This window comes from Pantoea anthophila (assembly GCF_006494375.1).
Taxonomy (GTDB): Bacteria; Pseudomonadota; Gammaproteobacteria; order Enterobacterales; family Enterobacteriaceae; genus Pantoea; species Pantoea anthophila.
Genome location: NZ_VHIZ01000050.1, coordinates 227,781 through 343,123 on the forward strand (window position 1 = coordinate 227,781; position 115,343 = coordinate 343,123).

Here is a 115,343-nt window from a genome sequence, read left to right on the forward strand (position 1 = left end):
TCCAGCAGCATGGCATGGGTTTCGCGAACGTTAACGTTGAGACGTACGCTGCGCACCTGACCAAAGCTGACGGTCTGCAGGCCCTGATTCAGCTGACGGATACGGTTCTGTTCACGCTGGATGGTTTTACGGATAATGTTCGCCGCACTGCGAGAACTGATGGCCAGCATCTGCTCACGCGCGGTCAGCTCTTCCGTCAGGCGATTCAGCTCAATCTCCATCTGCTCAATCGCTTCCACCGGATCGTCAGTCCGGATAATGTCCTGACGAATACGCTCACGCAGATGCTGATAAACGGCGATAAAGAACTGAATTTTACGTTCCGGACGTTTCGGATCTTCCGACAGCCGCAGCACGTCGCGCAGATGCTCATTGTCCGCCACCGCCAGACGCAGCGCACCCAGCGCCTTATCCGACATCGAACGCAGTTCATCGCCACTCATGTAGGCGAGTTCACGACGATGCAGACGGCGCTCCACGCCATTCTCTTTGACCAGACGCAGCACCGTGCACCAGCCCGCTTTCGCGCTGACCACCTGTTCACGCACCTGATGATACTGGCGTTCCAGCTGGCGCAGTCGCTTCTGCAGATTATCCATCTCCGCTTCGCAGAAGGTCAGCTGTTTCTCCAGCTGATTCCGGCGTGCGCGGTTGTGGCTCAGTGCGGTATAAAGCTCATCGCGACGCGCCCGCGCCCGCGCTTCTGCGCTGCTGTCCGCATGGACGCCAATCGTCTGCATCTCCTGCTGCAGCTCTTTCAGCATGTCGCGCTTGGCATCCCAGGCGCTTTTCAGCGAGGCCAGCAGCTGAGCATATTGGGTCAGCTGTGCCTGATGTTCACGCAGACGTTCACGGCAACGGCTGCGCTCGCCTTCAGCCTGCTCCAGGCGCTGACGCAGCTTGTCGCTGAGGTCATTGTTGCCACTGAGCATGCTGGCTGAATCGTCATAACTGAAGTGAGCACGACGCTGCACCACCTCGGTCAGGGCAAATGCCTGCTGACGGGCGTTGCGCTGCTGCTGCTGCGCCTGCTGATAGTCCGCCTGCAGCTGTTCGTGCTGTTCCGGGTCGCTCTGCAGAACCGCGATGATCGGTTCCAGTTTCGCCAGCTTAGCGCCATGCTGATGCAGGAAGCGCGCCGCATCCTGAGCGGCATCTACCTGCTCACGAATCTCTTCGCAGCGATCGGCCAGGGTGTCATCCAGCAGCAGATTAACGCGCGGCAGCAGGCGGTTTAACTGCGATACGCCCTCTTTCGCCAGCTCATACTGCTGACGCTGCTGCTGATTGTTACTTTCATGCTGATTCAGCGCCCGCTCCAGCTCCCCGCGGCGCGCGCCCAGCTGACGAATCTGCGCTTCCGGGTCGGCATCAAAGGCGACGGCCAGATGACTGCCGATAAAGCGACTGAAGGACTGATGCAGACGCTGCGTTTTCTGCACATCGAACGACAGGGTCGCGTAGCGTTCCGCCAGCTTGTCGCGCTCCAGATGCAGCAGCTCGAGCTGATTTTCACGCGCCGCGCGGCCAAACAGCGGTATTTTCGGGAAGCGGGAGTAGCGCCACTGACGCTCAGCCACTTTTACCACGACCGCATTCTGCAGCTCATCAACACTGAAGACGCTGTCGTCGAATGACTGCGGATCGCCCTCGATCAGATAGAGATCTTCCGGGCACTCTTCCAGTCCGTCCAGCAACTCGCGCACCCGTGAAAGATCAGGTACAACAATCGCATGACGTGACGGGCCATAGAGCGCCGAGAAGTACGGCGCATCGTCCAGGGTCACATCATCGTAAATCTCTGACAGCAGCACGCCGCCAAAACGTTCTGCCAGCTGGGTCAGACGCGCATCCTCAGCACCGCCCGGCTGACTCAGCCGTTCAATCTGCTGCTCGATGTCGCGTTTACGTGCTGCCACTTCGTCGCGCTCGACGGTAGTTTCACGCTCCTGTTCCAGCAGCTGCTGCATGTACTCGGTGACATCCTGGCTGCTGTTCAGCGCCTGGCCGGTCTGTTCGCTGAGCTGCGTCAGGATCTCCTGGGCGGCGAGCCAGTGCGGCGCGCGCGCCGTCAGGCCTGTAATACGTTCACGCAGCTGTTCGAGCTCCTGGCGCATCTTCATGCGCTGCTCACCCGCGTCCGCCACGCTGCTGTTCAGCTGTTCGATCTGCGCTTCCAGCTCCTGCTGCAGGCCAGCCAGCGCATCCGCGTCGTAGTGCTGCCCCTGACGCTTGCAGAACTCGGCCAGCAGACGCTCAGCCTCATGCTGCTCGCGCAGCCGCTGTTCCAGTTCATTGAGACGCAGACGCAGCGAGGAGAGCTGTTCGGCGTGATGGCGCTGATTGCTGGCATCCCGCAGCAGTTCGCGGCCGGTTTGCCAGGCATCCTGCCGACTCACCTCACCGGCGATGCTGGTCACCAGCGCCAGCGCCTGTTCAAACTGACTGTGCGCCGCTTCCGCCACGCTCAGCATCTGCTCCAGACGCAGCAGATGCTCTGTCGCCTCCTCCTCTTTAGCCTGGAAGCTCTCCTGCCATTCGGCTGCATTGTCGATGCTCAGGTCGGGCAACTGACAAAGGGTACGGGCGCGCTCCAGCGCCTGCAGTGCCTGCTGATACTGAATGGCGCGGGTTTGCTGCACGTCGAGCGCCTGCTGGAAATCAGCCAGCTGACTTTTCAGCTCATCCACTTCCAGCTCAGCCGCTTCAGCCCGCGCTTCGTTCTCTTCCTGAATCTCACGCGCTTCGGCCACCACTTCGGTCTGCTCTTCCAGCCGCAGCGTCAGGTCTTCGATATCGGCATCGTAGCGTTCAATCTTCTCCTGCTGACGCATCGCCGTCTGCACAAGGTTAAGGTGATCGCTGGCGGACTGATAATCGACTTCGAGATCGTTTTCGGCGCCGCTGTGCTCAGCCAGTTCGCGCGCCATTTCAACATGACGATACTGCTCGGTGGCGAGTTGCTTGCGGCTGCTGAACAGTTCATTGCGCAGCTGTAGCGCGCTGTCGAGATGAACCCGACGCTCGTTAGCATGGCGCATGTAGTCAGCCGAAACGTAACTGGTCGCCTCAGAGATCAGGTGTTTAAACAGATCGCGATCGGACTGAGTTACGCGGATTGCCTCCAGCGTCATGCGGTTCTCGCGCAGTGCGGCTTCCATATCTTGGAAGGCTTTGCGCACGCCGCTGTTTTCAGGCAGCAGGTAATCGCGCAGCGATCGGGTAATCGCACTGGAGATACCGCCGTAGAGCGAGGCTTCGATCAGGCGATAAAACTTGCTGCGATCGCTGGCGGAGCGCAGACGACGCGGCACCACGCCCAGATCAAACATCATGGCGTGATAGTCAGTGACCGAGTTATAGGCGCGGAACTGTACCCCTTCCTGCGCCTCAACCCGCTCTTTCACCTCATTCAGCGGCAACACGCGCGCCTGACGGCTGTTCAGCACTTCAGTCAGCATGTCGGTCGGATTGGTGTCGGCAGGCAGACCGTGGATACTGAACGGCTTGATGTCCACCTTTTTATCCCGACCGGCGACCTGCTGCAGGCGAACACCCACCACCACACGCTGGTGGCGTGAGTTCACCACATCCAGCATGGAGTAGCAGACGCCGGCGCGCAGTTTGCCGTGCAGGCCTTTATCGCGCGACCCGGAGGTCGCACCCGCTTCGGTGGTATTACGGAAGTGCAGTAGCGTCAGATCGGGGATCAGCGCGGTGACAAAAGCCGCCATCGTGGTGGACTTACCGGCCCCGTTACCGCCTGACAGCGTGGTAACCAATTCATCAAGATCAAAGGTGCGGGCAAAAAAGCCGTTCCAGTTGATCAGCGTAAGCGAACGAAACTTTCCGCGCTCAATCATGCCTGTTCTTCCTCTGCGTTCTCACTCGCGTCGCTCTCCTGCCCGTCACCTTCATCGGTGTCAACCGGTGCAGTGGCGTTTTCCAGTAGCATCGCTTCACCGTCACGAATCAGACGAAGCTGCGCTTCACGGGCATCATCTCCGCCGCGCACGTCGGCGCCAAAGCGGAACACCGATTCCGTGATGCGGAATTTGCTGCTGTCGTTGCCGAAAAACCACACCATGCCGAGACGGCGCAGACGGCTCAGTGAGGCGCGCACTTTCTCCTGCAGCTTGGTGCGGTCCAGATCCGACCCGGTTGAACGCTGATTCACCAGCTTCAGCAGCCGGTTCTCGTCCGCCAGCGAGAGCAGTTCATCGTAGAGCTCCTGCTGGGTGAAAATCCCTTCATTGGCCAGCCGTTCCGGGCTGAGATAGAGATAGCAGAGAATTTTCCCGACCATCATATCCAGCTCAGAGAGTACCGAGCGCGGGATCAGCGTGGTTGAACGCGGACGCAGATAGAAGAAGCCTTCCGGCGCACGGATTAACTCCACATGATAGCGGCTGTAAAACTCTTCGAGAAACGACTGGTAGTCCATCAGAAAAGCGTGGTTATCCAGCTCTTCAATACCGATGTGGCGTCCCGCGCGTAACTGGCTGTCCAGCGCGGGGAAAATCGGGTTGGCCAGTGCCTGTGCCAGCTTAACCGGCATCACTTGTTCAATATTTGTCGATGACATGTGCCTGCACCTTGGCTCCGTAATCATTGATGGCTTGCCATTCCACAGGCAAACCGGCTAAATCGGCTTCCGCTACGCCAAGACGCACCGCCTGGTCCACCACAATGCGCGCCAGATCGAAATGACGGGCGCGGGGATACTGGGCCAGGTAGTCGCGCATTACTGACGCGAGGTTGAGCGGTTTTTGTTGCAACTTGTAGACCTGCAGCGCTTCTTCAATCATGGCTGCCAGCTGTTCGCGGATTTCGTTGATCTCTTCGTACTCCATCTCCGGCGGCAGTTCGCCCATGACTTCGTCGTTACGCAGCGTCAGAGCCTCATCGCGCATGTCATAGAGACGGTCGGCGTTGGCATAGGTCAGCGCCCACGGCGCGTCGAAGTAATTCTGAACCGATACCCGCAGACGCTGCGCAAAGACGCGGTTTTTATCCATGTCGATGGCAGTACGAATAAATTTATGGACGTGGCGGTCGTAGCCGATCCAGAGGTCAATCGCCTGCTGGCCCCAGCTGGTGATGCGGTCAAGTTTGCTCTGCAGATCAAACACCAGCTTGTCGACAAACCCGAGATCCGGGCTGTTCAGCGTGGCATCCTGAATGCGTAACAGGTTTTCCTGCAGCTTATCACCCGCGGCTTCGAGCGTATCCTGCAGTTCGCGCAGGGTTCCCGAGGTCTCTGAAAGCAGCATTTCGCAGCTGGAGATAGCCGCGCGCCAGTCTTTGTTCAGCAGCTCGGCGATATCGTTTTTGACCGCCTGCTGCTGCTCATCCATCAGACGCTGGGTCATATCGATGCTGTCGAATATCTCTGCCACCGAATATTTCAGCGGCGCGAAAACATTACGGTGCCAGTGAAACTCATCGCCATTTTCCTGGGCGGCATCGGCGGCCCGCTTCAGCTCACTGGCCACAATGGAGAGCTGCATCGACAGGCGCAGGGTCGAAAACTCCCGCTGACGGATGTAGTAGTCGGTGATACCGATCGCCAGCGGCGTCAGGCGATAGATGGCGTTGCCTTCGGTGAGCTCGCTGGTAAAGCGGTTGAGCAGGCGCTGTCGCACCATGTCATTGATGGCGTTATTGGCGCGAACCAGCACAGTTTCATGGGTTTGTTCAAACGCTTTACTGACGTGACGAAAAGCATCGATCAGATCGCCTTCGCTCATTTCGCCGTCCATCCGCTCCCCGTTGAGGGTGGCGATAGCCAGCAAAAAGGCCAGCCGTTCCACTGGCAGCGCAAGGGAAAAGTCATTTTTGCGCGCCCAGGATACCAGTTCAGGTACCGTCTGGGAAAATTCACTCATAATTCGTCCTTCTGCCCGGGTTTACGCGCGGTCACGTGGATGTAACGCCCTAAGCTTAAAAAGGGTTCCTGACGGCAGTAACGCCGCTCCATCTCAATAATTTCGTCGTCGCTTTTGGGCTCGCCCTTTGGCGGTTTCATGTAGTCGCTGAAAACCCGGATACCGGCACGCCGCTCAATCACAAAGCCACAGGCCTCCAGCCAGCGATAAACCTGATCGGGATCGCGGGGATAGTCAGGCGATAGCGTGTGCTTTTTGCGTTTGGTCAGGTTGGTGCGCAGATAGCCAAAGTTGCCCAGCGTTAAGGTGCGCAGTGTCAGGCCGTGCAGATTGTAAAACATCAGTGACATGACCCCACCCGGACGCAGCACATCATACAACGCTTTCAGCACCGCCTCCGGTTCGGCGACCCACTCAAGCACAGCGTGGAACAATACCAGATCCACCGGCTTATCCAAATGTTCACCCACCTGCTGGGCGCTAATTTGTCTGAATTGCATGTTGTGGCTCACACCCTGCGCCGTGGCATTTTCTTCCGCCCGGCGCAGCATCTCACCGGAGAGATCGCACAGCAGCACCTGATGGCCCTGCGCCGCCAGACCGCTGGAGACCTGGCCAATTCCGCCACCCGCATCCAGCACGGAGAGCGGGTGTGGCGACAGGCCTGGCAGGATCATCGCCAGCTCATCATGGAGAATGGCCTGGCGTATCCGGCCTTTGGTGGTGCCGTAAATATTTTGCGAAAATTTATCCGCGAGATCGTCAAAGTTACGATCCTGCATGGCATGCGCTCCGGTATGCTGCGGTAAGACTTGTGCTATTTTGTCACAGGCACCAGAAGAATGAACCTTTCATCCCCATCTTCCCTTCCGGGTGCTCTATTTTCGGACAACAGGACGCGTTTTTGATGTTATTTACCCTGAAAAAAGTGATTGGCGGGCTGCTTTTACCCCTGCCGTTTCTGCTTTTGCTGATGGCATTGGGCATTTTACTGCTTTGGCTGACTGACTGGCAGAAAAGCGGTAAAACCGTGATCTCTGTCAGCTGGCTGTTACTGCTGCTTCTGAGTCTGCAACCGCTGGCCGATCGCCTGCTGTTGCCGCTGGATAGCCGTTATCCGACCTGGAACGGCACCCGTGAGGTGGATTACATCGTCGTGCTGGGCGGAGGCTACACGTTCAATCCGGCGTGGGCGCCGAGCTCAAACCTGCTGAACAACAGCCTGCCGCGCGTGGCAGAAGGAGTGCGTCAGTGGCAACGCAATCCGCAATCGACCCTGATTTTCACCGGCGCCGCAGGCGGCACCAATCCGAAGAGCAGCGCCCGGGTCGCGGCACAGGTAGCCGAAAGTTTGGGTGTTCCCCCGGCACATATTCAGCTTCTCGATCAGCCGCGTGATACGGCGGATGAGGCGCAGGCGGTGAAAGGCGTGGTGGGTGAACATCCATTCCTGCTGGTCACATCCGCGAATCATATGCCGCGGGCAATACGTTTTTTCCACGCGGTCGGATTGCAGCCGATTGCCGCACCCGCCAACCAGCTGGCAATTACCTCACCGCTGAATGGATGGGAGCGAGCGATACCCTCCCCGATCTGGCTGAGTCACAGCGAACGGGCGGTGTATGAAACGCTTGGGGCACTATTACAACGGCTGAAAGGCGAGAAACCGGACTCAGCCGAGCCAGGGAAGTAGCTGCGCGCAGGCATGGTCAAAACGGGGACGATTAAAGGTGCCGGTCTGGATCAGCTGGTCGACGCAGTCCCACACCTGATAAACCCAACGACGCCAGACAAAGCCTTCTGAAACCGGTGCCCGCTGCAGATAGCTGTGCAGCAGCGCGGTTTCAGCAGGAGAGTCATCCAGATGGATGAGATCAATCTCACGCGGTGCCCAGAGGAGCGGGCCGGGCTGGGTCATCGCGATTAGCTGATCGCTGCGGCTGTTTTTCAGCATGCTTTGCAGCCGGACGTTGCCATGCACCATTACGCAGGGATCGTCAAAGCCGCGGAACAGATGCGCCAGTCGCGCCCGGCAGCGAAACAGAATCTGGCGATCTTCGAGCGTCAAAGCCGGTGGTCGCAGATAATTCAGCGTCGCCCACAGCACCTCAACCCGCTGAGCATACCAGGCGGGCCAGCGATTCTGCTGAGTGCTATCCACCGTACCCACCAGCCCATGGCTGTCGAGCCGATGCCAGGCAAGCAGTCCTTCGACTACCTGCTCACAAAACTGCTGCCAGCGCTGAGCATCCCGCGCCGGGGCCTCCGCCGTCACGCCATTGAGTCGCGCCAGCAGAAGCATTTCATGAACCGGAGGACGCTGGCTCATCACCAGACCGTACACGGCTGGCACCGCAATCCGTCCGGCCTGACCGAGCAACGTCAGCTTTTTCGCTTCTATCGCTGCCCGGCCCTGATGACGAAAATATTTTGCCACGACCGGCATAGGGAGGCCTTCCCGATCGTATAACGCATAAAGTCGGGTGGGCGGCTGTTCGCTGATGATTTCGAGGCGGCTGATCGTTTCTCCCAGCGCCAGCGTGAGTTCCGATTTAAGCTCTTCCATGCGGCATCCTCCTCAGATGAGTATCACAATATCCTGAAGGAAGTGGTGGCGATAAGTTTAGTGGCGGATCAATAAGGTTGTGCGGAAACGGGGAGACAGGCTCCCCGATAATCAGGCCTGCATGGCCTCGCGGACACGTTGCAAATCGTCTGGCGTGTCTACTCCCACGCTGGGAATAGTTTGCGCAACAGCAACATGAATTTTCTCGCCGTACCATAACACCCGCAGCTGTTCGAGCAGCTCAATCTGCTCCAGCGGACAAGGTGCCCAGGCAACATAGCGGCGGATAAAACCGGCCCGATAGGCGTAAATACCAATGTGGCGCAGTAGCGTGTCACCAATCTGGTCGCGTGACGCAGCATAGCGTTCACGATCCCAGGGGATAGTCGCCCGTGAAAAATAGAGCGCGTAACCCTGCGCATCCATGACCACTTTCACCGCATTGGGATTAAACGCTTCCTCCGCATCCGTGATGGGTACGGCCAGCGTCGCCATGCCCGCTGCCGACCCCGCCAGATTATTCGCCACCTGACGCACAATCTCTGCCGGAATCATCGGTTCGTCGCCCTGCACGTTGACGATGATTTCATCATCAGCAAACTGATACTTTTCGATCACTTCCGCCAGCCGCTCTGTGCCGGACTGATGATCGGCGCGCGTCATGCAGACTTCGCCGCCTGCCGCTTCCACGGCCTGCGCCACATCGGGATGATCGGTGGCCACAATGACCCGGCTGGCACCCGACTCGCGGGCGCGCTCCATCACATGCACCACCATCGGTTTACCATGAATATCGAGCAGCGGCTTGCCGGGTAAGCGGGTTGACGCATAACGTGCAGGAATGATGGCGGTGAAACTCATGGATGAATCTCTTCAACAGAGAGCGTACGGGCTTCTGTTTCCAGCAGTACCGGAATCCCCTCTCTGACCGGGAAGGCCAGGCCATCGGGTTTGCAGATCAGCTCCTGCTGAGCATTGTTAAAGTAGAGTTTGCCATTACAGACCGGGCAGGCAACGATTTCGAGTAAACGATGATCCATATGTCCTCCATCAGGGAGCAAATGCTTAAGGGGTAAAGCATACCATAGCCCGCTTCATGCGGGATGGGGTAAAACGTTCTCTGCGGCAGCTGCCGCAAAAGAGATTATGCCAGTGTCCACAGCGCAGGCCAGCAATCGCTAAGGGCCTCTGGCATGTTGAGGATGACGACGCTCTCTGCACCCTGCCATGCGGCGAAACGTTCGATCGCGCGCCGGATATCCACGACAAAGCGTGCCGTCACACGGGTCTTCTCTTCAAGCCAGATATTTTTAATTTCCAGCTGTTTAGCCTTGCGCAGCATGCGGGCATCCAGCCGGCCTTTCAGCTGACCGCGATGAAGTATGGGCAGCACAAAATAGCCAAATTTCCGCTTTTCCGCCGGGGTATAGCACTCGATACGATAGTCAAAGCTGAACAGCTCCAGCGCACGTTTGCGATCCCAGACCACCGGATCAAACGGCGACAACAGCGCGCTGTGCGTCGCCTGCAGCGGGGTCTCCAGTAACGGCAGCAGGTCCCGGTGAAGCCACATCGCCCCCAGCCCTTCCGTGTTGACGGCCACCAGTTCTCCGGCTGCCTGCGCCTCGGCGATAAACGCGTTCAGTGGTGCCCGTTTCAGACGATAGTAATCGGCCAGCCAGGCAGTGCGAAAGAGGCCCAGACTGCGGGCACTGTTCAGCAACATCTGGTGGATGGCTTCCGCTTCGCTGATGCCATGGATGGCATCCTGCCAGTCAGGCATCACGCGGCTGCGCAGGTCATAGACACGCTGAAAATTGCGGCGTTCGGTAACCATCAGTTCACCGGCGCTGAAGAGATTTTCCAGATGGCGCTTATGCGGTTTCCATGCCCACCATCCCGATGTGGGATTATCAGCATGGCTGAAGTCGGCGGCCCGTACCGGCCCCTTCTCCCTGATATGCTTCAGGAGATCGGCTATCTCCTGCTGATGCTCAGCAACCCACTGCGCACTATATTTCCAGCCCAGCCGCTCCGGCGAGAGCATACGATGACGCAGAAGCCGGTAATCGGCGCGGGGAATAAAGCAGGCTTCGTGCGCCCAGTATTCAAACAGCTCACCCTCAGCCAGCGCCTGTTCCAGCCAGGGCTGTGGAAAGTCACCAAGACGGCTGAAAAGCACCAGATAAGGACTGCGCGCTACCACATGGATCGTATCAATCTGCAGCAGCGACATGCGGGAGATGCACGCGATCAGATCCTGATAGACCGCGCGCTTTGCAGGGGCGCGCAGCAGGCCCTGGGCGGCAAGATGAAGGTGACGGGCCTGCTGTAACGAAAGTGAATGCGTGGTGTTCATTCTTTTCCTTATCAGGCCTCACCTGAATGCACATTGGGGGGTCAGGACGTGCGGCGGCTGAGCTGTTCGATATCGTCCAGTAAGGGCGTCACGGCCTGGCCGGATAACCGGGCATCTACCGGCAGATACCACCACGACGGCTGGGCAAACGGTCGGCATTTCACCGCATCTTTTTCGGTCATCAGCAGTTGCTGGCCCGGCTGCAGTAGGCGGGTCAGCTCATCTTCGCTGTAGGCGTGATGATCGGCAAAGGCGACTTCTGCCAGCGGCGTCATACCCTGCTGCTTCAGCGTGTTGAAAAAGCGGGGCGGATGACCAATACCGGCCATCGCCACCACTTCCCGCAGTTGCTGCAACGGACAGGTTTCACCGGTCAGCAGATTAGTGGCCAGGCCAGGCTGGAGATGCATGGCAATCTCGCCAGCCAGTGCATCGCCGCCGTTAATGATTACCGCATCAACCTGCTGCAGACGACTGGCTCGTTCGCGCATCGGACCGGCGGGCAACCACCAGCCATTACCGAAGCGACGCTGGCCGTCCACCACCACAATTTCCCGGTCGCGCTGCAGAGCGTAATGCTGCAGGCCATCATCCGTGATAATGACATCCAGCGGGCCCTGCTGCAGTAACGCCTCAATTGCCTGTCGACGCCGGGGGGCGACCGCGACCGGTGCCCCGGTGCGCTGGGCAATCAGGACCGGTTCATCCCCGGCCTGATCGGTGCCGGTCTGGGTGGTCACCCGCAGAGGATAGTGATCCGCCTTGCCGCCATATCCCCTGGAGACGACCCCCACACGCAGCCCGCGCTGCTGCAGCGCCTCAACCAGCCAGATCACCACCGGCGTTTTCCCATTGCCGCCAGCGGTTAAGTTACCCACCACCACAACCGGCAAGGGCGCACGCCAGCTTTTTCGCCAGCCCCGGCGGTAACTGAAACGTATCAGAGCCGTAATCGCCCCATACAGCAGGCTTAATGGCCAGAGCAGAAGCCACAGCGGTGAGCGACCACTCCAGATACGTTCAATCATTGGCCGAATTGCATCTTGTGCAGCTGGGCATAGGCACCGCGTTCAGCCAGCAGCACCTGATGCGTTCCGCGTTCAACGATCTGACCATCTTCAATCACCACAATCTCATCCGCTTTCTCAATCGTGGAGAGTCGATGCGCAATCACCAGCGAGGTGCGGTTCTTCTGCAACTCATCCAGGGCTGACTGAATCGCACGTTCGGACTCGGTATCCAGAGCTGAGGTCGCTTCATCGAGGATCAGAATCGGACAATCGCGCAGCAGGGCACGGGCGATGGCAATACGCTGACGCTGGCCGCCAGACAGCAGCACGCCATTCTCACCAATGACCGTATCCAGGCCTTTATCCATTTTATTGATAAAGTCCATTGCGTGCGCCATGGTCGCTGCCCGTTCAATCTCCTCACGGCTGTATTGCTCACTGCGCGCATAAGCGATGTTATTGGCAATCGTGTCGTTGAAGAGATGCACATTCTGCGACACCAGCGCCACCTGATTACGCAGCGAACGCAGGGTGTACTCACGCAGGTCAAAACCGTCCAGCAGAATTTCACCCTGCTGGATGTCATAAAAGCGGGTCAGCAGGCTCGCCATCGTGGACTTACCGGAACCGGAACGGCCCACCAGCGCGACCGTTTTTCCGGCGGGCAGCGACAGATTGATATTGCGCAGTGCCGGGACTTCACGGCCCGGATAGGTAAAGGTCACGTCGCGGAACTCAATATCGCCTTTGGCGCGGGTAATTTCGCGGGTGCCATTGTCCACTTCCTGTTCACTGTCCAGAATGGAGAACAGGGTCTGACAGGCTGCCATGCCGCGCTGAAACTGGGCATTGACGTTGGTCAGAGACTTAAGCGGGCGCATCAGAGCAATCATCGAAGAGAAGACCACGGTGATGGTGCCAGCGGTCAGGGTATCCATGACGCTCGGGAAACTGGCGGCGTAAAGAACAAAAGCCAGGGCCAGAGAGGCGATCAGCTGAATCACCGGATCGGAAATAGAGGAGGCTGAGACCAGCTTCATCCCCTGCTGACGCATACGGTTACTGACGCGGTTAAAGCGCTCTGACTCAATTTCCTGACCGCCAAAAATCAGTACCTCTTTATGTCCTTTCAGCATCTGCTCGGCGCTGGTGGTCACCTGCCCCATGGTGTTCTGCATACTTTTGCTGATTGAACGGAAGCGCTTAGAAACGGTGCGGATGGCAAAGGAGACGATAGGTGCCAGCACGATCAGGATTAACGACAGCTGCCAACTGTAGTAGAACATCATGATAAACAGGCCAATAATCGACGCCCCTTCACGCACCACGGTGACCAGCGCACCGGAAGAGGAGGAGGCGACCTGTTCAGAGTCATAAGTGATACGCGACAGCAGGGTGCCGGTCGACTGCTGGTCAAAAAACGAAACCGGCATGCCCATCATATGGCTGAACAGGCGACGGCGAATATTCATCACGACATTGCCGGAGACCCAGGAGATGCAGTAGCTGGAGATATAGCTGGTTACGCCACGTACCAGCATCAGGCCGATCACCACCAACGGCATCCACAGCATTACTGACCGGTCGGCTTTACCAAAACCATCATCCAGTAACGGTTTCAACAGGGAGAGCATTAAGGCGTCGCCCGCAGCATTAATAATCAGGGCGACAGAGGCCACAATTAATCCCGCTTTATTTGGCGCGATCATCGGCCAGAGTCGGCGGAACGTCTGCCACGTAGAGAGATCTTTATCTTGATGCATTATTTATTCACGCTGTTGGAAATAGCCGGCCATTCTACCTGGAATCACGTTTGACGCCAAACCACTGATGATACCAACGGGGCATTAATTGATCCCGCAGGCTGAAAACCTGCACGCTGCCCTGCTCTATCCTGATGCTGATTTGCCCTGACTGCCCGGTATCCAGCCAGTGAAAACCGGCGGCGTGATAGGCTTCCACGACCCGTTTTGCAGGCATACGCCATGCATTGTAGCGCGCCAGAGAGGCGATGGCGGTGTGGCCTGCCGCTTTGCGCAGCAGCAGTGAGGTGGACGAAGTGCGGCTGCCGTGGTGCGGCACCTGCAGGATATCGACTTTCAATCCCTCCTTTTCCAGGGCCACCAGCTGACGCTCCGCCCTGGCTTCAATATCGCCGGTTAACATCAGCCGCACCTGACCATCATCAACAATCATCACGCAGGAGTCGTTGTTTCCACCGGGTAAAGGGGCCGTCAGCGGCCAGATGACCCGAAAAGTGAGCTGTCGCCAGCGCCACTGCGTGCCACGTACACAGGGTAAGTGCGTCCTGTCCGCCAGCGCACTTCTGATTTCCGCTGCGGGCCAGCGCTTTCTGATCGCATCCAGCCCGCCGGTATGATCAAGATGTCTATGGCTGAGGATCACCTGCTTCAGGCGCAGCTGCCTGCGCTCCAGCCATGGAATAATCACCCGACTGCCTGCATTATCGTTCTGCCAGCGTGGCCCGGTGTCATAGATCACCGCCTCGTCGCCCTGGCTGATCACGAGGCTCAATCCGTGTCCGATATCCAGCATATCGATACGCCAGCCCCGTTCCTGGTTGGGCTGGCGACTGAGTATCATCGCCAGGGCTATCGCGCTGCTGCTCACAGGAAAAGCGAAAAAGAGCTGCGCGCGCCAGAGGATCAGGCCGCCCCAGACCATGACCGTAAACCAGGTTGTGCCACTCAGTGGATACCAGCCCGATGGCAGCTGCTTCAGGCAGTAAAACAGCGCTCGCAGGGAAAGATCGGCCGCGCTCCAGAAGAAGCCGGAGAGCTGTGTGACCGGCAACAGCATGGCGAGCGTTATCAGGGGCATGGTAATGAATGAGACAACCGGAATCGCGACGAAATTTGCCATCAGGGCCGTCAGGCTGATGCCGTTAAAAATCGCCACCTGCAGCGGTACCATTAAAATCATCATGCCCGCCTGCAGATGCAGCAGCTGAAGCGGCAGCCAGCGTCGTTGATGCCGAAGCGCGGCAGGCAAGGGAAACCAGTGATACCAGACCAGCAGCATGCCGACAGCCAGTACCGAGAGCCAGAAGCTGTCAGAGAGTACGGTTAAGGGCTCTGCCACCAGCAGCAGTGCAATACAGAATGTCCAGACCTGCCAGCTGTTCAGCTGAATACCGGCAGTCCGGGTTATTCCCCATAACGTCAGGGCAAGCAATGAACGCTCTGCGGGCGGCTGCGCGCCTGAAAGCCAGGTATAGAGTGCGGCGAACAGCCAGCTCACGATGAGAGGAAAAAGATAGCCGACACAGCGGGCTGGCAAAAAGAACTGCACGCCGCGCGCAATCAGCCAGCCGGTGCTGGCCGCTAAGGCGATGTGCATACCGGAGATCGCCATCAGGTGCGCAGTGCCCGTCTCCCGCAGAAGCTGACGTGTCTGCTGGCTCATCTCATCACGAACGCCAAACGCCAGCGCTTCCAGCGTCGCCCGTGAAGCGAGGCCGCGGGTGCTCTCCCGATGCCCCAGAATAAACCGCCAGCGCGCGTCACAGCGCTCATCAATTGCGACCTGCTTCAGGATCCGCCCCTGTAGCGGCGTATTGTTAGCGAGTGCGAAACGCTGGGCATCAAAATCGCCTTCGTTGAGACGGGCATGAACCGGTCGCAGACGCAGTTGCATCGTCCAGCGCTGTCCGGGACAGTAGAGCGCTGAGTCAGCATCGAAATAGATCCAGGCGAAGCGCGGCGGAAATATCCTTCTGCCCTCTTCTTCCAGCAGGCGAACCTGGATTTGCCTGCGCGCCTGGCGCAGTTCAGCGATCTGAATCGTGTAGCTCCTGGTACGTGCAGAGAAATGTTCAATGTCCCGCACCATCAGACGGGCGTCGTAGCACGCCCAGCTCAGAAGCAGCAGCGTGATACCGATCAGACGAACAGGCTGATAAGGAGAATGCAGCAGCGCCAGACCGGTAAGAAGAAACATCAGTATCATCTGGCCTGAAGGCAGCCGGGCCATCAGCAGTAGCGGCAGTGTGGACACAATCGTCAGTCGCGCCAGAACAGTCCATGTCAGCATAATCATATCCATCGGGTCAGTTTCGTAAGTCTGAATCCCTCAGGAAAAAATAACAGGAGAGAATTGCGCTGGCCCGAGCGGGCTCGCAAAGAATTTGTGATGGATAGCGTCAGATGAGAACAGCGTGGATAGCCGATCGCAGACAGGATAGCGGGCAAAAAAAAACGACATCCGGAGATGTCGTTTATCGGGTTCGGTATCGGCTTAGCCGTAAATATTTGCGCGATCGCGCAGCTCTTTACCTGGCTTAAAGTGGGGAACGTATTTACCTTCCAGATCCACTTTGTCACCCGTTTTCGGGTTACGCCCGGTGCGCGGAGCGCGATAGTGCAAAGAAAAGCTGCCGAATCCCCGGATTTCGATGCGCTCACCCTGTGCCAGCGTCGTGGCCATGTGCTCGAGCATCTCTTTTACTGCATCCTCAACGACTTTCGCCGGTATATGAGTATGCTGTCCCGCCAGTCTTTCAATCAGTTCTGACTTGGTCATGTAACCTCCGGTTTATCCCTCAGGGAAAGTATGACAGCTTTTACCGAAACCGGGTGGTTACCCACCCGGTGCTTCAGGTCGATTACTCGCCTTTAGCCGCTTTGAACGCTTCAGCCATCGCGTTAGAGAAGTTGCCTTCTTCCTGTTTGGTGTTAACAGTGTTGATAGCTTCTTTCTCATCAGCCTGGTCTTTCGCACGAACAGACAGGCTTACGACACGGTTTTTACGATCAACGCCGGTGAACTTAGCTTCAACGTCGTCGCCAACGTTCAGAACCAGAGTGGCGTCTTCAATGCGGTCCAGTGAAGCTTCAGAAGCGCGCAGGTAACCCTCAACGCCGTCTGCTAATTCAACTGTAGCACCTTTAGCATCAACTGCAGTCACTTTACCGGTGACGATCGCACCTTTCTTGTTCAGAGTGATGTAGTTGTTGAACGGATCTTCTGCCAGCTGTTTAACGCCCAGAGAGATACGCTCGCGCTCTGCATCAACCTGCAGTACAACGGCAGCGATTTCGTCGCCTTTTTTGTACTCACGAACGGCTTCTTCGCCAGTCGCGTTCCAGGAGATGTCAGACAGGTGAACCAGACCGTCGATGCCGCCGTCCAGGCCGATGAAGATACCAAAGTCAGTGATTGACTTGATTTTACCTTCAACACGATCGCCTTTGTTGTGCGTCTCAGCGAACAGCTGCCATGGGTTAGATTTACACTGCTTCAGACCCAGGGAGATACGACGACGCTCTTCGTCGATGTCCAGAACCATAACTTCAACCACATCGCCTACGTTAACAACTTTAGACGGATGGATGTTTTTGTTGGTCCAGTCCATTTCAGAAACGTGTACCAGACCTTCAACGCCTTCTTCGATTTCCACGAAGCAGCCGTAGTCAGTCAGGTTGGTCACACGACCGGTCAGGCGGGTGCCTTCCGGATAGCGTTTAGCGATAGCAACCCATGGATCTTCGCCCAGCTGCTTCAGACCCAGAGAAACACGGGTACGCTCGCGGTCGAACTTCAGCACCTTAACGGTGATTTCGTCGCCAACGTTAACGATTTCGCTTGGATGCTTAACGCGCTTCCACGCCATATCAGTGATGTGCAGCAGGCCGTCAACGCCGCCCAGATCAACGAATGCACCGTAGTCAGTGAGGTTCTTAACGATACCTTTAACTTCCATGCCTTCCTGCAGGTTTTCCAGCAGCTGATCGCGCTCTGCGCTGTTTTCAGATTCGATAACGGCACGACGTGAAACCACGACGTTGTTGCGTTTCTGATCCAGCTTGATTACTTTGAACTCAAGCTCTTTGCCTTCCAGGTGCAGCGTATCGCGCACCGGACGCACATCAACCAGTGAACCTGGCAGGAACGCACGGATACCGTTCAGCTCAACTGTGAAGCCGCCTTTAACTTTGCCGTTGATAACACCGGTAACAGTTTCAGCGTCTTCGTAAGCTTTCTCCAGCGTGATCCATGCTTCATGGCGCTTAGCTTTCTCACGGGACAGCAGGGTTTCACCGAAGCCGTCTTCCACTGCATCCAGAGCAACATCAACTTCGTCGCCAACCTGGATTTCCAGTTCGCCGGCTGCGTTCTTGAACTGCTCTGCAGGGATTGCAGATTCAGATTTCAGACCCGCATCAACCAGAACGACATCTTTGTCGATAGAAACGACGATGCCACGAACGATAGAACCCGGGCGGGTTTCGATTGTTTTTAAGGATTCTTCAAATAGTTGAGCAAAAGATTCAGTCATATTGATAATCTTCAGGATTCTTCAATTTAACGTCCATCTGACTTCATGTCGGATGGGGTTGTTTCACATGCCCTGCACCGGATCCGTGGTACAGGGTTATTAATTCAGTTAAGCCGGGATGCCCAGCTTTTCGCGGGCATAGTGTAGCGCTTTTTCAATGACCTGGTCGATAGACATCTCAGTCGAGTCTAATACCAGTGCATCGCCAGCGGCGACCAGAGGCGCAATTGCGCGGTTACGATCGCGGTCGTCGCGCTCTTTTATCTCGGCTAAAAGGCGGTCAAAGTTAACATTAAAGCCCTTTTCCTGCAACTGTAGCATACGGCGCCGGGCGCGCTCTTCCGGGCCGGCATCCAGGAAAATTTTCACTGGCGCATCAGGAAAAACCACGGTGCCCATGTCCCGGCCATCCGCAATCAGACCCGGCATCTCGCGGAAACCACGCTGGCGGCGCAATAGTGCTTCGCGCACCCGGGGAAAGGCAGCGACACGGGAAGCGGTGTTGCTCACCTCCTGCGTACGGATCTCTCCGGTGACATCCTCCCCTTCCAGTATGACCTGCATTTCACCCTTTTGAGAGACAAAGCGCACATCAAGGTGTGCAGCAATCGGCACTAACGCCTCTTCCGATTCGATATCCACCTGATGATGCAATGCGGCTAACGCCAGCACGCGATAAATAGCACCGGAGTCCAGCAGATGCCACTGCAGCGATTCTGCCATGGCTTTGCACAGGGTTCCTTTCCCCGCGCCACTTGGCCCATCGATAGTTATGACCGGGGCAGTTACTGTCATTATTCCCTCCTGTTGCTGCGTGCTTCATGGCCTGTCGGCCACCCTTAATGGTTAGCATTATACGCTGCATAGCCGTGCTTGGTTACCCTTTCGCACTGAGCGGCTGGGAAAATTTAGTCAAATAAGAGGATATCCGGGCGATTAAAGCCAGATTAAATCAGGGAAAATCCGGTGCGGGAACGCACCGGAGAAGGTCTGTCAGGCGCGCAGGCTGATTTTCTCAAGCTGCACAAAATAGTCCGGGAAGGTTTTTGCCGTACAGCCTGGATCAAGAATGGTGACCGGCGTATCAGAGAGCGCCACCAGAGAAAAACACATCGCCATGCGGTGATCGTTATAGGTGCCAATATCCGCATGAATCAGTGTCGCTGGCGGCGTGATGCGGATGTAGTCATGGCCCTCTTCGACCTCTGCGCCCACTTTACGCAGTTCAGTGGCCATCGCGCTCAACCGGTCGGTCTCTTTTACCCGCCAGTTATAAATATTACGTAACTGCGTTGTCCCTTCTGCAAACAGTGCCGTGGTCGCAATGGTCATCGCCGCGTCCGGGATATGGTTCATATCCATGTCGATCGCCTGCAGTTTTCCGGCGGTGCAGGCAATATAGTCATCACCCCACTCAATGCTCGCGCCCATCTTTTCCAGCACGTCAGCAAAACGGATGTCACCCTGCACGCTCTTACGTCCGATCCCGGTGACCCGAACCGTTCCGCCTTTGATCGCGGCGGCGGCCAGGAAATAGGAGGCGGAAGAGGCGTCGCCTTCGACCAGGTAATCCCCTGGCGACTGATACTGCTGCGCACCTTTGATCAGGAAGCGTTGATAGTGCTGATTTTCAACGTCGACGCCAAAGCACTGCATCAGATTGAGCGTGATGTCGATGTAGGGTTTCGATACCAGATCGCCTTTAATGGTGATGCAGGTGTCCTGCTGAGCCAGCGGCGCAGTCATCAGTAGTGCGGTCAGGAACTGACTGGAGACGCTGCCATCCACACTGACGTCACCGCCGGTAAATCCCCCGCGTAAACGCAGCGGCGGATAGTGTTCGTTTTCCAGATACTCAATGGTCGCCCCACCCTGACGAAGCGCATCCACCAGATGGCCGATTGGGCGCTCTTTCATGCGTGGTTCGCCGGTCAGTTCGACATCGTGCTGACCCAGGCAAAGTGCTGCTGCCAGCGGGCGCATTGCGGTTCCGGCATTACCCAGAAACAGCGACAGCGGTTGTGCGGCATGCAGCGGGCCGCCATTCCCCGTCACTTCACACACGGTGCGATCGTCTGAAAGGGTATAGCTGACGCCCAGTGCGGTCAGCGCATTCAGCATGTGCTTTACATCATCGCTGTCGAGTAAATTGGTGAGTCGGGTGGTGCCTTTTGCCAGTGCAGCCAGCAGCAGTGCACGATTGGAAACGCTCTTGGAGCCAGGCAGATTTACCGTGCCGTCGACGCGCGCAATCGGTTGAAGAGTCAGGGAGTCCTGCATGTGAAACGAAATCCTCAAAAAATACAGAGACCTCGTCGCAGGACGAGGTCTGGCATCAGCATCAGCGCTGATATCTTATCGGTTAGCCGTGACGGCGTTCAAAATCGACCATGAAATCAGTCAGGGCCTTAACACCTTCCAGCGGCATCGCATTATAAATAGAGGCGCGCATACCACCTACTACACGATGTCCTTTAAGCGCATGTAATCCATTCTTAAATGACTCTTCCAGGAACAGCGCATCCAGTGAGGCATCGGCCAGCTGGAAAGGAATGTTCATCCGCGAGCGGTTTTCTGTCGCCACATCATTGCGATAGAAGTCGCTGCCATCAATCACACCGTAAAGCAGGTCAGATTTTGCCTGATTGATGCGATCAATTTCAGCTACACCGCCTTTCTCTTTCAGCCATTTAAACACCAGACCCGAAAGGTACCAGGCAAAAGTCGGTGGCGTGTTAAACATGGAGTCGTTATCGGCCAGAACTTTGTAATCGAGGATAGAGGGAACAGAGCTGTGTGCCTGACCCAGCAGATCTTCGCGTACGATGACCAGCGTCAAACCAGCCGGGCCCACATTCTTCTGCGCGCCGGCATAGATCACACCGTAACGGCTGACATCAATCGGACGTGAAAGAATGGTAGAGGAGAAGTCAGCGACAACGGTTTTGCTGCCAAAATCTGGCTGTTCATCAATAGCGATGCCGTCGATGGTCTCATTCGGACAGTAGTGCAGGTAAGCGGACGCTTCGCTGACGGCCCATTCGCGCATCGGCAGAATGGCACGTTTACCGTCACGGGTTGTTTTGACATCCAGCGTGCGCGGGGAGCAATACTTTTCCGCCTCTTTAATGGCACTGTGCGCCCAGTAACCGCCATCAACATAGTCGGCCGTTGTCGCGGACCCCAGCAGATTGCCCGGCACGGCAGCGAACTGCGCACGTGCGCCCCCATGACAGAATAAAACTTTGTAACCGGCCGGGATTTTTAGCAGATCACGGAAGTCCTGTTCGGCTTCCTCAGCCACCTGAATAAACTCTTTACTGCGGTGACTGATCTCCATTACAGAGGTACCCAGACCGCGCCAGTTCGTCAGTTCCTGTTCTGCACGACGGAGCACTTCTACCGGTAGCATCGCCGGGCCAGAGCTAAAATTATAAACCTGCGTCATTTCCCCTCACCACTGTCATATCGAACGGTTATGAATAATCATCCGGTTTTATCACTGCATTCTGATAGCTGCAATCATAAATCAGGAGGCGGTCACATTTTCTGACTCTGCCGCGCCGGATGTTATGTTACCAATGCAAACCTGCACGAAATTTTGTGAGGCGTCGTTCAGCACGATAAAAGTGCGTCTGGCCGGTAAAGCGAAGTAATGGAAAACTACAGCGGTAAATTTATCCCGCCCTGATAGCGGTCTTCAGGCAAAATCCGTATCATGGCGCGCTTTACGCACCCTATGACAACTGAGAGAGCGGCACTATGACGCAAACATTTATCCCGGGCAAAGATGCCGCACTGGAAGACTCCATTGCGCGTTTCCAGAATAAGCTGCAGGATCTTGGCTTTAATATTGAAGAAGCTTCCTGGCTGAATCCTGTTCCCCATGTCTGGTCTGTGCATATTCGCGACCGCGATTGCCCGCTCTGTTTTACCAACGGCAAAGGCGCCAGTAAAAAAGCGGCGCTGGCCTCCGCGCTGGGCGAATATTTTGAGCGTCTCTCAACGAACTATTTCTTTGCTGACTTCTGGCTTGGAAAAAAGATCGCGAACGGCGATTTTGTTCACTATCCCAATGAAAAATGGTTTGCTGCCCCTGAGGATGAATCCTTACCTGAGGGGATTCTGGACCCGCGTCTGCGCGCCTTTTACGATCCAGACCAGGCGCTGACGGCGTCCGGATTAATCGATCTGCAGTCCGGTAATGCTGAACGGGGCATCTGTGCCCTGCCGTTTACCCGCCAGTCCGACCAGCAAACCGTTTATATCCCGATGAATATCATTGGTAACCTCTATGTCTCTAACGGCATGTCGGCGGGTAACACGGCCAATGAAGCGCGTGTTCAGGGGCTCTCTGAGGTGTTTGAGCGCTACATCAAAAACCGCATTATTGCTGAAGCTATCAGCCTGCCGGCGATCCCGGATGAGGTGATGCAGCGCTACCCTGACGTGATCGAAGCGATTGCCCGTCTTGAAGCGGAAGGTTTCCCGATTTTCGCCTACGACGCCTCACTGGGCGGTAAATATCCGGTGATCTGCGTGGTGCTGTTTAACCCGGCCAACGGCACCTGTTTTGCTTCCTTTGGGGCGCATCCCGATTTTGGCGTTGCGCTGGAGCGTACCGTCACCGAGCTGCTGCAGGGCCGGAGCCTGAAAGATCTGGATGTGTTTACCCCACCGACGTTCGACGATGAAGAAGTCGCCGAGCACGCCAACCTTGAAACCCATTTCATTGATTCAAGCGGCCTGATCTCCTGGGATCTGTTTAAAGAGACGGCGGATTATCCCTTTGTGGACTGGTCCTTCGCAGGCAGTACTGAAGAGGAGTTTGCCACACTGATGGCGATCTTTGCTTCAGAAGATCAGGAAGTCTATATCGCTGACTATGAGCATCTGGGTGTCTACGCCTGTCGCATCATCGTGCCTGGCATGTCTGATATCTATCCGGCAGAAGACCTCTTCCTGGCAAATAACAGCATGGGAGCGGGCATACGTGAAACCCTGCTGGCACTGCCTGATAGCAACTGGAATCCGGAAGAGTATCTCGATTTAATCGGGCAACTGGATGACGAAGGTTTCGATGACTTTACCCGCGTCCGCGAGCTGCTGGGTCTGGCCACCGGTAAAGATAACGGCTGGTCGACGCTGCGTATCGGTGAATTAAAGGCGATGCTGGCTCTGGCAGGTGGCGATCTGGAGCAGGCCCTGATCTGGACGGAGTGGACAATGGAATTTAACAGCTCTGTCTTTACGCCAGAGCGGGCAAATTACTACCGCTGCCTGCAGACCCTGCTGCTATTAGCGATGGAAGATGAGCGTGACCCGCTGCAATACCATCATGCCTTCACGCGGATGTATGGTGAAAGCGCAGTGGAAGCCGCCTCGGCCGCCATCAGTGGTGAACAGCCGTTTAACGGACTTCAGGCGGTTGATGATGATCTGCTGGCATTCCCGGCTCATCAGTCTCTGCTTGCGGCTTACGAAAAACTGCAAACGGCCAAACGCCACTACTGGAAAAACGCGTAATTCCTGACGCGTCAGCGGGTCGATAGTCGATCCGGCATGGCACTGCATTTACCGGGTGCCATGCTATTTTCTTTTCATGAAACATTAGCTGCATTAAATCCCTTTCCCGCAACATCCCATTGTTTTATTTAACATACGGATGACCAATAAGTTACAAACGCCATTCCGGACAGGCAATCACAGACCTGACATTAAAATAATCCTGCATATTTTAAAAAATATTTAATGCAATAAATTCAATATATTACAAAAAAAATCATTCAGTTTTCCTGTGACAAAATGGTTACCGTTCTGGCAAACATGATCCACATCAATTACTTGCTACTACTCCTTTGTTACTATTTTTTCAGACAACTTCTGGAGTAAGTTAGTGTGAAAACTGACAACCCTTTTAATCTATTACTTCCGGCCGCAATGGCAAAAGTTGCTGAAGATGCCGGAATTTATAAAGCCACCAAACACCCCTTTACCACTTTCTTTCTGGCGTTAACCGCTGGCGTATTTATCTCAATCGCATTCGTTTTTTATATCACAGCCACCACCGGCAGCGGCACCATGCCCTATGGCATAGCCAAACTGATTGGGGGTATCTGCTTCTCACTCGGCCTGATGCTGGTCGTCGTGTGTGGTGCCGATCTCTTCACATCGACGGTCCTCATCGTTGTGGCCAAAGCCAGTGGACGTATCAGCTGGGGTCAGCTGGCACGTAACTGGATCAACGTTTATGTCGGTAACCTGGGCGGTGCCCTCTTCTTTGTCGCCCTGATGTGGTTTGCCGGACAACATATGGTTGCTAACGGTGCCTGGGGATTAAATGTGCTGCAGACCGCCGATCACAAAATGCACCACACCTTTATTGAAGCGGTCTGCCTGGGCACATTGGCTAATCTGCTGGTCTGCCTCGCGGTCTGGATGAGTTATTCCGGCCGTAGCCTGACCGATAAACTGGTGGTGATGATTCTGCCCGTTTCGATGTTTGTAGCCAGTGGTTTCGAACACAGTATCGCTAACATGTTTCTGATCCCCTATGCCATTACTATCCGCGACTTTGCGACACCTGAGTTCTGGCAGGCGGCAGGGGCGACAGCAGCACAGTTTCCCTCACTGACCGTCACTCACTTTATTCTCGACAACCTGATCCCCGTAACCCTGGGTAACATTATTGGCGGCGGCGTTCTGGTGGGTCTGACTTACTGGGTGATCTATCTCCGTAAAGGTGACCCGGTACACTAAACGTATTTTTGATGGCACAGCCCATCCGCTGTGCCTGACCGTAACAGTCTCTTCATCTAAGGCAGGTATAGTATGACCGAACTTAATGCAAAACTGGCCACAGCATGGGAAGGATTTGCTGAAGGCGAATGGCAGAATAGCGTCAACGTGCGCGATTTCATTCAGAAGAACTACACCCCTTATGAAGGTGATGAGTCATTCCTGGCGGGTGCAACTGAAGCCACTACCAAATTGTGGGAAAGCGTGCTGGAAGGGATCAAAATTGAGAACCGCACCCACGCGCCTGTCGACTTTGACACCGATCTTGCTTCAACTATCACCTCACACGACGCTGGCTACATCATCAAGCCACTGGAAAAAATCGTAGGTCTGCAGACTGAGGCCCCTCTGAAGCGCGCCATTATTCCTTATGGCGGCATCAAAATGGTGGAAGGCTCATGCAAAGTTTATGGCCGTGAGCTTGATCCTTCACTGAAAAAAATCTTTACCGAATACCGTAAAACCCACAACCAGGGTGTGTTCGACGTCTATACACCCGACATCCTGCGCTGCCGTAAATCCGGTATTCTGACCGGTCTGCCGGACGCGTATGGTCGCGGACGTATCATCGGTGACTACCGTCGTGTCGCGCTCTACGGCATCGATTTCCTGATGGCGGATAAATTCGCGCAGTTCACCTCACTGCAGAACGATCTGGAGAATGGCGTAAATCTCGAAGCAACGATTCGTCTGCGTGAAGAGATTTCCGATCAGCACCGTGCGCTGGCGCAGATCAAAGAGATGGCGGCAAAATATGGCCACGATATTTCTGGCCCGGCCACCAACGCTGCCGAAGCGGTACAGTGGACCTACTACGGCTATCTGGCCGCCGTGAAATCGCAGAATGGCGCTGCGATGTCTTTTGGTCGCGTATCCACCTTCCTGGATGTCTACATTGAGCGTGACCTAAAAGCCGGTAAGCTGACAGAAGAACAGGCCCAGGAGCTGATCGATCATCTGGTGATGAAACTGCGCATGGTCCGCTTCCTGCGCACGCCTGAATATGATGAGCTGTTCTCAGGCGACCCAATCTGGGCCACTGAATCCCTGGCCGGTATGGGTGTTGATGGCCGTACACTGGTCTCAAAAAGCACGTTCCGCTTCCTGAACACCCTCTACACCATGGGACCGTCACCCGAGCCGAACATGACCATTCTGTGGTCAGAAAAACTGCCGATTAACTTTAAGAAATTTGCCGCTAAGGTCTCTATCGACACCTCATCCCTGCAGTATGAGAACGATGACCTGATGCGTCCGGATTTCAACAATGATGACTACGCCATTGCCTGCTGCGTCAGCCCGATGATTGTCGGCAAACAAATGCAGTTCTTTGGCGCGCGAGCCAACCTGGCGAAAACACTGCTCTATGCAATCAACGGCGGTGTTGATGAAAAACTGAAAATGCAGGTGGGCCCGAAAGGCGACAAAATCAGCGACGACGTGCTGAATTTCGACACCGTCATGGAGCGTATGGATCACTTCATGGACTGGCTGGCAAAACAGTATGTGACCTCGCTGAACATCATTCACTACATGCATGACAAGTACAGCTACGAAGCGGCACTGATGGCCTTACACGACCGGGACGTCTATCGCACCATGGCATGCGGTATTGCGGGACTCTCTGTAGCGGCGGATTCACTTTCCGCGATTAAATATGCCAAAGTGAAACCTATCCGTGATGAAGACGGCCTGGCAATTGACTTCGATATCGAAGGTGAATATCCGCAGTTCGGTAACAACGATCCGCGGGTGGATGACCTGGCCTGCGATCTGGTTGAACGCTTTATGAAGAAAATCCAGAAGCTGACCACCTATCGCAATGCCGTGCCGACTCAGTCTGTCCTGACCATTACGTCAAACGTGGTATATGGTAAGAAAACCGGTAACACCCCGGATGGACGCCGCGCTGGTGCACCGTTCGGACCAGGTGCTAACCCGATGCACGGTCGCGACCAGAAAGGTGCGGTAGCGTCACTAACCTCCGTTGCGAAACTGCCGTTTGCCTATGCGAAAGATGGTATCTCGTACACCTTCTCCATCGTGCCGAACGCGCTGGGTAAAGATGATAACGTGCGGAAAACCAACCTTGCCGGTCTGATGGATGGTTACTTCCATCATGAAGCCAGCATCGAAGGCGGTCAGCATCTTAACGTCAACGTGATGAACCGTGAAATGCTGCTGGACGCGATGGAGCATCCTGAGAAGTATCCACAGCTGACCATCCGCGTTTCCGGTTATGCTGTTCGCTTTAACTCGCTGACTAAAGAGCAGCAGCAGGATGTGATTACCCGTACCTTTACTCAGTCACTGTAATCACCGCCCTACCCGCTTAAAAAGGCTCCTCGCGGAGCCTTTTATTTAAAAGTCTGTTCTGGTGGTCGTCTCTGTGAAGGTGTCCACCAGAATCGATTTCCTGCCCTGAGCGCAACAGAGATTGCGCCGTCTGTTACGGCAGACTCACTGGAGAAAACATCGCAATGTCAGTTAACGGTCGTATCCACTCATTTGAATCCTGCGGCACCGTCGATGGTCCCGGCATCCGCTTCATTACCTTCTTCCAGGGCTGCCTGATGCGCTGCCTTTACTGTCACAACCGAGATACCTGGGATACTCATGGTGGCAAAGAGATCAGCGTCGAAGCCCTGATGGCGGATGTGCTCTCCTATCGCCATTTCATGAACGCCTCTGGCGGTGGCGTCACCGCATCCGGAGGCGAAGCCATTCTTCAGGCTGAGTTTGTGCGCGACTGGTTTCGTGCCTGCAAGGCGGAAGGCATTCATACCTGTCTCGACACCAACGGTTTTGTCCGCCGTTATGACCCGGTGATCGATGAACTGCTCGACGTGACCGATCTGGTGATGCTCGACCTCAAGCAGATGAATGACGATATCCATCAGATTCTGGTGGGCGTGTCGAATCATCGCACGCTGGACTTTGCCCGCTACCTGCAGAAAAAAGGCAAACGCACCTGGATTCGTTTTGTCGTGGTGCCAGGCTATTCCGACGATGATGATACTGCGCACCGGCTGGGTGAATTCACTCGCGACATGGAGAATGTTGAGAAGATTGAACTGCTGCCTTACCACGAACTGGGTAAGCACAAATGGATTGCGATGGGAGAAGAGTACAAGCTGGATGGCGTGAAGCCGCCGAAGAAAGAGACAATGGAGCGGGTAAAAAATATTCTTGCCAGCTACGGACACGAAGTCATGTACTGAACCATTTAATGCCAGAAAAGGGAGCCAGTGGCTCCCTTTTTGTTATTCCGCGATCAGGCATGCGCCACTGGCGTAGCGTGATGATTCGCTTTACGCAGCAGCATCACCAGATAGATCAGCGCCACCGTCGCAATCATGATAAACAGTGAGCGATCAGAGTAATTCTGCATCAGAACGGAGGTCATCGCCGGTCCCGCCAGACTGCCGACGGTATAACTCAGTAGCAGCGCCTGATTCATGGCAACCAGCTCATGGTGTGACACCGTCTCACAGGCCCAGGACATCGCCACCGGATAGAGTGTAAAGCCGGCGAGGCCGAGCACAAACAGCGACGGTGCCATTGCGGCATTGGCCAGCATCGCCATCGCCCCCAGGATAACCACAAAGACCTGCACCCGCAGCACCAGCATGCGACCAAAGCGGTCAGCCAGACGACCGATGGGCCACTGCCCCACAATCCCGGCACTGACCAGTAACGCCATCCAGTAGCCCACATGAGCATCACTCATTCCCTGATGCGACAGGTAAAGCGGCATCAGACCGTAAAGTGACCCTAAGACGATACCGGAGATGATGCAGCCATTGATGCCAAGGCGCGAACTGCGGCGACGAAGCATAGGCCAGATGCGGGCCGGTACGGGCTCCGCCGCTTCAGCGCTGGCGGAGACGCGGGTAAAGACCAGCGGCAGTACCGCGCAGAACACCAGCGACGTGACCCAGGGGATCACACTCAGCAACTCTGTTGAGAGTCTGCTGACCAGCAACTGACCGGCCACCGTGCCCAGGTAGTAGACGATCATATAGGCTGCCAGAAGCTGGCCGCGGTTACGCACCGTTCCGCTGCAGAGTAACGCACTCTCTACCACCACCCACATCAGCGCACAGCCCACGCCCGCAACAAAGCGCAGCGAACTCCATGCCCAGAAGCCTTCCAGAGTCGCAAGGCAAAGCGTGGCGACAGCAAAAAGTCCGGTTGCCAGGTAATAGCTGCGATTAAACCCGTAGTGTCTGATCAACCAGCCAGCCAGCAGCGTGCCTGCGAGATTACCGGTGTAATAAGAGGAGCTTACGATGCCCACCTGCCAGGTTGTCAGTAAGTCATGGGTCAGCCACAGTGGAACCAGCGTATTCAGTACGGCGATGGCTACGGTCATTAACATCAGGCCGCAAAGCAGCAAAATCACAGGGCGTGACCAGGTTGACATAGGGGATCGAAACCAGAACAGATAAAGGGAAATTGCGCGCAGTTTGCCACTGGCTTTTTTAAAGTCAATGGGTGCCATTTATCAGCAGCACATTTTGCTGCTCAACCATTTAATTTACTAATCTTCAGTGGGTTACAATCCGACAGGGCATCAGAACCTCAAATGCTATCTCTATGAAAATACAGATTTTTGAGCATTACGGCCCATCTGCTGTCGATAACGTTTATTTGTGATGCATTTGACGATAATCAGGCAGGGTAGTTAAAACTGTGGGCATAAAAAAACCCGGCTGACGCCGGGTTTAGTCCGTCAGGCTTGCTCAGCCAATGATCTCAGCGCCATTCATATACGGGCGTAAAACCTCAGGCACAACAATGCGGCCATCTTCCTGCTGATAGTTTTCCAGCACCGCAACCAGGGTACGGCCTACAGCCAGCCCCGAGCCGTTCAGGGTGTGTACCAGCCGTGGTTTCTTATCCTGTTTATTGCGGCAACGGGCCTGCATACGACGCGCCTGGAAATCGCCCATGTTCGAACAGGAGGAGATTTCACGATAAGTGTTCTGAGCCGGTAACCACACTTCAAGATCATAGGTTTTGGTCGATCCAAAGCCCATGTCGCCAGTGCAGAGTAAAACCTTACGATAAGGCAGGTTCAGCAACTGCAACACTTTCTCGGCGTGCCCTGTCAGCTCTTCCAGCGCATCCATCGACTGCTCCGGGCTGACAATCTGAACCATTTCCACTTTATCGAACTGGTGCATACGGATCAGACCGCGGGTATCACGGCCGTATGAACCCGCTTCGGAACGGAAGCACGGCGTATGTGCGGTCAGTTTGACCGGCAGGCTCTCCTCTTCGAGGATTTCGTCACGCGCCAGGTTAGTCAGTGGCACTTCTGCAGTCGGAATCAAGGCATAGTGGCTGCTGTCTGACTCCTCTTCCAGCGGGCGGGTGTGGAACAGATCTTCGCCAAATTTCGGCAGCTGTCCGGTACCGTAAAGCGTTTCGTGGTTAACCAGATAAGGCACATAGGTTTCCAGGTAGCCATGCTGCTCAGTGTGCAGGTCAATCATAAACTGACTCAGCGCACGGTGCAGGCGGGCAATCTGTCCCTGCATCACGACAAAGCGCGAACCGGTCAGTTTTACGGCGGCCGCAAAATCCAGGCCTTTGGCTGCTTCACCCAGCTCAACGTGATCTTTAACCTGGAAATCAAACTGACGCGGGGTTCCCCAGCGACTGACTTCCTGGTTTTCGCTGTCATCTTTACCCAGCGGCACTTCGTCTGCCGGAATGTTCGGCAGTGCCAGCGCAAAGTCACGGATTTGATTCTGCAGTTCATCCAGTTCTGCTTTTGCGGCATCCAGGCGTTCGCCCAGCGCGTTCACTTCCTGACGCAGCGGCTCGATATCTTCCCCACGGGCTTTGGCCTGACCGATGGATTTGGATCGGGAGTTACGCTCTGCCTGCAAATTCTCTGTTTCTACCTGCAGGACCTTGCGACGCTCTTCCAGCGAACGCAGCGTTTCCACATCCAGTTTATATCCCCGGCGTGCCAGTTTTTCTGCGACTGCGTCTGGCTCGTTACGCAGCAGATTGGGATCGAGCATGCTTATCCTGTGTTTAAAAAGTTGGTTGAAAGAAGGGACGCACTCCGGCGGAATGCGTTGAAAACATTGCCCACATTACCGTAACGTCTGTTTCAGCGGTAGCGTTTTGTCGGGCTATTTTGATCCTGTTCAGCCAGCCAGCTTAGCTTTTCGCCAATCTTGCCCTCAAGCCCGCGCTGGGTTGGACGGTAATAGCGCGCGTCAGCCAGTTCCGGTGGGAAATAGACTTCACCTGCGGCATAGGCGTTGGTTTCATCATGGGCGTAGCGATACTCTTTGCCGAGTCCCATCTCTTTCATCAGCTTCGTTGGCGCGTTGCGCAGGTGTTCCGGCACATCAAAATCCGGATGGTCACGGGCATCCCGCATGGCGGCCTTGAAGGCGGTATAAACGGCATTACTCTTCGGTGCGCAGGCCAGATAAACAATCGCCTGTGCAATGGCGCGCTCCCCTTCTGCCGGGCCTACGCGTGTGAAACAGTCCCACGCGGCAATAGCGACCTGCATCCCGCGCGGATCGGCATTGCCGACATCCTCAGAGGCGATAGCCAGTAACCGGCGCGCCACATAGAGCGGGTCGCCCCCGGCGGTGATAATACGTGCATACCAGTAGAGCGCCGCATCAGGCGCAGAGCCACGCACGGATTTGTGCAGCGCCGAAATCAGATCGTAAAAGCGGTCACCTTTGTTGTCGAAACGCGCCGAACGCTCGCCAGACACTTCATTAAGCAACTGAGGCGTGAGTTCCCGCTGGCCGGATGCGGTGGTTTCGGCCATATCGGCCATCATCTCCAGCGTGTTCAGTGCCCGACGCGCATCACCATTCACCAGCTCAGCGATCATTCTGCGCGTGTTGTCCGGCAGGACAATATCTGTATCGCCGTAGCCACGCGTTTTGTCCTGCATCGCCTGATCCAGCACCTGCTCGATATCTTCCAGCGTCAGGGATTTCAGCAGATAGACGCGGGCGCGCGACAGTAATGCCGAGTTGAGTTCAAAAGAGGGGTTTTCTGTGGTGGCACCAATAAAAGTAATGGTGCCATCTTCGATGTGGGGTAAAAAAGCATCCTGCTGGCTTTTGTTGAACCGGTGCACCTCGTCCACAAACAGGATCGTCCGTCGCCCGGCCTGCTTATTCTGCCTGGCACGCTCAATGGCCTCCCGGATCTCTTTAACCCCGGAGGTCACGGCTGAGATACGCTCCACATCGGCATTGCCATAGTGCGCAATGATTTCAGCCAGCGTGGTCTTGCCGGTCCCGGGGGGTCCCCAGAGGATCATGGAGTGCAGGTGCCCTGCCTCAATGGCACGCGGCAGCGGTTTACCGGCACCCAGCAGATGTTGCTGACCAATGTACTGTTTCAACGTTTCTGGCCGCATACGCGCGGCCAGAGGTTTGAAATTTTCGGTGGAAAAATCCAGGGACAGGTTACTCACCGTGACCTCACTGACGTTGGTCGTCCACCGTCACGCCTTTTGGCGGTGTGAACGTGAATTTGTCCGGGCTGATTGCACCATTCTGCTGACTTTTCAGCTGATAATCGCTGCGCTGTCCATCCTGTTCCACCGCGCTGAAGCGATTGATGGTTCCGCCAGGCGTTACCTGAATCGTAAACTGTTTCAGATTGCCATCACTGCTTTTCGGCGTCAGTTCGAAATTGTCGCCCTGCTGTTTGATGTTGTACTGCTTCCAGTCATTGGACTGGTTGCGGGCAATCAGCATAAACGGCGTATTGCTCGTCGCATTCTGCAGCAGGCTGACCGTCGCCTGTTCAACAAACGGGTTGTAGAACCACAGCGATTTGCCGTCAGAGATGATGATGCTTTCGTCCGGGGCGGTCATATGCCAGTTAAACAGGCTGGGACGCTTGACCCACAGCTCGCCTTCACCATCCTGCACGCTGGCGCCACTGCTGTCCGTGACTTTTTGTGTGAAGCTGGCGTGGAAGCTGCTGACCTTATTCAGGCGCTGTTGCAGATCACTGGACGCATCAGCCAGCACGCTGGCTGAAGCAAAGGTGGCCAACAGGCCCAGAGCGATTACGCGTAATTTCATCTGCTTCAATTCCTTATTTAAACGTTCCCATCGATGACTGCTTTAAGCCTGGTCGCCGTTCCGCCATCAGGATAGAGGAAAAAACCGAAAGCTGATTCAGATATGGGGGATAAACCGCATAAAAACAATGAGCCAGTCGGAACTGGCTCATTAAGACGTGTTACAACCTGTTAACCGTTACATTTCGTGTGGCGGTGGCGACAGCACTTCACGGTTGCCATTGTGTCCGGGTGCAGAGACGATACCCTGCGCTTCCATCTGTTCAATGATCCGTGCCGCGCGGTTATAGCCGATGCGGAACTGACGCTGCACGCCTGAAATGGACGCGCGGCGCTTGTCGATGACAAAGCTGACAGCCTGATCGAACAGCGGATCCAGCTCTTCATCACTCTCCATTCCACCGGCACTTTCGCTCTCTTCGCCCGCCGTAATGTTTTCGATATATTGCGGACGGCCACGCGCTTTCCAGTCCTGAACCACCGCGTGAACTTCCTGGTCGCGAACAAACGCGCCATGAACACGAATCGGTATTGAGGAGTTTGGCGGCATGTAGAGCATGTCACCCATACCCAGCAGCGACTCTGCGCCACCCTGATCGAGGATGGTGCGCGAGTCAATCTTGCTGGAAACGGTAAAGGCGATACGTGTCGGGATGTTCGCTTTAATCAGACCGGTAATAACATCGACAGAAGGACGCTGTGTGGCCAGCACCAGGTGAATACCGGCAGCACGGGCTTTCTGTGCCAGGCGCGCAATCAGCTCTTCAACCTTTTTACCGACCGCCATGATCAGGTCAGCAAACTCATCGACCATCACCACGATGTAAGGCAGTTTCTCCAGCACCGGCGGCGTCATATCCATGCTGTCACCCGGCTTCCAGAACGGATCAGGAATCGGCCGTCCCATCGCTTCCGCCTGCTCAACTTTTTCGTTGTAGCCCGCCAGGTTACGCACGCCCAGCGCCGACATCAGCTTGTAGCGACGCTCCATCTCACCCACGCTCCAGCGCAGCGCATTCGCCGCATCCTTCATGTCGGTTACCACTTCCGTCAGCAGGTGCGGAATGCCTTCATAGACCGACAGTTCGAGCATTTTCGGGTCGATCATGATGAAGCGCACTTCTTCCGGCGTCGCCTTGTAAAGCATGCTGATGATCATGGCGTTTACGCCCACCGATTTACCGGAACCTGTCGTACCGGCAACCAGCAGGTGAGGCATTTTCGCCAGATCGGCGACGACCGGCTGACCGGCAATGTCTTTACCCAGCACCACAGCCAGCGGAGAAGTATTGTCACGGAATTTAGGACAATCCAGTACTTCACGCAGATAGACGGTCTGACGATGTTTGTTAGGCAGTTCCAGACCGACATAAGGTTTGCCTGGAATGACTTCCACCACACGCACCGCGACTGTCGACAGTGAGCGAGCCAGGTCGCGTGACAGGTTGGAGATACGTGCCGCTTTCACACCCGGCGCCAGGTCAAGCTCGAAACGGGTGATGACCGGCCCCGGTGAAATGCCGACCACCTCCGCCTTGACGCGATAGTCACCCAGACGCGACTCCACCAGGCGGGCAGTCTGCTCAAGTGAGAACATATCTACCGGCTCTTCCTCTTCCGGCGGTGCGGTCAGCAGATCCAGCGAAGGCAGCGGCGTGGAAGGTTTCTCCAGCGGCTGCTCATGACGCATCAGGAACGGGTGGATCAGGCTGTCATGCAGTGACGGCTTCGCTTCTTCAACCGGCTGAACCGGTGCCGCTGGCGAACCATAAGCGGGCCCAGCATTGTCCGCAGCCGGTGCATGATAAGCAGGAGCCGCGGGCGCAGCGTAGGCTGATGCAGAGTGGGCCGGAGCCTGAGGCGCGGCCGGGGCGCTGTAAGCAGGCGCGGCATAATCCGGCTCAGGCGTTGCCGCTGGCGGAGCATAGGCGGGCTCTGCCGGCGCATAGCGTGGGGGAGCAGGAACCTGAGCCGGAGCCTGCGGTTCTGAAACCTCACGCACCTGCTGCCAGGGTTCATGTGAAACCGCCGGCGCTTCCGGTTCCGGCGTAGCGGCAATGGTGAACAGCGGTTCAGACGGGCCTTCATCAACCAGATCTTTCATTGGCGAAAAATCAAAGGCTGACGCGGTATCCAGATTAAAGACCGGTTCTTTTCGCTCTTGCGGTTCATAGCGCTGCTGCTGCTGTTCGGCGAACTGCCGCGCCAGGGCGGCCTGCTGCTGCGCCTCCTGTTCTTCCTCATCATCCTGCTGCCAGCCGGCGCCATACCGCTGCTGCTGTTCAGACTGGAAGGCCTGGCGCAGTTCAGCCTGCTGCTGCGCTTCTTCAGCCTCCTGAGTCGGAAGCTCGGATGCAGCCGCAGTCGATTCAGCGCTTTCCGCTTTCGCTTTCTCTTCAGCCATACGCTGCGAAGGTAACTTAATACCATACGAGGCCAGCTCACGGCGGGTAGGCAGTTTTACCGGATTAGGACGCGGCAATGCCGGGCCAATACCCTGCTTAACCTGCGGATTCAGATTCGTTTCAGGTGCCAGGTCAAAGACCGGGGCCGTGCGCGTCGCGGTTCGGGAGGCAGCGGCAGCGGCGGTGACCGCGGCTGTTGCGGCGGGCACCACAGGGTTGACCGGCGTGTCGCGCCAGTTCCCCATTTTCGGCTCATCATCGTCATAGGCACTGAACGCCGGAGCCGCTGGCGCCTCGTCAGGCATTTCAAAGTGATAAAGCGGAGGTGCGGCAGCAGGCGCAGATGCACTCTGCGTTGCCGTCGGCGCAGACGCTGCCGCATAAGCAGGGGCGCTCTGAGGCGGTGCCGGCTGCACAGGCGCAGCTGGCTGGGAGGCCGACAGGCTTTCTGCTGCTGGATGCACTGCTGACGGCGGTACGGCTGCAGGCGCTGCGGACGCAGCAGGCCCGGCGGTTGCCGCTGCAACAGGCGCAGCCGGAGTCAGCAGCACATCGGCTGCTTCTGCGGTAGTGGCGACGGCCGCGCTGGTGGCTGCGGCGGCTTTAGCCAGCAACGGATCCTGCTCAGACGGTGAGGGTTCAGCGGCTTTGCGGGGGGCAGACAGCAGCACATCATCATCCTGATCGCCGGTATGCAGCACAGGCGCGTCATCATACTCACGCGAATCCTGTTCATCCTCTTCCTGCCAGGGTTCATCGTGACGGGAGCGGTTGCTGGCAAAGGTCAGCACGCCCATCACGACCCCACCAATTCTCTCGGCGATAGTGAGCCATGACCAGCCAGTGTACAGCGTGATACCTGCCGCCCAGACGCAGAGCAGCATCAGCGTGCCGCCAGCCGGACTAAACCAGGGAGCGATGGCATTACTCACCAGGCTGCCGATCACCCCGCCGGAGGCAAAGTACCAGATGTCATCTGCGTTGAGTGCCGCCATGCCACAGGTGGTGACCACCAGCGCAAGAACGCCGATCAGGCGCAGCCCGACAGCAAAGTAGTCAAAATAGTCCTGATTATCGCGCTGACGGAAGGCAATCCAGCACAGACCCAGGATAACCGGCGGAATGGCGTACGCCATTACACCAAAGATGAAAAGTAAGGTGTCAGCCAGCCAGGCACCGACGCTGCCGCCGATATTGTGGATAGGTTCATGCCAGGCCGTTTGCGACCAGCTCGGGTCGGAAGGGTTAAAACTGACCAGTGAAACCATCAGGTAGATGGCAAACAGCGCCACCAGAATGAGCAACGCTTCCAGCAGACGACGTCCACTGCTCAGCGACTGTAACGTAACGTCTTTATCTTCTGTATATTCCTGGCTCAAGAGGACTCTCCAGGTGCCTGTAAAGTAAGAAGCAACAGCGTCGGGCAAGCCCGACGCTGATCCTGTATGAATTCACAGGAGTGTACCGAAATATCTCAGGTTTTGCACCTGCCCCGCATCAGCGAGTCTTGATCACCAGGCGATTGCTCTGTTTGACCTCTTCCATGACGACATAGGTTCGCGTGTCGTTCACGCCCGGCAGGCGCAACAGGGTCTCACCCAGCAACTTACGATAGGCAGACATGTCAGGAACGCGCGTTTTCAGCAGGTAGTCGAAATCACCGGAAACGAGGTGACACTCTTGAGTTTCCTCAAGTTTTTGCACAGCGGCGTTAAATTGCTCAAACACATCCGGCGCACCACGATTCAGAGTAATCTCAACGAATACCAGCAGAGAAGCATCAAGATAGTGCGGGTTCAGCTGTGCGGTGTAGCCAAGAATAAATCCCTGACGTTCGAGACGGCGCACGCGCTCAAGACATGGCGTAGGCGATAATCCTACGCGTTTGGAAAGCTCTACGTTTGAAATACGACCATCTTTCTGAAGTTCGTTCAGAATGTTCCTGTCAATTCTGTCGAGATCTTTCCCGGGGCGTTTCTTATTATCTACCATTATTATTGTCTCTCTTCATTCCTTCCCTTTACCTGCCACACCCTGAAAACGCTCATTGTTCGGGGCATTTTTGAAGTGAGCTAACAGAGCCTGTGGGTGAGACTTATCGATATGACGCATGCTGTCTGTCCACATCATGCGTCATTATCCATACCAGGCTGCTTTTATTCGGCGTTAAGTGCAAAACAGGCGATGAAAACCTGTTTTGTTCCGATAAATGTTATCCGCTTCTGATAATGTTTTCGCAAAAGCGCAGGCGATTGTCAAAGTAAAATCACCAAATTCAGGACAAGATGCCAGACAGACCGCTGGGTTACTGTTTTTAAATGAGGTTTTTTCAGCTATTGCACCGCTTAAGCGGAGTTTTGCCCCCTTTTGGCGCATTGCAGAGGCAAAGTTGCCATTCATCGTCTACGCCACTTGCAGCTATCGTTAACAAAATTGCCTAAACCTTGTCATTGCTGCCGGATATTCCCTACAATCGCAGGCTATGTCAGCCGAATGAAACTGAGGAACGCATGAGTACGGCCAAACACAGTAAGCTACTCATTCTGGGCTCCGGCCCAGCGGGTTATACCGCAGCGGTTTATGCTGCACGCGCCAACCTGAACCCGGTGCTGATCACCGGTCTGGAAAAAGGCGGACAGCTGACCACGACCACTGAAGTGGAGAACTGGCCGGGCGACCCGCACGATCTGACAGGTCCATCACTGATGGAGCGTATGCATGAGCATGCCGAAAAATTCAATACTGAGATCATTTTCGATCACATCCACACCGTTGATCTGCAGAACCGTCCGTTCCGTCTGACCGGCGACAGCGGCGAATACACGGCTGACGCCCTGATCATTGCGACGGGTGCGTCAGCGCGCTACCTGGGTCTGCCTTCCGAAGAGGCGTTCAAAGGCAAAGGCGTCTCTGCCTGCGCCACCTGCGACGGTTTCTTCTACCGTAACCAGAAAGTGGCCGTGATTGGCGGCGGTAATACGGCCGTTGAAGAGGCACTCTACCTGGCGAACATCGCGTCTGAAGTGCATCTGATCCATCGCCGTGACAGCTTCCGTGCAGAGAAGATCCTGATTGATCGTCTGATGGAGAAAGTGCGCAACGGAAATATCGTGCTGCACACGCATCGCACGCTGGAAGAGGTGGTCGGCGACCAGATGGGCGTCACCGGGCTGACCCTGCGCTCGACGCAGAACGAGGAAACCGAATCGCTGGATGTGGCGGGTCTGTTTGTCGCTATCGGCCACAGCCCGAATACCGCGATTTTCGACGGGCAGCTGGCGCTGGAAAATGGCTATATTAAAGTGCAGTCCGGCCTGCACGGAAACGCGACGCAGACCAGCATCCCGGGTGTGTTTGCGGCAGGTGATGTGATGGACCACACATACCGCCAGGCGATCACCTCTGCGGGCACCGGTTGTATGGCGGCGTTAGACGCTGAGCGTTTTCTTGATGGATTAGTTAAAAACGATCAGTAAGTTGTTAACCCGCTGATCTCAAATGTTCCAGGCGACGGTTTTTCAGTCGCCTTTTTTATTGCCCTCATGCTAGATTCTGGCGCCAGAAAGGAGGGAAATGCCTTTCCCTCTCCTCCCCATCATCGACATTTAGCATGGTCTCGCATGGATAAATCGCGGCAGCAGCATCTCACCCGCTGGCTTCGTCAGCAGCGTCATTTCGGCGGTCGCTGGTTGCGCCTGAATACGCTGCTGGGCACCGTCAGTGCCCTGCTGATTATTGCCCAGGCAGGTTTACTGGCCTCACTGCTTCAGACGCTGATCATCGGGCAACAGCCCCGTGAAACTGTGACGGCCAGCCTGCTGCTGTTGCTGCTCTGCTTTGTGCTGCGCGCTCTGATGAATTATGCCCGTGAACGGACCGGCTATCGTGCCGGGCAGGCGATCCGTCAGGCGTTACGTCAGCAGGTGCTGGACCAGCTCGCCGGGCTGGGTCCGGCGTGGATTCAGGGTAAACCGGCCGGTAGCTGGGCGACCCTGCTGCTGGAACAGATTGAAGAGATGCAGGAGTACTATGCACGCTATCTGCCGCAGATGACGCTGGCAGTACTGATCCCCTGCTGCATTCTGCTGACAATTTTTCCGCTCAACTGGACCGCGGGTCTGATCCTGTTTGCCACCGCCCCTCTGATTCCACTGTTTATGGCGCTGGTGGGGATGGGCGCCGCTGAAGCCAACCGGCGGAACTTCCTGGTGCTGGCGCGTCTGAGCGGTAACTTCCTGGATCGCCTGCGCGGCCGGGAGACGCTGCGACTCTTCTATCGGGGTGCAGCAGAGCAGCAGGCGGTGGCAGACGCCACCACCGATTTTCGCCAGCGCACCATGGAAGTGCTGCGCCTCGCTTTTCTCTCCTCCGCCGTACTGGAATTTTTTGCCTCCCTGGCGATCGCTGTCGTGGCAGTCTATTTTGGCTTCTCCTATCTGGGCGAATTGCATTTCGGCGACTATGGCCGCGGCGTAACGCTGTTCGCCGGTTTTCTGGTACTGATTCTGGCGCCAGAATTTTTTCAGCCACTGCGCGATCTCGGCGCGTTTTATCATGCCAAAGCTCAGGCGGTAGGCGCTGCCGATGCACTCGAAACGTTTATGCAGGCTACGCCAGCCGCCGCACCTCAGCAGGGTCAGATCCCCTTCACGGCCGATCGTTCCCTCTCACTGACCGCCGACCAGATGGAAGTCTGCGCCCCCGATGGTCAGGTACTGTGTGGCCCGCTCACGTTTACCATCGCCGCCGGTGAGCAGATTGCGCTGGTCGGTCAGAGCGGGGCTGGCAAAACGGCGCTGATGAACGCCCTGCTCGGCTTCCTGCCTTACCGGGGATCGCTCAGGGCTAACGGGGTTGAATTGCGCGATCTGCAGCGGGCGGACTGGCATCAGCAGCTCAGCTGGGTAGGACAGAACCCTCAGCTACCGGCCGCCACGCTCCGTGACAACATCGTGATGAGTGCAGCCTGGGAGGCGGAACGATTTGCCGCACTGCTGGAGGCGTGCGGAATTAATGAGTTCCTGCCGCGTCTGCCCGACGGCATCGATACCCGCCCCGGCGAGGGGAGTCAGCTGCTCTCTGTGGGTCAGGCGCAGCGGGTCGCCGTCGCGCGCGCGCTCTACAAAAGGTCGCATTTTTTACTGCTTGATGAACCCGCTGCCAGCCTGGACGCACTCAGCGAACGTCATGTAATGACAGCGCTGAATCAGGCGGCCTCCCGACAGACCACGCTGATGATTACCCATCAGATTGATACGCTGAGCCGCTGGCAGACCCTCTGGGTTTTGGAGGCGGGTAAGCTGGTGCAGCAGGGAGAGTGGCAGGCGCTGTCGCAACAGCCCGGTGCTTTTCGTGAGATGCTGCAACATCGTCAACAGGAGATCCGCTGATGTCCGCCCTGCGCCCCTTTCTTCGTCTCTGGCTCCGCCACCCTTTTCGCCTCGCGCTGGGCATCGTCCTGGCGATTGCGACCCTGCTGGCGAGTATTGGCCTGCTGACCCTGTCTGGCTGGTTTCTGGCCGCCTCATCCGTCGCAGGCGTGGCCGGCCTCTACAGCTTTAACTATATGCTGCCTGCGGCCGGCGTGCGTGGCGCCGCCATTATTCGTACGGCGGCGCGCTATGCGGAACGCCTGGTGAGTCACGATGCGACTTTCCGGGTGCTTCAGCATCTGCGTCTCCACACCTTCAGCCGTCTGATGGCGCTTTCGCCCGGGCAGCTGTTGCGGTTCCGGCAGGCGGATCTGCTCAACCGCTTTGTGGCCGATGTGGACACGCTGGATCATCTCTATCTGCGCGTCATTTCGCCGCTGACCGGTGCCCTGGTGGTCATCGTGGTGGTCACTACGGGCATGAGTTTCATCGACATCGGGCTGGCCCTGACGCTGGGCGGCATCATGCTGGTCACCCTGATCGTGATGCCCGCGCTCTTTTATCGCCTGGGCCGGCCCGCGGGCGTCGCCATTGCGCGTGGCCGCGCCCGCTGGCGCTTACAGCTGATGCAGTGGCTGACGGCGCAGGCAGAACTGACGTTATACGGTGCGTCGCCGGCGTGGCGTCAGCGACTGGATGAAGATGAACAGCAGTGGCAGCAGTCGCAAAGCCAGCAGCAGCGTCTGCAGGCCCTGGCGCAGAGCCTGCTGCTGCTGATTAGCGGCGTGACGGTTACACTTCTGCTCTGGCATGGGGCTGCGACAGTCAGTCAGCAGCAACTCCCCGGCTCGCTGATTGCGCTGGTCGTGTTTTGCGCGCTGGCAGCCTTTGAGGCGCTGGCTCCGGTTGCGGGCGCCTTTCTGCCGATGTCTCAGGTGACCACCGCGGCTCAGCGGGTCAGTGACATTATCGATCAATCACCTGCCATCACCTTTCCGGCCCATTCCGCTGCCCGGCCCGGCAGCCTGACCGTCGATATCGATCGGCTCGACTTCAGCTATCCCGATCGGCCAGACCGGGTGCTTGATCAATTTACGCTTAAAGTGGATGCGGGCGAACACATTGCACTGCTCGGGCCCACCGGCTGCGGAAAATCCACCCTGCTGGCGCTGCTGACCCGCGGCTGGAACAGCCAGCAGGGTGATATCCGCCTGAACGATCTGCCGATCGCCGCCTGGTCAGAATCAGCACTGCGCCAGCGCATCAGTGTGGTTACTCAGCGGGTGCATCTTTTCAGTCAGAGCCTGCGCGATAACTTACTGCTGGCCTCTCCCGGCGCCAGTGATGAGCAACTGAATCAGGTGCTGAGCCAGGTTGGCCTGCAGCGCCTGCTGGAGAATCAGGAAGGCTTAAATGCCTGGATGGGCGAAGGCGGCCGGCCGCTTTCCGGTGGTGAACTGCGTCGGCTGGCGCTGGCGCGCGCATTACTGCACGACGGCGATCTCTGGCTGCTGGATGAACCCACCGAAGGGCTGGATGCCACCACCGAACAGCATATTCTCGCCCTGCTGCAGCAGCTGACCGCCGGAAAAACCGTCATTATGATTACCCATCGCCTGAGCGGTCTGGAAAAGATGGATCGCATCTGTGTGATGGACAACGGGACGATTGTCGAACAGGGCAGCCATTGCGAATTAATCTCAAAAGCGGGTCGCTACTGGCGTTTCCGGCAACGGATTGCGCTATAGTCTTAGCGAAATGCTGACGAGTAACCTATCGCGATGAGACTGATACAACTGTCACGGGAATCTCTGCAATTTCCGCCTCCTGAAATGGCACTGCGTGAGCCGAATGGCCTGCTGGCCATGGGGGGCGACCTCTCCCCTGCCCGGTTACTGAATGCGTATCAGCGCGGCATCTTCCCGTGGTTTTCGTCCGGCGATCCTATCCTGTGGTGGTCACCCGATCCCCGCGCGGTTCTTCTGCCCGAGCAGTTTCATCTCAGCCGCAGCATGAAGCGTTTCCATAACCAGTCGCCCTATCGCGTCACGATGAATGAGGCGTTTGCCGAGGTGATCGAGGGCTGCGCCAGCGGTCGCGAAGAAGGCACCTGGATCACGTTTGAAATGAAGCGCGCCTGGCTGCGACTCTATGAGCTGGGCCACGCCCACTCCATTGAGGTGTGGGACGCGCAGCAGCTGGTGGGGGGCATGTATGGGCTGGCGATGGGGCAGATTTTCTGCGGCGAGTCGATGTTCAGCCGCCAGCAGAATGCCTCGAAAACCGCGCTGTTAGTCTTTTGCCAGCATTTCATCCGCCATCAGGGGCGTCTGGTCGATTGCCAGGTGCTTAACCCGCACACCGCCTCGCTGGGCGCGCAGGAGATCCCCCGCAGTGACTATCTGCACTATGTTCAGAACTTTGCCAGCCAGCCGGTCAGCGAAGGCTGCTGGCAGACTCAGACCCTTTTTTAGTCACGCCGAGATGTTTTGCACACATAAAGACGGTTAAGTGGTATAATAGTCGGGTTTGGTATGTCGTCCGCGCTTCGCAATAACGAGCCGGAATTGCCAGGCTGGGAATCTCAACGCACTCTCGGAACTGTTTTCAATCGTGCGCGTGTAACCGGTTGATACAGATTCTTAGCCCGCTAATCCCCCGCAGACGCCACATAAACACCCTAATTTTACCGGATGCCCGCCACTGACGAGCACCCCCGGCAAAGCGTTGGCAAAATCGCCGACGGTTCTTTACATAAATCGTTGAATTGGGCATTATCTTGCCGGTTCAACTGAAAGGTAGTACACCCAGAGGATTCGATGGCCAAAGAAGACAATATTGAAATGCAAGGTACCGTACTGGATACGTTACCTAACACCATGTTCCGCGTAGAACTTGAGAACGGACACGTGGTTACTGCTCATATCTCCGGTAAAATGCGCAAAAACTACATCCGCATCCTGACGGGCGACAAAGTGACCGTTGAGCTGACCCCGTACGACCTGAGCAAAGGCCGCATTGTCTTCCGTAGTCGCTAACAGACATTAATTTCGCCGCCCTTCAGGTTGCAGCGAAAAAAAAGGCCGGATAATTATCCGGCCTTTTTCACATCTGCAGCAGGCGATTAATGCACCGTGCCTTCAGTTTTCCGTTTTTCCGCACTCAGGAAGTGATAGGTCAGTTCACCTTTCTCACGATCCAGCGCCACGGATACCGAGCCACCATCCACCAGCGAACCAAACAGCAGCTCATTAGCTAATGGTTTTTTCAGGCTGTCCTGCACGGTACGCGCCATCGGACGCGCGCCCATCGCCTTGTCGTAACCCTTCTCCGCCAGCCAGTCGCGGGCTTCATCACTGACTTCCAGCGACACGCCTTTGGCATCCAGCTGCGCCTGCAACTCGACAATAAACTTGTCGACCACCTGATGGATCACCTCTGGTGACAGGTGACTGAACCAGATGATGTTGTCGAGACGGTTGCGGAACTCTGGCGTAAAGATCTTTTTGATCTCTTCCATTGCGTCGGTGCTGTTGTCCTGATGAATCAGGCCAATCGACTTACGTTCCGTCTCACGCACACCGGCGTTAGTCGTCATGACCAGCACCACGTTGCGGAAGTCCGCTTTGCGTCCGTTGTTATCGGTCAGCATACCGTTGTCCATCACCTGCAGCAGCAGGTTGAACACATCCGGGTGCGCTTTCTCAATCTCATCCAGCAGCACCACCGCATGAGGATGCTTGATAACGGCATCCGTCAGCAGGCCGCCCTGGTCAAAGCCGACGTATCCCGGAGGCGCACCAATCAGACGACTGACGGTGTGACGCTCCATGTACTCAGACATATCAAAGCGCAGCAGCTCGATACCCAGCGCTTTCGCCAGCTGCACGGTCACTTCTGTCTTACCGACACCGGTTGGTCCGGCAAACAGGAAAGAACCTACCGGCTTGCGATCCTGACCCAGACCTGCGCGGCTCATTTTGATCGCTTCGGTCAGCGCCTCAATGGCGTTGTCCTGACCAAAGACCAGCATTTTGAGACGGTCGCCCAGATTTTTCAGCGTATCGCGATCAGTTGCAGAGACGCTTTGCTCCGGAATACGGGCAATACGCGCAACCACGGTTTCAATGTCGGAGACATTGATGGTTTTCTTGCGCTTGCTGGCAGGCATCAGGCGCGCACGCGCACCCGCTTCATCGATGACGTCAATCGCCTTGTCGGGCAGATGACGGTCGTTGATATATTTCACCGCCAGCTCCACGGCGGCGCGCACCGCTTTCGCGGTATAACGCACATCGTGATGCGCTTCATACTTGGTTTTCAGTCCATTCAGGATCTGCACGGTCTCATCAACAGACGGCTCCGTGATATCGATCTTCTGGAAACGACGCGCCAGCGCACGATCCTTTTCGAAGATGTTGCTGAACTCCTGATAGGTGGTAGAACCCATCACCCGAATCTTGCCGCTGGAAAGCAGCGGTTTGATCAGGTTGGCCGCATCGACCTGGCCACCGGACGCAGCTCCTGCACCGATGATGGTGTGGATCTCATCGATAAACAGAATGCTGTGTTCGTCCTGCTCCAGCTGCTTAAGCAGCGCTTTGAACCGTTTTTCAAAGTCACCCCGGTATTTGGTGCCAGCTAACAGCGAACCAATATCCAGCGAGTAGATGGTGCACTCTTTCATCACTTCCGGCACGTCGCCCTGCTCGATGCGCCAGGCGAGACCTTCTGCAATGGCGGTTTTACCGACACCGGATTCCCCCACAAGCAGCGGGTTATTTTTACGGCGACGGCACAGCACCTGAATGGTACGTTCCAGCTCTTTATCGCGACCAATCAGTGGATCGATCCCACCGACGCGAGCAAGCTGATTAAGATTGGTGGTGAAGTTTTCCATACGCTCCTCCCCGCCTGCTTGCTCTTCGTTAACCGGATTTTCTGCGCCTGGCGCCTGGCCCGGCTCATCTTTGCGCGTACCGTGAGAGATGAAATTCACCACATCAAGGCGGCTGACTTCATGTTTGCGTAACAGATAGGCCGCTTGCGACTCCTGCTCGCTGAAAATGGCGACCAGCACATTCGCGCCGGAGACTTCGCTGCGACCGGATGACTGGACATGGAAAACCGCACGCTGCAGAACGCGCTGGAAGCTGAGCGTCGGTTGGGTATCACGCTCCTCTTCGCTGGCGGGCAGCACCGGCGTGGTTTGTTCGATGAAGGCTTCGAGTTCCTGCCTTAGAGCCACAAGGTCCACCGTACAGGCTTCCAGTGCCTCTCTGGCCGACGGGTTACTGAGCAATGCCAGTAACAGATGCTCGACGGTCATAAATTCATGACGGTGCTCACGCGCTCTGGCGAAAGCCATATTTAAACTGAGTTCCAGTTCTTGATTGAGCATTAGGCACCTCCCCCAATTATCGCCCTTACCAGTTTCCTATATGGAGACGTGTTCAGGCTTTTTCCAGCGTACACAGCAACGGATGATGATTTTCCCGCGCATAGTTGTTCACCTGGGCCGCTTTTGTTTCGGCGACTTCTGCAGTAAATACACCACAGATCGCCTTGCCGTGATAGTGAACTTTCAACATCAGCTGCGTTGCACGTTCAACATCATAAGAAAAGAACTTTTGTACAACGTCAATAACAAATTCCATAGGTGTATAATCGTCATTATTCAGAATGACTTTATACATTGAAGGCGGCTTTAACCCTTCGCGTACTTTGTCTTCGGCCAGATGTTCAAAATTAAGCCAGTCGTTTGTGTTTGCCATAGTGTTCCGTTGAAATTTCGCTTTGAGCTTTTACGTCGCTACATCCTGAGAGTTTAACATGTCTGTCAAGCCGCTGGCCGCTGCTGAAAATTTATTCAGAAATTTCCTCGCGCGACCTGCATCACAAAATTCGCAATAGCGTTAACTGCCTCAAATTTTGATGATTTTTTCCCCACCTGGCCCGGTGGTTTGCTTGACGCCAGCGGCGCTTTCTCTACATTCTACCTACACAGGCTGATTGAGTTTTAATCAACTCTGACTCACAGCGTCTGAGACCTCACCTACTTATAAAATGTCTTGCGAGGGAAGTAAAAGCATGGAGACGGGCACCGTTAAATGGTTCAATAATTCCAAAGGCTTTGGCTTTATCTGTCCGATCGGAGGCGGCGACGATATTTTTGCGCACTACTCCACCATTCAGATGGAGGGCTACCGAACGCTAAAGGCAGGCCAGCAGGTTCAGTTCGATGTTCATGAAGGTCCGAAAGGCAATCACGCCAGCCTTATCGTCCCCGTTGAGGTGCAGGTTGTGGCCTGACACTTCTCCCCTTATGAACGGTGGACCCAAATGCCAGCCCGTGCCGCTGGCATTTTCATTTTAGGGCATTCAGTCTGCCTGCCCCTGTGCCAGCCGGATAACCCGGGCAAACATCTGCCGCATCAGTGGCGGAATCGCCTCTGGCCCGCGCTCTGCCGCCGATGAGGCTACCGCAATCGCCAGCTCAGGTTTGGAACTGCGGTGAATCGCTTTGGTAATAATACGCCTGGAACTCATCGGAACGTTTAACGGCAGGTGCGCCATCTGATGATAAACCTCCTGGAAGCCGTGCTGATAAAGAAAATTTTCCATATCCAGCGCCGGTAGCTGCGTCAGAAAACGCGGCTCCGCGTCACCCGGCTGCAGCTGACTGCGCGCCGTAGCGGCATACTTATGCCCCGCCTGATCGCCATCGGTCAGCACATGCCAGGCGATGCCCATACGCCGGGCAAACTTCAGCAGGGGCTTGAGGCCGGACTGCGCAAACTCAATCACTTTGATCCCTTCAGCCGCAAAGTTGTAGCCACACTGCTGCGCCAGCTCATTCATGATCCAGACTTCGGTCTCCCCCTCCACCAGCAGCCAGCAGCGGGCGAACAGCGCTGCAGGACGGTTGACACGGATATGAAAGCCGATACGCCGACTCTCTTCGGCACTCAGTCCTTCCGGACCGATGCGCCAGGCCGCCACGCGCGACGATTCACGCACCAGACGGCAGACATTTTCCACCGGCACCTGCGACAGCAGCTCAGCGGAATTGGTGGTGGCAATTTTCTGCAGCGGCAGCAGCCTCAGCAGGTTCCACGCTACCGAGAGCATAATCGGGTGCAGCCGGGTTTCCGGGTCTTCAATCAACAGCAGCGGCCGGGCATCGGCGGCAAGAGGCAGATCGCCCCGCGCCGCGATCAGCAGGGTAAAGATCTGCAGCAGGATCAGCTGGCGGCTGCGGGAGTCCGTTCCCGCAATCAGCTGGTTGAGGTGATCCAGCGCCCGCCAGCCCTGCCCGCCGTCGCGCGTCTGCCCATCCCGCGGCCGCGCCGTCTGACCGGTTTCCGGCGTCTGCACCTGAAAGTAGTGCTGCATCAGCTGCTGCATGGTCTTTAGTCCCTGCCGCAGCGCCTCATCGCTGAGCTGCTGTGGGTGGCGCGCCAGATCGCGCGCCAGCGACTCCATCCCCTCCAGTAACGGGGTATGCGCAGAATCCAGCGGCGCACTTCCCCGGGTGCGCTTGCTGAAACGCGCATCGCGCAGTCGCAGAACCGGATGACGTTTCAGCAACCGATCGATGGCCGCGGCACAGCCCGGCTCCGGCAACAGCTGACCGTCAGCGTCTGTAAAACGGCGCTGGGTTTCAATACCGCTATCCCGCCAGATGGCGCTGACGCGGTAAAAGAGTCTGCGCTGTCCCTGAGCGTCACGCTGCCAGAAGGGAGCGAACAGCTCATCGGCGTCGTGCTCATCGTCGCGAAAGTGAAACAGAACCGACAGACGGCGCATCGGATCGTCCGCCTCGCCCGGGGTAAAGTGAAAATCGGCGGGCGTAAAAATGTGCGCCGGTTGATGCGGCGACAGCAACAGGCTCAGGGCATCCAGCAGGCTGGATTTGCCCCAGGCGTTCTCACCAATCAACAGGTTGATCCGGGTCAAAGGCAGTGAAAGCTTATTGATGCCGCGGAAACCCCGAATATCGATATGTTCCAGAATCACAGGCGTCCATCCTCAGTTTATAAGAAGCATGGTTGCCGTAAGCCAGCCGGTCAAGCCGCGTTTTCGGGGTTTACTCTGTCACCCTTTTTCGTTAGCTTGTCGCCTCTTTTCCCAGGGATGGAACCTGATGTTATGTACTCCGGACTTCTGATTATTCTGCTGCCGCTGGTGGCGGGCTGGCTGTTACCCTTCCGACAGACCGCGACCCTGCGCCGGGTCAACCAGCTTCTGGGCTGGATGGTTTATGTCATTCTGTTTTTTATGGGCATCAGCCTGGCCTTTCTCGACAACCTCAGCAGCAACCTGCTGGCGGTGTTTCACACTGCGCTGGTGGCCGCATTCTGCATCCTGATCTGTAACCTGCTGGCACTACGCGGACTGGAAAAATATGCCCCCTGGCAGCATGCGCATCGGCAGGAGAAGCTGCCGTCGCGGCTGCATATGGCGCTGGACTCGCTGAAGCTCTGCGGCGTGGTAGTGATCGGTTTTCTGCTCGGCCTGACGCAGTGGCCGCTGCTGCATCACGCCTCGACGGCCAGCGAATATGCCCTGATCTTTCTGCTGTTCCTGGTCGGTATTCAGCTGCGCGGCAGTGGGATGACGCTGCGCCAGATTATCCTGAACCGTCGCGGCCTGCTGGTCGCCAGCGTGGTGCTGGTCAGCGCGCTGGCTGGCGGCGTGATCGCCGCGCTGCTGCTTGGCATGCCGCTGAAAACCGGTCTGGCGTTGGCCAGCGGCTTTGGCTGGTACTCCCTCTCCGGGATCCTGATGACCGAAGCCTTTGGCCCGGTCATCGGCAGTGCCGCCTTCTTCAACGACCTGGTGCGTGAACTGGTGGCGATCATGCTGATCCCGGCGCTGATTGGCCGCCATCGCTCAAGCGCGCTAGGCCTGTGCGGCGCCACCTCCATGGACTTTACCCTGCCGGTGCTGCAGCGGGCGGGCGGCAATGAGATTGTCCCGGCGGCCATCGTGCACGGCTTTGTGATGAGCCTGCTGGCCCCGATTCTGATCGCCCTTTTCTCTGCCTGAAGCTGTCTGAAATGCACAGGTCACCATTCATCTGGCCGCGATAAATAAGCGCAACGCGCAGGGAACAGGGTCAGAGGTGAAAAGTGGCCCGTCCTCTGCACGCCCCCGGCGCTGCCAGCGCATTTTTTCACGCCTGCTTTTCTGCCGTGTCGTCTACGCTTCTTTTTTCAGTTCTGGTCACGTCATACATCAGGGCGAGCCGACAAAGGAGAAGAGCATGAAACAAACCGTGGCGGCGCTGGTCGCCAAAACGCTGGAAAGCGCGGGCGTAAAACGCATCTGGGGCGTCACCGGGGACTCCCTGAACGGACTGAGTGACAGCCTTAATCGCATGGGCACCATCGAATGGATGCCGACGCGCCATGAAGAGGTGGCGGCGTTTGCGGCGGGCGCAGAAGCGCACATCAGCGGCGAACTGGCGGTCTGCGCCGGCTCCTGCGGGCCAGGCAATTTACATCTCATCAACGGTCTGTTCGATTGCCACCGCAACCGCGTGCCGGTGCTGGCGATTGCCGCGCACATCCCCTCCAGCGAAATCGGCAGCGGCTATTTTCAGGAAACCCATCCGCAGGAGCTGTTCCGCGAATGCAGCCACTACTGCGAGCTGGTCTCCAATCCGGAGCAGTTACCGCAGGTGCTGGGCATCGCGATGCGTAAAGCGATCCTGAACCGGGGGGTTTCGGTGGTGGTCTTACCCGGCGATATCGCGTTGCAGCCAGCGCCGGAGAGCGCCCGCACCGAGTGGTATCCACCGCAGCTGCCGCAGGTTCTGCCGCAGCCTGCCGAACTGGCTCAGCTGGCCAGTACGCTGAACGACGCCAGCGACATTACGCTGCTGTGCGGCAGTGGCTGTGCCGGAGCACATCAGGAAGTGGTCGCGCTGGCCGAAGCGCTGAAGGCCCCTATCGTGCATGCGCTGCGCGGCAAAGAACACCTGGAATATGATAACCCTTATGATGTCGGGATGACCGGTCTGATTGGCTTCTCATCGGGCTTCCACGCCATGATGAACGCCGGGACGCTGGTGCTGCTGGGTACTCAGTTCCCCTATCGCGCTTTCTATCCGGAAAAGGCGCGCATCATCCAGATCGACATCAATCCCGGCAGCCTGGGATCGCATTGCCACGTTGATGAGGCCTATGTCGGTGACGTGAAAACCACCCTGCAGGCGCTGCTGCCGCAGCTGACGCACAAAAACGATCGCACCCATCTCGACAGCGCCGTTAAGCACTATCGTGAGGCGAGGAAAAGTCTGGATGAGCTGGCACAGCCCAATGACAAACAGCCTATCCATCCGCAATATCTGGCGCAGCAGATCAGCCACTACGCCAGCGAGGATGCGATTTTCACCTGTGACGTCGGCACGCCTACCGTCTGGGCGGCGCGCTACCTGAAGATGAACGGCAGACGTCGCCTGCTGGGGTCGTTTAACCACGGCTCGATGGCAAACGCCATGCCGCAGGCGCTGGGCGCGCAGTCCATCGATCGGAATCGTCAGGTGGTGGCCCTGTGTGGCGACGGCGGATTCAGCATGCTGATGGGCGATTTTATCTCGCTGGCGCAGCTGAAAATGCCGGTGAAACTGGTGATTTTCAACAACAGCGTGCTGGGCTTTGTGGCGATGGAGATGAAAGCGGGCGGCTACCTGACCGACGGCACCGAACTGGACAATCCCGACTTTGCCGCCATCGCTCAGGCCTGCGGCATCAAAGGGATCCGGGTGGAGAAAGCGTCAGAACTCAATGGCGCGCTGGAGCAGGCATTTGCTCATGACGGGCCGGTGCTGGTCGATGTCATCACCGCCAAAGAGGAGCTGGCGATGCCGCCGCAGATCAAACTGGAGCAGGCCAAAGGCTTCAGCCTCTACATGCTGCGCGCCATTATGAACGGTCGCGGGGATGAAGTGGTAGAACTGGCGAAAACCAACTGGCTGCGGTAAAACAGGGGTTCCATCCAGGCGGGCGCGATGCCCGCCTTTTTTTTTGTCTTCCGCTACGTTCAGGAGCATAAGGTGATCGATTTACGCAGTGATACCGTGACCCGGCCCAGTGCCGCCATGCTGAACGCGATGATGTCTGCCGAAACCGGTGATGATGTCTACCGTGACGATCCGACCGTGAATGCGCTGGAGGCGGAGGCGGCACGACTCAGCGGCAAAGCCGCCGCGCTCTTTTTTCCGACCGGTACCCAGGCAAACCTGGTGGCGCTGCTGAGCCACTGTGAACGCGGCGATGAATATATCGTGGGTCAGCAGGCGCACAACTACAAATATGAGGCGGGTGGCGCGGCGGTACTGGGCAGTATTCAGCCCCAGCCGGTACTGGCCAGCGAGGACGGTACTCTGCCGCTCGACGTGGTGGCGGCCGCTATCAAGCCGGATGATATTCACTTTGCCCGCACCCGTCTGCTGAGTCTGGAGAACACCCATCACGGTAAAGTGCTGCCGCTGGCTTATCTGGAGCAGGCCTGGACCTTTACCCGCGCGCATCAGCTGGCGCTGCATATTGATGGCGCACGGATCTTTAATGCGGTGGTGGCGCAGCAGACCACGCTGGCGGCGATTGCCCGCTACTGCGACAGTCTCACTATCTGTCTCTCGAAAGGTCTGGGGACACCGGTGGGGTCCCTGCTGTGCGGCGACACGGCGCTGATTGAGCGTGCGCGTCGCTGGCGGAAAATGACCGGCGGCGGCATGCGTCAGGCGGGCATTCTGGCGGCAGCCGGCCTTTACGCGTTAGAACACAACGTGGCGCGGCTGCAGGAAGATCATGACAATGCCGCCTGGCTGGGTGAGCAGTTGCATGAGCTGGGTGTCAACGTCATTGAGCAGCAGACGAACATGCTGTTTGTTGCCGTGCCGGAGGCGCAGGTCAGATCGCTGGGCGAGTGGATGAAAGCGCGTGGGGTATTAATCAGCGCGGGCACCCGCACCCGTCTGGTCACCCATCTGGATACGGATCGTGCCGCGCTGGAACAGGTGGTCGCACACTGGAAGGCGTTTCTGCAGCAGTAACGGCTACTGCGCCGCGCCATAGCGTTCCAGCAGCGCGGCGGCTATCGCAGCCGTCTCAGCATCGGGCAGCCCACGATAATCCGCGGACCGGAAATGCATCTGGAAGGCGGCAATCACCTTCTGCTGCTCACGCGCGCTCATCCCGTCACTCACCGGATAGCCGTAGCGGCTTAACAGGGTCAGAACCTGCTCTGCGGGCACCGCCGCGTGCGGCGCCTTGCCAGCCAGCCAGAACTGCACCCGACGGCTATCCGGCCAGGCCCCGAGTCCGCGCTGCGCCAGCTGTTGCCAGGGAAAGCACGGCCCCGGATCCTGCTTGCGCTGCGGCGCGATATCACTGTGGCCGACGATATTTTCCGGTGGGATCGCGTAACGCCGGACAATATCCCGCAGCAGCGCCTCCAGCGCCGTCATCTGTGCAACCGTAAAGGGCTGCCATTCAAGACCGGTTGGCGTGCGACGATAGCCCCGGTTCACCAGTTCAATCCCAATTGAGGTGTCATTGATACGGGTGGATCCGCGCCAAAAGCTGGGTCCGGCGTGCCAGGCCAGCTGCTGCTCCGGCACCAGCTGCCAGATGATCCCTTTCCCGGCGCGCTGTGGCGGCTGACGGGGGATCAGATAGTGCGCGCTGACCTCCCGATCCGTCAGCGTTGCCAGCGACGACGAAAAGTCTTCGGCGGTGTAGTGGATCACGATCACCTTCACCCGTGGGCGCGCACCCTGTGCCGGATGCCGCAAATCGGCCCAGTAGCCGTCGCGGGATTCTATGCCGGTCTGGCAGCCAGCCAGCAGCAGCGCCGTCAGCAGCAACAGCAGGCGTCTCAACGCAGGATCACCGCCGTGCCGGTGACGCTGACCATCAGCATGCTGCTCTCTTTACCCACCGTTTCGTAATCAATGTCGATGCCGACCACGGCATTGGCGCCCAGCGCTTTCGCCTGCGCTTCCAGCTCGTCAAAAGCGATCTCGCGCGCTTTGCGCAGCTCTTTCTCATAAGCACCGGAACGGCCACCGACCACGTCGCGGATCCCGGCAAAAAAATCACGGAAGATGTTGGCACCCAGAATCGCTTCACCGGTGACTACGCCGCAATAGTCGCTGATGCTGTGACCTTCCAGGGTTGGGGTGGTTGAAAATTTCATCGCATTCTCCTTGTTGAAAACCGGACTAAGGCTCTATCGACTAAAAAGCATGGCTATACTCTATGCTAAAAATGGCACCTTGCCAGAGAACCATAAGGAAATCGAGATGAGAAACAATGCGTTTGCGCTGATGATCCCGGCTGCCCTGTTGCTCAGCGCCTGTACCACCGTGGAGCCCGTGATTAAGGATAATGGGCCGCGAACCGCGCCCTGCATTGAGGGCGGTCCTGACCAGGTCGCTCAGCAGTTTTATGACCTGCGGATCGAACAGCCGGTGCCGGGACTGCCCGACAGCAACACGCTGGCGAAATACCGTCCCTACCTGAGCGACGCGCTTTATCGTTCGTTACAGGCGGCCAGCGGCAGCAACGCCGGTGCGCAGTGGCGCAATGGCGATATCTTCTCCAGCCTCTCGCAGGGTCCGACAGCCGCCAGCGTGGCCGATGCCTCAACGATTCCGAACCGCGATGCGCGCAACATACCGTTGCGGGTTGACCTGAGCCGTGACAACCGTCAGTGGCAGGATGAAGTGCTGATGATCCATCAGGGCAGCTGCTGGGTGGTGGATGACGTGCGCTACATGGGAAATCCTGCGCATGCCGACGGTGGCAGCCTGAGCCAGATGCTGGAAAAAACGCGAAAATAGATCAGACAGTCATGAGAAGCGCGGCCCATCCCACTGCCGCGCTTTTTTTATCTCTGCATCCTGGCCAGCCCCCCCCGGAGAGGGCATGATTTTGTGCTAAGCTTTTGCTGTTTACCCCCTGTTTTACAAATTTTAACCCGCCTTAATTGCATAACTATTCTGGTGACGTTAAAATCCGCGGCACTAATAGCTATTCAAATCTGGCGCATGAGTATTCAACTAAACGCAATAAACTGCTTCTACGGTGCTCATCAGGCGCTGTTCGACATCAACCTTGAGTGCCCTCAGGGCGAGACCCTGGTGCTGCTGGGCCCCAGCGGCGCAGGCAAGAGTTCCCTGCTGCGGGTCCTCAACCTGCTGGAGCAGCCGCGTTCAGGTCAGTTGCAGATTGCCGGTAATCAGTTCGACTTCAGTCAGAAGCCTTCCGATGCCGCGATTTGGGAGCTGCGTCAGAACGTGGGTATGGTCTTTCAGCAATATAATCTCTGGCCGCATCTCACCGTGCTGCAGAATCTGATGGAAGCGCCCTGCCGGGTGCTGGGGCTCAGTAAGAGCGATGCCCGCGCCCGCGCCGACCGGCTGCTTGACCGGCTGCGTCTGACTCCTTACAGCGACCGCTTTCCGCTCCACCTTTCCGGCGGTCAGCAGCAGCGCGTGGCGATTGCCCGTGCGCTGATGATGGAGCCGCAGGTACTGCTGTTCGATGAGCCAACCGCCGCGCTGGATCCCGAAATTACCGCACAGATTGTCTCAATTATTCGCGAACTGGCGCAGACCCGTATCACTCAGGTGATCGTGACCCATGAAGTGGAAGTGGCACGTAAAACCGCCAGCCGCGTGGTTTACATGGAGAACGGTCATATTGTGGAACAGGGCGATGCCAGCCGCTTTACACAGCCGCAAACCGAGGCGTTTGCTCACTATCTTTCGCACTAAGTCAGGATGCTAAAAATGAAAAAAATGGTACTTGCTGCACTGCTCGCTGGTTTTAGCCTGACCGCTACGGCGGCGCAGACGATTCGTTTTGCTACCGAAGCCTCCTATCCTCCGTTTGAGTTTGTGGATGCGGACAATAAGATTCAGGGCTTTGATGTCGATCTGGCCAATGCGCTCTGTAAAGAGATCGACGCAACCTGCACCTTTACCAATCAGGCGTTCGACAGCCTGATCCCAAGCCTGAAGTTCCGCCGCTTTGATGCGGTGATGGCCGGCATGGATATTACTCCGGAGCGTGAAAAGCAGGTCCTGTTCACCAAGCCTTACTATGACAACTCAGCGCTGTTTGTTGCCCAGAAAGGCAAAGTGGCCAGCGTTGAGGCGCTGAAAGGCAAGCGTGTAGGCGTTCAGAACGGCACCACCCATCAGAAGTACCTGACGGAAAAACACAGCGAAATTACCACTGTGCCTTACGACAGCTATCAGAATGCCGTTCTGGATCTGAAAAATGGCCGTATTGATGCCGTGTTCGGTGATACCGCCGTGGTCAACGAATGGCTGAAGCAGAACCCTGCGCTGGCGGCTGTCGGTGACAAAGTAACGGACAAAGCCTACTTTGGTACCGGCCTGGGCATCGCGGTGCGCACCGGTAACACCGAGCTGCAGAGCAAATTCAACGGCGCACTGGATAAGATCAAAGCTGACGGGACGTACAAAACCATCTACAGCAAATGGTTCCAGCAGTAATCTCTGATGAATGAAATGATGACCCTTGCAAGCGCCGCCGGTATGACCGTCGGCCTTGCCGTTTGTGCTCTCATCGCTGGCCTCGTGCTGGCGATGCTGTTTGCTGGCTGGGAGTCACTGCGCCTCAGACCGCTGGCGTGGATCGGCACCGGCCTGGTGACCCTGATTCGCGGCCTGCCGGAAATTCTGGTGGTGCTGTTTATCTATTTCGGTGCCTCTCAGCTGCTCCTGACCCTGTCCGACGGCTTCACGCTTAACTTCGGCCTGTTTCAGCTGCCGGTGCAGATGCAGATTGAGAACTTCGATGTCAGTCCGTTCCTGTGTGGCGTGATTGCGCTGGCGATGCTCTATGCCGCCTACGCCTCACAAACGCTGCGCGGCGCGCTGAAAGCGGTTCCGGTCGGCCAGTGGGAGTCGGGCCAGGCGCTGGGCATGAAAAAATCGGCCATTTTTTTGCGGCTGATTATGCCGCAGATGTGGCGTCACGCCCTGCCCGGTCTGGGCAATCAGTGGCTGGTTCTGCTGAAAGATACCGCCCTGGTTTCGCTGATCAGCGTTAACGATCTGATGCTGCAGACCAAAAGTATCGCTACCCGCACCCAGGAGCCCTTTACCTGGTTCCTTGTGGCGGCGGCAATCTATTTAGTGATTACGCTGTTCAGCCAGGCCGTACTGCGCCGCATCGAACTGCGCACTACCCGCTTTGAACGGGGGAACAGCTAATGCTGGCTTACCTGCCTGAACTCCTGAAAGGGCTGCACACCAGTCTGACGCTCACCGCGGCCTCGCTGATCCTGGCCCTGCTGCTTGCGCTGCTCTTCACCGTGGTGCTGTCACTGAAAACCCCGCTGTTTTCGCCGCTGGTAAAAGGATTTATTACGCTGTTTACCGGCACCCCGCTGCTGGTGCAGATCTTCCTGATCTACTACGGGCCGGGACAGTTTCCCTCGCTTCAGCAGATCCCCTGGCTGTGGCATTTACTCTCACAGCCCTGGCTCTGCGCGATGCTGGCCCTGTCGCTGAACAGCGCAGCCTATACCACCCAGCTCTTCTACGGTGCCGTGCGAGCGATCCCTGCCGGGCAGTGGCAGTCGTGTGCGGCGCTTGGCATGCGCCGAAAAGATACCCTGCGTATTCTTCTGCCTTATGCATTTAAACGCGCCCTCTCCTCCTACTCCAATGAGGTGGTGCTGGTCTTCAAGGGCACCTCACTGGCCTACACCATCACCCTGATGGAAGTGATGGGCCACGGTCAGCTGCTCTATGGCCGGACCTATGACGTCACCGTCTATGCCGCAGCCGGCCTGATTTATCTCTGCGTGAACGGTCTGCTGACGCTGATGATGCGACTGATCGAAAGGCGTGCGCTGGCCTTTGAAAGACGCAACTGATACGCCGGGCGAGCTCGCTCGCCCTTCCCGCCTGGAAAATCACAATAATTGCATAATCATTCAATCTGTGGCAGGGTATCGCCTTCTCTGGCTGACCACAACACAGGATTTTTACAATGAAAAAATGGATTATTGCCGCGGCGCTGGCGTCACTGGCGATCACCGCTCAGGCAGCGGAAAAAATTCGCTTCGCCGCTTCCGCCACCTATCCGCCGTTTGAATCTCTCGACGGGGAAAATAATCTGGTCGGTTTTGATATCGATCTGGCTAAAGCGCTCTGTCAGCAGATGAAAGCGGAGTGTACGTTTACCAATAACGCCTTCGACAGCCTGATCCCTTCCCTGAAGTTCCGCCGCTATGACGCGGTCATCTCCGGCATGGATATCACCGCAGAGCGCAGCAAACAGGTCGATTTTACCCAGCCTTACTATGCGAACTCAGCGATCGTGATCGCCCGTAAAGGCCAGTTCAGTCAATTCAGCGACCTGAAAGGCAAGCGCATCGGCGTGGAAAACGGCACCACGCACCAGAAGTACCTGCAGGAAAAACATCCGGAAGTGAAAGTGGTGGCCTATGACAGCTACCAGAATGCGATTCTCGACATGAAGAGTGGCCGGCTGGATGGGGTATTTGGCGACAGCGCGGTGGTGAATCAGTGGCTGAAGAGCAATCCGGAGCTGGCTACGGTCGGTGAGCATGTGACCGACACGGACTACTTTGGCACCGGCCTTGGCATTGCCGTGCGTAAGGGCAATACGGCGCTGCGCGATGAGTTTAACCAGGCGCTCGCCGCGCTGAAAGCCAACGGCAGCTGGCAGCAGCTCAATCAGAAGTGGTTCCCGGAGTAAGTCCCCGATCGCAGCGCCCGTCTCCGCGCTCTACGGCTGCTGGCGGCGGGTTAACAGCGTCAGCACTTCAAAATGGGCGGTATGAGGAAACATATCGAAGAGCTGCACCTTCGTGATCTCATACGCGCTCAGTCGGGCGATATCCTGCGCCATGGTCTGCGGATTACAGCTTGAGTAGAGCAGATAATCGGGTGCCATCTGGCTCAGATAGTCACACAGCGCCTCGCCAATCCCGCGACGGGGCGGATTGACCAGCACCAGCTGCGGCACCGCGTCCCGCCCGGTGGCAAACGCCGTCGAATCCAGCGCCGCAAACTGCACCTTCTCCAGCCCCAGCATCGCGGCGGAGCGCTGAGCGCAGGCAATCGCCTCGGCGCTGATCTCAATCCCGGTCAGCTGCATCGCCGGTGTCGCACAGTGCAGACCGAAACCGCCCACGCCGCAGAAGAGATCCCACATGCTGTTGACCGGCAGTGCGCGGACCCAGTCGCGGGCAGTGGCATAAAGCGTGCTGGCAACCTGCGGGTTGGTCTGAAAGAAACTCTGCGGACGGATCCAGAGCGGCACGCCATTGAAGTTCTCCGCCAGCGACTGATCCGGCGTCAGCGCTATCTCCTCATCGCCCTCCAGAATCGCCATATGTACCGGCTGAATGTTGGCAGAGATGACCGTCAACTGTGGCAGCTGCTGTTGCAGCCACGGCAACGCCGCGCGCAGCTGTTCCAGCTTCGCCGTCGATCGCAGGACAAAGCGCAGCATCATACCGCCCTGCTGACTTTCGGTAATCAGCAGAAACTTCAGTTCTCCACGCTTGCGCGCCACGTTATAGGGCGTCAGCCCGGCACGCGCGATAAACGGTTTCAGTGCGGCAAAGACGGGCTGAAAACTGTCCGGATAGAGCGGGCACGCACACAGATCGACCGCCTCCCCCTCCCGGGACAGCAGGCCCAGCACCGGACGCTCAACGCTGCCGCTGACGACCATTTTCGCTTTATTACGGAACGCCTGCTGCGGTGATACCACCGGCGGCAACCAGGCCGCGACCGGCTGCTCAGCCAGCAGCTGTTCCAGCAGTGACTGTTTGTCGCTGAGCTGAGTGGAATAGGGTTTGTCGAGCCACTGACAGGAGCGGCAACGGTTGGCGTCATAAAGCGCGCAGTGCATGGTAAAGCCTTAACGATCGGGTCGGGCGGAGCGCGATTGTATCACCGCTTTCTGAAAAAAGCGCGGCTGCTGGCAGGCAGAAACAGCAGCATCAGCACCAGCAGATCGGGGATTTTCTGCGTCAGGGTGTGGTGAATAATCTGGACGTTGTTGTCGCCGTCGATACTGAAAATTTCAGGGTAGATCCAGCCCAGCGAGGCCACCAGCATGTAGCCCAGTACGAGCACCTGGGTCGCCACATAGCCCCAGCGTCCGGCATTACTGCCGCGCATCAGGGTAAAGGCGCAGCGCAGTTCAAACAGGAAGATCAGCTGGCTGGCGATAAAGATAAGCGTAGAGTCCCAGGACTGAGCACTGCGGTGAACAAAGTTGGCGATTTCGCTGTAGCCCAGCTCATTGGCCAGCATCAGGACGCTCAGGCAGCGGGTGGCAATGATGGCAATGCCCGCCACACTGACCGGCACCGGCGCATCGGAAAGCGTGGCACTGCTTTTAAAGATTTCTGACATAGTCCGTGGCTCCACCCGATCGAAAAACGGGCCGGTTAAACCGGCCCGTTCATATAGTGGCAAAGGTTAACGATTTCAGCCACGTTTAGCTTTCTGAATATCGCTTAAACGCTGTTTTTCTTCGTTCGCCATTACCCGCCAGGCGATAAAACCCACTAAACCGACCACAAACAGAATCAGCGACGCCAGCGCATTGATTTCCGGATTCACGCCGCGCCGCACGGTGGCAAAGATCGCCATGGGCAGCGTGGTGGCACCGGGCCCGGTGACAAAGCTGGCGATCACCAGATCGTCGAGTGACAGGGTAAACGCCAGCAGCCAGCCGGTTACGATAGCCGGCGCAATCATCGGTACGGTAATCACGAAGAAGACCTTCAGCGGCGTGGCGCCTAAGTCCATCGCCGCCTCTTCAATCGAGCGGTCCAGTTCACGCAGACGCGAGTTGATCACCACCGCCACATAGGCGGTACAGAAGGTCACGTGTGCCAGCCAGATGGTGAGCATGCCGCGTTCGCTGGGCCAGCCAAAGGCGTTGCCCATCGCCACAAACAGCAGCAGCAGCGACAGTCCTGTGATTACGTCGGGCATTACCAGCGGCGCGGTGAGCATAAAGGCAAACCCGTTATGCCCGCGGAACCGCCCGAAGCGCACGATGATGACCGCCGCCAGCGTGCCCAGCACCACAGCCATGGTGGCGGAAAGCCCGGCAATGCTCAGACTCAGCAGCACCGCATCAATCATCGCGCTGTCCTGGAAGAGCACCCTGTACCAGTGGAAAGAGAAATTCTCCCACACCGTCACCAGCGGTGAGCTGTTAAAGGAGTAAACCACCAGCAGCAGCATCGGCGCATAGAGGAACAGGAAACAGCAGACCAGAATACCGGTTCGCCAGGGTGAGCGAATGGTGGGCAGATTATTCATGCCTTCTCTCCCATTTCACGGTTTTGATGCTTATGGAACCAGATGATCGGCAGAATCAGGATCAGCAGGATAATCACCGCCAGCGCAGAGGCCACCGGCCAGTCACGGTTATTGAAGAACTCCTGCCACAGAATACGGCCAATCATGATGCTGTCCGGCCCGCCCAGCAGTTCAGGAATCACATACTCCCCGACCGCCGGGATAAAGACCAGCATCGATCCGGCGATAATGCCGCCTTTAGTCAGCGGCACGATGACGCTGAAAAAGGTTTTGAGCGGACGCGCCCCCAGATCCAGTGACGCTTCCACCAGCGAGTAGTCGATACGGGTCAGCGCGGTGTAGATCGGCAGCACCATAAACGGCAGATAGCAGTAGACGATACCGATATAGACGGCGGTGTTGGTATAGAGGATCACCAGCGGATGATCGATCACGCCGAGCCACATCAGGAAGCGGTTGAGAATCCCGTTATTGTTCAGCAGCCCCATCCAGGCGTAAACGCGCACCAGAAAGGAGGTCCACGACGGCAGGATCACCAGTAACAGCAGAATCGTGCGCATCGACGGCTTGCTGTGTGCAACAGCCCAGGCGAGCGGATAACCAATCAGCAGACAGATGACCGTCGAAATCGCCGCTACCTTCAGGGACTGCAGATAGGCGTCGATGTAGAGCGGGTCGTCGGTCAGCGTCAGGTAGTTGCCAAAGTTGAGTACAATGCTGAACTGATCGTCCGCCCAGCTCACCAGCTCGGTGTAAGGAGGGATCGCCCGCGCGATGTCCGCGAAGCTGATCTTCAGCACCGTCAGAAAGGGCAGCAGAAACAGCAGCACCAGCCACAGGTAAGGCAGCGCAATGACCAGCTTGCGGCCATGCTGCATTTTGACCCGGGTAGCCCAGCGTTGCAGCGGCGTGCCGACCAGCCGGGCGGGCGCTTTGGCGCGTTGGAAAATCTGGCTCATAGCCGCTCCTTAAACCGTCAACACCACGCAGCTGTCGCTTTCCCAGCAGAGGCGAACTTCGTCACCCCAGGTGGGCAGCCCTTTGCGGTAGCGATGCGCGTTCTGCAACTGTGCACTGATCATCTGTCCACTATGCAGACGGACGTGGAAGATAGAGAGGTCGCCAAGATAGGCGATGTGAACCACCTCACCCACCGCAAAGTTGCAGCCATCGGCAGGCACCTCATCGCACAGCATCACTTTTTCCGGACGCAGCGCGACATGAACCGGGACGTTATCCACCACCGAGACATCGGAGTCGACTTTTAACGGATGCATCAGACCGGGGCTGTCGATCACCAGGCCGTCCGCCTGACGTTCACGCAGCAAGCCTTCGAAGACGTTAACCGAACCGATAAACTCGGCGCTGTAGCGGCTGGTTGGATGCTCATAGATCTCTTCCGGCTCACCGATCTGCACGAACTTGCCGCGATTCATGATCGCGATACGGCCGGCCATGGTCATCGCCTCTTCCTGGTCGTGCGTCACCATCACGCAGGTCGCACCAACCCGCTCCAGAATATCGACCACCTCCAGCTGCATCCTGTCACGCAGCTTCTTATCCAGCGCGCCCATCGGCTCATCCAGCAGCAGCAGTTTAGGCCGCTTCGCCAGGCTGCGTGCCAGCGCAACACGCTGACGCTGCCCGCCGGAGAGCTGGTGCGGTTTGCGTCTGGCAAACTCCTGCATGTGCACCAGCGACAGCATCTCGGCGACCCGGCTGGCGATCTCCCCTTTCGGCAGACGATCCTGCTTCAGGCCAAAGGCGATGTTCTGCTCCACCGTCATGTGCGGGAACAGCGCATAGGACTGGAACATCATATTGATCGGGCGCTGATAGGGGGCCACGTGCGACAGATCCTGACCATCCAGCACAATCTGGCCGCTGGTCGGTGGTTCAAATCCAGCCAGCATCCGCAGCAGCGTTGATTTGCCGCAGCCTGACGCGCCCAGCAGCGCAAAAATTTCACCTTTGTAAATGGTCAGACTGACATCATCCACGGCGTGCTGGCCGTCAAAGGATTTGGTCAGATTGCGAATCTCCAGCAGCGGCGTTAACGCCTTTGCGGTTTTGTTTTGAGGACGGGGAATGGCATCGTTCACTACTATCTCTCTCCGGAGCCAGGCGGAACATCGCGGCAAAATCCGCCGCTAAAATGGCACAACAGAGGCCGACACTGCGCCTCTGTTGCTGTTACGTGACAGGTCAATCCGTTCGGGACGAACTACTTACCACTTTTTACTTTAGTCCATGCACGCGTACGCACACGATCCAGTTTCGGATCCTGGACTTTCAGCACAAACAATTTCGACATCGCTTCCGGCGTCGGGAAGATACCCGGGTTGTTACGGATGTCGGCATTGATCAGCGGCAGTGACGCTTTGTTGCCGTTGGCATAGTTCATTTTATTGGAGACATCAGCGATCACTTTCGGATCCATGATGTAGTTCAGCCAGGCATAGGCGCCGTCGATGTTTTTCGCATCTTTCGGAATCGCCATCATGTCGAAGAAGGCCAGTGCCCCCTCTTTCGGCACGCTGTAGCCCAGGTGCACACCATTTTTCGCTGCATCCGCACGGTTTTTCGCCTGCAGGATGTCACCTGACCAGCCGATCGCCACGCAGATATTGCCGTTGGCCAGATCGTTGATGTACTGAGACGAGTGGAAATAGCGGATATTCGGACGCAGCTTCAGCAGCAGGTCTGTCGCCGCACCGGAATAGTCTTTGGCATCCGAAGAGTTAGGATCCTTGCCCAGATAGTTCAGCACGGTAGCGAAAATCTCTTCCGGCGCATCCAGGAATGAGACACCACAGCTTTTCAGCTTCTCAAGGTTTTCCGGCTTCATCACCAGGTCCCAGCTGTTGAGCGGCGCATCGGTTCCCAGCGCGGCCTTCACCTTGTCGACGTTATAGCCGATCCCGGTGGTGCCCCACAGGTAAGGAATCGCATATTTGTTACCCGGATCGTGCTGCGCCACTTTTTCCATCAGCGCCGGATCGAGGTTTTTGTAGTTCGGCAGCTTGCTCTTATCCAGCGGCTGGAAGACCCCGGACTGAAGCTGACGCGCCAGGAAGCTGGAGGATGGCACCACGACATCGTAGCCGGTACTGCCCGCCATCAGTTTGCCTTCCAGCACTTCGTTGGAGTCAAAGACATCGTAGACAACCTTGATGCCGGACTGCTTTTCAAAGTTCGGCACGGTATCTGGCGAAATATAATCAGACCAGTTGTAGACGTGCAGCGTTTTATCTTCCGCCATGCTGCTGGCCGACGCGACCATCAGCGAAGCCGCTACCACAGCTGACAGCCATTTCTGACGTGAGTTGAACATGTTTTCCATCCTCCTGAGCGGGTCATAACAACGCTGCAAACCTGAGATCCCTGCATTGCGTTCTGTACAGGACGTCAGTGACACAATGAATCATTATTCAGCGGGAGTTTAATAGCAAAATCCTATATCTGAAGCGCAGTTACGCGCCTGTTACAGCCCCGCAAGCATAGCCCCCCTGCTCATGCTGCACCAGACCCCAGCGTAAAAAACGCCTGAAACCGATATTTTATGCATGTTTGAGCTATGAGGTTCGGCTTTGATGGCATAAACGACGACAGATATCTGGCATTAAAGGGCAAAATGCAGAATAAAAAAAGGTGGCGGCAGGCGGCGGATATAAAAAAGCCGTCTCAGGGACGGCTTAGTCTGGAGGGGTCGGGCTAGTGCAGCACCGAATGCACGCTGGAGACCGCAACGTGCTCTTCTTCCTCGCCGACAATCAGCAGATTGTTAGCAAAGGCTTCCAGGATCACCATCGAGATCTGCTCTTCGCTCTGTTTCATAAAGTGCGAGAACTGACCAAAGGTTAATCCGGCGGTGGTCGTCATTGACTGGCAGACAATCAGCTTCGGCAGATTGTCATCCTGAATGTCGATAAACGCTTTTACCGTCAGCGAACTGGCGTTGATCTGCGACAGATCGCCGACCAGCGGAATCAGCGCCGTGGGCTTTACTTCCGCCAGCGCCGAGAACAGGATGACGTTGTCGACCAGATCGATTTTGGCGTCAAACACCCCATCAAAGTTTTGCATGTGCGGCAGATGAAGTGCCTGACAGGCATCGCATTCGAACCAGGTGATATTTTGCTGATCCAGCCAGCGACGCAACAGGTCGATATCCGGAACGACAAGAGAATCCATCGTAAAATCCCAGTGGGGTGATAAACAGGCGACTTAGCTTACGGAAAAACGGGCGACGATGCCACGAAAACTGCTGAAAAGCGCGTTTCAGCCTGCGGTTTTAGGACGGAGCCCGGGGATGGTTTGCTGTTCAATCCGCGCGATCATCAGCGCGGCGAGGTTCAGTTCACTGCAGGTTTCAATGCCTTCCAGACCGGGGGAAGCGTTAACCTCCATCACCAGCGGACCACGATGCGCGCGCAGAATATCGACACCCGCAACCTCCAGCCCAAGCGTAGCGGCGGCTTTCACCGCAATTTCCCGCTCCTGAGGGGTAATCTCCACCGGACAGGCTTTGCCGCCGCGATGCAGATTGGAGCGAAAATCGCCCTCTTTCGCCACCCGCTCAATCGCCGCCACCACCTGATTACCGATGACCAGACAGCGCACATCGCGCCCCCGGGCCTCTTTGATAAACTCCTGCACCAGGATATGGGCGTTGAGGCCGCGAAAGGCATCAATAACGCTTTCTGCCGCCTGCCGCGTTTCCGCCAGCACCACACCGATACCCTGCGTGCCCTCCACCAGCTTTACCACCAGCGGCGCGCCGCCCACCATGGCGATCAGATCGTCGGTGTCATCGGGTGAGGAGGCAAAGCCGGTAACCGGCATGTCGATGCCCTCCTGCGCCAGCAGCTGCAGCGAGCGTAATTTGTCGCGGGTGCGGGTAATCGCGGCGGAGGCATTCAGCGTGTAACTGCCGCACATCTCAAACTGTCGCAGCACCGCCGTTCCGTAAAAGGTGATGGCGTTGCCGATGCGCGGGATCACCGCATCAAAATGGCCCAGCGGTTCACCGCAATAGTGAACCGCCGGAGAGGCCGGATTGATGTTCATATAGCAGGAGAGCGGATCGATGATTTGCACCTCATGACCGCGAGCTACCGCTTCATCCTGCAGCCGGCGACTGGAGTAAAGCGTGGCATCACGGGACAAAATGGCGATTTTCATCTCTGCTCTCCGCTCCTGGCTTAGCGTGTTGCCCAGCCCTGCTGATGCAGATAATCCAGCATAAACGGGCGTGTCTCTTTGATGATCAGACGCTGAATCAGCTCACTCCAGGTTTCGCTACGCTGGTTGCTGTCTCGCTGCTGATAATAGAGTTCAGTGCGGCTATCGTATTCGGCCAGCACGTTTTTATCCAGTGGCTGATAGCGGTTTTCATGCACCAGCATGGCGTGTGGCATGCGCGGTTTCACGTCCGGCTTTGACTCCGGATGACCCAGGCAGAAACCAAAGAGCGGCAGCACAAATTTCGGCAGGCCCAGCAGCTCGGTCACCTCGGCGATGTTGTTACGGATCCCGCCGATAAAGACACCGCCCAGCTCCAGCGACTCTGCGGCCACCATCGCATTCTGCGCCATCAGCGCGGTGTCGACGCAGCCCAGCAGCAGCTGCTCGGCACGGCCCAGCTGCGCATCCGGGCAAATCTGCAGATGACGATTGAAGTCAGCGCAGAAGACCCAGAATTCGGCAGCCTCTCCGACCCAGGTTTGTCCGCCCGTCAGCGTGACCAGCTTGTCGCGCAGCGCTTTGTCGGTGATGCGGACAATGGAGGAGCATTGCAGAAAACTGGATGTGGACGCCGATTGCGCCGCAGTAATAATCGCTTCGCGCTGCGCTTCACTGACCGGCTGGTCGGTAAAGGCGCGGATTGAACGGTGGCTGCACAGTAAATCAATGGTCGGTGTCATAAAGTCTCCAGCAACATTATTTTCTTTTATCGGTTTGGTTAAACAGCTGTGGGGCTATCGCTTTTGCGGTGCGCCACATCAACAGCCAGGCGGCGGGCAGCATCAGCACGACCCCGGCGATAAACAGCAGCGTGGCCAGCGTTTTTGGCTCAGCCAGACCTGGCACAGGCAGCCAGTGGTTTATCAGCAGCAGCGCCCCCAGAATTAACAGGCCGCCAGCCGCCTCCATCACCACCACAAACCGCGATAATCTGGCTACACTCTGCATCACACTCTCCTGCCTTCACGGGCTACTGAGGGTCAATTATGGTCAACAACCCAAAATTTGCGCGGGCTGTGGCCGCCGCACGGGCAAAAAAGCCTCTGTTTCAGACGCTTCCTGACGCTTAACATAGCGTGCGGGCATCAGACTAACAGGCAAATCCTGCTTTCTTTAAGCGATACGAGCGGGCATCATGGTTGCCATTCTCTGTTTAGTTGTGTGACGTACATCACACAACAGTCGCTGCAAGGAGTTTTCTATGATTGCTGTTATTTTTGGTCGTCCAGGCTGTCCCTACTGTGTTCGTGCTCATGAACTGGCTGATAAGCTGACTGCCGAGCGGGACGATTTTAGCTATCAGTATGTCGATATTCAGGCGGAAGGCATCACTAAAGCCGATCTGGAAGCGAGTGCGGGCAAACCGGTTTCTACCGTGCCGCAGATCTTTGTGGATGAAAAACATATCGGTGGTTACACCGAGTTTGCGGCCTGGACCAAAGAGAATCTGGGATTTGCCGCATAAGGGCTGAAAGGCTCAATAAAAAAGGCGAGACACCTGTGTCTCGCCTTTTTACTTTCGGGTGATCATCAGCTCGGCTGAGTTAGTTAAGTGACGCCATCACGATCTGCATCAGCCGCACCAGCAAGGCGCCGCAGCCTGCCCAGAACAGCGCACTGAGGCTCCAGGCGAGCACAAAAAATCCGTTGCCGTGGATAAAGAGGCTGCTGTTCAGCAGCAGCGCGGCCAGTAACGTCCCCCACAGCCCCATCAGCAGCGTGCTTTTCAACGGGCTCTCCACCTGCAGCAGCGCCATCAGAATGCCGGGAAGCATAAAGAGCAGTAATTCAGGCTGACCGCGAAGCGGGCCGGGCCCCACCTGCCAGGTGTGACAGGTAAAAACAAACACCAGACTGTACAACACCACGCCGCACAGGCGGGTCGTCCAGAGATAAGAGCGCTGCGGCATACCACCCCACTGATTAAAAGTAATCCCGACAATGACCTGCTGATAACCCTGCTGCGTTCAGATGGAAATAAAAAGAAACAGTTCGTTGTGACAACGAATGAAAACAGCCAATGGCTGTAGAAGATATTTGTGATTAGAATAGCGCCGCGGAAAAGGTTCCATTTGCAGTACTGATACAACAGCACCTCAACGGCCTGCTCAAGATAGCGAAAAACAGGCCACTCTTCAACAGGTTACAAGTAAACAAGAAGTTAAACAGTGAATATTAACGTCGCAGGATTGTTAAGCGGAAATGACATTTTGTTATTATTTGTCGTTTTGGCGCTCGGCCTCTGTCTGGGTAAGTTGCGTCTTGGCTCAGTTCAGCTGGGAAATTCGATTGGCGTATTAGTGGTTTCGCTCTTATTAGGGCAGCAGCATTTCACCATCAATACCGATGCATTAAGCCTGGGCTTTATGCTGTTTATTTTTTGTGTCGGCGTCGAAGCCGGCCCTAACTTCTTCTCTATTTTCTTTCGCGACGGCAAAAACTATTTCATGCTCGCCATCGTCATGGTGGTCAGCGCGCTGCTGCTGGCACTGGGACTCGGCAAGCTCTTCGGCTGGGATATTGGCCTCACCGCCGGGATGCTGGCCGGTTCCATGACCTCAACACCGGTGCTGGTGGGCGCAGGCGATACGCTGCGGCAGAGCATCAGCGATCCTAAACAGCTTGGACTGATGCAGGATCAGCTGAGCCTGGGCTATGCCGTAACCTATCTGATTGGACTCGTCAGCCTGATTTTTGGTGCCCGTTACCTGCCCCGCCTGCAACATCAGGATCTGCCTACCTGCGCCCAGCAGATCGCCCGCGAGCGCGGTCTGGATGCAGACAGTCAGCGCAAAGTTTTCCTGCCGGTAATCCGCGCCTATCGCGTTGGCCCGGAGCTGGTGGCGTGGAGCGGCGGCAAGAATCTGCGTGAGCTCGGCATCTATCGTCAGACCGGCTGCTACATCGAGCGTATCCGCCGCAACGGTATTCTCGCCAGTCCCGATGGTGATGCGGTGTTACAACTGGGTGATGATATCTCGCTGGTCGGCTATCCCGACGCGCACGCCCGGCTCGATCCCAGCTTCCGTAACGGCAAAGAGGTGTTTGACCGCGACCTGCTGGATATGCGCATTGTCACCGAAGAGATCGTGGTGAAAAACCACAACGCGGTGAACAAACGCCTCAGTAAGCTCAACCTGACCGATCATGGCTGCTTCCTGAACCGGGTCATCCGCAGCCAGATTGAGATGCCGATCGACGACAGCATTATGCTGAACAAAGGCGATGTGCTGCAGGTCAGCGGCGAGGCACGCCGGGTGAAAAGCGTCGCGGACCGCATTGGCTTTATCGCCATTCACAGTCAGATGACCGATCTGCTGGCGTTCTGTGCCTTCTTTATCGTGGGGCTGATGATTGGTCTGATTACCTTCCAGTTCAGCAATTTCAGTTTCGGTATCGGTAACGCCGCCGGCCTGCTGTTCGCCGGGATCATGCTGGGATTCCTGCGCGCCAACCACCCGACCTTTGGTTATATTCCGCAGGGCGCGCTGACAATGGTGAAAGAGTTCGGTCTGATGGTGTTTATGGCGGGAGTGGGGTTGAGTGCCGGCAGCGGCATTAATCACAGCCTGAGCAGCGATGGTGCGCTGATGCTGCTGTGCGGCCTGCTGGTCAGCCTGCTTCCGGTCATCATCTGCTTTCTGTTTGGTGCCTATGTGCTGCGGATGAACCGCGCCCTGCTGTTTGGTGCCATCATGGGCGCACGCACCTGCGCCCCTGCTATGGAGATTATCAGCGATACGGCTCGCAGTAATATCCCGGCGCTGGGCTATGCCGGGACCTACGCCATCGCCAACGTGTTACTGACGCTGGCGGGGACGCTGATTGTAATTGTCTGGCCGATATTGCCCCTATAAAAATTTTTTGGCTACGTCCAGAACTTTTTTGTCAGCGGGCAGTCCTAATAAGTGCCACTGCTTTTCTTTGAAATCCCCAGATTGTGGAGCCCGCTGGTCTTTTTCCTGGCGGGTTTTTTTATGCCCTTTTTTCTTGCGCGCCGCGCTGCCGCGTCTGAATCCCGCCATTCCCCTGCCGAACTTAAACCATTGCACAACTCAGTAACAGATTAAGAGCGCGATGATGGACGAAACGCCTCGCAATCAGCAGGATAGAGTGCTGTGAAATTAGCTTTTTGTGCTGATTAACTGGGCGAGCGCGCTGGTGCTGACTGTTTTTATTGCCGCTGTTATCAGAAGGCTGACCGGGTAGCGTCAGCCACTGTTAGCCGGGCTGTCTGCTGAGGAATCTATCCCGGAATGGAAGAACTGAACCACTCACTGTTTACTGCCATTAATGCCACACCAGCGTCACCTGCCTGGTTACTGCAACTGGCGACCTTTATTGCCAAAGATCTGATTGCCATCGTGCCGCTGCTCATCGTGGTGATGTGGTTGTGGGGGCCACGCGATCAGCTCTCTTCGCAGCGGGCACTGGTGCTGAAAACCGGCATGGCGCTGATCTATGCGCTGACGATCTCCTGGTGTGTGGGCCAGCTGCTGCCTCATCCGCGTCCGTTCGCCATTGGTTTCGGTTATCAGTTCCTGCATCATGCGGCGGATGACTCCTACCCCAGCGATCACGGCACCACGATTTTCACTTTTGCCCTGGCCTTTATTTTCTGGCATCGCCTCTGGTCGGGGGTGGTTCTGATGGGTGTGGGTTGCGCTATCGCCTGGTCACGGGTCTATCTTGGCGTTCACTGGCCGCTGGATATGCTGGGTGGATTCCTTGTCGGGCTGCTGAGCTGTCTGGCTTCGCATCTGGCATGGCAGTTCTATGGCGAGCGGATGCTGGCTGTTATCCATCCCCTCTATCGGGCGCTGTTTGCGGTGCCGATTCGCAAAGGCTGGACGCAGGACTAAGCTCCCTGTTTATTCAGCTCAGAAACATCAGACAGCGTAATTTTTGCAGCGATAAATAAACCTGAGGCACAGGGAGCAGGGTCAGAAGAGGAAAGCGTCCCGCGCCAGGGATGGCGCGGGCCGAGCAGTCAGGGATGACGGTTTTGCGTCTTTCCGATCTGACCCTGCTTCCTGTGCAGGCACGATCTTACCGCCAGAGGAATTTCTGTTATCAGGGACGCGTCAGCGTCCCGGATAACTTATGAAAACCATTTCCCAAACCAGCCGTTAAATTTCATCATCACGAAGTCAATCATCCGGCTGAAGAATCCGCCTTCCTGCACATCCTGCATCACCACCAGCGGGCGCTGTTCAATGGTTTTGCCGTCCAGCTGAAAATCGATCGTGCCTACCACCTGATTCTTCTTCAGCGGTGCTTCCAGCTGAGGTGTGGTCAGTTTAAAACTCGCCTTCAGGTTCTTCATCTGCCCTTTAGGGATGGTCAGCGCCGCATCTTTGGCGACGCCGAGATTGACCTGGCTGCGATCGCCGAACCAGACCCGCTGCTGAGCAAAAGGCGCATCGGCTTTAATGGGTGTTACCGTTTCAAAGAAGCGGAAGCCCCACGTCAGCAGCTTTTCACTTTCGCGGAAGCGGATCGCATCGCTGGTGGTGCCCAGCACCACGGAGATCAGGCGCATGTCACCTTCGGTCGCAGAGGCAACCAGATTGTTCCCCGCCCCGGAGGTGTGGCCGGTTTTAACGCCATCGACTTTGAGATTGGTGCTCCACAACAGACGGTTACGGTTGATCTGGCGGATATTATTGAAGGTGAACTCTTTCTCTTTGTTCAGCGCATACTCATCGGGGACATCACGGATCAGCGCCTGCGCAATCAGGGCCATATCCCGTGCGGTGCTGTACTGCCCTTCTGCATCCAGGCCGTGAACCGTCATAAAGTGGGTGTTCTGCAGGCCCAGCGCCTTCACATAATTATTCATCAGGCCGATAAACGAATCCTGACTGCCCGCCACGTAATCCGCCAGCGCAATACAGGCATCGTTGCCGGACTGGATCACAATGCCTTTGTTCAGCTCATGCACCGGGATGCGGTCACCCGGCTTGAGAAACATCAGGGATGAACCGCGCAGCTTAGGATTGCCGGTCGCCCAGGCATCCTGTCCTACGGTAACCATATCATCCGGTTTAATTTTGCCCGCTTTAATCGCCTGACCCACCACGTAGCTGGTCATCATTTTGGTCAGACTGGCGGGATCGAGACGCTGATCGGCGCTGGATTCAGTTAAGACTTTACCGCTGGCGTAATCCATCAGGATCCACGCTTTTGCGTCAATGCCTGGCGCGGCGGGAGCCTGTTCAGCATAGGCGCTGATCGGGGCGATAATCAGTAATGAGGTAGCAGCGAGAAGCCGCAGGCGTGATGGGAAGCGAGTGTTTGTCATGGGCGTGGCCGGATTGTCCTTGTTAACGCGAAATTCCAGGGGCAGAAAATTCTCACTCAAACGCTAACCGTTGACGGCAGCGAAAAAAACCGCCGAATCGTAAAGTTTTTTAGAGTTTAGTCGATTTACCCTGGCACAACGGCCGCGCGCGTGCCCTTTCGCCTCGCTTCTGTCATTCCCAAAACTGCGTGAAATTCCGATTTTTCGCAGAAGAGTTAAGTCGGTCACAATTATCCGCTAACCTGAAAGCCAGTCAGCCGAGGAGACCGACCATGGACTTAGCCCTTTTTGATCTGGATGAAACACTTATTTGTGAAGACAGCACCAGCCTGTGGCTGCGCTGGCTGGTATCACAGGGGTTCGCCCCCAGCGAACTGATCGATCAGGAACAGGCACTGATGGCCCAGTATTATGCCGGCACGCTCTCAATTGAAGAGTATATGAATAAAACCCTCTCACCGCTGTCGGGTATGGCTACCCTCACAGTGGAAGGCTGGGTGCGCCGCTTTATTCATCGCGACATCATGCCCCGCGTTTTTCCCGCAGCCCGGGAACGCATCGAGTGGCACCGGGCGCGCGGCGACCGCGTCATGATTATCTCTGCCAGCGGTGAGCATCTGGTGGTGCCGATTGCTCAGCAACTGGGGGCCTGCGGTGCGCTGGCGATTGGCGTTGAAATCGTAGACCAGCGTTACAGCGGCAATACCTACGGCACCATGACCTATAAAGAGGGCAAAGTGACCCGGCTGGGTGACTGGAAAGCGCTGCAGGCGGAGGAGACGTTTGACCGCACCTGGGCCTACAGCGATTCGATGAATGACCTGCCCCTGCTGGAGCAGGCCGATCACGCCCATGTCATCAACCCGGACGAAAGACTACATCAGGAAGCGGTCAGCCGGGGATGGCAGGTTTATCACTGGGCACGCTGAATCAGCCGCGGGACGCGCCAGCGTCCTGCGCTAATCCCACTTTCAGCAGTTTGCCGTTGGCCTCGTCGGTCAGCACATAGAGCCAGCCATCCGGTCCCTGCCGCACATCGCGAATCCGCGCATTCTGGTCGCCCAGCAGACGCTGCTCTTCCACCACTTTTTCACCGTTCACACTCAGCCGAATCAGGTTCTTCTCTTTCAGCGCGCCGATAAACAGCGAATTCTTCCACTGCGGAAAACGGGCGCTGTTGTAAAACGCCATGCCGCTGATGGCCGGAGAGACTTTCCAGTGCCAGATCGGCTGCTCGGTGCCTGCAACATGGGTGCCCTTTGACTCCGGCACTTTATCGCCGCTGTAGTCGATACCGTAGGTCGCCAGCGGCCAGCCATAGTTTTTGCCACGACTCATGATATTCACTTCATCGCCGCCGCGCGGGCCATGCTCATTTTCCCATATCATGCCGGTCCAGGGATTTAGCGCCAGCCCCTGCGGATTACGCAGGCCAAGCGCCCAGATCTCTGGCCGCGCGCCGGGCTGTTTCACAAACGGGTTATCATCAGGCACGCTGCCGTCGGCATTCAGCCGCAGCAGTTTGCCCTGCAGTTTATCGAGGTCCTGCGCGGCGCTGCTGACAAAATTATCGCCGAAGGCGATCCAGAGATAGCCCTGAGTATCAAACGCCAGCCGGGTGCCAATATTGTTACCGCTGGAGAGCATCGGCGTCTGCCGGATCACCTCGCGGAAATCGCTGAGCTGGCGATTATCCCTGCTCAGTGTCCCGACACCTACCACCGCCCCCGCTTTTCCCTTGCTGTCAGCCTCGGTGTAACTGAGCCAGACACGACGGCTGCTGGCGAAGTCGGGAGCCAGCACCACATCTAGCAGGCCGCTCTGCCGCTGTGCCCAGACCTCTGGCACGCCCTGAATCGGCTGCGAAAGGCCGCTCTCCGGATTCCAGCTGCGCAGCTGCCCGCTCCGTTCGGTTATCAGCAGCGTTTTGTTGTCGGGCAGAAAGGCAACCGACCATGGATGTTGTAACTTATCCTGTAACACCTCAACCTGCAGGTCAGCGGCAAACAGCGGCGGGACTGAGAGCAGCGAACCGGTCAGCAGCAGAACGGTTGAAAAACGGGACATAGAGTTCTCCTCATGGGATAGCGTGCCTTAAGCGTAGTCAGGCAGGCTTTAACAATGCTGAGGATTTACAAAAGATTAAACAGGCCGATAGCAGACCGCCCGACGGACAAGTGCATCTCCATAAGGGCTAAAGCTGACCAGACCGCTCCTGCTTCATTTCAGAACTGAGTTTGCAAGAAAAGTATGCTTTCTATAGTCTTTGCGAGACCATAAATACTTTAAAGTGATGATAAATTTCCGGGAAATATACAGGTGAATAAAATCTTGATTTAATTTTTTAGTGAGAAATCACGCTTTAATTCATAAGCAATAAGGCACTCGCTGTTTTACCGATGAAATTAGCCAATTTTAGCGTGCATTCATTTTTTATAGCTCAAACCAACCCCTATCCAAATATCTTTCTGGCCTGACATACAAAACTTTCTTCAGCCGCAGATTTGCAGCACGAATTGAATCAGCAGGCAAAGAGGTATTTATGATATTTTCTCCCACTTCATTTAACTCACACTATAAAACTGACTAATATTCAACTCCGCTATTTATGACTTTGCCCCCCATTTTCTTTACTTCAGAGAAGTGGTCTAATTCCCCCTCTCTATTTCAATCAACTTTTTAATAACGGGGTGCGCATTTCCTGAAGCATAATCCATTGTATTGAGATAGATGACTCGCTTTTTATTAAACTTACCGCAGTAAAACTGAAAGCGTAATCCTGGCGCACAAACTACCAACATAACACCCTTCTTAACGATTTCCTCAATATCTCCCTCAGTATCATCAGCCATCACAACCCAGTCATAACCTAAAGCGTCAATTTCTTTCTGGACTTCAGAGATGTAATTATTATGATTTTTATGGCCAAAAAGCCCTGCTCCGCCCGCATGAAACGGGTTACGCCCCAGAGTTGGCGAGGGTTTTGATATGATGTATATCTTCTTTTGGCCCACTACGTTCCTCACTCTGTTCACATTAATATTTTCCGGGCGGATGACCTCTGAATTTATGCAGCTGTCAATCACGCCAGATAATTAAATTGCACTATATCAAGCAGACTTGTGTAATGACAACAGATTAACAAGGCAGCATCTACATACATAGTTTCATGTTGGTCAGAACGAAGTTTAACCCGTATCATTTTTAAGAACCTGGATTTTTTCTTTGATGAGAATCAACTTACTGAATAAATTATTACTTAGTTCGGTTGTAAAGTTAATCTCGCAACTAAAAACGCGTTCCTGACGTAAAAACATCTATATCCTGACAGACATCCATTATGGACTGGAAAGACTTCATTTATAAAAATCAGAAAAAGTAACAAACCAGCAACTCATCTTACACATTTAAAAAACACTCAATATTTCAAATGAACCCTTATCGCACCTGCTACATTTAGCCGCTCTCTGTAAAACCTAAAAAATCGATTCAACCCTGAGTATATCTTTCCCGGCATGGCTGTAACCTTTACAGGCATTCGGAATTTAAAATGATGCTTTACGACTCCAGATGTTAACGTTGTCTGCAATGTTGATAGTCAGAGATAAACCAGCCAATAATCGTTCAGACTAATCCCGATAACAGGTTATCCGTGTTAAGGAGCAATTGAAAACCCGCCGCAGGACGCAGCGGGCGAGAGGCATTACTCGAAGCAGGTGTCCGGATTCTCAGACAGGGTGATGAACTGCTTGCCACCCTGGGTCAGCGCCATAATGGTGCCGCTTTCGATATCGTAAACCCAGCCATGCAGACGCAGTTTGCCGTTACGCAGCGCGACGGAAACCGAAGGATGGGTTTTCATGTTGTTCAGCTGCGCGATCACGTTCTCTTTGACCATCTCATTCAGCTTCTTCTCCGGTGAGTCATACTCACGCTGCTCGACCACCGCTTTTGCCGCATCGGCATAGCGCAGCCAGTGCTCTACTGCGGGCATGGTGTCCATGCAGGCGCAGGAAGCAATAGCGTTCATGGCACCACAGTTGGAGTGACCGCAGATGATGATGTCGGAAACGCCCAGCGCGACCACGGCATATTCGATTGTCGCGGATACACCACCAGGCTCCGGGCCAAATGAGGGAACGATGTTGCCCGCGTTGCGGATAACGAACAGCTCTCCTGGCTCCTGCTGCGTCACCAGCTCAGGCACCAGACGGCTGTCTGAACAGGAGATGAACAGGGCTTTAGGATTTTGATTTGACGCCAGGCTTTTGAAAAGATCCTTCCTTTCAGGAAACACATTCTGCTGGAAATTCAGAAATCCTTTGATGATCTCTTTCATTATTTAGCTCTCACATTATCCATTTCATTACCTGAGGGGCATAGCCCCCTCAGTGGGGTTAGCGGGTTTATTATTAATGAAAACAAGTGAATATCAACCCGCGTTTTTCATTCACTGTTCAGCCGGGGTTACGGACAGCGCTTCGCTTATCCGCCAGACAGCGGTCCAGGCGGCGATTTCTTTTTATAGCACGGTGAGTTACCACGACGCGCCCGTTTTTCTCTGAGCCTGATGCGGGTCTGCAAAGCGAACAGGCTTTTACGCGTTTTTTCACTACTTTACGTCGTGCGCCAGGCTGAAATCGTTTTCAGTCATTCACGCTCAGCGGACGCATCGCATCCGGCAGATTGCTGCGCCGTGAGCGTAATCCGCCGGGTGCAGTCAGCCAGCAGGGTTTTGACGGGAAGAAGCAGGAAAGATGAAATAGCGCGGAAAACGGAGGCACTGCGGCGTGAAATGAATTTCGCCTCCCCGGCGCTACAGACGCGCCGGGCAGAAAAACGGTCATGCTGGTTCAGCGGTTAGCCATAAAGTTGCTGATGCGCCTTTTTCCGTTGCAGATAGTCCTCATCGGCCCGGAGACGGTCCCAGTAAGCTTTGAAAATGGCCGCCGCCGCGGCTTTTTCTTCATTGACGCCACGCGGCAGCTCCTTGCCTTCAGCGTCATATTTTCGTCCGCCCTTGTGATTGCTGTAGCGGCGGGCACGGGTATAGCCCATCTGGATAAACTTGCGCGCCATATCCATGCCGACAAAGTCATCCTGACGCCGGTAATCTTCAAACAGCGCCATGATCTTTTCTGCCGACTCTTCAGCAATGGGAACGGTGCGAAATCGCCAGTGAGGCAGGATTTCACTCTTATAAGGCTCAACCATCAGCACACCCTGCTCCCCGCGGCCGACCTGATATCGCTCAGGGTGCTTACGGAAGTCGATAGTGCTGAAGTCCTGATCATAATCGAAAGGTTTCATGTCTTTAGTTTAGGATCAAGTGCGTCGCGCAGCCCGTCTCCGAGTAAATTAAATGCCAGAACAGTGAAGAAGATCGCCAGACTGGGGAAAATCGCCACGTGCGGCGCGATAACCATGTCGGCGCGCGCCTCGTTCAGCATGGCGCCCCACTCCGGCGTGGGCGGTTGTGCCCCTAAACCCAGAAAGGAGAGACTGGCAGCGGTGATGATGGAGGTGCCGACGCGCATGGTAAAATAGACCACAATCGGTGAGACCGTCCCCGGCAGGATATGTCGCATCAGAATGGTCCAGTCAGAGGCGCCGATGCTGCGCGCTGACTCAATAAAGGTCTGATGCTTGAGTACCAGCGTATTGCCGCGCACCAGGCGGGCAAAAGCCGGGATGCTGAAGATGGCTACTGCCACAATCACATTGCTCATGCCGCTGCCCATAATGGCGACGACCGCTATCGCCAGCAGAATGCCGGGAAAGGCAAACAGCACATCACAGATGCGCATGATGATGCGGTCCCACCACCCTTCATAATATCCTGCCAGCAGGCCAGAGAGGGTGCCAATCAGCGCGCCGATCAACACAGAGAAGAAGCCCGCAATCAGGGAAATACGCGTGCCGACCAGCACCCGGCTGAAGATATCGCGCCCCAGCGAGTCCACACCAAACAGGTGCATCAGTGACGGCCCCTCGTTGAGCCGGTCATAATCGAAATAGTTCTCCGCATCGAACGGCGCAACCCACGGTGCGATAAATGCCAGTACAATCAGCATCAGCACAAACAGGCCCGCCAGCAGCGCCACCGGCTGCCGTCTGAAACGCCGCCAGAACTCACGCCACGGCGTCCGCACCCGATTCTCCGCGAGCAGCGGCATGCTTTTCAGTGCCGCTTCGCGTCGCCAGTTTTTCATCGCGACTCCTTAAAGCGAATAGCGGGATTGATGACCGCATAGAGCATGTCGGTAAACAGATTGATCAGAATAAACTCCAGTGAAAACAGCAGCACCTCTGCCTGAATTACCGGGTAGTCGCGCATCGTCACAGAATCGACCAGCAGACGTCCCAGGCCAGGCCAGTTGAAAACCACTTCAACCACAATCGAGCCACCCAGCAGAAAACCGAACTGCAGGCCCATCATGGTCACGACCGGGATCATGGCATTGCGCAGGCCATGTTTGACCACCACCAGCGACTCGCGCACCCCTTTGGCCCGCGCCGTCCGCATGTAGTCTTCCTGCATGACCTCGACAAAGGAGGCGCGGGTAAAACGGGCCATCACCGCCGCGACCGCGGCACCTAAGGTGATCGAAGGCAGGATGTAGTGTTTCCAGCTCTCTGCACCTACCGTCGGGAGCCATCCCAGCTCAACCGAGAAGACCTGCATCAGCAGCATGCCGAGTGCAAAGGCGGGGAACGAAATGCCCGACACCGCCAGCGTCATTCCCAGCCGATCGGGCCAGCGGTTGCGCCAGACGGCAGAGACAAGGCCAATCGCCATGCCAAAAATCACCGCCCAGACCATGCTGACCAGCGTCAGCCAGAGGGTCGGCATAAAGCGCGTGGCGATCTCTTCAGCGACCGGCCGTTTCGACACCATCGACTGGCCAAAATCGCCCTGCAGCGCATTCAGTAAAAAGTGCCAGAACTGCTGCGGCAGCGGCAGATCCAGCCCCAGCTCCTGGCGCACCAGCGCCACCACGGAGGCATCCGCTTCCGGCCCGGCGATCAGGCGTGCGGGATCGCCCGGCAGCAGGTGCACAAACAGGAACACCAGCACCGCCACAATCAGCAGCGTCGGGATCAGCCCGAAAAGTCGTTTAATGAAATAGTTAAACATGCAACATCCTGCAGCTGCGGCCAGCCCGCGGGCTGGCCGGCTCCGTTACTTCAGAGTCGCCTCATCAAAATTGAATGAGGTATCGGGCATCACATAAAAACCGCTGAGGTTTTTACTGTTAGCAGAGACCAGCTGCTCAACCACCAGCGGGATCCACGGGTGATCCTGCCAGATGGTATCCTGCGCATCTTTGTAGAGGCGCGCTTTCTCAGTACGGTCGGTGGTTTTCAGCGCATCGGCCAGATCTTTATCGACCTTTGGATTGCTGTAAAACGCGGTGTTGAAGATGGCCGGTGGCCAGGCTGCAGTGGCGAACAGCGGCGTCAGCGCCCAGTCTGCTTCGCCGGTTGAGGCGGACCAGCCGGTATAGAACATCCGCACGCCGCTCTCTTTCTGCCCTTTGCCCTCCACTTCCGCCGCACGCTGACCGGCATCCATCGCCGTGACCTTAACCTTCACGCCCACCTGTGCCAGCTGCTGCTGGGTGAACTGCAGCACCTTCTGCGCAGTACTGTGGTTGTGCGACGACCAGAGCGTGGTCTCAAAACCGTTCGGATAGCCCGCCTCTTTCAGCAGCGCTCTGGCTTTAGCCGGGTCGTAGCTTATCGCCGGATAGCTCTGCGCAAAGTCGATGGAGGGCGGCACAACGCCGGTCGCTGGCGTCGCATATCCGGAGAACGCCACTTTCGCCAGCGCCTGACGGTTGATGGCGTATTCCAGCGCCTCGCGCACTTTCGGGTTATCGAACGGCTTCTGAGTAACGTTGAGGCTGATGTAGCGCTGCATGATGGATGGCGTGGTCACCACATCCAGCTTGCTGTTCTGCTCCAGCCGCTTCGCCTGCTCATAAGGCACCGGGAAAGCGAAGTTCGCCTCACCGGTCTGCAGCATCGCCGCACGGGTGTTGTTATCCACCACCGGACGCCAGGTGATGCTGTCCAGCTTCGGATAGCCCGGCTTCCAGTAGCCATCCCACTTCTTCACCTTCACAAAGTCAGTCTGATTCCAGGTTTCAAACAGAAACGGACCGGTCCCGACCGGATGGAAACCGATCTCTTTGCCATATTTTTTCAGCGCAGTGGGCGAAATCATCGCCGCCGCCGGGTGCGCCAGGATGTTGATAAAGGCGGAGAACGGCTCCTTCAGCGTCACTTTAACCGTGGTCGGATCCACCACTTCGGTGCTGGCGATATGTTTAAACAGGTTGTAGCGCTTGAGGTGATTATCGGGATTGCTGGCGCGATCGAGGTTGACCTTCACGGCTTCGGCATTGAAGTCCGTGCCGTCCTGGAATTTGATGCCGGAACGCAGCTTAATGGTGTAGGTCAGTCCGTCCGGGCTGGCCTGATAGCTTTCCGCCAGCACGTTGGTCAGCTTCATCGCTTTATCAAAGCCGAACAGGCCCTGATAGAAAGATTTGGCGACCGCCTGCGACAGCGTGTCGTTGGCATCATAGGGGTCGAGCGTCGTGAAATTGGACGCGACGGCAATCACCGCATCCTGTGCTGCCCAGGCGGGCAGTGCCATTGCGCTGCTTAACACGCCAGCCGCCAGTACCCCTTTACGCATCGTCATCTGCATCTTGTTCTCCTGTAATCCCTGTCGGGTTGGTCGCCGGGGCGACATCGTCACTGTTCAGGTCGCACTGATAACGTGACGCGCGACGAAATGGCCCGGAGCCACCTCCATCAGCGGCGCCACTTCAGGCTCATCCCCTAAGGCATGGATCGGGCTGGGGATCTCATCGACCAGTAAGGCTCGTTCACGACGGCGGTGAGCCGGATCGGCTACCGGCACCGCCGCCATAAGTTTGCGGGTATAGGGATGCTGCGGCTGCTCAAAGACCGCCTGACGCGGCCCTATCTCGACAATCTGACCGAGATACATCACCGCCACGCGGTGGCTGATCCGCTCGACCACCGCCATATCGTGAGAAATAAAGAGAAAAGCAATGCCAAACTCGCGCTGCAGATCGAGCATCAGATTGATAATCTGCGCCTGAACTGACACATCCAGCGCAGAGACGGACTCGTCGGCGATCACCACTTTAGGGTTCAGCGCCAGCGCACGGGCGATGCAGATTCGCTGACGCTGTCCGCCGGAAAATTCATGCGGATAGCGCTGAGCATGCTCCGGCAGCAGACCCACTTTATCCAGCAGCCAGGCGACGCGCTGCTCCGCCTCGCGTCGCGGCATCACCTTATGTACCAGCAGCGGCTCCATGATTGAAAAACCCACCGTCAGGCGTGGATCGAGTGAGGCATAAGGGTCCTGAAAGATAAACTGAATGTCGCGTCGCAGATGGGCCAGCGCGGCACCGGACAGCGTATCTATCCGCTGTCCGTCGAAGGTCAGCGTGCCGCCCTGGCTCGCCACCAGCCTGAGCAGTGAACGTCCGGTGGTGGATTTACCACAGCCTGATTCGCCCACCAGCGCCAGTGTCTCACCGGCATAGAGGTCGAAACTGACTTTTTCGACGGCGTGAACCCGGCTTTTAACCCGATTCAGCAGCCCGCCGCGAATATCGAAGCGGGTCACAAGATCGCGCACCTGTAAAATCGGGGGCTGCCGACGGCGTACCGTATCCTGCGGCACGTCGTCGGCCGCGTCGCTGTGCAGCAGGGGAAATTTCGCGGGCAACGGCTGGCCCTGCATGGCACCGAGCTTTGGCACGGCGGCCAGCAGCGCCTGGGTGTAGGGCTGTTCCGGTGCGCTGAACAGCCGGTCGACCGGGGCTTTTTCCACCACCTCGCCGCGGTACATCACCTGAACCCGGTCAGCCATTTCAGCCACTACGCCCATATCGTGAGTGATAAAAATCACCCCCATCTGCATCTCTTTCTGCAGCACGCGGATAAGCTGCAGAATCTGCGCCTGAATCGTCACATCGAGCGCCGTGGTTGGCTCATCGGCAATCAGCAGGGCGGGTTTGCAGCAGAGTGCCATTGCAATCATCACCCGCTGGCGCATCCCGCCTGACAGCTGATGTGGAAACCGGGAGAGGACATTTTGCGCATCAGGGATCCGCACCAGGTCCAGCATCCGGCGCGCTTCCGCCAGCGCGGCGGCATGACTCTGTCCCTGATGCAGACGAATCGATTCGGCGATCTGCTCGCCGACGGAGAAGACGGGATTCAGCGAGGTCATCGGCTCCTGAAAGATCATCGCCATATCGGCGCCGCGCACCCGGCGCATCTGCTGCTTTGAGGCACGCATCAGATCCAGCACCTCCCCATTGCGACGGCGCAACAGCGCTTCGCCACTGACCTGGCCTCCCGCCTGCTCGATGAGCCGCATCAGCGCCAGAGACGTGACCGATTTGCCTGAACCTGACTCGCCCACCAGCGCCAGCGTCTCGCCGCGAAACAGATCGAGTGACAAATGGCGCACCGCGCGGGTCAGGGTCGCCTCATGCTGAAATTCTACGCTGAGATCGCGCACCGCCAGCACCTGCTCAGGGGCCAGGGTCGGATGCGTTTGCCTGTCGCTCATCTCTGCTCCTTAACTTTCGCGGTAGATAGCGACTTCCACTGGCTCGCCTACCCGGGCGACGCCGCGGTACATTCCCTCGCTGTTAAACGGCAGGGCCACATTGCCCGCACGATCGACAGCAATCAGGCCGCCGCTGCCGCCCAGCTCCAGCACGCTGTCATGAATGACATTAACGCTGGCCTGCTGCAGCGTACGACCGGCATAGCGCATCTGTGCTGCCACGTCATAAGCGGCCAGCGTGCGCATAAAGACTTCACCGGTGCCGGTACAGGAGACCGCCACGCTGTCGTTGCTGGCATAGCAGCCCGCACCCGGCAGCGGCGAGTCGCCTACCCGTCCGGCCTGTTTATTCGTCATGCCGCCCGTTGAGGTCGCCGCAGCCAGATTGCCCTCCAGGTCCAGCGCCACCGCGCCCACCGTGCCAAACTTGCGGTCAGGGTCGAGCGGGTCGTCGTGGTGAGCCGCGCCATCATGGTCCAGCACCGCCGAATCGCTATTCAGCGCGCGCTGCAACTGTTCCCACCGTTCCGGCGTCGAGAAGTAGTCGGGGCTCACCGGCGCCAGCCCGTTCGCCACCGCGAACTGTTCAGCACCTTCACCGATGAACAGCACATGCTCGCTTTTTTCCAGCACGGCACGCGCCGCCAGAACCGGATTGCGCACCCGCGTCACACCGGCGACGGCGCCCGCCTCCAGCGTGCGCCCATCCATGATGCAGGCATCGAGTTCATGCGTGCCCTGATGGGTAAATACCGCGCCCTTACCGGCATTAAACAGCGGACACTCTTCAAGCAGCCGCACCGCCTCCGTTACCGCATCCAGTGCGCTGCCACCCTGCGCCAGGATCTGCTGGCCCTGAGTAACAATTTCGTGCAGCGCCTGACGATATGCCTGTTCTTTTTCAGCGCTCATCGCTGAGCGCGTAATGGCACCCGCGCCGCCGTGAATGGCAATCACTGCTTTAACCATAACGCTCTGCCCTGTTGCATCCGCATGAAAAACACTGATTTAAAATGGTTTTCATCCATTTTTGATGATTTTTGACTATAGAAAGCCTGCTAAGGGTTGTAAAGCGGAAACTGTTCCTGTGGTTATAACCTTTTCTTACCACCCTATATCATTTTGGCCCTTGTCGCGGGCAAGCCCGGGGTGACACCGATGTGACTCAGCGGCCAATTGCCACCATAATAGGCAGCATCTGAATTCACCAGGCTGGACCCTTATGGAAAGTTTTACTGCAGGTTTGATCTCCCTTGAGGAGGCGCAACAAAAAATGCTCGCGCAGCTGACGCCCATCGCCGACGCTGAGAACGTGTCGCTGGCCGCGGCGGCTGGTCGCATCACGGCAAAAGCGGTGACCTCCCCTATCGCCGTACCGCCCTTTGATAACTCCGCGATGGATGGTTACGCCGTCAGGCTGGCAGATATCAGCCACGGTGAGCCGCTGCCGGTGGCCGGTAAAGCCTTCGCTGGCGCACCCTTCAGTGGTGAGTGGCCGCAGGGCAGCGTGATCCGCATCATGACCGGTGCGCCGGTTCCAGCAGGCTGCGACGCGGTGGTGATGCAGGAGCAGACGGAAACGCGTGAGGGGGCCGTTGTGATCACCGCACCGGTGCGTCCCGGCCAGAATATCCGCCTGACCGGCGACGATATTCAGCCCGGTCATGTCGTGCTGGAAGCGGGCACGCGGCTGGGCGCGGCGGAACTGCCGCTGCTGGCTTCGCTGGGGATCGCGCAGGTCAGCGTAGTGCGAAAAGTGCGGGTGGCGATCTTCTCCACCGGTGATGAACTGCAGCCGGTGGGGGAACCGCTGGCCGAAGGCGCAATTTACGATACTAACCGTTTCGCCGTATCGCTGATGCTGAATAAGCTCGGCTGCGACGTCATCGACCTGGGGATTATCAAAGACAATCCGGCGGCCCTGCGGGCGGCTTTCGCAGAGGCGGATCGGCAGGCGGATGTGGTGATCAGCACCGGCGGTGTCTCGGTCGGGGAAGCGGACTTTACCAAAACGATGCTGGAAGAGCTGGGGGCGATCAGCTTCTGGAAGCTGGCGATCAAACCCGGCAAACCCTTTGCTTTTGGCCGCCTCAGCCACAGCTGGTTCTGCGGTTTACCGGGTAATCCGGTCTCGGCTGCTGTCACCTTTTATCAGCTGGTTCAGCCGCTGCTGGCGAAACTTACCGGCCTGCAGAAATCGGCTCTGCCGCCGCGTCAGAAAGTGCGCTGCGCCTCTGCGCTCAAAAAATCACCGGGCCGGCTCGACTTCCAGCGTGGCATCCTGCGCCAGAACGCGCAGGGTGAGCTGGAGGTGCAGACCACCGGCATGCAGGGTTCCCACGTCTTCAGCTCTTTTGCGCAGGCAAACTGCTTCATTGTGCTGGAGCGGGAGCGCGGCAATGTGGAGCCTGGCGAATGGGTTGAGGTGGAACCCTTCAACGCCCTGCTGGAGGCGTAAATGCTGCCTGAATTAAGCGATGAGGAGATGCTGCGCTACAACCGGCAGATCGTCCTGCGCGGTTTCGATTTTGACGGTCAGGAGCGACTTAAAGCCAGCCATGCGCTGATCGTCGGGCTGGGCGGACTTGGCTGTGCCGCCGCGCCCTGGCTGGCGTCAGCCGGGATCGGCAGCCTGACGCTGCTTGACTTCGACACGGTGTCGCACTCTAACCTGCAACGGCAGATACTGCATCATGACGCCGATATTGGCTGTGCCAAAGTCGAATCGGCGGCACAAAGCCTGGCGGCCATCAATCCTCACTGTCAGCTGCATCCGGTCAACGGCCAGCTGGATGATACGGCACTGCTGGCGCTGATAGCCCGCCAGCAGGTGGTGCTGGACTGCACCGACAATGTTGCAGTGCGGGAGCAGCTCAACCGGCTCTGTCGCCAGCAGGGCGTCCCGCTGGTCTCCGGGGCAGCAATTCGTATGGAAGGCCAGATCAGCGTATTCAACTGGCAGCCCGGCACGCCCTGCTATCGCTGTATCAGCCGCCTGTTTGGTGAACAGACCCTGAGTTGTGTCGAAGCAGGCGTCATGGCCCCGCTGGTTGGGGTGATTGGTGCAATGCAGGCGATGGAAGCGATTAAGGTCCTGACGGCCTTTGGCACGCCGGCCACCAGCCGGTTGCTGATGTACGATGCCATGAGTGCAGAATTCCGCAGCATGAAAGTGGCGCAGGATGCGCACTGTGAAGTGTGTGGCGATGGAGCATAGGCTCCCAGAAGGTGGCTTCAGCCTCAGAGTGATTACGTTGCGGCCCATTCCGGGCCAAAAAAAGGGGTGGCCTGCGCCACCCCCTTTTATCAGACGATTCCCTGACTGCGCAGGTAATCTTCATAGTTGCCGGTGAAGTCCACCACCTTGTCTGCTTTCAGCTCAATCACGCGGGTTGCCAGCGAGCTGACAAATTCACGGTCGTGCGACACAAACACCAGTGTGCCTTCATACATCTCCAGCGCCATATTGAGCGACTCAATCGACTCCATATCCAGGTGGTTAGTCGGCTCATCCATAATCAGGATGTTCGGTTTCTGCATCATCAGCTTGCCAAACAGCATGCGCCCTTTCTCACCACCGGAAAGCACCTTCGCCGGTTTCTTAATATCATCCTGTGAAAACAGCAGGCGACCCAGAATACCGCGAATCGTCTGCTCATCATCACCTGGCTGTTTCCACTGACTCATCCAGTCAAATACGGTCAGATCATTAGCAAAATCTTCGGCGTGATCCTGCGCGTAATAACCAATGCGCGCATTCTCTGACCATTTAACGCTGCCGTTATCGGGCTCAAGTTGCCCTACCAGCGTCTTCAGCAGCGTCGATTTACCAATACCGTTGGCGCCGATGATCGCCAGCTTTTCGCCCACTTCCATCAGCAGATTTAAATTCTTAAACAGCGGACCGTTATCAAACCCTTTGGTTAATCCTTCCACTTCCAGGGCATTTCGGAACAGCTTCTTATCCTGCTCAAAACGGATAAACGGGTTCTGACGACTGGACGCTTTGACTTCTTCCAGTTTAATTTTATCCATCTGTTTTGCGCGCGATGTCGCCTGACGCGATTTAGAGGCGTTGGCGCTGAAACGGCTGACGAACGACTGCAGGTCAGCAATCTGCGCTTTTTTCTTGGCGTTGTCAGATAACAGACGTTCACGCGCCTGGGTTGCGGCGGTCATATATTCGTCATAATTACCGGAATAGACACGCAGCTCGCCATAATCCAAATCCGCCATGTGGGTGCAGACCATATTAAGGAAGTGACGGTCATGCGAAATGATAATCATGGTGCTGTCACGTTCATTCAGCACCTGCTCCAGCCAGCGAATGGTATCGATGTCCAGGTTGTTGGTCGGTTCATCGAGTAACAGAATATCGGGATTGGAAAACAGCGCCTGCGCCAGCAGCACGCGCAATTTAAAGCCCGGCGCAATTTCGCTCATCGGGCCATAATGCTGTTCAACCGGAATACCGACACCGAGTAATAACTCACCGGCACGGGATTCGGCGCTATAGCCATCCATCTCACCGTAAAGCGCCTCAAGGTCACCGACCTTATACCCCTCTTCTTCGCTCATTTCTGGCAAAGAATAAATACGGTCGCGCTCCTGCTTAACTTCCCATAATTCATGGTGCCCCATGATCACGGTGTCCAGCACGCTGAATTGTTCAAAGGCGAACTGATCCTGACGCAGCTTACCGATACGCTCGTTGGGATCGTAAGAGACGTTGCCGGCTGAAGGCACCAGATCGCCACCCAAAATCTTCATGAAGGTGGATTTTCCGCTGCCGTTCGCACCGATTAAACCGTAACGATTACCGCCGCCAAATTTAACGGAGATATTCTCGAACAGTGGCTTGCTGCCAAACTGCATGGTGATATTGCTGCTAACTAACACGGCATTGACCTTTGTGAAGAGAGTGGATGAAAAAACGGCGGCTATTATGCCAGATGTGACGCAGCGCACGCCAGCGTCGGGGATGGATTGCCGGCCGGGTGATTGATATCCCGACAGAAATAAAAAAGCCGGCAGGCCATCATGGCCCCCGGCTCCCACTTACAAGGATTGTGTCGATCAATCGATCAGGAAGCTGTCCAGGCTTTTACCGGAATCCAGCGCTTTTTTAATCGCTGCCGGGGTACGGCCCTGGCCAGTCCAGGATTTCTGCTCACCGTTTTCGTCGGTGTAAGTATATTTAGCCGGACGCGGCGCACGCTTGGTGCGTTTTTTTCCGCTTTCCAGGGCACCTAATAATTCATTAGGATCGATGCCGTCAGCCAGCAGCATTTCGCGATATTTAGAGAGCTTTTCTTCTTTTTCGCGATTCTGCGTCTCTTCTGCTTCTGCTTCTTCGCGGCGCTCAGTCACAACAACAGTTAATTTTTCCAGGATCTCTTCAAGATCGGTCAGTGGCAGTTCACGAGCCTGGGCACGTAATGTGCGAATATTGTTCAGTACCTTAAATGCGTCACTCATCACAATGTCCTTGATTAAGGGGGGTTAATAAAACTGTAGCGGCAAGATTACCTAATTCAAATAAAAAAATAAATTATTTTTACGCCCCAGATAATTCTTAAGTATTAATTATGCCGAAATATGGCTTTTAAAATCGGACCCGCCTGAGGTTTATTAACGATGAATTAACAACAAACCGGGCCTGTGTCCCTGTATTGAAAACGATTTCAGCCGGACGATACCGCCTGCAGAGGCATAACCGCATCTGTGAAAGCGTGCAGGTTCAGGCCCGTTATTTCCGGTTTACCGCCCATGCTCTGGCGATAAAAAAAGGCCGGAAAGGCTACCTCTGTCACAATAGTTTACAGTTCATGATTAAAAATTGCCCTTCTCATCGGGCAATAACGTTAAAGAATTATCGCCCTATTCGATTTTATTATGACAGTCACGACTGTTCCCGGCATGTTTTACCGCTGCGTTTTTCAGCAGCGTCAGATTATTCGCAGAGAAGACCGTTGAACAACAGCGGTCGCGTTCTGCAGACGCTGGCGAATTGTCATGCGCGTTCTGAGTGGCATTAAAAAAGCATCCTGAAATAAACGCAGAAAGGTGACGCAGCTCAAAATCTTAAATTGAACTGATGCCAGCCACATAAATAATAACGCCCTGACCGGTGCGCAGATAATAGCCCTGCTGTCAGGCCTGTTTTATTTTCGGCCATTTTATCCTGACGAATTCCGGCAACGATTGCCGCTGATTCAATGAGTTAGATTATCGGTAAACGGAAGATGGCGGGCTGACCGCGCAGCGGAGAGGGATAAGCAGGCGGTCACGGCAGCAGCGCCGCGACCGCCTGAGAACTAATTGGCCTGGGTGGCCGGACCGAAGACGGAGTAGTGCGGCATCTCAACAGTCTGGTATGTTTCCCAGCCGCCGCCCAGTGCTTTATAGAGCGCCACCAGATCGAGCGCGCTCTGCATCCGTGCCTGGGTTGCCTGCTCCTGTGCCTGTGCCAGCTGGCGCTGTGCATCCAGCACCTCCAGGAAGGTGGAGAGCCCCTGACGATAGCTGTCGCTGGCGAGATCAAAGGCACGCTGAAGAGCACCGGTTGTCTCATCCAGCGCGGTGACGCGCTGCTGATCGGCGCGATAGCTGACCAGCGCATTCTCCACATCCTGCAGCGCCGTCAGCACCGTCTGGCGATAATCCAGTGCGGCACTCGCCTGCTGTGCCCGCGCCAGCTTCACGCTCGACACCAGCTGTCCGCCCTGGAAAATCGGAATCGATAACGAGGGGCCAAAGCTGTAGAAATGGCTGCTCCAGTTATCCAGGTAGCTGACGTCCGTGTTACGCACGCCCAGCTGGCCGGTCAGCGACAGGCTCGGGAAAAGCTGCGCGACAGAGACGCCAATTTCCGCGGTCTGCGCATGCAGTGTCGCTTCAGCCTGACGAATATCAGGACGACGGCGCGCCAGCGTTGAAGGGATACCCACCTGCACAAACTGAGGCAGCGGCGGCAACGGTTTCGGCGTACTGAGTTCCGCATCCAGCGCGCCCGGCGTTTTGCCAAGCAGCACCGCCAGGCCGTTCATCGCCTGCCGCGCCTGCGACTGATACTGCGGCAGTTGCGCCTGCAGCGTGCTCAGCTGGGCCCGGGCATTCTCCACGTCGGTCAGCGGCGCCAGACCATTACGCTGCTGGCTCTGCGTCAGCTCGGTCGTCTGCTGCGCCACGCTGATCTGCTGCTCCAGCGTCTGGATGGTGCTCTGCGCGCCGCGCAGCTGCAGCCAGGCGCGCGCCACTTCCGCTTCCAGTGAGACCAGCGCATCATTGCGCTGCTCAATCGCCGCCTGCTGCTGGGCACTGGCGGCCTCAACCTGACGGCGCACTTTGCCCCACAGATCCAGCTCCCAGCTCGCATCGAAGCTGCCCTGGTAGAGATTGACCGGCTGGGTCAGGCCGTTGAGCTGACTGGCTACGTTACTGTCGAGCTGATCGGTGGCCCCATTGGCTTTCAGCAAGCCTTCCAGACCGAGCTGCTGACGCGTCACTTTGGCCGAACCGCTCAGGCTGGGTAACAGGCTACCCTGGGCCTGTGTCAGCTGTTCGCGTGCCCCGGCAATACGCAGTACCGTCTGCTGCAGGCTCAGGTTGCCCGCTATCGCCCGCTCAATCAGGCTGTCGAGCTGCGGATCGTTAAAGCTTCGCCACCAGCGGGAATTAATCGCGGCGCTTTGGGGTACGGACGCCTCCTGCGACGCCATGGCGTTAAAACTGCCCGGCACGGCCGGTTTTGGCGCCTGATAGTCAGGCCCGACGGCGCAACCCGCCAGAGCGAGAGCCAGCAGTAAACTCACGGGTTTCAGGCGATGAGAGTAAAAAACCTTCATGTTAGTGTGCTCCTGCACTGCCTTCGCTCTTAATCGGCGACAGCAGCCAGCAAAATGGAATCAAAATCAGGGCGACAATACTCAGGCCTGAGAAAACATCGATATAAGCGAGAATGCGCGCCTGCGCGATCATCTCCTGATAAAGCTGACCGGTTGCCAGCGTAACGGGATCGCCAACCGCCGAAGTAAAGTCGCGTATCGCCTGCGCCCAGTGCTGCAGCGTGATGTTGAATTGCTCGTTCAGCGGCGTCATGTTGTGCACCATGTGCGCCGAGCGAACCTGCTCGCGCTCGGTAATGGCCGCGGTCGAGAGGGAAATCCCGATCGATCCGGCCACGTTGCGGAACATGGTAAACAGCGCCGAGGCGTCCGCATTAAGTCGCTGCGGAATGGTGACAAACGCGATGGTGGTCAGCGGAACAAACAGGAAGCCCAGCCCGATCGACTGCGCGCTGCGCATCATCACCAGCGTGGCAAAATCGACATTCGGTGCCAGGGTGGCAGAGTAGAAAAACGCTACCGCCAGACAGCTGAAGCCAAAGGCGATGATGTAACGCGTCTGAACAATCGGCATCAGCTTCAGCACCAGCGGAATCGTCAGCACAATCAGCACCGCACCGGGCGACAGCACCAGACCTGACCAGGTGGCGGTGTAGCCCAGGTCCTGCTGCGCCAGCTGAGGCAGCACGACAGAGCTGCCATAGAGGATCATCGCCATACCCGCCATTAGCAAACCCGCTACCCAGAAGTTGCGATCCTTCATCACCAGGATATCGACCACCGGTTTGCGGGCATACATCAGCCAGTAGACGGCTCCGACGATGCCGACCAGCGCCAGAATGGCGAACAGCACGATAAAGTGAGAGGCGAACCAGTCCTCATCTTCCCCGCGATCCAGCATCACCTGCAGGCAACCCAGCCCCAGGGTAATCAGGCTGATACCGATGTAATCGATCTTAAGTTTGCCTTTGGCCCATTTGCGCTCCCACGGTGGATCTTCCAGCAGCTGATAGATTGCCAGCACGGTCAGCACCCCGACCGGGATGTTGATAAAGAACACCCAGCGCCAGCTGTAGTTATCCGTAATCCAGCCACCCAGCGTCGGGCCAATCACCGGCGCAACGATGATGGCGATAGAGGAGAGACCAAAGGCTTTGCCGCGATCTTCCGCTTTAAAGTAGTCGAGCAGCACAGACTGCTGAACCGGCTGTAAGCCGCCGCCGAAAAAGCCCTGCAGGACGCGGAACAGAATGATCTGCCACAGTTCGGTGGCGATACCGCACAGGAACGAACAGATGGTAAACATCACAATGCAGATCAGGAAAAACTGTTTGCGGCCAAACAGACGGCTGAAGAATGCAGAGATAGGCAGCACGATGCCGTTCGCCACCAGATAGGAGGTCAGCACCCAGGTTGACTCATCGTAACTGGAGGAGAGCGAACCGGCGATATGCGGCAGCGCCACGTTGACGATGGTGGTGTCGAGGATCTCCATAAACACCGCCAGCGTCACCGTGATCGCCACTAACCACGGTTTGCTGGCAGGTTTCCAGCTCTGCGCCGTACTCATTCCACCGTCACCTTGGGTTCAACAGAGAGACCTAGTGGCAATGGATGGTTGGGATCGAGCCCTTTATCAATCACGATTTTAACCGGCACGCGCTGCACGATTTTCACGTAGTTGCCGGTAGCGTTTTCTGACGGGAAGGTCGAAAAGCGTGAACCGGAGCCCATCTGAATGCTGTCGACATGCCCTTCCAGCTTCATATCCGGCCAGGCATCGACGCTGATTTCAACTTTATCGCCCGGATTCATGCGCTCAAGCTGAGACTCTTTGAAGTTTGCGGTGATCCAGATGTCCGGTGAGACCAGCGAGAACAGCGAAGAACCAGCCTGCACCAGGGTACCCAGCTGAACATTGCGCTTGGTGATGAAGCCATCATAGGGCGCACGAACCTGGGTATAGGAGAGATTAAGGTCAGCCGTGCTGAGCTGCGCTTTTGCCTGCTCAACCTGCTGCTGACGCGCTTCAACATTGGTTTCCTGCTGACGAATCTGCAGGGCAACCTGTGATGCGACTTCAACCTGCGCTTTAGCGCTCTGTAACTGCGCCTGCGCCGAGCGTAACTGCGCCGAGGCGCTGTCGATATTGCGCTGACTGGTGGCACGCGGATCGACGCCGCGCTGGCGACGGTAATCGGCCTGGGCGTTCAGCAGGTTGGCCTCCGCTTTCGCCTGGTCCGCCAGCGCCTGATCGCGCTGAGCCGGATACTGAACCCTGGACAGAGCCAGCTGCGCCTGCGCCTGATGAAGCTGCGCGACAGCTAAACCGAGCTGCGCCTGCGCCTGTTCACGCTGGGCGCGGTTGTCGCTGGGGTCGATTTCCACCAGCAGATCGCCCTTCTTCACCCGCTGGTTATCGTTTACCAGCAGCTTCACCACATAACCGGACGCTTTCGGCGCAATGGTCACCGCATCGCCTTCGGTAAAGGCGTCGTCGGTGGTTTCAATATTGCGGGTCGTAAACCAGAACCAGAATCCAACGATCAGCATGATCACTACCACGACCGCCAGAATAATCAGCGGCTTTTTACCGGGGCGTTTGCGTTCTGGCTGCTGGTCGTTGTCCTTGTTTTCATCTGACTGACGGTTTTTATCCGTCGCGTTATCGGCATCCTGCTGGTGTTGATCGTGTTGGTTGTTCTCGCTCATAGTTCCCATCACTGGCTAAGGCCCTGATTCCGGGCATAAAGGTCTAGTTAACCTTATATCGGAACCTGACAAAATCCAGCGCAACTTTACGAAACTTGAGAAATGGCGCACGTCCTGCCACCTGATGAGGGTGGCAGGCGGGGTGGGACTAATTGAGCAGCCGCAGCAGCAGCCAGCCGCTGGCCATCGACCAGGCGAGCAGAGGGAGTGAAAACAGGTGGAAACGCCACCAGACGGCCCGATCTTTTGCCATACGCAGCGCAATCAGGTTGGCCAGGGAACCCGGCAGCAGGCCGAATCCACCGATGTTTACCGCCCAGGCGAGCACATCCGTGGGTGGCACCTTTTGCAGCAGCAGAATCGTCGCCGGCACATTACTGATGACCTGTGACAGCCCGATAGCCAGCAGATAGAGCTGTCCATGACCGAAGTGGGAAACCGCATCAAAGTGCGCCTGCATCACCGGCAGACGGGTCAGCAGGAAGACATCAATGAACATGGCGATAAACACCGCCAGCAGGCTCCAGTCAATGCGCAGCAGCACCGGGCGCGCCATGACCAGGAAAGTGGCGAGAATCAGCAGCAGCACCCAGCCGGTGATTTCCAGCTCCAGGCCGGCGATAAACAGCAGGTAGAGCACCACGCTGACAATAAACAGCGGTTTCTGCCACTCAGGCTGTTCAGGATTGTCATGCTTATCAATCGACCGCTTTGGAAAGCTGAACCAGGTCAGGACCATCAGGCTCAGCAGCAGCCATGCCGCCAGCGGCAGCATCTGCACAATAAACGCGACAACACTGAGCTTGCCGTGACTCCATAACAGAATATTCTGCGGGTTGCCGACCGGCGTCAGCAGCGAACCGGCATTCACCGCCAGCGCTTCAAAGATGATTAGCCGCGAGATGGGCAGATGAGAGAATTTGCGCAGCGTCAGGGTCAGCGGCACCAGAATAAACAGCGCCACATCATTGGTCAGAAAGGTCGAGAGCAGCGCAGCAGCCAGCACCATAAACAGCGCCAGCGCGCGTTCATGCCGGAAACGCGCAATCAGCCGCCCCCCCAGCACATCAAAATATCCGCTGGTTTCCAGCCCTTTGGTCAGGATCAGCAAACCGGTCAGCGTGATGATGGTGTGCCAGTCTACGGCACCTGGCAGATCGCCCCAGCGGAAATCCGCCAGAAAAGCCAGAACCACACCCAACACGATTAATAAATGCAAAATAGAGTCGTGCAAAAAAGATCGAAGCAGTTGAGGCATGATGAGGGTACGCCTTAGCGTTAACGGGTTTCGGAGAACTTCTTAAACACAGCCAGAGTTTCATCACTGACGTGATGCTCAATCCCTTCTGAATCACGTCGGGCAGTTTCAGGACTGATGCCCAACGCCAGCAGAAAACTTTCAACAATATGATGACGCGCACGACTCTCTTCGGCCAGCTTCTCCCCTTCGCTGGTCAGAAAGACCCCGCGATAAGGGACCTGCTCGACCAGTCCGGCACTGCCCAGTCGTTTCAGCATTTTTGCCACGGTCGGTTGTGACACACCCAGGCGGGCTGCCATATCGACCTGACGTGCTTCGCCAAATTCACCAATTAAATCAGAGATTAGCTCAACGTAGTCATCAATTAACTCCCGACGATGCGCTTCACGCACCTGCCGAAAACCTTCGACATGCTCTTCAATATCTTTCAGTGGTCCTTTTGGCGCAGAAACCACGCTTTTAGCACGACGACTCATTCAGCTTCCTCATTATTATTTCCCGTACGGGCACTGCTGTACGGATTTAGCTGCGCTTATTGTAAACCAGCCGCAAAGAAGCTCAAATTTTTCCTCGTTAGCCTTGGCTAAAGGATATAGCCAGTGCTATATTTGTTGATAATGTAAGCAGCACACAGAGGATCCTTTGCGATCCTGGGTGGATCCGGTGATGACGTATCTCACCTCAGGCTGCTGACGACCGCGTCGACAATGATTGGGAGGTGATTCTATGAGCACCCTGAAATGTTGCTTAGATTGCAGCAAATGCTTCCAGGCTGAGAAGAGAACAACCACGGAGATGAAATCCTGGCTGTGCCTGCTGACGCGTTCCCCCTTCACGCTGCGTCTGATGTTGATTGAGAAACTGCTGGGCCACAAACCCGCCGATCGTCGCTGTCAGAAGCTCATCTGGCGCGGCTGACCCCTTTTCAGCGCCTCTCAGCCAGAGAGGCGCTCTCCCCTTCTGCTTATTTCCTTTTCTCTTATTTGGCCTGACACATCGCGCGCTCAACGGGCATCACGCTGCCGGCTATGAGGGCACAGAGATTGTCAGTGGGGGAAGAGAAAGGCGGGAGCCTGCATGGCGGAGAGAACATCAGCACAATAAAAAACGGCCCCATAAGGGGCCGTTTTTTGGCGGGTCAGCTAAGCTAAACTTAGAAGCTGTAACCTACGCCAGCGATCCAGGTACCCACGTCCACATTGCGGATGCGGCTCTGCTCGTAGCCAACGTCCAGCGCGACGTCCTGAATTGGGTTAAACTGCAGACCAGCACCGTAAGAGAAACCTACGTCGCTTGAATCAGTTTTAGCGCGTGAAGAAGTATCGTTCTGCTGGAATTTACCGTAGCCGATACCTACAACACCGTAGATGCTCGCCCAGTCGTTCAGACGGTAAGCAGGACCACCGGTCACACCGTAGTACTGGCCTTTGTTGTAAACGCCAGCTTCAGTGCGGTCTTTTTCGGTGTAGGTGAATGAACCGATCCAACCCAGTGGGTTAGAACCGTCTTCATAGCGGTATTTCAGGTTGAAGCCGTTAGCTTTGTTAGCCACGCCCTGATAGTCGCTCTGCGCGTAACCACCAGTTACGGTGCTCTGTGCCATTGCTGAACCTGCAGATACTGCCAGTACACAGGCTAATGCTGAAAGACATGCAATTTTTTTCATAACCACCTCAAATGTGAAAATACTTCTCTCCTGACAACGCTGAAAATATAACAAAAAATAGCGAGAAACTCTGCCCGGATTTTGTTGTCTAACAGAAAGTTTGGTGTAACAGGACGTTAATGCGACATCCTATGTCATTCATTTTTCTTATAAAATCCGTCATCTTGCTGCAACAATCATTTTGTGCTGAATTCACTCTTTAAGTTAAATCCTAAAAAATCCTGACATTTCTTTACCAAAATGGCACTGAATTCGGGCAAAAACTGCGCAACCCGTTCGCATTTAAAACGCAAATTCGTGATTTTTTAGCCGCTCTTTCCTTTACACTGGTCGACTGATTTCGTCGATGACCAGGAAAAGTGAACAGGATGTCTGCCTCTCCCGCTGCTAAAAACCTTACCCCGATTTTATTGCCGGTCGCCGTACTGCTGATTGCAATGCTGTCGCTTCAGGGCGGTGCATCCCTGGCGAAGTCACTGTTTCCTGCCGTTGGGGCGACCGGCATCACCGCCCTGCGCCTGGGATTTGGCACACTGATACTCTGCATAATTTTCAAACCGTGGCGTTTACGCTTCAGCCGCGAGCAGCGTCTTCCCCTTCTGATGTATGGCCTGGCGCTGGGCACAATGAATTTCACGTTCTATCTGGCTATCCGGACGGTGCCGCTGGGTGTGGCGGTGGGTCTGGAGTTCACCGGCCCGCTGGCGCTGGCGCTGTTTGGTTCGCGCCGGCCGCTCGATTTTGTCTGGGTGGTGCTGGCCGTGATTGGCCTGTGGTTCCTGCTGCCGTTTGGCACAGGCATGACCGCCATTGACCCCGTGGGGGCCGCGCTGGCTGTCGCTGCCGGGGCCTGCTGGGCGATCTATATCCTGGCCGGACAACGGGCCGGCGCGGAGCATGGCCCTGCTACCGTGGCAATCGGTTCGCTGATCGCCTCGGTTATTTTTGTGCCACTGGGACTGACCTTTGCCGAGAGTGGCATCTGGAACTGGGCGGTCATGCCCATCGCGCTGCTGGTCGCCCTGCTCTCCAGCGCCATCCCCTACTCGCTGGAGATGGTCGCACTCACCCGCTTACCGGCGCGCATCTTCGGCACCTTGATGAGTCTCGAGCCGGCGATGGCTGCCTTTTCAGGGATGCTCTTTCTGGGGGAAACGCTGAGTGCACTCCAGTGGCTGGCGCTGCTGGCTATCATCATCGCGTCGGCAGGATCAACGCTGACGATGCGGCCGAAAAAGAGCCAGCTGAACAACGTGGAATTATCCGGCGACACTCAGAAATAAGCGCGGCCTGCCCGCTGTTATGGCGGGCTAAATAACAATCATGCTCAACATGAGAATTATTCTTAACCGATTCATTCCTTTGCACTTTCTATTTTGAAACAGTCACTTACCGGTTATTTACAAAATAATTTAACTTACTGATTCATAATAAAATTTTCTTTATTTTATATTTTAACATAGTAGTAACCTTACTGAACCCGCGCGGCACCGGACAAAGAGAGACACTATTTCATCCATTGATAAAGTCGTTTCTGCAAAGTTAAAAAGCGCTGCTATACTTATCCGGTACTTGATTAGGACAACCATCAAAGAGAGGACTGAAACGATGAGTACCGCTAAATTGGTTAAAACTAAATCTTCTGATCTGATTTACACCCGCAATGACGTAGCCGAAGACGAAAAGAAAGCCACCATCGAGGTGCTGAATCGTCTGGTCGTCGAGTTTATCGACCTGTCATTGATCACTAAGCAGGCGCACTGGAACATGCGCGGTGCTAACTTTATCGGTGTACATGAGATGCTGGATGGTTTCCGCACCGCGATTACCGATCACCAGGATACGATTGCTGAACGCGTTGTGCAGCTGGGCGGCGTGGCACTGGGCACCGCACAAGTCGTGAACGACAAAACCCCGCTGAAAAGCTATCCGCTGAACATCCATAGCGTGCAGGATCATCTGAAAGCACTGGCCGATCGTTATGCCATCGTTGCCAACGATACCCGTAAAGCGATTACCGAAGTGAAAGATGAAGATACTGCTGACATCTTCACTGCGGCCTCTCGCGACCTGGACAAGTTCCTGTGGTTCATCGAAGCCAACATTGAATAAGACTTAATGCAGTGACTGTGCAGTCAATCAGGCGGGGAAACCCGCCTTTTTTACGTCTGTATAACCCCGTTTTATGACCCTGTTAACAGTTCTTCTCTTCTTCGCTTCAAAGCTTCAACAACTGAGGCACACTACCGCTTGCACCAAAATCGCCACCTGCACCACAATAGAGCACCAAAACGGTGCAAATGCAGAATAACCTGCAAAATCGCTTCAGCTGTGATATTTAACTCACTGATTTCGCGTATCTTGCAAAGTTGGCATAATTTTTTCATATGACAAGCCGAAAACGCAGGTCCTGCCGCCTGAGTGTAAAAAGGAAAAAATGATGAAGTCACTGTTAAAAGTTTCTGTGGCCGCGCTGGCGCTGGCCTTCTCCCTCTCCTCCACCGCAGCAGATAAGAAGCTGGTCGTCGCGACCGATACCGCCTTTGTTCCATTTGAATTCAAACAGGGTGACAAATATGTCGGCTTTGATGTGGATCTGTGGGATGCGATTGCGAAAGAACTGAAGCTCGATTACACCCTGAAGCCAATGGATTTTAGCGGCATCATCCCTGCCCTGCAGACACGTAATGTCGATCTGGCACTGGCGGGTATCACCATTACTGAAGAACGTAAAAAGGCGATCGAGTTTTCTGACGGCTACTACAAAAGTGGTCTGCAGGTGATGGTGCGTAACAACGAAAACAACATCAAAGGCATCAGCGATCTGAATGGCAAAGTGGTCGCCGTCAAAAGCGGCACCGGCTCTGTAGAGTATGCGAAAGCCAACATCAAATCGAAAGATCTGCGTCAGTTCCCGAACATCGACAGCGCCTACATGGAGCTGGGCACCAACCGTGCTGACGCCGTGCTGCATGACACGCCAAACATCCTTTACTTCATTCACACCGCCGGTAAGGGCCGTTTTAAAGCGGTGGGCGATTCAATCGAAGCGCAGCAGTATGGTATTGCCTTCCCGAAAGGCAGTGACGATTTACGCGAGAAAGTCAACGGCGCGCTGAAAATCCTGAAAGAGAACGGCACCTACAATCAGCTTTATAAAAAATGGTTCGGCACTGAACCAAAATAATAATTTGTCCGTGAATTAATTTGAGCAGGGAAACTTTTCCCTGCTTTTTTCCATCGCAACATATCTGGAGTGACACCATGGAGTTTGACTGGAGCGTCATCTGGCCCGCCATGCCAGCGCTGCTCGAAGGCGCTAAACTGACCTTAATTATCTCAATCATCGGCCTGTGTGGCGGTCTGCTTATCGGTCTGGTGGCCGGTTTTGCCCGTGCTTACGGCGGCTGGATCACCAATAACATCGCGCTGGTGTTTATCGAAATCATCCGCGGCACGCCTATCGTGGTGCAGGTGATGTTTATCTACTTTGCCCTGCCAATGGCGTTTCCCGACCTGCGAATCGATCCCTTCAGTGCGGCGGTCGTAACCATCATGATTAACTCCGGCGCTTACATTGCCGAGATCACCCGTGGTGCCGTGCTGTCAATCAACAAAGGCTTCCGCGAAGCGGGTCTGGCGCTGGGACTGTCGGGCCGTGAAACGCTGCGCTACGTGATTATGCCGCTGGCGCTGCGCCGTATGCTGCCGCCGCTGGGTAACCAGTGGATTGTCAGCATTAAAGATACGTCGCTGTTTATTGTTATCGGTGTGGCTGAACTGACGCGTCAGGGTCAGGAGATTATTGCCGGTAACTTCCGCGCTCTGGAAATCTGGAGCGCCGTCGCGATCATCTATCTGGTGATTACGCTGGTGCTGAGCTTTGTGCTGCGCCGCATTGAGAAAAGGGTGAAAATCCTGTGATTGAATTTAAAGATGTCTCCAAGCATTTTGGTCAGACCCAGGTGCTGCACAACATTGACCTGAAAATTAACCAGGGCGAAGTGGTCGTCATTATCGGTCCTTCCGGTTCCGGTAAATCGACCCTGCTGCGCTGCATTAACAAGCTGGAAGAGATCACCAGCGGCGAGCTGATTGTGGATGGTCTGCGCGTCAACGACCCGAAAGTCGATGACCGCCTGATTCGTCAGGAGGCGGGCATGGTGTTTCAGCAGTTTCATCTGTTCCCGCAGATGAGCGCGCTGGACAACGTGGCGTTCGGTCCGATCCGGGTGCGCGGTGCCAGCAAAGAGTCGGCACGCCAGCTGGCGCGCGAGCTGCTGGGCAAAGTGGGCCTCGCCGAGCGTGCGCATCACTTCCCGTCTGAGCTTTCCGGCGGTCAGCAGCAGCGCGTCGCGATTGCCCGTGCGCTGGCGGTGAAGCCGAAGATGATGCTGTTTGATGAGCCGACCTCCGCGCTTGACCCGGAGCTGCGTCACGAAGTGCTGAAGGTGATGCAGGACCTGGCGGAAGAAGGCATGACGATGGTGATTGTGACCCACGAAGTCGGCTTCGCTCAGAAGGTGGCCTCGCGTCTGATCTTTATCGACAAAGGCCGGATTGCGGAAGATGGCGATCCCGACAGCCTGATCAGCAATCCCCCGAGTGAGCGTCTGCGCGAATTTCTGCAGCACGTCTCCTGATCAAAACGGGCCGCTTAGCGGCCCGTTTTTATTGTTGGCAAAGTCTGCCCTGCCCAGCTGTGAGACCAACCCTGCGAAGGGAACACGGGCAGATCGGAAAGTCGCTTAAACCATCCCTGGTCGCTCGGCCCGCGCCGTCCATGGCGCGGGACGCTTTCCTCCTCTGCCCATGTTCCCTGCGCTATTAGCTAATGTGTTGCTGCAAGAGCAACCCCGATTGGGTTTGTCAGCAGTCTGAAACGGCCGCATCGCAGCACGTCCTTTTTTCTCAGCAGATAGATTCCTGCTACCTGCGTAATGAGATGCCTCAGTTCCCCAGGCGACTCAGCAGCTTGCTGCGCTGGGCAGCAGGCATAAAACTCCACGCCAGGAAGCGGCTCTGCTTCTGACCCTGCGCCATGTTGACCACCCGCACCTCAGCCACGTCGAGCGCCTGCAGCTGTTTTTCCAGCGCGGGCAGATTCTCTTTGCGCGATACCAGTGAGGTAAACCAGCCAATCTGACGACCAAAGGCCACGCTCTCGGCGATCATCCTGCCGATAAAGGCTTTTTCACCGCCGGGATACCACAGCTCATTATGCTGACCGCCAAAGTTGAGCGGCGCCGCTTTATCGAGTCCGAGATTGCGTGATTTACGTTGCGACCCCGCCGCGGCCTCCTCCGCCGAGGCGTGGAAAGGCGGGTTGCACATGACAGCACTGAAAAATTCGTTTTTGCTGATCACGCCCGCCAGCACCGCGTCGCTGTTTTTCTGACGACGCAGACGGATCTGGCGCGTCAGGCGCGGATTCGCGGCCAGAATGCGGTTGGCCGCTTTGAGTGCAACCTCGTTGATTTCGGTGCCGGTAAAGCGCCAGCCATATTCCGCCGCGCCAATCAGGGGATAGATGCAGTTTGCGCCGCAGCCCACATCCAGAACGTCAGCGGCGGGGATTACGCCGTTGTTATCCAGCGCCAGCAAATCCGCAAGGTAGTGCAGATAGTCGGCTCGTCCCGGCACCGGCGGACAGAGTGAGCCGGGGGCCAGCTGCCAGTCGATATCATAAAACAGTTTGATCAGCGCCTGATTCAGCAGCATCACCGCCTCGGGGTCCGCAAAATCTACCGACTGCACGCCATACCCGTTGGGCCGGACTTTGGCCGCCAGTGGCGGATGCGCGGCGGTTAACGCGGCAAAATCGTACTCGCCCTGATGGCGATTGCGGGCGTGGAAAGGCGAGGTGCTGGCTGACTTTTTCATACGTTCTCTCAGTTATTCAGGCGCGCGTACAATACGCTGTAGGCGAGTGAAAATAAACCCGCACCATCCGCTTACCGCTTTCCGATTCGACAGGCCATGCTGTCGCGCTAAGATTAATCATTATTCCCCGTTGGAGAGGTTATGAGCCAGAAACGCTATTCTTATCAACCCCGTGCCGGTCACGGTCTGCCGCACGATCCGCTGAATGCCATTATCGGCCCGCGCCCGATCGGCTGGATTAGCTCAGTCAGCGCCAGCGGCCAGCGCAATCTGGCACCCTACAGCTTCTTTAACTGCTTCAGCTATCATCCGCCGATTATCGGTTTCGCCAGCAGCGGCTGGAAAGACAGCGTCCGCAATATTGCTGAGACCAGAGAGTTTGTCTGGAACCTGGCGACCCGCCCGCTGGCGGAAGCGATGAATGAAAGCTCAGCGTCGCTGCCTGCCGATCAGGATGAGTTTACTTTCGCCGGTTTAACGCCGCAGGCCGGTTCCCAGGTCAGCGCCAGTCTGGTGGCGGAGAGCCCGGTCAACTTTGAGTGTCGCTTAACACAGCTGATACAGCTGCAGGATGCCGATGGCAACCCGCTCGACAGCTGGCTGGTCATGGGCGAAGCGGTGGCGATCCACATCAGTGAAACGCTGCTGGAAGAGGGCATATATCAGACGGCCAAAGCGGAGCCGATTCTGCGCGCCGGGGGACCCAGCGCCTATTACGGCATCAGTGAAGCCCAGCGCTTCGACCTGGTCCGTCCGGACGCCCGCCGGTCGTAACCCGCCTATCCCTCAAGCGCATCGCACCGGTGCGCTCTGATCTGTTCTGCCGCGCGGGCGATATCAGGCGCCAGCCAGCGATCCTGCTGCCAGCACGCCACCACCTGCCGTAACTGCTGCCACGCACGCCGCGTTCCTGCGGCCAGCTGGGATTCACCGTGAAACTCCAGCGCCTGCGCCGCCAGCAGATACTCAATCGCGAGGATGTGCCCGACATTGCTGACCAGCTTCAGCAGCTTCAGTGCCGCACCGGTGCCGAGGCTCAGATGATCCTCCTGTAATCCCGACGTGACAAAGTTGTCGAGCACCGCCGGCTGAGCGAGCTGGCGGTTCTCCGCGCAGAGCGACGCCGCCACATATTGCGCAATCATCATGCCGGAGTTGACGCCCGGCTCGGCCACCAGAAACGGCGGCAGACCGCTGACCAGCGGATTCACCAGCCGATCAAGCCGTCGCTCCGCGATGCTGCCCAGCTCCGCCAGCGCAATTGCCAGCAGGTCGCAGGCCATCGCCACCGACTCGCCGTGCGGGTTCGACTGCGACACGACGCGCCAGGCGTCGGGGGTGCCCAGAATCAGCGGATTGTCGGTAGAGGCGTTAAGTTCGGTCTCCACCTGACGAACCGCATGGGTAAACTGGTCGCGACAGGCACCGTGAACCTGCGGCATCGATCGCAGGCTCAGCGCATCCTGTGTCCGGATACCGACGCTCGCTTTCAGCAGCGGGCTGTCACTTAACAACTGGCGCAGACGTTCGCCGCTGCGCTGAATCCCCGGACTGGCTTTCAGCGCCAGCACCTCAGGATCAAACGCCACCAGCTGGCCACGCAGCGCTTCAAAGCTCATCGCGCCCGTGACATCCGCCCAGTCCAGCAGACGCGCCGCATCATCCAGCGCCAGGCAGGCTAAGCCGGTCATGCACGGCGTGCCGTTTACCAGGCTCAGCCCCTCTTTCGCGCCAGGCCGGTAGGGCGTCAGCCCTGCCTCCGCCAGTGCCTGCTCTGCCGGGACGACTCTGCCCTGCCACTCCGCCTCACCGATGCCGAGCAGCGTCAGCCCGATATGCGCCATGTGGGTCAGATAACCGACCGACCCCTGTGACGGCACCTGCGGCGTAATCCCCCGGTTGAGCAGCGCCAGCAGCTGCTGCACCAGCGCTACCGAGACGCCTGATTTACCGTGGCTGTAGTTGGCGATCGCGGCACACAGGATGGCGCGCACCTCGGCTCTGGCCAGTGTCGGGCCGACACCACAGGCATGGCTCAGCAGGGTATTGCGCGACAGCTGGCTCAGTTCATCCTCAGAGAGGGTGATATTGCACAGCGCACCCAGCCCGGTATTGATGCCATAAGCGACCTGCCCCGTCGCCACGATGGTGCCGACGATCTCGCGGCTCTGCGCAATCCGCTGCCAGGCGCTGTCGCTGAGGGTCAGAGGGGCATCGTGCCGGGCGACCTGCACCAGCGACGGCCAGGTCAGCGGGGCATCGCCCCACACCTGCGGAGGATTCAGCGTGCTGCTCATAACACCGGCTCCACCTGATGATGACGGGAGATAAACTGCCTGAAGCGCGCCGAGCCGCCGTCGCCAAACATCACTTCCGGCGTGCCCTGACAATCAATCGTGCCCTGATGCATAAACACCACTCGGTTAGAGACGTGGCGGGCAAAGCCCATCTCATGCGTCACCACCAGCATGGTGCGCCCCTCCTCCGCCAGGCTGCGCATCACCTTCAGCACCTCACCGACCAGTTCGGGGTCGAGTGCCGAGGTCGGCTCGTCAAACAGCATCACCTCCGGGTCCATCGCCAGCGCGCGGGCAATCGCCACGCGCTGCTGCTGACCGCCGGAAAGCTGAGCGGGATAGAAATCTTTGCGGTTGAGTAAACCGACCCGGTCCAGCAGCTGCTCCGCCTGGGCGATGCAGGCTTTTTTGTCGCGCTTCAGTACATAGTGCGGCCCTTCGATCACATTCTGCAGCACCGTCAGATGCGACCAGAGGTTAAAACTCTGGAACACCATGCCAAGCCGGGAACGCAGCCGTTCAATCTGGCGGGGATTAGCGGCCAGCTGATGCCCGCGGGCATGGCGCTTCATCTCAATGGTCTCACCACCGACGCTGACCACGCCCGAATCGGGCGTCTCCAGCAGATTAATGCAGCGCAGCAGCGTACTTTTGCCCGAGCCGCTGGCACCGAGAATCGAGATGACATCGCCTTTGTGCGCCTGCAGTGAGATGCCCTTCAGCACCTCCATGGCACCAAAAGATTTGTGGATATCGCTGGCCGACAGCGTGACGGGCGACAAATCAGACATATTATTCTCCTCCGGGGATCGGCTTAGCGGACGGTAACGGCTTTTTTTCCGGTTTGTGCACCGGCGTCAGACGCCGCTCCAGCAGGGCATAGAGTTGCACAATGATGAAATTAAGGATCAGGTAGATCGCCGCCGCACAGAGAAAGACCTCCATGGTGCGGTAGGTGCGCTGGATGATCTGCTGCGCCACCCCGGTGACATCCCACACCGTCACCAGACTGGCGAGCGCGGTCGATTTCACCAGCAGAATCGCTTCGGTAGAGTAGGCAGGCAGCGCGTAACGCAGCATGACCGGCGCAATAATGCGCCGCAGCAGCAGCCCGCGTGACATCCCACACGCCAGCCCCGCCTCGACCTGCCCTGGCGGCACCGCCAGCAGCGCCCCGCGCAGGATCTCTGCGGTGTAGGCGGCGGTGCAGAGCGACAGCGCGAGCACCGCGCAGGTGAACGGCTCACGCAGAAATGGCCAGAGGAGGCTGTGGCGGATCACGCCAAACTGCCCCAGACCGTAGTAGATCAGAAACAGCTGGATCATCAGCGGCGAACCGCGAAACACCAGAATGTAGCCGCGGGCAAAGCCGCTGAGCAGCCGCCAGCGGCTCATGCGCAGCGCCAGAATCCCTGTCGCCAGCACGCCACCGCACAGAAAGGCGCTGATAAACAGACCGAGCGTCACCGGCAGCGCGGCGCTGAGTTTCAGGAAGGTGTCTGTGAGAAACGCAAAATCGATCATCAATCCCCCTAATGCTGTGCAGCGGTGCGGCTTTGCCAGGCGCGCCCCAGACGGGATTCAGCGCGCAGGAAGGCACGGTTGGACAGCAGCGTCAGCAGCAGATAGCAGCCTCCGCCCACCAGATAAAAGGCGAAGTAGTCACGGGTCGAACCGGCGGCAATCTGGCTCGCCCGCATCAGCTCGACGATGCCGGTGACCGACACCAGCGCCGAATCTTTCAGGCTCATCTGCCAGACGTTTGATAAACCCGGCAGCGCATAGCGCGCCACCTGCGGCAGCAGGATGCGTTGCCGGATGCGCCAGCGGGGCATGCCAATCGCGACCGCCGCTTCGATCTCCCCTTTCGCCAGCGCCAGCCGTGCGGCGCGATAGACTTCCGCCTGATAAGAGCCGGAGATAAGCCCGATGGCCAGCGCCCCGATCAGAAACGGCGGCGCTTCGATAAATCCGTCGGCACCAAACAGCTGACCGATCTGCGTGATCAGCCCCGATCCCCCGAAGTAGAACAGGTAGATCACCAGCAGCTCAGGAATGCCGCGAAAGATCACCGAGTATCCCTCCCCCAGCCAGCGAACCGGCCGGTGGGGAGATAACTTCGCGGCGGCAACGCCCGATCCGACCACCGCCCCCACCACCAGCGCGGCAAACGACAGCAGCAGCGTGGTCAGCGCGGCACTCAGAATCAACCGTCCCCAGCCGTCCGGGCCAAAACTCAGCAGGCTTATCATCAGTTACCTCACTCAGGGTGTGACATCCGTTTTGAACCACTTCTCGCTCAGCTTTTTCACTGTGCCATCGGCCAGTGCGGCTTTGATCGCCTCATCCAGCCGGGCTTTCAGATCGTTATCCGCCATGCGCACGCCCAGCGCCTCTCCCTCACCCCAGATCGGGCCGCCCAGCTGCGGGCCGCTGAAGCTGAGATTGCGGTTCTCGGGCCGCGCCAGCATCGACTGCGCGAAGGTCACGTCGTCAAACACCGCATCAATCCGCCCCGCCTGCAGGTCGAGGATGGCGTCGGCCGAGCTGGTGTATTCACGGACATCCGCCACCTCTTTGAAATATTTGTCGATAAAGGGGGTGTAAACCGTGCCGGAGGCGATACCGATCGTTTTACCTTTCAGCGCCGCTTTCAGACCTGCAATGGCCGGATCCACGGTTTTTGCGTCATCGGTCAGCTTGATAATCTGGCTGTCAGCGGGCAGCAGGCTCCCTTTCAGGGTGATGAAGGTGGCAGGCGTCGAGGCGTAAGGCAGGGTGAAGCTGACCACTTTCTTTCGTTCCGGGGTAATCACAATCGCATCCATGATCACGTCATATTTTCCGGCATTAAGCCCGGCGATCATGCCATCCCAGTTCTGCACCACCAGCCTGCACTGAATCGCCATACGCTGGCAGAGATTCGCCATCAGTTCCGGTTCAAAGCCGCCGAGCTTGCCGCCTGGCAGCGTCAGGTTCCAGGGTTCATAACTGCCTTCGGTGGCAATGGTGATCGACTTCCACTCTTTCGCCTGGGCGCTGACGCCACAGAGCAGCAGAGAGGAAACCAGGGTCGTGAGACATAAACGACGAAGTGTCAGTGGGTGCGTCATACGGTTCTCCTGAAAGTAGCGGCCTGGTGATCGCCCTGACGAGATTTAACATAAATTTCACAGGATGATATGTCATGTATATACAAGCTAACGCGGCGCAGTTCATTCCCGGCTTTACTGTTTTGTGAGCCAGACAGAATTTATGATGTGATGGATGCGCAGCAGTAGTTGTACATACAACCAAGCAAAGGTTATGCCAGCTCTGCAAAAGGGAAAAAGGCGGCGGGGAGCGCCGTGCAGTCAGGCGGCCTGCACCCGCCTGCACCGGTTCAGCGCAGCGATGCACCGGGGTGGCGCATCGCCGTGGTGGGATTATCGGGGTTTGCCCTCCGCCAGCATGGCGTGGACCAGTGCTTTCAGCGTTTTTTGCAACTGCGCGGCGCGCGCCTGCTGCCAGGCGTAAGGCGGGGTTTCATCCATGTAGTTCAGCTGCGCCAGCTCCAGCTGGACGGCCTGAGTCTGCTGCTGCGGCTGACCATAGGCGCGGGTAATGTAACCGCCTTTAAAACGTCCGTTGAGCACCCAGCTGTAGTCGTGCTGCGCGGCGCAGACTGCCTCCAGCGCCGCGCTCATCGCCGGGCTGCAGCTGGCACCGTCATTGGTGCCAAGGTTGATATCGGGCAGGCGGCCTTCAAACAGGCGGGGGATTTCACTGGCGATGGAGTGTGCATCAAACAGCAGTGCATAGCCGTGCTCTGCTTTAAGCCGCGCCAGCTCCTGCTGGATCTGCTGGTGGTAAGGCTGCCAGATCTGGTCGATGTAGCCCTGACGCTGAGCCGCATCGGGCGTTTTGCCTGGCAGGAAAGTCGGGGTGCCGTCGAACAGGGTTTCCGGGAACAGACCGGTGGTGGCGGTGGTGTAGAGTGGCTGATTATCGGGCGGACGATTCAGATCGACCACGAACCGCGAGTAACGCCCGATTAACACACTGGCTCCGAGGTCGCGCACGAAATCATAGAGCAGCGGGATGTGCCAGTCGGTGTCCGGTAATCCGCGCGCGGCGTCGCTCAGTCCGGCGTCCACCTCGGGCGTCAGTTCAGTGCCGGCATGGGGAATACTGACCAGCAGCGGCAGGCTGCCCCGGGTAAATATGAAGGGATTCATTGGGGTTCTCCACGATAGATAACGGTACAGGGCAGCTCACCGCCCAGCCAGTAAACCAGTTCCGCCGGACGGGCCAGCGGCCAGTGAACAAAGTTCGCCACTTTTCCCGCCTCCAGCGAGCCGTGGCTGTCAGCCAGCCCCAGCGCTTTTGCGCCCCACAGGGTCACGCCCGCCAGCGCCTCTTCCGGGGTCATGCCGAACAGGGTGCAGCCCATGTTGAGCATCAGACGCAGCGACAGCGCCGGTGAGGTGCCGGGATTGGCATCGCTGGCCAGCGCCATCGGCACCCCGTACTGCCGGAAGAGATCCACCGGGGGACGCCGGGTTTCCCGCAGCAGATAGAAAGCGCCCGGCAGCAGCACCGCCACGGTGCCGTGTGCCGCCATCGCTTTCGCATCCTCCTCGGTGGCGTATTCAAGGTGGTCGGCAGAAAGGGCACCGTAACGGGCCGCCAGGGCCGCTCCCCCCTGCGCCGAAAGCTGCTCCGCGTGCAGCTTCACCGGCAGACCGAGCGCCACCGCCCGATCAAACACCCGCGCGACCTGCTGCGGTGAAAAGGCGAGATGTTCACAGAAGGCGTCTACCGCATCCGCCAGTCCCAGCGCCTGCACCTGCGGCAGCAGCCGTTCGCAGATGATGTCGACCCAGCCCTCCGGGTCATGCTTAAACTCCGGCGGAAAGGCGTGGGCGGCCAGGCAGGTGGCACGGACATCGGCGGCCACGCTCTGCCCCAGCTGGCGAATCGCCCGTAGCATCCGCAGTTCGCTCTCCTCATCCAGCCCGTAGCCGGACTTGATCTCCACCGTGGTGACCCCCTCTGCCAGCAGGCGGTCGAGCCGCCAGCGCGCCGACGCCACCAGCGCCTCCTCCGTGGCGGCGCGGGTCGCCCGTACCGTCGAGAGGATGCCGCCGCCCTGTGCGGCAATGTCGGCATAGCTGACGCCATTCAGGCGCTGTTCAAATTCCTGACTGCGGTCACCGCCAAACACCAGATGGGTATGGCAGTCCACCAGTCCCGGCGTCACGATACCGCCCGGCAGATGATGATGCCGCGCGGCGACGAAGGCGGGCATCTCAGCCGCCGGGCCGACCCACACCAGCTTACCCGCCCGCACCGCCATCGCCCCCTCAGGTATCAGGTGGTACTTTCCGTCCCGCATGGTGACCAGATCCGCCCCGGTCCAGACCGTCTCTACCTGCATCTCTTCCGCCATCGCTGCCTCGTGCCTCCACCGTTTACACTGTCTCTTAAAGTATGTATATGTATATACAACTACATCCGACGAGGATCAACCATGGCGACTTTTTTTGCCCCGCGCGCACTGCTGGCGGAGGGCTGGCAGCAGCAGGTACGTATCACGGTCAATCAGGCCGGTTTTATCGACGCTCTTACCCCGGAGAGCCACGCCGATCAGGCAGTGCTGCTCAACGGCGAGGTGATCCCGGCGATCGCTAATCTGCATTCGCACGCCTTTCAGCGCGCCATGGCCGGTCTGGCGGAAGTGGCGGGCGATCCGCAGGACAGCTTCTGGACGTGGCGTGACCGGATGTACCGCATGGTGCAGCGCCTGACGCCGCAGCAGGCGGGCGACATCGCCGCCCTGCTCTACATTCAGATGCTGAAAGGGGGTTACACCCAGGTCGCGGAGTTTCACTATCTGCATCACGATCCCAGCGGCGCGCCCTATGCGGATGACGCCATGCTGCAGCAGCTGATCGACGCCGCCGAACTGGCCGGCATCGGCCAGACGCTGCTGCCGGTGCTCTACAGCTACAGCGGCTTTGGTAGCCAGCCTCCGGCTGCCGGGCAGAAACGCTTTATTCAGCAGACCGATCGTTATCTGCAACAGCAGGCGCGACTGGATGCGTGGCAGCAGCAGCGGCCTCTGCTGAACCGCGGCCTCTGTTTTCATTCGCTGCGGGCCGTCAGTGAAAGTCAGATGGAGACGGTGCTGGCGGAGAGCGATCCGACGCTGCCGGTGCATATCCATGTGGCGGAGCAGCAGAAAGAGGTGAATGACTCGCTGGCGTGGAGCGGCGAACGCCCGGTGAGCTGGCTGCTGAACCGTTTTGCCGTGGATGCGCGCTGGTGTCTGATCCACGCCACCCATCTGGATGAGAGCGAGCTCGCGCGCCTTGCCCGCAGCGGTGCGGTTGCCGGTCTCTGCCCCACCACCGAAGCGAATCTCGGTGACGGCATTTTTCCGGCGGTGGAGTATATCGCGCAGGGGGGACGCTGGGGCATCGGCTCCGACAGCCATGTCTCGCTCAGCGCTCAGGAAGAGCTGCGCTGGCTGGAATATGCGCAGCGACTGCGCGATCAGCGCCGCAACCGCATTACCCTGCCCGGCCAGCCGTCGGTCGGCGATCTGCTGTGGCAGCAGGCGGCGGCGGGCGGAGCGCAGGCGTGCGGCATTCAGCAGGGAACGCTGGCGGTGGGGCAGCGCGCCGACTGGCTGGTGCTGCGCGATGAGGCGTGGCTCGGCAGCGTGGAATCTCAGGCGCTGCTGAACCGCTGGCTGTTTGCCGGTCAGCGCGATCAGATTCGGGACGTCTACGTGGCGGGTAAGGCGGTGATCGTCGATGGCGAGCATCCCCATCAGGCGGCGTGTGCCAGACGCTTCCGTCAGGCCATGGCGGCACTGCAATGATCGCCCGCTTCTCTTACGCTGACCTGGCGGTCAGCCGCTGGCGCAATGGCGGTGGCGAGACCCGCGAAATTGTCAGCTTTCCGCCCGGTGCGGAATCCTTTGGCTGGCGCGCCAGCATTGCCACCCTGGCGCAGGATGGCCCCTTCTCGGCCTTTCCGGGCATCGATCGGATCATCACCCTGCTGCAGGGCGACCCGGTCCTGCTTACCGCGCCGGGCACAGCGCATCGGTTAATGCCGCAGCAGCCCTGGTCATTTGCCGGCGAACTGGCCCTGACCGCGCAGTTGCAGGGCAGCATCAGTGAAGACTTTAACATTATGACGCGGCGGGAGCAGTGGCAGGCCACGGTTGAGGTGGTTACCGCCCCCGTCAGCAGCCTGCACGGGGTTGCCTGGGTGCTGGCAGGCGCGTGGCGGAGCGACGACGGGAAACAGCTGACCGCCCGACAGGGCGCATGGTGGGTCGATGAGGCGTGCAGTTTCATGCCCGACAGCCGGGACGCCCGGCTGCTGTTTACCCGGCTTAGCCGTGTCCCCTGAAGCGGCCCAGCAGTTTGTAACGTGAGCCGGGATAGAGCAGCCGCGCGTAGGTCACGATTTTGTTGTCGCTCCAGGTCTGACGGCGGATCAGCAGGCAGGGTTCGTGCTCATCCAGCGACAGATGTTTGCGCTGACGCACATCGGGCAACACCGCCTCGACAATGTGCTCGCCCGCCGTCAGCGGCGCAACCCGCATCAGATAGGTATACGGGGTCATCTGCTGATAATCCTGCGCCAGATAATCGGGGGCGACCAGCGGATTGACCAGCCTGTCCTCCAGCTGTACCGGCAGATCGTTTTCGTAGTGCACAATCAGCGAATGATAGAGCGTCTGCCCGGTGGTCAGTCCCAGCACCGCCGCCTGTTCAGGATCGGCTTTGTTCTGGCCGATAGCGAGAATTTTACAGCTGTGCTGATGACCGCGCTGGGCGATCTCATCGGCGATGTTATGCACCTCCAGCATGGCGGTGTAGCCTTTCATCTCGGCCACGAAGGTGCCGACGCCCTGCATCCGGACCAGAAAGCCTTCGCTGGTCAGTTCACGCAGCGCCCGGTTGATGGTCATGCGGCTGACGCCCAGCTCATTAACCAGTTCACTTTCTGACGGCACACGCTGATTCGCTTTCCACATTCCTTCGCGGATCTGGCTGATGATCGCCTGCTTCACCCGCTGATAAATCGGGGCGGGCTCATCGCTCATCGCCGCCGCCAGTTGTGCCAGTGCCGTATGCTCGACCATTTGCTGTTCCTTTTCCTGATAGTGCCTTCAGTTTACTGTCTCACCGCGTGAATGTATATACATCCAGTCCGGCGCGCTGTGCCCCGCTGGTGCAGCGCCCGCTTCCTGATGGTGCAGCCTCCGCCTTCGTTTCCTCACCCACCCGCAGCAGGCAGGCATTCCATTTTTGTGATCGGCCTGGCACGCCCCTTGCAGCTTGTATAGACAAGAATAGACACTTATGCTTCACTCGCATTATCCCGCTGGTTCAGGGCAGGAAAAACCGCTCAGCCGTGCCAGCACACTTGTATAGACAGGAGTAGACTATGTCAGGTTCGTCTCAGGCATTGCGCCTGGTGCCAGGCGAGGTAGACCTCGCCACCTTACGCGCCATCTATCAGGGTCACGTAACGCTGAGCCTCGATGACAGCGCGCGTCAGGCGATTGCAACGGCGCAGCAGACCGTGGAGGCGATCGTCGCCTCCGGCAACGTGGTGTATGGCATTAACACCGGCTTTGGCAAGCTGGCGCAGACGCAAATTCCGGCCAGCCGTCTGGCCGATCTGCAACGCAATCTGGTGCTGTCTCACAGCGTCGGGCTGGGGGATCTGCTGCCCGACAATGTCACCCGTCTGGTGGTCGCCACCAAAATCGTCAGCCTGGCCCGCGGTCACTCCGGCGTGCGGATCGAACTGGTGGAGGCGCTGCTGGCGCTGTTCAATGCCGGTGTTATGCCCTGCATTCCGGAAAAAGGATCGGTCGGGGCCTCTGGCGATCTCGCGCCGCTGGCGCACATGTCGCTGATGCTGCTGGGCGAAGGCCAGGTACGGGTCGATGGCGCGCGGATCCCGGCAACAGAGGCACTGGCAAGCGTGGGCCTGTCGCCCTTTGTGCTCGGGCCGAAAGAGGGGCTGGCGCTGCTCAATGGCACCCAGGTTTCGACCGCGCTGGCGCTGCGCGGCCTGTTTGAAGGGGAGAATCTGTTTGCCGCCGGGCTGATGGCTGGCGCGCTGTCGCTGGAGGCGATTAAAGGCTCCCTGAAACCGTTCGACGCCCGTATTCATCAGGCGCGGGGCCAGCAGGGCCAGATTGCGGTCGCGGCCGCCGTCAGCAGCCTGATCGAAGGGAGTGAAATTTTGCAGTCCCACACCCACTGTGGCCGCGTGCAGGACCCCTACTCCATCCGCTGCGTGCCGCAGGTGATGGGTGCCTGCCTGGACAATATCCGCCACGCGGCGCGGATTCTGGAAATCGAAGCGAACGCCGCCTCGGACAATCCGCTGGTGTTCAGCGACAGCGGTGAGGTGATCTCCGGCGGCAACTTCCATGCCGAGCCGGTGGCCTTTGCCGCTGACATCCTGGCGCTGGCGATTGCCGAAGTGGGCGCCATCTCTGAACGGCGGCTGGCGCTGCTGCTGGACAGCGGCTTATCCGGTCTGCCGCCCTTCCTGGTGCGTGACGGCGGCGTGAACTCCGGCTTCATGATCGCCCAGGTCACCGCCGCTGCGCTGGCCTCTGAGAACAAGTCGCTGGCCCATCCGGGCAGCGTCGACAGCCTCCCCACCTCTGCAAACCAGGAAGATCACGTCTCCATGGCGACCTACGCTGCGCGTCGTCTCGGCAGCATGTGCTTTAACAGCGCCGCCGTGGTGGGCATCGAGGCGATGGCTGCCGCGCAGGGTATTGAGTTTAACCGGCCGCTGAAAAGTTCTGCGCTGATTGAGCAGGCGTTAGATGAGATCCGTCAGCAGGTGGCCTTCCTGGAGGAAGATCGCCTGCTGGCACCCGATATCGACGCCATGCGTCAGTGGGCGAGTCGCGCTGACTGGCCTCAGGCATTGACCGCGCTGCTGCCGAGCATGCGCTCCACTTCTTGAATTAAGGAATCTGTAATGAGCGAAACTCTTTCTCAGGCTGTGGCACGTGAGATTCGTGCGCCACACGGCACTACGCTGCACTGCGCTAACTGGCTGATTGAAGCGGCTTACCGCATGATCCAGAACAACCTTGACCCCGATGTGGCCGAGCGGCCGGAGGATCTGGTGGTTTACGGCGGCATCGGGAAGGCGGCACGCAACTGGGAATGCTTCGAGCAGATCCTGCGTTCCCTGCAGCTTCTGCAGCCGGACGAAACCCTGCTGATCCAGAGCGGCAAGCCGGTCGGTGTCTTCCGCACCCATGCCGACGCGCCGCGCGTGCTGCTGGCGAACTC

At 57.0% G+C, this 115,343-nt stretch carries 104 protein-coding genes (2 of these 104 cut by a window edge); 37 read left to right on the plus strand and 67 right to left on the minus strand.

Annotation, left to right across the window (positions count from 1 at the left end):
• The 4 genes in view from mukB to cmoM are tightly spaced (each overlapping or abutting the next) and all read right to left on the minus strand, a layout consistent with a single transcriptional unit that may run on beyond the window.
• On the minus strand, positions 1 to 3,863 hold the 5' portion of the coding sequence (gene mukB, locus FJW00_RS13285; protein WP_140924418.1) for a chromosome partition protein MukB. Its footprint begins 625 nt before the window's first position; the window shows 3,863 of its 4,488 coding nt (coding positions 1-3,863); the start codon lies at positions 3,861 to 3,863; its stop codon lies off the left edge, out of view.
• Positions 3,860 to 4,585, minus strand: a complete 726-nt coding sequence (gene mukE, locus FJW00_RS13290) for a chromosome partition protein MukE (RefSeq protein WP_009091092.1) — start codon at positions 4,583 to 4,585, stop codon at positions 3,860 to 3,862. The genes mukB and mukE overlap by 4 nt, the downstream gene beginning before the upstream one ends.
• Positions 4,566 to 5,888: a chromosome partition protein MukF gene (gene mukF / locus FJW00_RS13295; protein WP_009091093.1), complete on the minus strand. Its 1,323-nt coding sequence runs from the start codon at positions 5,886 to 5,888 to the stop codon at positions 4,566 to 4,568. Before mukF ends, mukE begins: the two co-directional genes overlap by 20 nt.
• Positions 5,885 to 6,670: a tRNA uridine 5-oxyacetic acid(34) methyltransferase CmoM gene (gene cmoM, locus FJW00_RS13300; RefSeq protein ID WP_140924420.1), complete on the minus strand. Its 786-nt coding sequence runs from the start codon at positions 6,668 to 6,670 to the stop codon at positions 5,885 to 5,887. Before cmoM ends, mukF begins: the two co-directional genes overlap by 4 nt.
• Positions 6,671 to 6,795: 125 nt before the next feature.
• Here cmoM and elyC point away from each other — a divergent pair, with 125 nt between their 5' ends.
• Positions 6,796 to 7,581 carry an envelope biogenesis factor ElyC gene (gene elyC, locus FJW00_RS13305; protein ID WP_140924634.1) on the plus strand — a complete coding sequence of 262 codons (786 nt, stop codon included), beginning with the start codon at positions 6,796 to 6,798 and terminating at the stop codon, positions 7,579 to 7,581.
• Here the strand turns inward: elyC and FJW00_RS13310 are convergent.
• The 12 genes from FJW00_RS13310 to serC form a co-directional block, all read right to left on the minus strand.
• Entirely contained in the window at positions 7,561 to 8,454 is an 894-nt protein-coding gene (locus tag FJW00_RS13310; RefSeq protein WP_140924423.1) for a protein kinase family protein, read from the minus strand. The genes elyC and FJW00_RS13310 overlap by 21 nt on opposite strands.
• Positions 8,455 to 8,565: 111 nt before the next feature.
• Positions 8,566 to 9,315, minus strand: a complete 750-nt coding sequence (kdsB, locus tag FJW00_RS13315; protein WP_009091099.1) for a 3-deoxy-manno-octulosonate cytidylyltransferase — start codon at positions 9,313 to 9,315, stop codon at positions 8,566 to 8,568.
• Entirely contained in the window at positions 9,312 to 9,494 is a 183-nt protein-coding gene (locus FJW00_RS13320; protein ID WP_009091101.1) for a Trm112 family protein, read from the minus strand. Before FJW00_RS13320 ends, kdsB begins: the two co-directional genes overlap by 4 nt.
• Before the next feature lie 104 nt (positions 9,495 to 9,598).
• Positions 9,599 to 10,813 carry a winged helix-turn-helix domain-containing protein gene (locus FJW00_RS13325; protein ID WP_140924425.1) on the minus strand — a complete coding sequence of 405 codons (1,215 nt, stop codon included), beginning with the start codon at positions 10,811 to 10,813 and terminating at the stop codon, positions 9,599 to 9,601.
• 41 nt (positions 10,814 to 10,854) lie between these two features.
• On the minus strand, positions 10,855 to 11,841 hold the full coding sequence (gene lpxK / locus FJW00_RS13330; protein ID WP_140924428.1) for a tetraacyldisaccharide 4'-kinase: 987 nt from the start codon (positions 11,839 to 11,841) through the stop codon (positions 10,855 to 10,857).
• The gene (gene msbA / locus FJW00_RS13335) at positions 11,838 to 13,586 is read right to left on the minus strand and encodes a lipid A ABC transporter ATP-binding protein/permease MsbA (RefSeq protein ID WP_046101523.1); all 1,749 of its coding nucleotides are present in this window, start codon (positions 13,584 to 13,586) and stop codon (positions 11,838 to 11,840) included. Before msbA ends, lpxK begins: the two co-directional genes overlap by 4 nt.
• Positions 13,587 to 13,620: 34 nt before the next feature.
• On the minus strand, positions 13,621 to 15,876 hold the full coding sequence (locus FJW00_RS13340; protein ID WP_181405380.1) for a DNA internalization-related competence protein ComEC/Rec2: 2,256 nt from the start codon (positions 15,874 to 15,876) through the stop codon (positions 13,621 to 13,623).
• 204 nt (positions 15,877 to 16,080) lie between these two features.
• Positions 16,081 to 16,365: an integration host factor subunit beta gene (gene ihfB / locus FJW00_RS13345; protein ID WP_003849360.1), complete on the minus strand. Its 285-nt coding sequence runs from the start codon at positions 16,363 to 16,365 to the stop codon at positions 16,081 to 16,083.
• 82 nt (positions 16,366 to 16,447) lie between these two features.
• Positions 16,448 to 18,121, minus strand: a complete 1,674-nt coding sequence (gene rpsA, locus FJW00_RS13350; RefSeq protein WP_009091109.1) for a 30S ribosomal protein S1 — start codon at positions 18,119 to 18,121, stop codon at positions 16,448 to 16,450.
• 108 nt (positions 18,122 to 18,229) lie between these two features.
• Positions 18,230 to 18,916 (minus strand): (d)CMP kinase, encoded by a 687-nt coding sequence (gene cmk, locus FJW00_RS13355; protein WP_046101522.1) that lies wholly within the window; start codon positions 18,914 to 18,916, stop codon positions 18,230 to 18,232.
• Positions 18,917 to 19,114: 198 nt separating this feature from the next.
• Positions 19,115 to 20,401 (minus strand): 3-phosphoshikimate 1-carboxyvinyltransferase, encoded by a 1,287-nt coding sequence (gene aroA / locus FJW00_RS13360; protein ID WP_140924433.1) that lies wholly within the window; start codon positions 20,399 to 20,401, stop codon positions 19,115 to 19,117.
• An 82-nt stretch (positions 20,402 to 20,483) separates the two neighbouring features.
• Positions 20,484 to 21,569, minus strand: a complete 1,086-nt coding sequence (gene serC, locus FJW00_RS13365; RefSeq protein WP_009091114.1) for a 3-phosphoserine/phosphohydroxythreonine transaminase — start codon at positions 21,567 to 21,569, stop codon at positions 20,484 to 20,486.
• Positions 21,570 to 21,883: 314 nt separating this feature from the next.
• Between serC and ycaO the strand changes: the two genes are divergently transcribed.
• From ycaO to pflA, 4 genes are all read left to right on the plus strand, one after another.
• Positions 21,884 to 23,647 carry a 30S ribosomal protein S12 methylthiotransferase accessory factor YcaO gene (gene ycaO / locus FJW00_RS13370; protein ID WP_140924435.1) on the plus strand — a complete coding sequence of 588 codons (1,764 nt, stop codon included), beginning with the start codon at positions 21,884 to 21,886 and terminating at the stop codon, positions 23,645 to 23,647.
• 372 nt (positions 23,648 to 24,019) lie between these two features.
• Entirely contained in the window at positions 24,020 to 24,880 is an 861-nt protein-coding gene (gene focA, locus FJW00_RS13375) for a formate transporter FocA (RefSeq protein ID WP_140924438.1), read from the plus strand.
• Positions 24,881 to 24,952: 72 nt separating this feature from the next.
• Entirely contained in the window at positions 24,953 to 27,235 is a 2,283-nt protein-coding gene (pflB, locus tag FJW00_RS13380; protein WP_009091120.1) for a formate C-acetyltransferase, read from the plus strand.
• Between the two features lie 164 nt (positions 27,236 to 27,399).
• Positions 27,400 to 28,140, plus strand: coding sequence for a pyruvate formate lyase 1-activating protein (gene pflA, locus FJW00_RS13385; protein WP_009091122.1), 741 nt, complete (start codon positions 27,400 to 27,402; stop codon positions 28,138 to 28,140).
• A 53-nt stretch (positions 28,141 to 28,193) separates the two neighbouring features.
• On the opposite strand, the gene FJW00_RS13390 is transcribed toward pflA, so the two are convergent.
• The 7 genes from FJW00_RS13390 to FJW00_RS13420 all read right to left on the minus strand — a co-directional run bounded on the left by FJW00_RS13390 (position 28,194) and on the right by FJW00_RS13420 (position 37,816).
• Complete coding sequence (locus tag FJW00_RS13390; protein WP_140924440.1) at positions 28,194 to 29,345, minus strand: MFS transporter; 1,152 nt, start codon at positions 29,343 to 29,345, stop codon at positions 28,194 to 28,196.
• A gap of 319 nt (positions 29,346 to 29,664) precedes the next feature.
• On the minus strand, positions 29,665 to 30,957 hold the full coding sequence (serS, locus tag FJW00_RS13395; RefSeq protein ID WP_009091126.1) for a serine--tRNA ligase: 1,293 nt from the start codon (positions 30,955 to 30,957) through the stop codon (positions 29,665 to 29,667).
• 92 nt (positions 30,958 to 31,049) lie between these two features.
• Positions 31,050 to 32,393: a replication-associated recombination protein A gene (locus FJW00_RS13400; protein WP_140924442.1), complete on the minus strand. Its 1,344-nt coding sequence runs from the start codon at positions 32,391 to 32,393 to the stop codon at positions 31,050 to 31,052.
• Between the two features lie 7 nt (positions 32,394 to 32,400).
• Complete coding sequence (lolA, locus tag FJW00_RS13405) at positions 32,401 to 33,012, minus strand: outer membrane lipoprotein periplasmic chaperone LolA (RefSeq protein ID WP_009091130.1); 612 nt, start codon at positions 33,010 to 33,012, stop codon at positions 32,401 to 32,403.
• Positions 33,013 to 33,189: 177 nt separating this feature from the next.
• Positions 33,190 to 36,795 carry a DNA translocase FtsK 4TM domain-containing protein gene (locus tag FJW00_RS13410; RefSeq protein ID WP_140924444.1) on the minus strand — a complete coding sequence of 1,202 codons (3,606 nt, stop codon included), beginning with the start codon at positions 36,793 to 36,795 and terminating at the stop codon, positions 33,190 to 33,192.
• 118 nt (positions 36,796 to 36,913) lie between these two features.
• Positions 36,914 to 37,408 carry a leucine-responsive transcriptional regulator Lrp gene (gene lrp / locus FJW00_RS13415; protein ID WP_006118610.1) on the minus strand — a complete coding sequence of 165 codons (495 nt, stop codon included), beginning with the start codon at positions 37,406 to 37,408 and terminating at the stop codon, positions 36,914 to 36,916.
• 174 nt (positions 37,409 to 37,582) lie between these two features.
• Positions 37,583 to 37,816, minus strand: a complete 234-nt coding sequence (locus FJW00_RS13420) for a hypothetical protein (RefSeq protein ID WP_140028290.1) — start codon at positions 37,814 to 37,816, stop codon at positions 37,583 to 37,585.
• 110 nt (positions 37,817 to 37,926) lie between these two features.
• Here FJW00_RS13420 and trxB point away from each other — a divergent pair, with 110 nt between their 5' ends.
• The 5 genes from trxB to infA all read left to right on the plus strand — a co-directional run bounded on the left by trxB (position 37,927) and on the right by infA (position 43,826).
• Entirely contained in the window at positions 37,927 to 38,892 is a 966-nt protein-coding gene (trxB, locus tag FJW00_RS13425; protein ID WP_009091134.1) for a thioredoxin-disulfide reductase, read from the plus strand.
• Positions 38,893 to 39,036: 144 nt separating this feature from the next.
• Positions 39,037 to 40,806 carry a heme ABC transporter permease/ATP-binding protein CydD gene (cydD, locus tag FJW00_RS13430; RefSeq protein ID WP_140924446.1) on the plus strand — a complete coding sequence of 590 codons (1,770 nt, stop codon included), beginning with the start codon at positions 39,037 to 39,039 and terminating at the stop codon, positions 40,804 to 40,806.
• Positions 40,806 to 42,536, plus strand: a complete 1,731-nt coding sequence (cydC, locus tag FJW00_RS13435; protein ID WP_140924448.1) for a heme ABC transporter ATP-binding protein/permease CydC — start codon at positions 40,806 to 40,808, stop codon at positions 42,534 to 42,536. Before cydD ends, cydC begins: the two co-directional genes overlap by 1 nt.
• A gap of 33 nt (positions 42,537 to 42,569) precedes the next feature.
• Positions 42,570 to 43,262: a leucyl/phenylalanyl-tRNA--protein transferase gene (gene aat / locus FJW00_RS13440; RefSeq protein WP_140924451.1), complete on the plus strand. Its 693-nt coding sequence runs from the start codon at positions 42,570 to 42,572 to the stop codon at positions 43,260 to 43,262.
• 345 nt (positions 43,263 to 43,607) lie between these two features.
• Positions 43,608 to 43,826: a translation initiation factor IF-1 gene (gene infA / locus FJW00_RS13445; RefSeq protein WP_002211347.1), complete on the plus strand. Its 219-nt coding sequence runs from the start codon at positions 43,608 to 43,610 to the stop codon at positions 43,824 to 43,826.
• An 86-nt stretch (positions 43,827 to 43,912) separates the two neighbouring features.
• Here the strand turns inward: infA and clpA are convergent, their stop codons facing one another.
• Together clpA and clpS are read right to left on the minus strand one after the other, a co-directional pair.
• Positions 43,913 to 46,189, minus strand: coding sequence for an ATP-dependent Clp protease ATP-binding subunit ClpA (gene clpA, locus FJW00_RS13450; RefSeq protein WP_009091142.1), 2,277 nt, complete (start codon positions 46,187 to 46,189; stop codon positions 43,913 to 43,915).
• A gap of 52 nt (positions 46,190 to 46,241) precedes the next feature.
• Positions 46,242 to 46,562, minus strand: a complete 321-nt coding sequence (gene clpS / locus FJW00_RS13455) for an ATP-dependent Clp protease adapter ClpS (RefSeq protein ID WP_003849318.1) — start codon at positions 46,560 to 46,562, stop codon at positions 46,242 to 46,244.
• Between the two features lie 316 nt (positions 46,563 to 46,878).
• On the opposite strand from clpS, the gene cspD reads away from it, so the two are divergent.
• Positions 46,879 to 47,100 carry a cold shock-like protein CspD gene (gene cspD, locus FJW00_RS13460; RefSeq protein ID WP_009091144.1) on the plus strand — a complete coding sequence of 74 codons (222 nt, stop codon included), beginning with the start codon at positions 46,879 to 46,881 and terminating at the stop codon, positions 47,098 to 47,100.
• A gap of 69 nt (positions 47,101 to 47,169) precedes the next feature.
• On the opposite strand, the gene FJW00_RS13465 is transcribed toward cspD, so the two are convergent.
• Positions 47,170 to 48,807 carry an ATP-dependent nuclease gene (locus FJW00_RS13465; RefSeq protein WP_140924453.1) on the minus strand — a complete coding sequence of 546 codons (1,638 nt, stop codon included), beginning with the start codon at positions 48,805 to 48,807 and terminating at the stop codon, positions 47,170 to 47,172.
• Positions 48,808 to 48,939: 132 nt separating this feature from the next.
• On the opposite strand from FJW00_RS13465, the gene FJW00_RS13470 reads away from it, so the two are divergent.
• The 3 genes from FJW00_RS13470 (at position 48,940) to ltaE (ending at position 52,852) form a co-directional block, all read left to right on the plus strand.
• Positions 48,940 to 49,839 carry a LysO family transporter gene (locus tag FJW00_RS13470; protein WP_058957466.1) on the plus strand — a complete coding sequence of 300 codons (900 nt, stop codon included), beginning with the start codon at positions 48,940 to 48,942 and terminating at the stop codon, positions 49,837 to 49,839.
• A gap of 217 nt (positions 49,840 to 50,056) precedes the next feature.
• Entirely contained in the window at positions 50,057 to 51,778 is a 1,722-nt protein-coding gene (poxB, locus tag FJW00_RS13475; RefSeq protein ID WP_058957467.1) for a ubiquinone-dependent pyruvate dehydrogenase, read from the plus strand.
• Between the two features lie 72 nt (positions 51,779 to 51,850).
• Positions 51,851 to 52,852 carry a low-specificity L-threonine aldolase gene (gene ltaE / locus FJW00_RS13480; protein ID WP_140924637.1) on the plus strand — a complete coding sequence of 334 codons (1,002 nt, stop codon included), beginning with the start codon at positions 51,851 to 51,853 and terminating at the stop codon, positions 52,850 to 52,852.
• Positions 52,853 to 52,855: 3 nt separating this feature from the next.
• Here ltaE and FJW00_RS13485 read toward each other — a convergent pair whose 3' ends face one another.
• Complete coding sequence (locus tag FJW00_RS13485; RefSeq protein ID WP_140924456.1) at positions 52,856 to 53,680, minus strand: N-acetylmuramoyl-L-alanine amidase; 825 nt, start codon at positions 53,678 to 53,680, stop codon at positions 52,856 to 52,858.
• Positions 53,677 to 53,997 (minus strand): heavy metal-binding domain-containing protein, encoded by a 321-nt coding sequence (locus tag FJW00_RS13490; protein ID WP_009091154.1) that lies wholly within the window; start codon positions 53,995 to 53,997, stop codon positions 53,677 to 53,679. The genes FJW00_RS13485 and FJW00_RS13490 overlap by 4 nt, the downstream gene beginning before the upstream one ends.
• A gap of 106 nt (positions 53,998 to 54,103) precedes the next feature.
• Here FJW00_RS13490 and FJW00_RS13495 point away from each other — a divergent pair, with 106 nt between their 5' ends.
• From FJW00_RS13495 to FJW00_RS13520, 6 genes are all read left to right on the plus strand, one after another.
• Entirely contained in the window at positions 54,104 to 54,643 is a 540-nt protein-coding gene (locus FJW00_RS13495) for a lipoprotein (RefSeq protein ID WP_140924458.1), read from the plus strand.
• Positions 54,644 to 54,850: 207 nt separating this feature from the next.
• Positions 54,851 to 55,579 carry an arginine ABC transporter ATP-binding protein ArtP gene (gene artP, locus FJW00_RS13500; RefSeq protein WP_140924461.1) on the plus strand — a complete coding sequence of 243 codons (729 nt, stop codon included), beginning with the start codon at positions 54,851 to 54,853 and terminating at the stop codon, positions 55,577 to 55,579.
• A gap of 15 nt (positions 55,580 to 55,594) precedes the next feature.
• Complete coding sequence (artJ, locus tag FJW00_RS13505; protein ID WP_009091160.1) at positions 55,595 to 56,326, plus strand: arginine ABC transporter substrate-binding protein; 732 nt, start codon at positions 55,595 to 55,597, stop codon at positions 56,324 to 56,326.
• A 6-nt stretch (positions 56,327 to 56,332) separates the two neighbouring features.
• Positions 56,333 to 57,049, plus strand: a complete 717-nt coding sequence (gene artQ, locus FJW00_RS13510; RefSeq protein WP_009091162.1) for an arginine ABC transporter permease ArtQ — start codon at positions 56,333 to 56,335, stop codon at positions 57,047 to 57,049.
• Entirely contained in the window at positions 57,049 to 57,717 is a 669-nt protein-coding gene (artM, locus tag FJW00_RS13515; protein WP_009091164.1) for an arginine ABC transporter permease ArtM, read from the plus strand. The genes artQ and artM overlap by 1 nt, the downstream gene beginning before the upstream one ends.
• Before the next feature lie 116 nt (positions 57,718 to 57,833).
• Positions 57,834 to 58,565, plus strand: coding sequence for an arginine ABC transporter substrate-binding protein (locus FJW00_RS13520; protein ID WP_140028283.1), 732 nt, complete (start codon positions 57,834 to 57,836; stop codon positions 58,563 to 58,565).
• A 30-nt stretch (positions 58,566 to 58,595) separates the two neighbouring features.
• Here FJW00_RS13520 and rlmC read toward each other — a convergent pair whose 3' ends face one another.
• From rlmC to FJW00_RS13570, 10 genes are all read right to left on the minus strand, one after another.
• A complete protein-coding gene (rlmC, locus tag FJW00_RS13525) occupies positions 58,596 to 59,729 on the minus strand; it encodes a 23S rRNA (uracil(747)-C(5))-methyltransferase RlmC (RefSeq protein ID WP_058957472.1) in 1,134 nt (377 codons plus the stop codon).
• Between the two features lie 41 nt (positions 59,730 to 59,770).
• A complete protein-coding gene (locus tag FJW00_RS13530) occupies positions 59,771 to 60,238 on the minus strand; it encodes a YbjO family protein (protein WP_009091170.1) in 468 nt (155 codons plus the stop codon).
• 75 nt (positions 60,239 to 60,313) lie between these two features.
• Complete coding sequence (gene potI, locus FJW00_RS13535; protein ID WP_046101505.1) at positions 60,314 to 61,159, minus strand: putrescine ABC transporter permease PotI; 846 nt, start codon at positions 61,157 to 61,159, stop codon at positions 60,314 to 60,316.
• Positions 61,156 to 62,118, minus strand: coding sequence for a putrescine ABC transporter permease PotH (potH, locus tag FJW00_RS13540; RefSeq protein WP_009091174.1), 963 nt, complete (start codon positions 62,116 to 62,118; stop codon positions 61,156 to 61,158). Before potH ends, potI begins: the two co-directional genes overlap by 4 nt.
• A gap of 9 nt (positions 62,119 to 62,127) precedes the next feature.
• Entirely contained in the window at positions 62,128 to 63,261 is a 1,134-nt protein-coding gene (gene potG, locus FJW00_RS13545) for a putrescine ABC transporter ATP-binding subunit PotG (RefSeq protein ID WP_009091176.1), read from the minus strand.
• A 122-nt stretch (positions 63,262 to 63,383) separates the two neighbouring features.
• Entirely contained in the window at positions 63,384 to 64,493 is a 1,110-nt protein-coding gene (gene potF, locus FJW00_RS13550; protein WP_009091178.1) for a spermidine/putrescine ABC transporter substrate-binding protein PotF, read from the minus strand.
• A gap of 380 nt (positions 64,494 to 64,873) precedes the next feature.
• Positions 64,874 to 65,353: a YbjN domain-containing protein gene (locus tag FJW00_RS13555; RefSeq protein WP_009091179.1), complete on the minus strand. Its 480-nt coding sequence runs from the start codon at positions 65,351 to 65,353 to the stop codon at positions 64,874 to 64,876.
• Positions 65,354 to 65,440: 87 nt separating this feature from the next.
• Complete coding sequence (rimK, locus tag FJW00_RS13560; RefSeq protein ID WP_009091181.1) at positions 65,441 to 66,343, minus strand: 30S ribosomal protein S6--L-glutamate ligase; 903 nt, start codon at positions 66,341 to 66,343, stop codon at positions 65,441 to 65,443.
• A 20-nt stretch (positions 66,344 to 66,363) separates the two neighbouring features.
• Positions 66,364 to 67,086 (minus strand): oxygen-insensitive NADPH nitroreductase, encoded by a 723-nt coding sequence (gene nfsA, locus FJW00_RS13565; RefSeq protein ID WP_009091183.1) that lies wholly within the window; start codon positions 67,084 to 67,086, stop codon positions 66,364 to 66,366.
• Positions 67,087 to 67,102: 16 nt separating this feature from the next.
• Positions 67,103 to 67,354, minus strand: a complete 252-nt coding sequence (locus FJW00_RS13570; RefSeq protein WP_140924463.1) for a DUF1418 family protein — start codon at positions 67,352 to 67,354, stop codon at positions 67,103 to 67,105.
• 253 nt (positions 67,355 to 67,607) lie between these two features.
• Here FJW00_RS13570 and FJW00_RS13575 point away from each other — a divergent pair, with 253 nt between their 5' ends.
• A complete protein-coding gene (locus FJW00_RS13575) occupies positions 67,608 to 67,871 on the plus strand; it encodes a GrxA family glutaredoxin (protein WP_046101502.1) in 264 nt (87 codons plus the stop codon).
• A 79-nt stretch (positions 67,872 to 67,950) separates the two neighbouring features.
• Here the strand turns inward: FJW00_RS13575 and ybjM are convergent, their stop codons facing one another.
• Positions 67,951 to 68,316, minus strand: a complete 366-nt coding sequence (gene ybjM / locus FJW00_RS13580) for an inner membrane protein YbjM (protein ID WP_009091189.1) — start codon at positions 68,314 to 68,316, stop codon at positions 67,951 to 67,953.
• Positions 68,317 to 68,574: 258 nt separating this feature from the next.
• On the opposite strand from ybjM, the gene FJW00_RS13585 reads away from it, so the two are divergent.
• Positions 68,575 to 70,263, plus strand: a complete 1,689-nt coding sequence (locus FJW00_RS13585; RefSeq protein WP_009091191.1) for an aspartate:alanine antiporter — start codon at positions 68,575 to 68,577, stop codon at positions 70,261 to 70,263.
• On the opposite strand, the gene FJW00_RS22355 is transcribed toward FJW00_RS13585, so the two are convergent.
• On the minus strand, positions 70,258 to 70,458 hold the full coding sequence (locus FJW00_RS22355; RefSeq protein ID WP_181405381.1) for a hypothetical protein: 201 nt from the start codon (positions 70,456 to 70,458) through the stop codon (positions 70,258 to 70,260). The genes FJW00_RS13585 and FJW00_RS22355 overlap by 6 nt on opposite strands.
• Positions 70,459 to 70,662: 204 nt before the next feature.
• On the opposite strand from FJW00_RS22355, the gene ybjG reads away from it, so the two are divergent.
• Positions 70,663 to 71,268 (plus strand): undecaprenyl-diphosphate phosphatase, encoded by a 606-nt coding sequence (ybjG, locus tag FJW00_RS13590; protein ID WP_046101501.1) that lies wholly within the window; start codon positions 70,663 to 70,665, stop codon positions 71,266 to 71,268.
• A gap of 239 nt (positions 71,269 to 71,507) precedes the next feature.
• On the opposite strand, the gene FJW00_RS13595 is transcribed toward ybjG, so the two are convergent.
• The gene (locus FJW00_RS13595; protein ID WP_072052704.1) at positions 71,508 to 72,710 is read right to left on the minus strand and encodes a serine hydrolase; all 1,203 of its coding nucleotides are present in this window, start codon (positions 72,708 to 72,710) and stop codon (positions 71,508 to 71,510) included.
• 272 nt (positions 72,711 to 72,982) lie between these two features.
• On the opposite strand from FJW00_RS13595, the gene FJW00_RS13600 reads away from it, so the two are divergent.
• Positions 72,983 to 73,639 carry an HAD family hydrolase gene (locus FJW00_RS13600; RefSeq protein WP_009091195.1) on the plus strand — a complete coding sequence of 219 codons (657 nt, stop codon included), beginning with the start codon at positions 72,983 to 72,985 and terminating at the stop codon, positions 73,637 to 73,639.
• Position 73,640: 1 nt separating this feature from the next.
• On the opposite strand, the gene FJW00_RS13605 is transcribed toward FJW00_RS13600, so the two are convergent.
• The 9 genes from FJW00_RS13605 to FJW00_RS13645 all read right to left on the minus strand — a co-directional run bounded on the left by FJW00_RS13605 (position 73,641) and on the right by FJW00_RS13645 (position 84,309).
• A complete protein-coding gene (locus FJW00_RS13605) occupies positions 73,641 to 74,777 on the minus strand; it encodes a PQQ-dependent sugar dehydrogenase (RefSeq protein ID WP_140924465.1) in 1,137 nt (378 codons plus the stop codon).
• 581 nt (positions 74,778 to 75,358) lie between these two features.
• On the minus strand, positions 75,359 to 75,724 hold the full coding sequence (locus FJW00_RS13610) for a hypothetical protein (RefSeq protein ID WP_140924468.1): 366 nt from the start codon (positions 75,722 to 75,724) through the stop codon (positions 75,359 to 75,361).
• Positions 75,725 to 76,413: 689 nt separating this feature from the next.
• Positions 76,414 to 77,049, minus strand: a complete 636-nt coding sequence (locus tag FJW00_RS13615; protein ID WP_009091197.1) for a carbonic anhydrase — start codon at positions 77,047 to 77,049, stop codon at positions 76,414 to 76,416.
• A gap of 521 nt (positions 77,050 to 77,570) precedes the next feature.
• A complete protein-coding gene (locus tag FJW00_RS13620; protein ID WP_009091198.1) occupies positions 77,571 to 78,020 on the minus strand; it encodes a DUF4385 domain-containing protein in 450 nt (149 codons plus the stop codon).
• Positions 78,017 to 78,922, minus strand: a complete 906-nt coding sequence (gene gsiD, locus FJW00_RS13625; protein WP_009091199.1) for a glutathione ABC transporter permease GsiD — start codon at positions 78,920 to 78,922, stop codon at positions 78,017 to 78,019. The genes FJW00_RS13620 and gsiD overlap by 4 nt, the downstream gene beginning before the upstream one ends.
• Positions 78,919 to 79,848, minus strand: coding sequence for a glutathione ABC transporter permease GsiC (gene gsiC, locus FJW00_RS13630; RefSeq protein ID WP_009091200.1), 930 nt, complete (start codon positions 79,846 to 79,848; stop codon positions 78,919 to 78,921). The genes gsiD and gsiC overlap by 4 nt, the downstream gene beginning before the upstream one ends.
• Positions 79,849 to 79,893: 45 nt before the next feature.
• On the minus strand, positions 79,894 to 81,429 hold the full coding sequence (gene gsiB, locus FJW00_RS13635) for a glutathione ABC transporter substrate-binding protein GsiB (RefSeq protein ID WP_140924470.1): 1,536 nt from the start codon (positions 81,427 to 81,429) through the stop codon (positions 79,894 to 79,896).
• A gap of 54 nt (positions 81,430 to 81,483) precedes the next feature.
• A complete protein-coding gene (gene gsiA, locus FJW00_RS13640; protein ID WP_111208981.1) occupies positions 81,484 to 83,340 on the minus strand; it encodes a glutathione ABC transporter ATP-binding protein GsiA in 1,857 nt (618 codons plus the stop codon).
• 9 nt (positions 83,341 to 83,349) lie between these two features.
• Positions 83,350 to 84,309 (minus strand): isoaspartyl peptidase/L-asparaginase family protein, encoded by a 960-nt coding sequence (locus tag FJW00_RS13645; protein ID WP_140924472.1) that lies wholly within the window; start codon positions 84,307 to 84,309, stop codon positions 83,350 to 83,352.
• 253 nt (positions 84,310 to 84,562) lie between these two features.
• Between FJW00_RS13645 and moeA the strand changes: the two genes are divergently transcribed.
• Both moeA and moeB read left to right on the plus strand, forming a co-directional pair.
• Entirely contained in the window at positions 84,563 to 85,798 is a 1,236-nt protein-coding gene (gene moeA / locus FJW00_RS13650; RefSeq protein ID WP_140924474.1) for a molybdopterin molybdotransferase MoeA, read from the plus strand.
• The gene (gene moeB / locus FJW00_RS13655; RefSeq protein WP_111208980.1) at positions 85,799 to 86,557 is read left to right on the plus strand and encodes a molybdopterin-synthase adenylyltransferase MoeB; all 759 of its coding nucleotides are present in this window, start codon (positions 85,799 to 85,801) and stop codon (positions 86,555 to 86,557) included.
• A gap of 89 nt (positions 86,558 to 86,646) precedes the next feature.
• On the opposite strand, the gene FJW00_RS13660 is transcribed toward moeB, so the two are convergent.
• The 7 genes from FJW00_RS13660 to mntR all read right to left on the minus strand — a co-directional run bounded on the left by FJW00_RS13660 (position 86,647) and on the right by mntR (position 95,636).
• On the minus strand, positions 86,647 to 88,239 hold the full coding sequence (locus FJW00_RS13660; RefSeq protein WP_009091206.1) for an ABC-F family ATPase: 1,593 nt from the start codon (positions 88,237 to 88,239) through the stop codon (positions 86,647 to 86,649).
• 177 nt (positions 88,240 to 88,416) lie between these two features.
• The gene (locus FJW00_RS13665; RefSeq protein WP_009091208.1) at positions 88,417 to 88,818 is read right to left on the minus strand and encodes an H-NS family histone-like protein; all 402 of its coding nucleotides are present in this window, start codon (positions 88,816 to 88,818) and stop codon (positions 88,417 to 88,419) included.
• A gap of 839 nt (positions 88,819 to 89,657) precedes the next feature.
• A complete protein-coding gene (locus FJW00_RS13670; protein WP_140924477.1) occupies positions 89,658 to 91,187 on the minus strand; it encodes an efflux transporter outer membrane subunit in 1,530 nt (509 codons plus the stop codon).
• A gap of 1 nt (position 91,188) precedes the next feature.
• Positions 91,189 to 92,757, minus strand: a complete 1,569-nt coding sequence (locus tag FJW00_RS13675; RefSeq protein WP_140924479.1) for a DHA2 family efflux MFS transporter permease subunit — start codon at positions 92,755 to 92,757, stop codon at positions 91,189 to 91,191.
• A complete protein-coding gene (locus FJW00_RS13680) occupies positions 92,754 to 93,899 on the minus strand; it encodes an HlyD family secretion protein (RefSeq protein ID WP_009091215.1) in 1,146 nt (381 codons plus the stop codon). Before FJW00_RS13680 ends, FJW00_RS13675 begins: the two co-directional genes overlap by 4 nt.
• A 148-nt stretch (positions 93,900 to 94,047) precedes the next feature.
• Positions 94,048 to 95,157, minus strand: coding sequence for an SLC13 family permease (locus FJW00_RS13685; RefSeq protein ID WP_033736361.1), 1,110 nt, complete (start codon positions 95,155 to 95,157; stop codon positions 94,048 to 94,050).
• Positions 95,158 to 95,177: 20 nt separating this feature from the next.
• Positions 95,178 to 95,636, minus strand: coding sequence for a manganese-binding transcriptional regulator MntR (mntR, locus tag FJW00_RS13690; RefSeq protein ID WP_003850512.1), 459 nt, complete (start codon positions 95,634 to 95,636; stop codon positions 95,178 to 95,180).
• A gap of 250 nt (positions 95,637 to 95,886) precedes the next feature.
• On the opposite strand from mntR, the gene FJW00_RS13695 reads away from it, so the two are divergent.
• The gene (locus tag FJW00_RS13695; RefSeq protein ID WP_033736362.1) at positions 95,887 to 96,078 is read left to right on the plus strand and encodes a hypothetical protein; all 192 of its coding nucleotides are present in this window, start codon (positions 95,887 to 95,889) and stop codon (positions 96,076 to 96,078) included.
• 235 nt (positions 96,079 to 96,313) lie between these two features.
• Here FJW00_RS13695 and ompX read toward each other — a convergent pair whose 3' ends face one another.
• Positions 96,314 to 96,826, minus strand: coding sequence for an outer membrane protein OmpX (gene ompX / locus FJW00_RS13700; protein WP_009091221.1), 513 nt, complete (start codon positions 96,824 to 96,826; stop codon positions 96,314 to 96,316).
• Between the two features lie 368 nt (positions 96,827 to 97,194).
• On the opposite strand from ompX, the gene rhtA reads away from it, so the two are divergent.
• The 5 genes from rhtA to glnQ all read left to right on the plus strand — a co-directional run bounded on the left by rhtA (position 97,195) and on the right by glnQ (position 101,469).
• On the plus strand, positions 97,195 to 98,109 hold the full coding sequence (rhtA, locus tag FJW00_RS13705) for a threonine/homoserine exporter RhtA (RefSeq protein WP_046101495.1): 915 nt from the start codon (positions 97,195 to 97,197) through the stop codon (positions 98,107 to 98,109).
• 325 nt (positions 98,110 to 98,434) lie between these two features.
• A complete protein-coding gene (gene dps, locus FJW00_RS13710) occupies positions 98,435 to 98,938 on the plus strand; it encodes a DNA starvation/stationary phase protection protein Dps (RefSeq protein WP_009091225.1) in 504 nt (167 codons plus the stop codon).
• A 328-nt stretch (positions 98,939 to 99,266) separates the two neighbouring features.
• The gene (glnH, locus tag FJW00_RS13715) at positions 99,267 to 100,013 is read left to right on the plus strand and encodes a glutamine ABC transporter substrate-binding protein GlnH (RefSeq protein ID WP_140924481.1); all 747 of its coding nucleotides are present in this window, start codon (positions 99,267 to 99,269) and stop codon (positions 100,011 to 100,013) included.
• 77 nt (positions 100,014 to 100,090) lie between these two features.
• Positions 100,091 to 100,750: a glutamine ABC transporter permease GlnP gene (gene glnP, locus FJW00_RS13720; RefSeq protein ID WP_009091229.1), complete on the plus strand. Its 660-nt coding sequence runs from the start codon at positions 100,091 to 100,093 to the stop codon at positions 100,748 to 100,750.
• Positions 100,747 to 101,469, plus strand: a complete 723-nt coding sequence (glnQ, locus tag FJW00_RS13725; protein ID WP_009091231.1) for a glutamine ABC transporter ATP-binding protein GlnQ — start codon at positions 100,747 to 100,749, stop codon at positions 101,467 to 101,469. The genes glnP and glnQ overlap by 4 nt, the downstream gene beginning before the upstream one ends.
• A gap of 307 nt (positions 101,470 to 101,776) precedes the next feature.
• Here the strand turns inward: glnQ and rlmF are convergent, their stop codons facing one another.
• Positions 101,777 to 102,709: a 23S rRNA (adenine(1618)-N(6))-methyltransferase RlmF gene (gene rlmF / locus FJW00_RS13730; RefSeq protein WP_058957707.1), complete on the minus strand. Its 933-nt coding sequence runs from the start codon at positions 102,707 to 102,709 to the stop codon at positions 101,777 to 101,779.
• 141 nt (positions 102,710 to 102,850) lie between these two features.
• Between rlmF and FJW00_RS13735 the strand changes: the two genes are divergently transcribed.
• Positions 102,851 to 103,483 (plus strand): flavin reductase family protein, encoded by a 633-nt coding sequence (locus FJW00_RS13735; RefSeq protein ID WP_009091235.1) that lies wholly within the window; start codon positions 102,851 to 102,853, stop codon positions 103,481 to 103,483.
• 5 nt (positions 103,484 to 103,488) lie between these two features.
• Here the strand turns inward: FJW00_RS13735 and hutH (FJW00_RS13740) are convergent, their stop codons facing one another.
• From hutH (FJW00_RS13740) to hutI, 7 genes are all read right to left on the minus strand, one after another.
• Entirely contained in the window at positions 103,489 to 105,006 is a 1,518-nt protein-coding gene (gene hutH, locus FJW00_RS13740) for a histidine ammonia-lyase (protein WP_181405382.1), read from the minus strand.
• Positions 105,003 to 105,797: an ABC transporter ATP-binding protein gene (locus FJW00_RS13745; protein WP_111208975.1), complete on the minus strand. Its 795-nt coding sequence runs from the start codon at positions 105,795 to 105,797 to the stop codon at positions 105,003 to 105,005. The genes hutH (FJW00_RS13740) and FJW00_RS13745 overlap by 4 nt, the downstream gene beginning before the upstream one ends.
• 1 nt (position 105,798) lies before the next feature.
• Positions 105,799 to 106,530, minus strand: coding sequence for an ABC transporter permease (locus tag FJW00_RS13750; protein WP_046101491.1), 732 nt, complete (start codon positions 106,528 to 106,530; stop codon positions 105,799 to 105,801).
• Positions 106,531 to 106,538: 8 nt separating this feature from the next.
• Entirely contained in the window at positions 106,539 to 107,258 is a 720-nt protein-coding gene (locus FJW00_RS13755) for an ABC transporter permease (protein ID WP_046101490.1), read from the minus strand.
• Between the two features lie 12 nt (positions 107,259 to 107,270).
• Entirely contained in the window at positions 107,271 to 108,119 is an 849-nt protein-coding gene (locus FJW00_RS13760) for a transporter substrate-binding domain-containing protein (RefSeq protein WP_140924483.1), read from the minus strand.
• 312 nt (positions 108,120 to 108,431) lie between these two features.
• A complete protein-coding gene (gene hutG / locus FJW00_RS13765) occupies positions 108,432 to 109,223 on the minus strand; it encodes an N-formylglutamate deformylase (RefSeq protein ID WP_140924486.1) in 792 nt (263 codons plus the stop codon).
• Positions 109,220 to 110,437 carry an imidazolonepropionase gene (hutI, locus tag FJW00_RS13770; protein ID WP_140924488.1) on the minus strand — a complete coding sequence of 406 codons (1,218 nt, stop codon included), beginning with the start codon at positions 110,435 to 110,437 and terminating at the stop codon, positions 109,220 to 109,222. The genes hutG and hutI overlap by 4 nt, the downstream gene beginning before the upstream one ends.
• Before the next feature lie 81 nt (positions 110,438 to 110,518).
• Here hutI and FJW00_RS13775 point away from each other — a divergent pair, with 81 nt between their 5' ends.
• On the plus strand, positions 110,519 to 111,874 hold the full coding sequence (locus FJW00_RS13775; RefSeq protein ID WP_140924490.1) for a formimidoylglutamate deiminase: 1,356 nt from the start codon (positions 110,519 to 110,521) through the stop codon (positions 111,872 to 111,874).
• The gene (locus tag FJW00_RS13780; protein ID WP_046101486.1) at positions 111,871 to 112,413 is read left to right on the plus strand and encodes a HutD/Ves family protein; all 543 of its coding nucleotides are present in this window, start codon (positions 111,871 to 111,873) and stop codon (positions 112,411 to 112,413) included. Before FJW00_RS13775 ends, FJW00_RS13780 begins: the two co-directional genes overlap by 4 nt.
• On the opposite strand, the gene hutC is transcribed toward FJW00_RS13780, so the two are convergent.
• Positions 112,397 to 113,152, minus strand: a complete 756-nt coding sequence (gene hutC, locus FJW00_RS13785; protein WP_009091253.1) for a histidine utilization transcriptional repressor HutC — start codon at positions 113,150 to 113,152, stop codon at positions 112,397 to 112,399. The two genes, FJW00_RS13780 and hutC, sit on opposite strands and share 17 nt — an antisense overlap.
• Before the next feature lie 305 nt (positions 113,153 to 113,457).
• On the opposite strand from hutC, the gene hutH (FJW00_RS13790) reads away from it, so the two are divergent.
• Together hutH (FJW00_RS13790) and hutU are read left to right on the plus strand one after the other, a co-directional pair.
• Complete coding sequence (gene hutH, locus FJW00_RS13790) at positions 113,458 to 115,008, plus strand: histidine ammonia-lyase (RefSeq protein ID WP_140924492.1); 1,551 nt, start codon at positions 113,458 to 113,460, stop codon at positions 115,006 to 115,008.
• A 15-nt stretch (positions 115,009 to 115,023) separates the two neighbouring features.
• Positions 115,024 to 115,343, plus strand: partial view of a urocanate hydratase gene (gene hutU, locus FJW00_RS13795; protein WP_140924494.1) — the start only. Its footprint extends 1,366 nt past the window's final position; the window shows 320 of its 1,686 coding nt (coding positions 1-320); it begins with the start codon at positions 115,024 to 115,026; its stop codon lies off the right edge, out of view.

What these genes read in the sequence shown, in the direction of transcription:
- clpA (WP_009091142.1), bottom strand. Translation starts at nt 46,189, where the DNA reads ATGCTCAATCAAGAACTGGAACTCAGTTTAAATATGGCTTTCGCCAGA.
- pflA (WP_009091122.1), top strand. Translation starts at nt 27,400, where the DNA reads ATGTCAGTTAACGGTCGTATCCACTCATTTGAATCCTGCGGCACCGTC.
- hutH (WP_140924492.1), top strand. Translation starts at nt 113,458, where the DNA reads ATGTCAGGTTCGTCTCAGGCATTGCGCCTGGTGCCAGGCGAGGTAGAC.
- FJW00_RS13490 (WP_009091154.1), bottom strand. Translation starts at nt 53,997, where the DNA reads ATGAAATTTTCAACCACCCCAACCCTGGAAGGTCACAGCATCAGCGAC.
- infA (WP_002211347.1), top strand. Translation starts at nt 43,608, where the DNA reads ATGGCCAAAGAAGACAATATTGAAATGCAAGGTACCGTACTGGATACG.
- elyC (WP_140924634.1), top strand. Translation starts at nt 6,796, where the DNA reads ATGTTATTTACCCTGAAAAAAGTGATTGGCGGGCTGCTTTTACCCCTG.
- FJW00_RS13340 (WP_181405380.1), bottom strand. Translation starts at nt 15,876, where the DNA reads ATGCTGACATGGACTGTTCTGGCGCGACTGACGATTGTGTCCACACTG.
- ihfB (WP_003849360.1), bottom strand. Translation starts at nt 16,365, where the DNA reads ATGACCAAGTCAGAACTGATTGAAAGACTGGCGGGACAGCATACTCAT.
- FJW00_RS13745 (WP_111208975.1), bottom strand. Translation starts at nt 105,797, where the DNA reads ATGTCTGATTTGTCGCCCGTCACGCTGTCGGCCAGCGATATCCACAAA.
- cmk (WP_046101522.1), bottom strand. Translation starts at nt 18,916, where the DNA reads ATGACAGTAACTGCCCCGGTCATAACTATCGATGGGCCAAGTGGCGCG.
- FJW00_RS13520 (WP_140028283.1), top strand. Translation starts at nt 57,834, where the DNA reads ATGAAAAAATGGATTATTGCCGCGGCGCTGGCGTCACTGGCGATCACC.
- FJW00_RS13665 (WP_009091208.1), bottom strand. Translation starts at nt 88,818, where the DNA reads ATGAGTGACGCATTTAAGGTACTGAACAATATTCGCACATTACGTGCC.
- FJW00_RS13680 (WP_009091215.1), bottom strand. Translation starts at nt 93,899, where the DNA reads ATGAGCGAGAACAACCAACACGATCAACACCAGCAGGATGCCGATAAC.
- gsiB (WP_140924470.1), bottom strand. Translation starts at nt 81,429, where the DNA reads ATGCAGATGACGATGCGTAAAGGGGTACTGGCGGCTGGCGTGTTAAGC.
- msbA (WP_046101523.1), bottom strand. Translation starts at nt 13,586, where the DNA reads ATGCATCAAGATAAAGATCTCTCTACGTGGCAGACGTTCCGCCGACTC.
- gsiC (WP_009091200.1), bottom strand. Translation starts at nt 79,848, where the DNA reads ATGTTTAACTATTTCATTAAACGACTTTTCGGGCTGATCCCGACGCTG.
- cydC (WP_140924448.1), top strand. Translation starts at nt 40,806, where the DNA reads ATGTCCGCCCTGCGCCCCTTTCTTCGTCTCTGGCTCCGCCACCCTTTT.
- ybjG (WP_046101501.1), top strand. Translation starts at nt 70,663, where the DNA reads ATGGAAGAACTGAACCACTCACTGTTTACTGCCATTAATGCCACACCA.
- FJW00_RS13470 (WP_058957466.1), top strand. Translation starts at nt 48,940, where the DNA reads ATGTACTCCGGACTTCTGATTATTCTGCTGCCGCTGGTGGCGGGCTGG.
- artQ (WP_009091162.1), top strand. Translation starts at nt 56,333, where the DNA reads ATGAATGAAATGATGACCCTTGCAAGCGCCGCCGGTATGACCGTCGGC.
- serS (WP_009091126.1), bottom strand. Translation starts at nt 30,957, where the DNA reads ATGCTCGATCCCAATCTGCTGCGTAACGAGCCAGACGCAGTCGCAGAA.
- moeA (WP_140924474.1), top strand. Translation starts at nt 84,563, where the DNA reads ATGGAAAGTTTTACTGCAGGTTTGATCTCCCTTGAGGAGGCGCAACAA.
- FJW00_RS13675 (WP_140924479.1), bottom strand. Translation starts at nt 92,757, where the DNA reads ATGAGTACGGCGCAGAGCTGGAAACCTGCCAGCAAACCGTGGTTAGTG.
- FJW00_RS13645 (WP_140924472.1), bottom strand. Translation starts at nt 84,309, where the DNA reads ATGGTTAAAGCAGTGATTGCCATTCACGGCGGCGCGGGTGCCATTACG.
- potH (WP_009091174.1), bottom strand. Translation starts at nt 62,118, where the DNA reads ATGAGCCAGATTTTCCAACGCGCCAAAGCGCCCGCCCGGCTGGTCGGC.
- poxB (WP_058957467.1), top strand. Translation starts at nt 50,057, where the DNA reads ATGAAACAAACCGTGGCGGCGCTGGTCGCCAAAACGCTGGAAAGCGCG.
- FJW00_RS13390 (WP_140924440.1), bottom strand. Translation starts at nt 29,345, where the DNA reads ATGTCAACCTGGTCACGCCCTGTGATTTTGCTGCTTTGCGGCCTGATG.
- FJW00_RS13750 (WP_046101491.1), bottom strand. Translation starts at nt 106,530, where the DNA reads ATGATCGATTTTGCGTTTCTCACAGACACCTTCCTGAAACTCAGCGCC.
- mukE (WP_009091092.1), bottom strand. Translation starts at nt 4,585, where the DNA reads ATGTCATCGACAAATATTGAACAAGTGATGCCGGTTAAGCTGGCACAG.
- FJW00_RS13555 (WP_009091179.1), bottom strand. Translation starts at nt 65,353, where the DNA reads ATGGATTCTCTTGTCGTTCCGGATATCGACCTGTTGCGTCGCTGGCTG.
- FJW00_RS13760 (WP_140924483.1), bottom strand. Translation starts at nt 108,119, where the DNA reads ATGACGCACCCACTGACACTTCGTCGTTTATGTCTCACGACCCTGGTT.
- hutG (WP_140924486.1), bottom strand. Translation starts at nt 109,223, where the DNA reads ATGAATCCCTTCATATTTACCCGGGGCAGCCTGCCGCTGCTGGTCAGT.
- FJW00_RS13615 (WP_009091197.1), bottom strand. Translation starts at nt 77,049, where the DNA reads ATGAAAGAGATCATCAAAGGATTTCTGAATTTCCAGCAGAATGTGTTT.
- aroA (WP_140924433.1), bottom strand. Translation starts at nt 20,401, where the DNA reads ATGCAGGACTCCCTGACTCTTCAACCGATTGCGCGCGTCGACGGCACG.
- rimK (WP_009091181.1), bottom strand. Translation starts at nt 66,343, where the DNA reads ATGAAAATCGCCATTTTGTCCCGTGATGCCACGCTTTACTCCAGTCGC.
- lolA (WP_009091130.1), bottom strand. Translation starts at nt 33,012, where the DNA reads ATGAAATTACGCGTAATCGCTCTGGGCCTGTTGGCCACCTTTGCTTCA.
- FJW00_RS13670 (WP_140924477.1), bottom strand. Translation starts at nt 91,187, where the DNA reads ATGAAGGTTTTTTACTCTCATCGCCTGAAACCCGTGAGTTTACTGCTG.
- FJW00_RS13605 (WP_140924465.1), bottom strand. Translation starts at nt 74,777, where the DNA reads ATGTCCCGTTTTTCAACCGTTCTGCTGCTGACCGGTTCGCTGCTCTCA.
- FJW00_RS13775 (WP_140924490.1), top strand. Translation starts at nt 110,519, where the DNA reads ATGGCGACTTTTTTTGCCCCGCGCGCACTGCTGGCGGAGGGCTGGCAG.
- serC (WP_009091114.1), bottom strand. Translation starts at nt 21,569, where the DNA reads ATGACGCAGGTTTATAATTTTAGCTCTGGCCCGGCGATGCTACCGGTA.
- FJW00_RS13735 (WP_009091235.1), top strand. Translation starts at nt 102,851, where the DNA reads ATGAGCCAGAAACGCTATTCTTATCAACCCCGTGCCGGTCACGGTCTG.
- FJW00_RS13310 (WP_140924423.1), bottom strand. Translation starts at nt 8,454, where the DNA reads ATGGAAGAGCTTAAATCGGAACTCACGCTGGCGCTGGGAGAAACGATC.
- pflB (WP_009091120.1), top strand. Translation starts at nt 24,953, where the DNA reads ATGACCGAACTTAATGCAAAACTGGCCACAGCATGGGAAGGATTTGCT.
- potI (WP_046101505.1), bottom strand. Translation starts at nt 61,159, where the DNA reads ATGAATAATCTGCCCACCATTCGCTCACCCTGGCGAACCGGTATTCTG.
- cmoM (WP_140924420.1), bottom strand. Translation starts at nt 6,670, where the DNA reads ATGCAGGATCGTAACTTTGACGATCTCGCGGATAAATTTTCGCAAAAT.
- ycaO (WP_140924435.1), top strand. Translation starts at nt 21,884, where the DNA reads ATGACGCAAACATTTATCCCGGGCAAAGATGCCGCACTGGAAGACTCC.
- FJW00_RS13695 (WP_033736362.1), top strand. Translation starts at nt 95,887, where the DNA reads ATGAGCACCCTGAAATGTTGCTTAGATTGCAGCAAATGCTTCCAGGCT.
- FJW00_RS13620 (WP_009091198.1), bottom strand. Translation starts at nt 78,020, where the DNA reads ATGAAACCTTTCGATTATGATCAGGACTTCAGCACTATCGACTTCCGT.
- FJW00_RS13420 (WP_140028290.1), bottom strand. Translation starts at nt 37,816, where the DNA reads ATGAATGGCAACTTTGCCTCTGCAATGCGCCAAAAGGGGGCAAAACTC.
- mukF (WP_009091093.1), bottom strand. Translation starts at nt 5,888, where the DNA reads ATGAGTGAATTTTCCCAGACGGTACCTGAACTGGTATCCTGGGCGCGC.
- FJW00_RS13780 (WP_046101486.1), top strand. Translation starts at nt 111,871, where the DNA reads ATGATCGCCCGCTTCTCTTACGCTGACCTGGCGGTCAGCCGCTGGCGC.
- ompX (WP_009091221.1), bottom strand. Translation starts at nt 96,826, where the DNA reads ATGAAAAAAATTGCATGTCTTTCAGCATTAGCCTGTGTACTGGCAGTA.
- FJW00_RS13685 (WP_033736361.1), bottom strand. Translation starts at nt 95,157, where the DNA reads ATGCCTCAACTGCTTCGATCTTTTTTGCACGACTCTATTTTGCATTTA.
- cydD (WP_140924446.1), top strand. Translation starts at nt 39,037, where the DNA reads ATGGATAAATCGCGGCAGCAGCATCTCACCCGCTGGCTTCGTCAGCAG.
- nfsA (WP_009091183.1), bottom strand. Translation starts at nt 67,086, where the DNA reads ATGACACCGACCATTGATTTACTGTGCAGCCACCGTTCAATCCGCGCC.
- ybjM (WP_009091189.1), bottom strand. Translation starts at nt 68,316, where the DNA reads ATGCCGCAGCGCTCTTATCTCTGGACGACCCGCCTGTGCGGCGTGGTG.
- rlmC (WP_058957472.1), bottom strand. Translation starts at nt 59,729, where the DNA reads ATGCACTGCGCGCTTTATGACGCCAACCGTTGCCGCTCCTGTCAGTGG.
- hutC (WP_009091253.1), bottom strand. Translation starts at nt 113,152, where the DNA reads ATGGTCGAGCATACGGCACTGGCACAACTGGCGGCGGCGATGAGCGAT.
- dps (WP_009091225.1), top strand. Translation starts at nt 98,435, where the DNA reads ATGAGTACCGCTAAATTGGTTAAAACTAAATCTTCTGATCTGATTTAC.
- gsiA (WP_111208981.1), bottom strand. Translation starts at nt 83,340, where the DNA reads ATGAGCGACAGGCAAACGCATCCGACCCTGGCCCCTGAGCAGGTGCTG.
- rlmF (WP_058957707.1), bottom strand. Translation starts at nt 102,709, where the DNA reads ATGAAAAAGTCAGCCAGCACCTCGCCTTTCCACGCCCGCAATCGCCAT.
- rpsA (WP_009091109.1), bottom strand. Translation starts at nt 18,121, where the DNA reads ATGACTGAATCTTTTGCTCAACTATTTGAAGAATCCTTAAAAACAATC.
- artJ (WP_009091160.1), top strand. Translation starts at nt 55,595, where the DNA reads ATGAAAAAAATGGTACTTGCTGCACTGCTCGCTGGTTTTAGCCTGACC.
- FJW00_RS13600 (WP_009091195.1), top strand. Translation starts at nt 72,983, where the DNA reads ATGGACTTAGCCCTTTTTGATCTGGATGAAACACTTATTTGTGAAGAC.
- artM (WP_009091164.1), top strand. Translation starts at nt 57,049, where the DNA reads ATGCTGGCTTACCTGCCTGAACTCCTGAAAGGGCTGCACACCAGTCTG.
- FJW00_RS13530 (WP_009091170.1), bottom strand. Translation starts at nt 60,238, where the DNA reads ATGTCAGAAATCTTTAAAAGCAGTGCCACGCTTTCCGATGCGCCGGTG.
- FJW00_RS13570 (WP_140924463.1), bottom strand. Translation starts at nt 67,354, where the DNA reads ATGCAGAGTGTAGCCAGATTATCGCGGTTTGTGGTGGTGATGGAGGCG.
- lpxK (WP_140924428.1), bottom strand. Translation starts at nt 11,841, where the DNA reads ATGATTGAACGTATCTGGAGTGGTCGCTCACCGCTGTGGCTTCTGCTC.
- hutH (WP_181405382.1), bottom strand. Translation starts at nt 105,006, where the DNA reads ATGAGCAGCACGCTGAATCCTCCGCAGGTGTGGGGCGATGCCCCGCTG.
- FJW00_RS13320 (WP_009091101.1), bottom strand. Translation starts at nt 9,494, where the DNA reads ATGGATCATCGTTTACTCGAAATCGTTGCCTGCCCGGTCTGTAATGGC.
- trxB (WP_009091134.1), top strand. Translation starts at nt 37,927, where the DNA reads ATGAGTACGGCCAAACACAGTAAGCTACTCATTCTGGGCTCCGGCCCA.
- FJW00_RS13755 (WP_046101490.1), bottom strand. Translation starts at nt 107,258, where the DNA reads ATGATAAGCCTGCTGAGTTTTGGCCCGGACGGCTGGGGACGGTTGATT.
- kdsB (WP_009091099.1), bottom strand. Translation starts at nt 9,315, where the DNA reads ATGAGTTTCACCGCCATCATTCCTGCACGTTATGCGTCAACCCGCTTA.
- FJW00_RS13325 (WP_140924425.1), bottom strand. Translation starts at nt 10,813, where the DNA reads ATGAACACCACGCATTCACTTTCGTTACAGCAGGCCCGTCACCTTCAT.
- hutI (WP_140924488.1), bottom strand. Translation starts at nt 110,437, where the DNA reads ATGGCGGAAGAGATGCAGGTAGAGACGGTCTGGACCGGGGCGGATCTG.
- gsiD (WP_009091199.1), bottom strand. Translation starts at nt 78,922, where the DNA reads ATGAAAAACTGGCGACGCGAAGCGGCACTGAAAAGCATGCCGCTGCTC.
- glnH (WP_140924481.1), top strand. Translation starts at nt 99,267, where the DNA reads ATGAAGTCACTGTTAAAAGTTTCTGTGGCCGCGCTGGCGCTGGCCTTC.
- rhtA (WP_046101495.1), top strand. Translation starts at nt 97,195, where the DNA reads ATGTCTGCCTCTCCCGCTGCTAAAAACCTTACCCCGATTTTATTGCCG.
- FJW00_RS13575 (WP_046101502.1), top strand. Translation starts at nt 67,608, where the DNA reads ATGATTGCTGTTATTTTTGGTCGTCCAGGCTGTCCCTACTGTGTTCGT.
- FJW00_RS13595 (WP_072052704.1), bottom strand. Translation starts at nt 72,710, where the DNA reads ATGACAAACACTCGCTTCCCATCACGCCTGCGGCTTCTCGCTGCTACC.
- mntR (WP_003850512.1), bottom strand. Translation starts at nt 95,636, where the DNA reads ATGAGTCGTCGTGCTAAAAGCGTGGTTTCTGCGCCAAAAGGACCACTG.
- glnP (WP_009091229.1), top strand. Translation starts at nt 100,091, where the DNA reads ATGGAGTTTGACTGGAGCGTCATCTGGCCCGCCATGCCAGCGCTGCTC.
- aat (WP_140924451.1), top strand. Translation starts at nt 42,570, where the DNA reads ATGAGACTGATACAACTGTCACGGGAATCTCTGCAATTTCCGCCTCCT.
- clpS (WP_003849318.1), bottom strand. Translation starts at nt 46,562, where the DNA reads ATGGCAAACACAAACGACTGGCTTAATTTTGAACATCTGGCCGAAGAC.
- moeB (WP_111208980.1), top strand. Translation starts at nt 85,799, where the DNA reads ATGCTGCCTGAATTAAGCGATGAGGAGATGCTGCGCTACAACCGGCAG.
- FJW00_RS13495 (WP_140924458.1), top strand. Translation starts at nt 54,104, where the DNA reads ATGAGAAACAATGCGTTTGCGCTGATGATCCCGGCTGCCCTGTTGCTC.
- lrp (WP_006118610.1), bottom strand. Translation starts at nt 37,408, where the DNA reads ATGGTAGATAATAAGAAACGCCCCGGGAAAGATCTCGACAGAATTGAC.
- potF (WP_009091178.1), bottom strand. Translation starts at nt 64,493, where the DNA reads ATGTTCAACTCACGTCAGAAATGGCTGTCAGCTGTGGTAGCGGCTTCG.
- artP (WP_140924461.1), top strand. Translation starts at nt 54,851, where the DNA reads ATGAGTATTCAACTAAACGCAATAAACTGCTTCTACGGTGCTCATCAG.
- cspD (WP_009091144.1), top strand. Translation starts at nt 46,879, where the DNA reads ATGGAGACGGGCACCGTTAAATGGTTCAATAATTCCAAAGGCTTTGGC.